This window comes from Nocardia sp. NPDC003482 (assembly GCF_053588115.1).
The window spans coordinates 112,624-227,966 of sequence record NZ_JBSFPI010000004.1 but is presented as its reverse complement, the minus strand read 5'-3'; the positions used below and the strand labels follow the sequence as shown (position 1 = coordinate 227,966).

Here is a 115,343-nt window from a genome sequence, read left to right as displayed (position 1 = left end):
CCCGGTGTACCTGGCGCGGATCATCGCCGAGCAGGGCATCACCACGGCCCATTTCGTGCCCTCGATGCTCTCGGTGTTCGTGAGCGCCCTCACCGCCTCCGGCGTCGAGGGACAAGAGGGTGCAGCTCCAGCCATGCCCCTGCGGCAGGTGTTCGCGTCCGGGGAGGCGTTGCCCGCGCCGACGGCGCGCAAGCTCATCGAGCTGACCGGGGCGCGGCTGCACAATCTGTACGGGCCGACCGAGGCCGCGGTGGACGTCACCTATCACGAGGTGGGCGAGGCCGATGTCGCGGGCGTGCCGATCGGCCGGCCGGTCTGGAACACCCGGGTCTACGTGCTGGATTCGCGGCTGCATCCGGTCGCCCCGGGTATCGCGGGTGAGCTGTACCTGGCGGGCGATCAGCTGGCGCGGGGTTACCTCGGCCGCCCGGATCTGTCCGCGGACCGGTTCGTCGCCGACCCCTTCGGGGAACTGCGGGGCGAGCCCGGCGCGCGGATGTACCGCACCGGCGACCTGGTCACCTGGACCGCCGACGGGGAACTGAACTACCTGGGCCGCACCGACTTCCAGGTGAAACTGCGCGGCCTGCGCATCGAACTCGGCGAGATCGAGGCCGCCCTGCTGGCCCAGCCGGGCGTGGCGCAGTCGGTGGTCGTGGTGCGCACCGACGCGCACGCGGGCGATCAGCTGGTCGGCTACCTGGTGCGCCGCCCGGACGCCGCCATCGACACCGACGCGGTGAAAGCCGCTCTGGCGCAGACGCTTCCGGCGTACATGATCCCGGCCGCGCTGGTCGTGCTGGACGCCTTCCCGCTCAACGCCTCCGGCAAGCTGGACCGCCGCGCGCTGCCCGCCCCGGTGTTCGAGGCCCGGCAGTTCCGCGCGCCGTCCACCCCGATCGAGGAGATCGTGGCGGAGATCTTCGCCGATCTGCTCGGCGCCGAGCGCGTCGGCGTGGACGACGATTTCTTCGAACTGGGCGGCAACTCCCTGGTCGCCACCCAGCTGGTGGCCCGGCTGAGCGCCGCGCTGAGCACCGAGGTCGGCGTGCGCACGGTCTTCGAGGCCCCGACCGTGGAGGCGCTGGCGGCGCGGGTGGAGTCCCGCGCGGGATCGGCCGCGCGCCAACCACTCACGGCGCGCCCGCGCCCGGAGTACCCGCCGCTGTCGCTGGCCCAGCAGCGGATGTGGTTCCTCAACCGGTTCGACACCGACTCCGCCGCGAACAACATCCCCGCGGCCGTACGGCTGACCGGCGCGCTGGACGCCGACGCCCTGCGCGGCGCCGTCGCGGACGTGGTCGCCCGGCACGAGTCGCTGCGCACGATCTACCCCTCGCACGAGGGCATCGCCTACCAGAAGGTGCTGCCGTCCACCCAGGCCCTGCCCGAGGTCGCGATCGTCGACGTCACCGAGACCGAATTGGCAAGCGCCGTGGCCGATTTCGCGGGCCGCGGCTTCGACGTGACCCACGAGACCCCCGCGCGGCTGCGGCTGTACCGGCTGGGCGCCGACGACCACGTCCTCGTCGTGGTCGTGCACCACATCGCGGGCGACGGTTTCTCGATGCGGCCGCTGGTGCGGGATCTGATCACCGCCTACGTGGCCCGCGCCGCCGGAACCGAACCGGGCTGGACGCCGCTGCCGGTGCAGTACGCCGACTACGCGCTGTGGCAGCGCGAGGTGCTCGGCTCCGAGGACGACCGCGGCTCGCTGCTGGCCCAGCAGCTCGGCTACTGGCACGACGCCCTCGCCGGACTGCCCGAGGAACTGCGGCTGTCGACCCGCCCGCGCCCGGCCGTCGCCTCCAATCGCGCCGCGACACACCGCTTCCGGGTGCCCGGCGAGACCATCGAGGCGCTCAACCGGGTCGCGCACGCGCAGGGCACCACCCTGTTCATGGTCGTGCACGGCGCGTTCTCGGCCCTGCTGGCGCGGCTGTCCGGCGGCGACGACATCGCGATCGGCATCCCGGTCGCCGGGCGCGGCGAGCGCGCGCTCGACGATCTGGTCGGCATGTTCGTCAACACGCTGGTGCTGCGCGTCCAGGTGGACGGCGGCGCGCGGTTCACCGATCTGCTGTCCCAGGTGCGCCAGCGCGACCTGGCCGCGTTCGCGCACGCGGACGTGCCGTTCGAGCGGCTGGTGGAGCTGCTCAACCCGGTGCGGTCGCAGGCGCGGCACCCGCTGTTCCAGGTCATGCTGTCGTTCCAGAACCTCGGCCGCACCGAACTGGAGCTGCCCGGCCTGACCGTCGCCGAACTCCCCATCGACCAGCAGACCGCGAAATTCGATCTGCAACTGTCGCTGATGGAGAGCGACGCGTCGGCGATGGACGCCGAACTGGTGTTCGCCACCGACCTTTTCGACGCGCGCTTCGCCACCGCCTTCGGCCGCCGGTTCCTGCGCGTGCTGGCCGCGATCGGCGCCGACCCGGCCACGCCGGTCGGGGAGCTGCCGCTGCTCGACGACGCCGAACGCGCCCGCGTGCTCGAACGCTGGAACGAGACCGACTATCCGATCGACGCCGCCCTGCCGACCGTGTCCGAGGACACCGCCGCGACCCTGCCGTCGCTGTTCGAGGCGCAGGTGACCCGCACCCCCCACGCGGGCGCGGTCACCTTCGAGGGGACGAGTCTGTCCTACGCCGAATTCGCTTCCCGCGTAAGGCGTTTGGCGCGCTGGCTGGTCGACGCCGGGATCGGACCGGATTCCCTGGTGGCCCTGGGGATGCGGCGCTCGATCGATCTGGTGGTCGGCATGTACGCGGTCAGCGCCGCGGGCGGCGCCTACGTGCCGCTGGATCCCGATCACCCGGCCGACCGCATCGAGTACATCCTCGACACCGCGCGCCCGGTGTGCGTGCTCACCTCCGGCGACGACCTGGAAACCGGTGCGGCGCACCAGGTTCGGATCGACGAGCTGGACCTGTCCGGCTTCGCCGACACCCCGCTCACCGACGCCGACCGCCGCGCCCCGCTGCGCGCGGACAACACCGCCTACGTGATCTTCACCTCCGGCTCCACCGGCCGCCCCAAGGGCGTGGCCGTGACGCACGGGGCGATCGTCAACCAGCTGGTGTGGATGCACGCCCAGTACGGCCTGGCGGCCTACGACGTGGTGCTCCAGAAGACCCCGGTCACCTTCGACGCGTCGGTGTGGGAGTTCTTCTGGCCCTTGCAGGTCGGCGCGCGGCTGGTGGTCGCCAAGCCCGACGGGCACCGTGACCCGGCCTACCTGGCCCGGCTCATCGCCGCCGAGCACGTCACCGTGGCGCAGTTCGTGCCGTCGCTGTTGCAGCAGTTCGTCGCCGCGCCGCGAGCGGCCGGGGTGGACACGCTGCGGCTGGTGTTCGCGGGCGGCGAGGGCCTGCCCGGGGCGCTGGCCCAGCAGGTGCGCACGAAACTCGGTGCGCGCGTGCACAATCTGTACGGTCCGACCGAGACCGCGGTGCAGGTCGCCGCGCACGAGGTCACCGACGCCGACACCGCGACCGTGCCGATCGGCGCGCCGGTGTTCAACACCCGGGCCTACGTGCTCGACGCGCGGCTGCGGCCGGTTCCGGTGGGTGTCGCGGGTGAGCTGTACCTGGCGGGCGCCCAGCTGGCGCGCGGCTATGTGGCGCGGCCGGGGCTGAGCGCGGAACGCTTCGTGGCCAACCCGTTCGGCGACGACACCGCGGCCGCGGGCGCCGGATCGCGCATGTACCGCACCGGCGACCTGGTCATGTGGACCGAGGCCGGGGAGTTGCAGTACCTGGGCCGCACCGACTTCCAGGTGAAGCTGCGCGGCCTGCGCATCGAACTCGGCGAGATCGAGTCGGCGCTGACCGCCCTGCCGGAGGTCGGCCAGGCCGTGGCGGTGGTGCGCGCCGACGAGCGCGTCGGCGATCAGCTGGTGGCCTACCTGGTTCCGGCGGCCGGGGCGTCGATCGCCGTGGACGCCGTGAAGGCCGCGCTGTCGGAGAGCCTGCCGAGCTACATGGTGCCCGCCGCGTTCGTGGTGCTGGACGCGTTGCCGCTCAACGCCTCCGGCAAGCTGGACCGCCGCGCGCTGCCCGCGCCGACCTTCGCCGCGCGCGCCTTCCGCGCCCCCGCCACCTCGGTCGAACAGGCGGTGGCCGACACCATCGCCGAGGTGCTGGGCGTCGAGCGCGTCGGCCTCGACGACGACTTCTTCGAACTGGGCGGCAACTCGCTGGTCGCCATGCAGGTGACCGCGCGCCTCGGCGAGGCGCTCGACACCGAGGTGCCGGTGCGGCTGCTGTTCGAGAACACCACCGTCGAGTCGCTCGCCGCGCGCCTGGAAAGCCAAGCGGGACAGGGCGTCCGGGTGCCGCTCACGCCGCGCACGCGGCCCGAGCTGGTGCCGCTGTCGCCCGCGCAGCAGCGGATGTGGTTCCTCAACCGGTTCGACAACCGCACCGCGGTCAACAACATCCCGGTCGCGGTCCGGCTGACCGGTGAGCTCGATCTCGCGGCCTTCACCGCGGCCGTGCACGACGTGATCGCGCGGCACGAGACGTTGCGGACGGTATACCCCGAGGTCGAGGGCGTCGGCTATCAGCGCGTGCTGTCCGCCGCCGACGTCACCGTCGAGCTGACCCCCGAACCGGTCACCGCCGCCCAGCTGCCCGCGCGTATCGCCGCGCTGGCCGGGGTGTTCTTCGACGTCACCCGCGAACTGCCGTTCCGGGCGAACCTGCTCACCCTGGGCGAACGCGATCACGTGCTCGTGCTTGTGTTGCACCACATCAGCGGCGACGGCTTCTCCATGCGCCCGCTGCTGCGCGACGTGGTCGCCGCCTACACCGAGCGCACTCGCGGCGAGGCCCCCGGCTGGGCGCCGCTGCCCGTGCAGTACGCCGACTTCGCCCTGTGGCAGCGCGAGGTGCTCGGCGACGAGGGCGATCCGGAGTCCACCGCGGCCCGCCAGATCGCCTACTGGACCGAGCGATTGCGCGATCTGCCCGATCAGCTCGAGCTGCCCGCCGACCGGCCGCGCCCGGAGATCGCCTCCAACGCCGGTGGCACGCACGCGTTCTCGATCGACGCCGAATTGCGTTCCGCGCTCACCGAATTGGCGCGGGCGCGCGGCGTGACGCTGTTCATGCTCATGCACGCCGCGCTGGCGACCTGGGCCGCCCGCCTGTCCGGCGGCAGCGATATCGCCATCGGCACCCCGATCGCGGGCCGCGGCGAGCGCGCGCTCGACGAGCTGGTCGGCATGTTCGTCAACACCCTCGTGCTGCGCACCGAGGTGGCGAGCTCGGCCTCGTTCGCCGAGCTGCTCGACCAGGTGCGCCGGACCGACGTGGCGGCCTTCGCGCACGCGGACGTGCCGTTCGAGCGGCTGGTGGATGTCATCAGCCCGGTGCGTTCGCAGGCGCATCATCCGCTGTTCCAGGTGGCGCTCACCTTCGCCGCCGCCGATCAGCGCGACCTCGGCCGCGTCTCGCTGCCCGGCCTGGATCTCGACGTCGTCGAATTCGACGACAGCACAGCGAAATTCGATATCCAGCTGACCGTCGCCGAGACCCCCGACGGCGGACTGTCGCTGTCGTGGAACTACGCCACCGATCTGTTCGATCCGGAGACCGTCGCAGCGTTCGCCGACCGGCTGGTGCGGATCCTGCGCGGCGTCGCCGACGACCCGGCGGTCGTGGTGGGCGATATCGACCTGCTCGGCGAGGGCGAGCGGCTCGACGTGTCGCAGCGCTGGGTGTCCTCCGGCATCGACGGCGGCCATGGGCTGTTCGGCGACCCCGCCGTCACCCTGTCGGACCTGTTCGACGCCGCCGCGGCCGCGCACGCGGACCGGGTGGCGGTCCGGTTCGGCGACGACAAGCTCACCTACGCCGAACTGGATCAGCGCTCGAATCAGTTGGCGCGCAAGCTGATCGCCGAGGGCGCCGGACCGGAGACCCTGGTCGCGGTCGTGCTGCCGCGCTCGCTGGATCTGGTGGTGGCGCTGCTGGCGGTGATCAAGTCCGGCGCGGGCTACGTGCCGATCGATCCGACCTATCCGGCCGACCGCATCGCCTACGTCCTCGCCGACTCGAAGCCCACCACGGTGATCGTCGACGGCGGCACCGAGGTGGAACTGCCCGCGGGCCTGTCGATCGTGTCGATGGACGGCTTCGGGGTGGAGACCCCCGATCTGGTGGACGCGGGGGAGCGGCCGATCACCGACGCCGACCGGCGCGCCCCGCTCACCGCCGACAGCATCGCCTACGTCATCTACACCTCCGGGTCGACCGGCCGCCCCAAGGGTGTCGCGGTCGCGCACCGGAACGTGGTGCGGCTGTTCGCCAACACCGATCGCGAATTCGGCTTCGGACCCGACGACGTGTGGACCCTGTTCCACTCCTTCGCCTTCGACTTCTCGGTGTGGGAGCTGTGGGGTCCGCTGCTCTACGGCGGCACCCTGGTCGTGGTCGACTACTACACCTCCCGCTCGCCCGAGCAGTTCCTGGAACTGCTGCGCCGGGAACGGGTCACGGTGCTCAACCAGACCCCGTCGGCCTTCTACCAACTGGCCGAGGCCGACCGCAACGCCGCGCAGGCGCGCGAGCGGCTGAACCTGCGCTACGTGGTGTTCGGCGGCGAGGCGCTGGAGCTGCGCCGCCTGGCCGACTGGGTCGCCCGGCACGGCGACGGCCGCCCCGTCGCCCCGCCCACCGCGGCCGGGACCGTCGCGCCGGTCGGGCCGCGCCTGGTGAACATGTACGGCATCACCGAGACCACGGTGCACGTCTCGCATCGGGTGCTCGACGCCGAGACCATCGCCGCCGCAACGGGTTCGGTCGTGGGCCGGGCCATCGCGGGGCTGCGGGTGTACGTCCTCGACGACCGCCTGCACCCGGTGCCGGTCGGCGTCGCGGGTGAGATGTACGTCGCCGGACCGCAATTGGCGCGCGGCTACCTCGGCCGCCCCGATCTGACCTTCGCGCGGTTCGTCGCCGACCCCTTCGGGGACAGCGGGGGAGCCTCCGGCGGGGGCGGCGGTCGCCTGTACCGCTCGGGCGACGTGGCCCGCTGGAACCGGCACGGCGAGCTGGAGTATCTCGGCCGCGCCGACGATCAGGTGAAGGTGCGCGGCTTCCGCATCGAGCTCGGCGAGATCGAGGCCGCGGTGCTGGCCCAGCCGGGCATCGCGCAGGCCGCGGTCGTCGTGCGCGAGGACCAGCCCGGCGATCAGCGGATCGTGGCGTACGTGGTGGCGACGGGAGCGCCGGACATCGACGCGGTCCGCGAGGGCGCGGCCGACCGGCTGCCGTCCTACATGGTGCCGTCGGCGTTCGTGGTGCTGGATCGAATCCCGTTGACCGTCAACGGCAAACTCGATCGCCGCGCGTTGCCCGCCCCCGCGGCGCGGTCGCGCGCGTTCCGGGCGCCGGAGACCCCCGTACAGGAGACGGTGGCCGGGGTGTTCGCCGAGGTGCTCGAGCTCGACCGGGTCGGCCTGGACGACGAGTTCTTCGCCCTGGGCGGCAACTCCCTCGTCGCGACCCGCGTGGTCTCGCGGCTGGGCGCCGCGCTCGGCACGACCGTCGCGGTCCGGATGCTGTTCGAGGCCCCGACGGTGGAGGCGCTGGCCGCGCGGCTGGAGTCGCACACCGGCGGCGAGTCGCGCCCGCGCCTGGTCGCGCGCGCCCGCTCCGCCTCGGAGCTGGTGCCGCTGTCGTTCGCGCAGCAGCGCATGTGGTTCCTCAACCAGTACGACAAGACCTCCGCGGCCTACAACCTGCCGCTGGCCATCCGGCTGTCCGGCGAACTCGACACGGCCGCACTGGAATTGGCGGTGTTCGACGTGGTGCGGCGGCACGAGTCGCTGCGCACCCGCTACCCCGAGCACGGCGGCACCCCGATGCAGGTGGTGGTCCCGGCCGAGCAGATCGCGCTGGACCTGCGCGCCTACCCGGTGCAGGACACCGAACTGCTCACCGCGGTCACCGAGTTCGTGGCCACCGGCTTCGACGTCGCCGACCGGGTGCCGTTGCGGGCCCGGCTGTTCCAGGTGCAGGCCGACGAGCACGTGCTGGTCGTGGTCGTGCACCACATCGCCGCCGACGGCTTCTCCATGACCCCGCTGGCGCGCGACGTGATGACCGCCTACACCGCCCGCACCCAGGGCAGCGCCCCCGGCTGGGCGCCGCTGCGGGTGCAGTACGCCGACTTCGCCATCTGGCAGCGCGAGGTGCTCGGCTCGGAGGACGATCCGGAGTCGCTGCTGGCCCGCCAGGTCGGCTACTGGCAGCGCGCGCTCAACGGCGTGCCCGACGAGCTGGCCCTGCCCACCGACCGGCCGCGGCCCGCGGTCGCGTCCCATCGCGGCGCGACCCTGCACCGCACGCTCGCGCCCGAACTCGTGGGCGCGCTGGAAGGCGTTGCGCGCGAACACGGTTCGTCGCTGTTCATGGTCATGCACGGCGCGCTGTCGGTGCTGCTGGGCCGGTTGTCCGGCGGCGACGACATCGCCGTCGGCACCCCGATCGCCGGGCGCGGCGAGGCCGCGCTCGACGACCTGGTCGGCATGTTCGTCAACACGCTGGTGCTGCGCACCGGGCTGGACCCCGCCGAGGAGTTCACCGCCCTGCTGGCCCGCATTCGCGATATCGACCTGGAGGCGTTCGCCAACGCCGACGTGCCGTTCGAACGGCTGGTGGAACTGCTGGCGCCGGAGCGCTCGCAGGCCCGCAACCCGCTGTTCCAGGTGATGCTGGCCTTCCAGAACCTCGACCGCGCCACCCTGGAACTGCCCGGGCTCACGGTGTCGTCGCTGGATCTGGAGGAGAACTTCGCCCGCTTCGATCTCCAGTTCACGCTATCGGAGATCGCCGCCGAACAGGGCGGTATGGCGCTGGCGCTGACCTACGCCACCGATCTGTTCGACGAGGCCACCGCCGCGGAGATCGTGCAGCGCTGGGTGTGGGTGCTCGAGGCCATCGCGCGCGACCCGCGCATCGCCGTCGGGGCCGTCGACATCCTCGACGCCGCCGAACGCGCCGATCTGGTCCGCCGCGCCGGCCTGCCCGCCGAACCCGCGCGCACCCTGCCCGAGCTGCTGGCCGAGGCCGCCGCGATCGATCCGGCCGCGCCCGCGGTCGTGTTCGAGGGGCGGAGTCTGTCCTACGCCGAGCTGGACGAGCGCTCGAACCGCTTGGCGCGCTTGTTGATTCGGCGCGGCATCGGCGCCGAGGATCTGGTGGCCGTCGCGATCCCGCGCTCGGAGCTGTCGTATCTGGCCGAATGGGCGGTGTCGAAGTCGGGCGCGGCGTTCGTGCCGATCGACCCGACCTACCCCGCCGACCGCATCGCGCACATGGTCACCGACTCCGGTTCGCCGGTCGGCCTGACCGTGTCGGCGGTGCGCGGCGAACTGCCGGAGTCGGTGGACTGGCTCGTGCTCGACGACCTGGACGCCACCGAGGTGAGCGCGGCCGCGATCACCGACGCCGACCGGGTGCGGCCCGTGCGGCCGGAGCATCCGGCCTACGTCATCTACACCTCCGGCTCCACGGGCGTGCCCAAGGGCGTGGTGGTGACCCACGCCGGTCTGGCCAACTTCCGGGCCGAGCAGAACGAGCGTTACCACGTCGACTCCGACACGCGCGCACTGCATTTCGCCTCGCCCAGCTTCGACGCCTCGATGCTGGAGTTCCTGCTCGCCATCGGCGCGGGCGGCACCCTCGTGGTGGTCCCGCCGGGCGTCTACGGCGGCGAGGAGCTGACCGAGCTGATCCGCCGCGAGCGGGCCACCCACACCTTCCTCACCCCGTCGGTGCTGGCCTCGCTGGATCCGGCCGCCGCGCTCGCGGACATGAAGGTGATCGTCGCGGGCGGCGAGGCGGTCCCGGCCGATCTGGTCGCGAAATGGGGTGGCTCCCCGGACGATTCGGGCCGCCGCTTCCACAACGGCTACGGTCCGACCGAGACCACCATCATGACCAATATCAGCGATCCGCTGGCGCCGGGCGATCCGGTGACCATCGGCGGCCCGATCCGCGGGATGCAGTCGCTGATCCTGGACGGCCGCCTGCGGCCGGTGCCGGTGGGTGTCGCGGGTGAGCTGTACCTGTCGGGCGTGCAACTGGCGCGCGGCTACCACGCGCGGCCGGGCCTGACCGCCGAGCGGTTCGTGGCCAACCCCTACGGCGACGAGGCCAGCGGCACCGCCCGCATGTACCGCACCGGCGACGTGGTGCGCTGGACCCAGCACGGTGAGGTCGAATACGTCGGCCGCTCCGATTTCCAGGTGAAGGTGCGCGGTTTCCGCATCGAACTGGGCGAGATCGACGCCGCGCTGGCCGCGCACGAGAGCGTGGACTTCGCCGTCACCGTCGGCCACAAGAGCTCCGCCGGGGCGACCTCGCTGGTGTCGTATGTCGTTGCCGCGCAGGGTCATTCGATCGACGTGGCGGTGCTGACCGAATTCGTCGAACAGCGCCTGCCCGCCTACATGGTGCCGTCGTCGATCATGGTGATCGACCGGATCCCGCTGACCCCGGTCGGCAAGCTGGACCGCCGGGCGCTGCCCGAACCGGTCTTCGCCACCGAGGTCACCTTCCGCGCGCCGCGCACCCCGGTCGAGCACACCATCGCCGAGGTCTTCGCCGAGGTGCTCGGCGTCGAACGGGTCGGCGTGGACGATTCGTTCTTCGCGCTGGGCGGCGACTCGATCGTGTCCATCCAGCTGGTGTCGCGGGCCAAGGCGCGCGGGGTGGTCTTCAGCCCGCGCGACGTGTTCGAACAGCGCACCGTCGCCGGACTGGCCGCCGTCGCCGAATCCGCCGAGGGCCGCGGGGATTCCGCGCCCGCGCTGGTGGAACTGCCCGGCGGCGGCGTGGGCGCCATGCCGCTCACCCCGGTGGTGCGGTTCATGGTGGAGCGGCCCGGCTCGTTCCGGCGCTTCAATCAGCTGCTCGCCCTGGAACTTCCGCTCGGCATCGACCGGGCCGGGATCGCGGCCACGGTCGGCGCGGTCGTCGACCGGCACGACATGCTGCGGGCGCGGCTGCGCCGCCACGCGGGCGCGGAGTGGATCGTCGAGACCGCCGCCCCGGGCACCGTCGACATCGACGCGCTCATCGAGCGGACCGAGTTCGACGCCGCGGCCGACGACGCCGCGCTGCTCGAGATCGCCTCCGCCGCAGTGGATTCCGCGCTGGACCGGCTCGATCCCGAGGCGGGCGTGGTGGTCCGGTTCGTGTGGCTGGAACCCTCGGACCCCGCCCGCGCGGGCCGGTTGGTCGTCGTCGCGCACCACCTGGTGGTGGACGGCGTGTCCTGGCGCATCCTGGTGCCCGACTTCGTCGCGGTCTGGGGACAGCTCTCGGCCGGGCAGACCCCCGAACTGGTCGCCCCCGCCACGAGCATGCGCACCTGGGCGCACGCGCTGGAGCGGGCCGCCGCCGAACGCGGCCACGAACTGGACTGGTGGCGCGCGGTGGTCGAGGGACCGGACGCGCCGCTGACCGAGCGGCCGTTCGATCCGGCCGTGGACGTCACCGGGGTGATCGACAAGCATCGGGTGGAGGTCTCACCCGAGGTCACCCGCTCGCTGCTGACCACCGTCCCGGCGCTGTTCCACGGCGGCGTGAACGACGGCCTGGTCACCGCGCTGGTGCTGGCCGTCGCGAAATGGCGTGCCCGCGAGGCGGATTCGCTGCTGATCCGGATGGAGGGCCACGGCCGCGAGGAGGAGCTGGTGCCGGGCGCGGACCTGTCGCGCACGGTCGGCTGGTTCACCGCGATCTTCCCGGTGCGCTTCGATCTGTCCGGCATCGACATCGACGCCGCGCTGGCCGGTGGGGCCGCCATGGGCCGCGCGGTCAAGGCGGTCAAGGAGCAGTTGCTCGCCGTGCCCGACAAGGGGCTGGGTTACGGCCTGCTGCGCTACCTGAACCCGGAGACCGCGCCGCTGCTGCCGGAGCGGCTGCCCGGCCAGGTGAGCTTCAACTACCTGGGCCGCGTCTCCGATTCCAGCGTGCCCGAGGCGTTGCGCGGCTTCGGCTGGGTGCCCGCCCCCGAACTGGGCGAGCTGGGCGGCGCCTACGACGCCGATATGCCCGCCATGGCCCCGCTGGACATCAACGCCATCGTGGCCGGGGACCGGCTCAGCGCGCAGATCGGCTACCCGACCACGCTGCTCGCCGCCGACGAGGTCGCCGAATTCGCCGCGCTGTGGGTGCGGGCGCTGGAAGCCGTTGCCCGCCACGCCGATTCGGCCGACGCGGGCGGGCACACCCCGTCCGACTTCCCGCTGGTGCGGGTCGCGCAGACCGATATCGACAGCTGGGAGCGGCGCTTCCCGCAGCTGACCGACGTGTGGTCGCTGTCCGCTCTCCAGGGCGGCCTGCTGTTCCACGCCCAGCTCGCCGCCGAATCGGTGGACGTCTACACCGCGCAGGCCGTGCTGACCCTCACCGGTCGCGTGGACGCGGCGCGGCTGCGGGCCGCCGCGCAGGCGCTGGTGGACCGCTACGAGAATCTGCGCACCGCGTTCGTGACCGACGCGCACGGCAACCCGGTGCAGGTCGTGCTCGACGGCGTCCCGGTGACCTGGGCCGAACACGACCGCCGCCGCGGCGGTGACGCGACCGATCTGATCGAGGCCGACCGGATGCGCCGGTTCGACCTCGCCGAACCGCCGCTGATCCGGTTCACCCTGATCCGGGTGGCCGAGCAGCGCTGGTCGCTGGTCGTGTCCAATCACCACATCCTGCTCGACGGCTGGTCCATGCCGCTGCTCATGCGGGATCTGCTGGTGCTGTACGCCACCCACGGCGACACCGCCGCGCTGCCCGCCGTGCGGTCCTACCGCCACTTCCTGGAATGGGTGGCGCGCCAGGATCATTCGGCCTCGCTGGCGGCGTGGACGACCGCCCTGGCGGGGGTGTCGGAGCCGACGCTGCTGACCCGGCCCGATTCGGCGCACGAGATCACCAGCCTGTCCGGCGAGTACTTCTTCGAACTCGACGAGACCACCACCGGGCGGCTCACCGAATTGGCCGCGCGTCTGGGCGTCACCCCGAACACCGTGCTCCAGACCGCGTGGGGAATCCTGTTGGGCCGCATGACCGGTCGCGAGGACGTGCTGTTCGGCACCACCGTCTCCGGCCGTCCGCCGCAGCTGGCGGGCGTGGAGTCGATGGTGGGCCTGTTCATCAACACCGTCCCGGTGCGGGTGCGGTTCGATCCGGCCGAGTCCGCGCGCTCGCTGCTCACCCGCACCCAGGGCGAGCAGGCCGATCTGCTCGATCACCACTACATCGGGTTGGCCGACATCCAGTCCGCGGCGGGAATCGGCGGGCTGTTCGACACCCTCGTGGTGTTCGAGTCCTACCCGGTCGACGCCGAGGGCCTGCAACGCCAGGCCGCCGATATCGACGGCATGAGCGTGACGGGCCTGGACGCCGCCGACGCCACGCACTACCCGCTGACCCTCATCGCGCAGCTGGACTCCCGCCTGCGCGTGCGCGCGGGCTATCTGCGGGATCTGTTCGACGAGAACACCGTTCGGCGCGTCGCCGACCGGCTGGTGCGGGTGCTGACGGCGATCACCGCCGATCCCGAGGCGCCGGTGGGCGAGATCGATCTGCTCGACGCCACGGAGCGCGCGACGGTGGTCGAGCGGTGGAACGCCACCGACTTCGACCTCGACACCACCGCGACCCTGGTGTCGCGGTTCCAGGACCAGGTCGCCCGCACCCCCGACGCGATCGCGGTCGGCTTCGAGGGGACGAGTCTGTCCTACGCCGAGTTCGCCGACCGGGTGAACCGGCTCGCGCGCTGGCTCATCGAACGCGGCGTCGGCGCGGAATCCTTTGTGGCGCTGGGTATGCGGCGCTCGATCGATCTGGTCGTCGGCATGTACGCGGTGACCGTCGCGGGCGGCGCGTACGTGCCGCTGGATCCGGATCATCCGGCCGAGCGCACCGAGTACATCCTGGCCACCGCCGATCCGGTGTGCGTGCTGACCTCCGGCGAGGATCTGCCGATCGATACCGCGCAGGTGCGCATCGATCTGCTGGATCTGGCGAACCACTCCGGCGAGCCCGTCACCGACGCCGACCGGCGCCACCCGCTGCGGCCGTCGGACACCGCGTACGTCATCTTCACCTCCGGGTCGACCGGTCGGCCCAAGGGTGTGGCGGTGCCGCATTCGGCGATCGTCAACCGCCTGGTGTGGATGCAGTCCGCGTACCAGCTCACCGCCGACGACGTGGTGTTGCAGAAGACCCCGGCGACCTTCGACGTGTCGGTGTGGGAGTTCTTCTGGCCCTTGCAGATCGGCGCGCGGCTGGTCGTCGCCAAGCCGGACGGGCATCGCGATCCGGTCTATCTGGCCGAGCTGATCGCCGCCGCGGGCGTGACGGTCACCCACTTCGTGCCGTCCATGCTGGCGGTGTTCGTCGCGGAAGAGGCCGCCGCGCAATGCGGTTCGCTGCGGATGGTGTTCGCCTCCGGTGAGGCGTTGTCGCCCAAGCCCGCCCATCGTCTGCGCGAGCTGACCGGGGCGGAGCTGCACAACCTGTACGGGCCGACGGAGGCCGCGGTCGACGTCACCTATCACCGGGTGGTCGACGCCGACACCGAGTCGGTGCCGATCGGGCGGCCGGTGTTCAACACCCAGGTCTACGTGCTGGACGGCCGCCTGCGGCCGGTTCCGGTGGGTGTCGCGGGTGAGCTGTATCTCGCGGGCGTCCAGCTGGCGCACGGGTACGTGGCCCGGCCCGACCTCAGCGCGGACCGGTTCGTGGCAAGTCCGTTCGGGGGCAGCGGTTCCCGCATGTACCGCACCGGTGACCTGGTGCAGTGGACCGAGGACGGCGAACTCGAGTACCTGGGCCGCACCGACTTCCAGGTGAAGCTGCGCGGCCTGCGCATCGAACTCGGCGAGATCGAATCGGCGCTGACCGCGCTGGACGAGATCGCCCAGTCGGTGGTGCTGGTCCGCGGCGACGCGCACACCGGCGATCAGCTCGTCGCGTATGTGATTCCCGCACAAGGGCTTTCGGTGGACGTCGACGATGTCCGCGAACAGCTGGCCGAACGCCTGCCCGCCTACATGGTGCCGTCGGTGTTCCTGGTGCTCGACGAGTTCCCGCTGAACGCCTCGGGCAAGCTGGACCGCAAGGCGCTGCCCGCGCCGGTGTTCGAGGCCGCGGTGTTCCGGGCCCCGACCACACCGGTCGAGGAGATCGTGGCCGGGGTGTTCGCCGAGGTGCTCGGCGTGGAACGGGTCGGCCTGGACGACGACTTCTTCGCGCTCGGCGGCAACTCGCTCATCGCCACCCAGGTCGCCGCGCGGCTGTCGGCCGCGCTGGACATGCGCCTGGGCGTGCGCGAGATCTTCGAGGGCTCCACCGTCGCCGCGCTCGCGGCCCGCGCCGAATCCGGTTCGGGCGCGGGCGGACGCGCCGCGCTGACGCCGCAGCCGCGCCCGGATCGGGTGCCGCTGTCGCTGGCCCAGCAGCGCATGTGGTTCCTGAACCGCTTCGATCCCGAATCGGCCGTGGACAACATCCCGGCGGCGGTGCGGCTGTCGGGCCTGCTCGACCGGCAGGCGTTGCAGATCGCCGTCGCCGACGTGCTCGCCCGGCACGAGTCGCTGCGCAGCTACTACCCGGAGGCCGACGGCACGGCCTACCAGGAGGTCGTGCCGACCGCCCGGGTCATCCCCGACCTGACCCCGGTCGAGGTCACCGAGGCCGAACTGCCGCACGCGCTTTCGGCACTGTTCCTGACCGGCTTCGACGTCACCGCCGAGGTGCCGTTCCGGGCCCGGCTGTTCGAGGTCAGCCCCACCGAGCACGTGCTCGCGCTGGTGGTGCACCACATCTCGGCCGACGGTTTCTCCATGGGACCGCTGACCCGCGACGTGATGACCGCCTACGGCGCCCGCGTCGACGGCGGCGAACCGGCCTGGCAGCCGCTGCCGGTGCAGTACGCCGACTTCGCGCTGTGGCAGCGGGCGGTGCTGGGCCGCGAGGAAGACCCGGAATCGGTTATCGCCCAGCAGATCTCGTACTGGCGCGACCGGCTGCGCGGACTGCCCGAGCAGTTGGACCTGCCCGCGGACCGGCCGCGTCCGGCCGTGGCCTCCGGCCGCGGCGCGACCTACTCGTTCCGTATCGACGCCGACATCCAGGCGCGGCTCGCGGAGCTGGCCCGCGCGCGCGGCGCGACGCTGTTCATGGTCACCCACGCCGCGCTGGCCGTCCTGCTGTCGCGGCTGTCGGGCGAGCGCGACATCGCCATCGGCACGCCGGTGGCGGGCCGCGGCGAGCGGGCGCTCGACGATCTGATCGGCATGTTCGTCAACACGCTGGTGCTGCGGACCGAGATCGAGCCGGGCACCTCGTTCACCGATCTGCTCCAGGACGTGCGGACCGGCGACATCGCCGCCTTCGGGCACGCCGATCTGCCGTTCGAGCGGCTGGTGGAGATCCTGAACCCGGCGCGGTCGCAGGCGCGGCATCCGCTGTTCCAGGTGATGCTGGCGTTCCAGAACCTCGGCCAGAGCTCGCTCGAGCTGCCGGGGCTGACCGTCAGCGGCGTGGACCTGCCCATCGACACCGCCAAATTCGATCTGCAACTCGTGCTCACCGAGGAGCCGGGAGCGGGCATCGACGCCCAATTCATCTACGCCACCGACCTTTTCGACGCCGATACGGTGGCGCAGTTCGCGCGGCGGTTCACCCGCTTGCTCAAGTCGCTGGCCGCGACGCCGGACCGGCCGGTCGGCGACATCCCGCTGCTGGACGCGCGGGAGGCGCTGCACGAACTGCGCGGCTGGAACGCGACCGGGCACGAGCTCGGCGCGGGCGCCACGCTGGTGGAGCTGTTCGCGGCGCAGGCCGCGGCCACGCCGGACGCCGTCGCGATCGTCGACCGCGAGGCCGGGCGGACCCTGACCTACGCCGAGTTCGGCGACCGGGTGCACCGGCTCGCGCGGCGCCTGGTCGCGGCCGGGGTCGGGCCGGAAACCCTGGTGGCCCTGGGACTTCGGCGCTCGCTGGACTTCGTTGTCGCCGCGTACGCGGTGCTCGAGGCGGGCGGCGGCTACGTGCCGCTGGATCTGGATCAGCCCGCCGAGCGGATCGGATACGTGCTCGACACCGCGCGACCGGTCTGTGTGCTGACCAACGCCGCCGACGACTTCGCCGCGGGCGAGCTGCCCGTGGTGCGGGTCGACGCCGAGGACGGCGACGGATCCGCCGCGCCGCTGACCGACGCGGAACGGATTGCCCCGCTGCGGGATTCGAATCCGGCGTACGTGATCTTCACCTCCGGTTCGACCGGCCGCCCGAAGGGCGTGGCCGTGCCGCATTCGGCGGTGGTCAACCAGATCCGCTGGATCACCGGCGAATACGGCATCGACGCCGACGACGTGGTGCTGTTCAAGACGCCCGCGACCTTCGACGTGTCGGTGTGGGAATTGTTCGCCCCCTTGGCCGTCGGCGGCCGGATGGTCGTGGCGAGCCCCGACGGGCACCGCGATCCGCGGTACCTGGCCGAGGTGATCGCCGCCGAGCGGGTCACCATGACCTCGTTCGTGCCGTCCATGCTGACCGTGTTCGCCGCGGCGGTGACCCCCGAGGCGGTGGCGTCGCTGCGCGCGCTGCTGATCGCCGGTGAGGCGTTCACCTCCGACGCGGTGCGGAAGTTCCGGGCGCTGAGCTCCGGGATCGAGCTGTACAACCTGTACGGCCCCACCGAGTTCACCGTGCACGCCACGCACGCGCCCGTCGCCGACGACGTGCAGGGCGCGGTGCCGATCGGCCTGCCGGTGTGGAACGCGCAGGCGTACGTGCTCGACGGCCGCCTGCATCCGGTGCCGCCGGGCGTCGCGGGTGAGCTGTACCTCGCGGGCGATCAGCTGGCGCGCGGCTACTTCGGCCGCCCCGACCTCACCGCGGATCGCTTCGTCGCCAACCCCTTCGGGGACGGGGACGGCAGTTCCCGCATGTACCGCACCGGTGACCTCGTGCGCCGGGCCGCCGACGGCCAGATCGTCTACCTGGGCCGCACCGACTTCCAGGTGAAGCTGCGCGGCCTGCGCATCGAGCTCGGCGAGATCGAGGCCGCGCTCACCGAACACGATTCGGTGTCGCAGGCCGTCGCGCTGGTCCGCTCCGACGCGCACACCGGCGATCGGCTGGTCGGCTATGTCGTGCCCGCGGGCACCGACATCGACGTCGACGCGCTGCGCGCGCACCTGGCCGGGCGGCTGCCGTCCTACATGGTGCCCGCCGCGCTCGTGGTGCTCGACGCCATGCCGCTCAACCCGAACGGCAAACTCGATCGCCGCGCCCTCCCCGAACCGGTCTTCGAGGCCCGCGAATTCCGCGCACCCACCACGCCGGTCGAGGAGATCGTTGCCGACACCTTCGCCGAGGTGCTGGGCCTGGGCGAACCGGTCGGCCTGGACGACGACTTCTTCGAACTGGGCGGCAACTCGCTGATCGCCACCCAGGTGACCGCCCGCCTCGGCGCGGCCCTGGACGCCCGCGTCCCGGTGCGGGTGCTGTTCGAGGCCCCGACGGTCGGCGCGCTGGCCGCCCGCGTAGAGAGCCACGCCGGTTCGGGCCGCCGCCGCGAACTCACCGCGGGACCACGACCGCAGGAGATCCCGCTGTCGCTGGCGCAGCAGCGCATGTGGTTCCTCAACCGGTTCGACACCGCCAGCGCGGTCAACAACATCCCGCTGGCCGTCCGGCTGACCGGAACGCTGGATGTGGACGCGCTGCGGGCCGCCGTGCGCGATGTGGTCGACCGCCACGAGGTGCTGCGCACGGTGTACCCGGCCGACGCCGAGGGCCAGGGCGTGCAGGTGATCCTGCCGGTCGGCACGAATATCGCGGAGCTGGAACCGATTCCGGCGACCGAGGCCGAGATCGCCGACCGCGTCGGCGAGGTCGTGCTCACCGGATTCGACGTCACCGCCGAGGTTCCGGTGCGCGCCCGGCTGTTCCGCGTCACCGACGCCGAACGGCCCACGCACGTCTTGGTTTTCGTGGTGCACCACATCTCCGGCGACGGCTGGTCGGTGCGGCCGCTGGCCCGCGACGTGATGATCGCCTACGCGGCCCGCTCGCGCGGCGAGGAGCCCGGCTGGGCGCCGCTGCCGGTGCAGTACGCCGACTTCGCGCTGTGGCAGCGCGAGACCCTCGGTTCGGAGGACGATCCGGCCTCGCTCATCACCCAGCAGGTCGCCTACTGGTCGCGCACGCTGGCCGGGCTGCCCGACCAGCTGGACCTGCCCTCGGACCGGCCGCGTCCGGCGGTCGCGTCGGGTCGCGGTGACGTGCACGAGTTCTCGATCGACGCCGACCTGGTGCGCGGGCTCAACGCCCTCGCCCGCGATCACGGCGCGAGCCTGTTCATGGTCGTGCACGCGGTGTTCGCGGCGCTGCTGGCCCGGTTGTCGGGCGGCGACGACATCGCCGTCGGCACCGCGGTCGCGGGCCGCGGCGAGGCCGCGCTCGACGACGCCATCGGCATGTTCGTCAACACGCTGGTGCTGCGCACGGCCGTCGACTCGGGCGAGCCGTTCACCGAGCTGCTGGCCCGCACCAAGGACGCGGACCTCACGGCGTTCGGGCAGGCGGATCTGCCGTTCGAGCGGCTGGTGGAGATCCTCAACCCGGCCCGGTCGCAGGCGCGGCATCCGCTGTTCCAGGTGATGCTGTCGTTCCAGAACACCGGCCAGGCGTCGTTCGAACTGCCCGACCTCGAGGTGGCCGGGGTGCCGCTGGACGTGGTCACCGCCAAGTTCGATCTGCACCTGAACCTGACCGAACGCTTCGACGCGCACGGCGCGGCCGAGGGCATGAGCGCCGAATTCGCCTACGCCACCGACATGTTCGACCCGGCCACGGTCGCGGCGTTCGCGCGGCGGCTGGTGCGGATGCTGGCCGCGGTGGCCGCCGATCCGACCGTGGTCGTCGGCGACGTCGAACTGCTCGACGACGCCGAACGCCGCAAGGTCCTCGACAACTGGAACGCCACCGCCTACGACATCGACCGCGTGGTGCTGGGAAAGGCCGCGGGCAGTACGCCGCTGACCCTGGCGACGATGTTCCAGCGGCAGGTCGAGCGGACCCCGGACGCGCCCGCGCTGACCTTCGAGGGCGAGACGCTCACCTACGCGGAGTTCGCGGCGCGGGTGAATCGTCTTGCGCGCGAACTGATCTCGCGGGGCGTCGGCCCGGATTCGATGGTGGCGCTGGGGATGCGGCGCTCGATCGAACTGGTCGTGGGCATGTACGCGGTGACCGTCGCGGGCGGCGCGTACGTGCCGCTGGATCCGGACAACCCGGCCGAACGCAACCAGTACGTGCTCGAGACCGCGCGCCCGGTGTGCGTATTGACCACGGCGCGCGACGCATTCACCGCGGGAATCGAGATCGACACCCTCGAGATCGATACCCTGGACGTGTCCGCGCGCGCGGACGGTCCGGTGACCGACGCCGATCGCGTCGCGCCGCTGCGCCCGTCGAACACCGCGTACGTCATCTTCACCTCCGGTTCCACCGGCCGCCCCAAGGGCGTGGCCGTCAGCCACGAGGCGATCGTCAACCGCCTGGTGTGGATGCAGGACGAGTACGACCTCTACGAGGACGACGTGGTCCTCCAGAAGACGCCCGCCACCTTCGACGTGTCGGTGTGGGAGTTCTTCTGGCCGTTGCAGATCGGCGCGCGCCTGGTCGTCGCCAAGCCCGACGGGCACCGCGATCCGGCGTACCTGGCCGACCTCATCACGGCCGAGGGCGTGACCACCACGCACTTCGTCCCGTCCATGCTGTCGGTGTTCGTCGCGGAGCCGAAGGCCGCGGAGTGCACGACGCTCGCCAACGTCTTCGCCTCCGGTGAGGCGCTGCCCGCGACGACCGCGCAGCAGCTCATCGAGCTGACGGGCGCGCGGCTGCACAATCTGTACGGCCCGACCGAGGCCGCGGTGGACGTCACCTATCACGAGGTGACCGCGGCGGATCAGGCGTCGGTGCCGATCGGCCGCCCGGTGTTCAACACCGGTGTGTACGTGCTGGATTCGCGCCTGCACCCGGTCGCGCCGGGGGTCGCGGGTGAGTTGTATCTGGCGGGCGCGCAGCTGGCCCGCGGCTACGTCGCGCGGCCGGATCTGACCGCCGACCGCTTCGTGGCGAACCCCTTCGGGGACGGGCGGTCCGGTTCCCGCATGTACCGCACCGGCGACCTGGTGCGCTGGACCGCGGCCGGGGAGATCGAATACCTGGGCCGCACCGACTTCCAGGTGAAGCTGCGCGGCCTGCGCATCGAACTCGGCGAGATCGAGGCCGCGCTCACCGCGCTGCCCGCGGTCGCGCAGGCCGTCGTGGTGGTGCGCTCGGACGACCGGCTCGGCGATCAGCTCGTCGGCTACCTGGTGCCCGCGGCGGGCGCGATCGACCTCGACGCCGTGCGCGCGGCGCTGGCCGAGGAACTGCCCGCGTACATGGTGCCGTCGGCGTTCGTGGTGCTGGACGCCTTCCCGCTCAACGCCTCCGGCAAGCTGGACCGCCGGGTGCTGCCCGCGCCGGTGTTCGAGGCCAAGGTCTTCCGCGCCCCGTCCACCCCGATCGAGGAGATCGTGGCGGGCACCTTCGAGGACGTGCTCGGCCTGGCCCGGGTGGGCGTGGACGACGACTTCTTCGAACTGGGCGGCAACTCGCTGATCGCCACCCAGGTGACCGCGCGGCTCGGCGCGGCCCTGGACACCCAGCTCGCGGTGCGCGATCTGTTCGAGGCCAGCACGGTCGCGGCGCTGGCGATCCGGCTCGAGCAGGGCGCGGGCACCGGCCGTCATCGGCCGCGGCTGGTGGCGGGCGAACGGCCGGAACGGATTCCGCTGTCCCCGGCCCAGCAGCGCTACTGGTTTCTCAACCAGTTCGACACCGCCACCTCGGCCGTCGACAACATCCCGCTGGCCGTGCGGCTGTCGGGCACGCTCGACGTGGCCGCGCTGGAGCAGGCCATCGGCGACGTGTTCGCCCGGCACGAGGTGCTGCGCACGACCTACCCGAGTTCGCCCGAGGGACCGCGGCAGGTCATCCTGCCCGCGTCCGAGACCGCGCCGTCGCTGACGCCGGAGCCGGTCGACGAGGCCGAGATCATCGGCAGGATCATCGAATTCGCGCTCACCACCTTCGACGTGACCGCCGAGGTGCCGCTGAAGGTGGCGCTGTTCCAGGTCACCGGGACCGACGAGCACGTGCTCGCCTTCACCGTGCACCACGTCGCGGCCGACGGCTCCTCGATGGGCCCGCTGGCGCGCGACGTCATGGCCGCCTACATGGCCCGGGTGCGGGGCGAGGCGCCGCAGTGGACGCCGCTGCCGGTGCAGTACGCCGACTACGCGCTGTGGCAGCGCGCCGTGCTCGGTTCCGAGGACGATCCGGATTCGCTTGCCGCGCAACAGGTCTCGTACTGGACCCGGACGCTGGACGGACTGCCCGACCAGCTGGAGCTGCCCACCGACCGGCCGCGCCCGCCCGCGCAGTCGTTCCAGGGCAAGGCGATCCGCTTCGAGATCGACGCCGACCGGCACGTCCGGCTGCAAGAGCTGGCGCGCGCCAACAACGCGTCGCTGTTCATGGTCGTGCACGCCGCGCTGGCGGTGCTGCTGGCCCGGCTCTCGGGCACCGACGACATCGCGGTCGGCACCCCGATCGCGGGCCGCGGCGAACGCGAACTCGACGATCTGATCGGCATGTTCGTCAACACGCTGGTGTTCCGCACCCGGGTCGACGGCGGCGCGGGCTTCGACGCGCTGCTCGCCGAGGTGCGCGAGCGCGACCTCGAGGCGTTCGCCAACGCCGACGTCCCGTTCGAGCGGCTGGTCGAGGTCATCAACCCGGTGCGCTCGACCGCGCGCAACCCGCTGTTCCAGGTGGGTCTGTCGTTCCAGAACCTGGCCGAGACCGCCTTCGAGCTGCCCGGCCTGTCGGTGAGCGCGGTCGACTTCGATTCGCAGCTGGCCAAGACGGATCTGCACGTCACGCTGTACGACCGGTACCACGAGGACGGCACCCCCGCCGAGATCGTCACCGAATTCGGTTACGCCGTCGACCTGTTCGACGAGGCGACGGTGCAGGGCTTCGCCGACCGCTTCGTGCGGGTGCTGGACGCGATCATCGCCGACACCGCGGTGCCGGTGGGCGATATCGATCTGCTCGACGCCGACGAGAGCGCCCGCATCCTGCGCGCCTGGAACGAGACGGGCCGCGACCTCCCCTCCGGCACGCTCGCCGAACTGCTGGACGCCTCGGTCGCCGCGCAGCCCGACGCCGTGGCGCTGGTCGCCGACGAGACGGGTTCCGGTGCGCCGCAACAGGTTCTGACCTACCGCGAACTCGACGCCCGGGTGAACCGGTTGGCGCGGTACCTCGTGGAGCGCGGGGTGGGCGCGGAGGATCGGGTGGCGCTGGCCATCCGGCGTTCGGTGGATCTGGTGGTCGCCATGTACGCGGTCACCCGCGCCGGCGCGGCCTACGTCCCGATCGATCCCGCCCTGCCCGCCGAGCGCGTCGACTACATCCTCGAGACCGCCGCCCCGGCGTGCGTGCTGACCACCTCGGCGGAGGGGTTCGACGCGCCCGGCGCGGTCCGGCTCGACGAACTGGATCTCGCGGAGTACGCCGACACCCCGCTCACCGCCGAGGAGCTGGTGCGCGGCTTCGGCCCGGACAACACCGCCTACGTCATCTTCACCTCCGGTTCGACCGGGCGGCCCAAGGGCGTGGCGGTGCCGCACGGCGCGATCGTCAACCAGTTGCGCTGGGAGACGGCCGAATTCGATCTGGGTCCGGCCGACGCGATCCTGCTCAAGACGGCCGCCACCTTCGACCTGTCGGTGTGGGAGTTCTGGACCGCCGCGGTGTGCGGCGGGCGGCTGGTCATCGCCGCGCCCGAGGGGCATCGCGATCCGGCGTACCTGAACGAGCTCATGCTCACCACCTCGGTGACCACCCTGCACGTGGTGCCGTCCATGCTGGACGCGCTGCTCACCGATGCCGGTGGGACGCTGAGCGATTCGCTGCGCCGGGTGCTGGCCATCGGCGAGGCGCTGCCCGCGGCGACCGCGCGGCGGTTCCGCCGCGCCAACACCGCCGAACTGTTCAACCTGTACGGCCCGACCGAGGCGGCGGTGTCGATCACCAGCCATCGGGTCACCGACGCCGACGAGGTGTCGGTGTCGATCGGCGCGCCGGAGTGGAACAGCCGGGTCTACGTGCTCGACGGGCGGCTGCGGCCGGTGCCGGTGGGTGTGCCGGGTGAGCTGTACCTGGCCGGTGCCCAGTTGGCGCGCGGCTACTTCGGGCGGGCGGATCTGACCGCGGACCGGTTCGTGGCGTGCCCCTTCGGGGACGACGCGGGCGCCCGCATGTACCGCACCGGCGACCTGGTGGCCTGGACCGCCGACGGCGAATTGGAGTACCTGGGCCGTACCGACTTCCAGGTGAAGATCCGCGGCTTCCGCATCGAACTCGGCGAGATCGAGGCGGCCCTGCTGCGGCAGGACGCCGTCGCGGCGGCGGCGGTGCTCGCGCACAGCGACCCGCACACCGGCGACCGGCTGGTGGCGTACGTGGTGGCGAGCGGGCCCGGCGAACTCGACAAACAGGCGCTGCAATCGGCGCTCGCGGCCGAACTGCCGTCCTACATGGTGCCGTCGCTGTTCATGCGGCTGGACGCCCTGCCGCTCAACGCCAACGGCAAGCTGGATCGCCGGGCGCTGCCCGAGCCGGTGTTCGAGAAGGCGGTGTTCCGGGCCCCGGTGACGCCGATCGAGCAGATCGTGGCGAACGTCTTCGCCGAGGTGCTGCGGATCGAGCACGGCGGCGTGGGACGCGACGACGACTTCTTCGCCTTCGGCGGCAACTCGCTGCTGGCCACCCAGGTCGCCGCGCGGCTGGGCGAGGCGCTCAACACCCGGGTGCCGGTGCGCATGCTGTTCGAGGCGTCCACGGTCGCCGCGCTGGCGGTGCGGGTCGAGCAGCACGCGGGCGCGGGCGGGCGCAAGGCGCTCACCGCGGGCCCGCGGCCGGAGCGGATCCCGCTGTCGCTGGCGCAGCAGCGGATGTGGTTCCTCAACCGCTTCGACACCCAGTCCGCGGCCTACAACGTGCCGATCGCGGTGCGGCTGTCCGGCGAACTGGATGTGGCCGCCCTGCGCGCGGCGATCGCGGATCTGGTTGCCCGCCACGAGATCCTGCGCACGGTGTACCCGCAGACCGGCGACGGCCCGGTGCAGGTGATTCTGCCCGCCGCGCAAGCGGTTCCGGAGCTCGAGGTGCGCACGGTCGCGCTCGACGGCGTCGAGGAGGCCGTGGTCGCGCTGACCAACACCGTCTTCGACGTCACCGCCCGGGTGCCGGTCCGGATCGCGCTGTTCGAACTCGACGGCGCCGCAAACGAATACGTGCTGGCGATGGTGGTCCACCACATCTCCGGCGACGGTTCCTCGGTCGGCCCGCTGACCCGGGACCTGATGATCGCCTACGCGGCCCGCTCGATCGGGGAGGCCCCGAACTGGGCGCCGCTCGCGGTGCAGTACGCCGACTACTCGATCTGGCAGCGCGAGCTGCTGGGCAGCGACGACGATCCGGAATCGCTGGCGGCCAAGCAGGTCGAGTACTGGAAGACGGCGCTGGCCGGGCTGCCGGACCAGCTGGATCTGCCCTCGGATCGCCCGCGCCCGCCGGTGCAGTCCTTCGCCGGTGGCAAGGTCGACGTCCGCATCGACGCCGAAACCCACCGGGCGCTCATCGAATTGGCCCGCACCGAGGGCGCGACGCTGTTCATGGTCGTGCACACGGCGCTGGCGGTGCTGCTGGCCCGGCTGTCGGGCACCGACGACATCGCCATCGGCACCCCGATGGCCGGGCGCGGCGAGGCGGTGCTCGACGATCTGATCGGCATGTTCGTCAACACCCTGGTGTTCCGCACCCGGATGACGGCCGACGAGCCGTTCACCGACCTGCTGGCCCGCCAGCGCGAGGTGGACATCCAGGCGTTCGCCAACGCGGACGTGCCGTTCGAGCGGCTGGTCGAGGTGCTCAACCCGGTCCGCTCGACCGCGCGGCACCCGCTGTTCCAGGTCGGCCTGTCGTTCCAGAACCTGGCCCAGTCCAGCCTGGAACTGCCCGGCCTGCGGGTCGCGGGACTCGACTTCGACACCCAGATCTCGCAGTTCGATCTGCACCTGATCGCCACCGACCGCTACGGCGAGACCGGTGAGCCGGAGGGCATCACCGGGTTCTTCACCTACGCCACCGACATGTTCGAGCGGGACACGGTGCAGGGCTTCGTGGATCGGTTCACGCGGCTGCTCGGCACGATCATCGCCGCCCCGCGCACGCCCGTCGGCGATATCGAGCTGCTCGCCCCGGCCGAGCGCGCCGAGGTGGTCGAGGCCCGCAACGCGACCGAGCACGCCCTGCGGCCCCCTCATGGTCCTCTCGAGCGGCCCGCTCATGGTCCCGCCGAAGGCTGGGACGCGACCCTGGCGTCGCTCCTGACCGCCACCGCGGCGGCCAACCCGACGGCGGTCGCGCTCATCGGTCCCGACGGCGCGGTGCTCACCTACGCCGAACTGTCGCGTCGCGTGAATCGCCTTGCGCGCCATCTGATCTCGCTGGGCGTGGGCCCGGAGTCGCGGGTGGCGCTGGCGTTCCGCCGCTCGACGGATCTGGTCGTGTCCATGTACGCGGTGGCGGTCGCGGGCGGCGCGTACGTGCCCGTCGATCCGGATCAGCCCGCCGAGCGCACCGGCTACATCCTCGAGACCTCGGCCCCGGTCTGCGTGCTGACCGACGCGGCCGTCGGCTTCGAGACCGACATCGCGCCCGTGGTGTGGCTCGAGGACCTGACCGCGCGCGAACTCGCGGACACCCCGGTCACCGACGCCGAGCGGGTGCGCCCGCTGCGGCCGGAGCACACCGCGTACATCATCTTCACCTCCGGTTCGACCGGGCGGCCGAAGGGTGTGGCGGTGCCGCACGCGGCCGTGGTCAACCAATTGCTGTGGAAGACGGCCGAATTCGGGCTGGGCGTGGACGACGCGGTGCTGTTGAAGACCGCGGCGACCTTCGACCTGTCGGTGTGGGAGTTCTGGTCGGCGGCGGTGTCGGGCGGGCGGCTCGTGATCGCCACGGCCGACGGCCACCGTGATCCGGCCTACCTGAACGACCTGATGGTCCGGGAGAACGTGACCACGCTGCACGTCGTGCCCTCCATGCTCGACGCGCTGCTGGTGGAATCCGGTGGGACACTGGCGCGTTCGCTGCGCCGCGTCCTCGCCATCGGCGAGGCGCTGCCCCCGGCGACCGCGCGGCGGCTGCGGTCCGCCAACCCGCACATCGCGCTGTTCAACCTGTACGGCCCCACCGAGGCCGCGGTCTCCATCACCTCGCACGAGGTCACCGACGCCGACACGCTCACGGTGTCGATCGGCGCGCCGGAGTGGAACAGCCAGGTGTACGTGCTGGATTCGCGCCTGCACCCCGTCCCCGACGGAGTCGCGGGTGAGCTGTACCTGGCCGGTGCGCAGCTGGCGCGCGGGTACTTCGCGCGGCCCGATCTCACCTCGGATCGGTTCGTGGCCAACCCCTTCGGCGCGCCGGGCAGCCGCATGTACCGCACGGGTGACCTGGTGGCCTGGCACGAGGGCGAACTCGAGTACCGGGGCCGCACCGACTTCCAGGTGAAGATCCGCGGCTTCCGCATCGAACTCGGTGAGATCGAGGCGGCGCTGCTGGCATTGCCCGAGCTCGCTCAGGTGGCCGTGCTGGCCAAATCCGATGAGCGAACCGGTGATCGGCTGGTCGCCTATCTTGTGCCGTCCGGCGCGGAAGTCGATGTGGCGCAGGTGAAGTCGGCGTTGTCGGCGGCGTTGCCGTCGTACATGGTGCCGTCGGCGTTCGTGGTCCTGGATGCGTTGCCGTTGAACGTCAACGGCAAGCTCGATCGCAAGGCGTTGCCGGAGCCGGAGTTCGAGAGCACGGTGTTCCGTGCGCCGTCGACGCCGATCGAGGAGGTCGTGGCGTCGGTGTTCGCCGAGGTGCTCGGGGTGGAGCGGGTCGGGGCGGACGACGATTTCTTCGCCCTGGGAGGCAACTCGCTGCTGGCGACCCAGGTCGCCGCCCGCCTCGGCACGGCCCTGAACACCCGCGTCCCCGTGCGCTCCCTGTTCGAGGCCGCCACCGTCGCGGGCCTGGCCGCCAAGGTCGAACAGCAGGCCGGGGCGGGCGGCCGCCCGCCGCTGGTCGCCGGGCCGCGCCCCGAGCGGGTGCCGCTGTCGCTGGCCCAGCACCGGATGTGGTTCCTCAACCAGTTCGACACCTCGTCGTCGGTGGAGAACATCCCGGTCGCCATCCGGCTGTCCGGTGACCTCGACGTGGCCGCGCTGCGGCAGGCCGCCGCGGATCTGGTCGTGCGGCACGAGGTACTGCGCACGATCTACCCGGAAACGCCGGAAGGCCCGGTGCAGCAGGTGCTCTCGCCCGCCGAGGCGCCGCTGGACCTGACCCCGGTGCGGGTGTCCGAGGACCGCGTCCTCGCCGAGGTGGCCAAGCTGGTCTCCGGCGGCTTCGACGTCACCACCGAGATCCCGTTCCACATCCGGCTGTTCCGGGTCACCGACACCGAGCACGTGCTGGTGTTCGTGGCCCACCACATCGCCGCGGACGGCTGGTCCATGGGACCGCTGACCCGGGACCTGATGGTGGCCTACGTGTCCCGCTCGACCGGCGAGGCGCCCGCCTGGGCCCCGCTGCCGGTCCAGTACGCCGACTACTCGGTGTGGCAGCGCGATCTGCTCGGCCCGATCGACGACCCGGACAGCCTGCTGGCGCAGCAGGCCGACTACTGGCGTCAGGCGCTGGCCGGGGTGCCCGACGAGCTGAACCTGCCGACCGATCGGGCGCGCCCGACCGTGCAGTCCTTCGCGGGCGGCCGGGTCGTGTTCCCCGTCCGCCGCGACCTGCACCAGGGCCTGCAACGCGTCGCCCGCGAGCAGAACGCGACGCTGTTCATGGTCGTGCACAGCGCGCTGGCGGTGTTCCTGGCGCGGATGTCCGGTACCGACGACATCGCGATCGGCACCCCGATCGCGGGCCGCGGCGAGGCCGAACTCGACGATCTGATCGGCATGTTCGTCAACACGCTGGTGCTGCGTACCCACGTGCGGGGCGAGCTGACCTTCGGTGAACTGCTGGCGCACGCCCGGGAGGCGGACCTGGCGGCCTTCGCCCACGCCGACATCCCGTTCGAACGGCTGGTGGATCTGCTCGAACCCGAGCGCTCCACCGCGCGGCATCCGCTGTTCCAGGTGGCGCTGTCGTTCGAGAACCTGCCGGAGAGCTCGTTCGAACTGCCCGGCCTGCACGTGCGGGCGGTCGACTTCGACGTCGACATCGCCAAGTTCGACCTGTCGCTGACCATGCGGGAATCCGACGACGAGACCAACGGCATGTACGCCGAATTCTCGTTCGCCCGTGACCTTTTCGACGACGCGACGGTCGAGGTGTTCGCGCAGCGGTTCAGCCGCCTGCTCGAGGCGATCGTGGCGCGGCCGGACACCCCGGTCGGCGACCTGCCGCTGCTGGCGGCGAGCGAATACGAACTGCTCACCCAGGTGCACGGCGACGAGGTCATGGCGACCGGGCTGCTGCCGGACCTGATGACCAACGGGCTGCGGCTGGGCCGCGACCGGATCGCGGTGCGCTACAACGGGCGTTCCATCACCTACGGTGAGATCGACGAACAGTCCTCGCGGCTGGCGCGGGTGCTCATCGGCCGCGGGGTCGGGCCGGAACGTCTTGTGGCCGTGTCGTTCCCGCGCTCCTACGAGATGGTGCTGGCGGTCCTGGCGATCACCAAGGCCGGCGGCGCGCACGTGCCGGTGGACCCGAACTACCCCGAGGACCGGGTGCGGCACATGCTCACCGATTCGGCGGCGGTGCTCGGCATCACCGGGTCGGCGCACGTCGACGGGCTGCCCGACGACGTGGACTGGCTGCTGCTCGACGATCCGGCCACCGACGCCCTGTGCGCGGCCGAATCGGCGGACCCGATCACCGACGCCGACCGGCTCGCGCCGCTGCGCATGTCGCATCCGGCGTACGTGATCTACACCTCGGGTTCGACCGGAAAACCCAAGGGCGTCACCGTGACCCACGCGGGTCTGGGCGGACTGGCCGACGTGGCGACCGGACTGTACGAGCTGGAACCGCAACACCGGTTCCTGCACATCTGCTCGCCGAGCTTCGACCCGTCGGTGCTGGAGTGGGTGTGCGCCTTCTACATCGGCGCCACGCTGGTCATCGTGCCCGGCACGATCATCGGCGGACCCGATCTGGCCGAACTGCTGCGGACCGAGGGGGTCACCCACACCATCATCACCCCGGCGGTGCTGGGCACGATGGATCCGGCCGGGCAGGAACAGCTGCTGGTCACCTCCGTCGGCGGTGACGTCACCACGCCGGAACTGCTGGCCAAGTGGCAGCCGGGGCGCAAGTACTTCAACGCCTACGGACCGACCGAGACCACGATCATCTCCTCCTACGCGCGGTTGTTCCCGGGCCGTCACATCACCATCGGCACGCCGGTGCACGGCATGTCGGCGCTGGTGCTGGACGCGCGGATGAATCCGGTGCCGCCGGGCGTGGCGGGCGAGCTGTACCTGGCGGGCGGCGCGGTGGCGCGCGGCTACCAGAACCGGGCCGGGCTGAGCGCGGAGCGGTTCGTCGCCAATCCGTGGGGTGCGCCGGGCAGCCGGATGTACCGCACCGGTGACGTGGTGCGCTGGTTCGCCGAACCCGATGAGCGGCACGGCAATCTGGCCTCGCCGCGGGTGCACTGGGAACTCGACTACGTGGGCCGCTCGGACTTCCAGGTGAAGATCCGCGGCTTCCGCATCGAACTCGGCGAGATCGACGCGGTGCTGGGCCGCCATCCCGACGTCGAGTTCGCGTTCACCATGGGCCGCGAAACCGCCGCGGGCGCAACGATTCTGGTGTCCTACGTGCTCGTCGCGCCGGACCGCGCGGTCGATCCGGCCCGGTTGACCGAGTTCGTGGCGCGCACGCTGCCGCCGCACATGGTGCCCTCGGCGATCGTGGTGCTCGACGAGATCCCGCTCACCCCGGTCGGCAAGCTGGATCGGTGGGCGCTGCCGGAACCGGAACTCGCCCCGCGCGAATTCCGCGCCCCCGCCAGCGAGATCGAGGCGGTCATCGCCGCCGTCTTCGCCGAGGTGCTCGGCGTGGAGCAGGTGGGCCTGGACGATTCGTTCTTCGCCCTCGGCGGCGACTCGATCCTGTCCATCCAGCTGGTGTCGCGGGCCAAGGCGCGCGGTGTGCAGTTCACCCCGCGCGACGTGTTCGAGCGGCGCAGCGTCGCCGCCCTGGCCGAGATCGCGACCTTCGGCGCGGAGACCGAGCAGCAGCGCCTGCCGGAACTGCCCGGCGGCGGCGTGGGCGAGATCCCGCTGACGCCGATCATGAGCTCGATCCTGTCGAGCGGGTCGTCCTACCAACGCTTCTCGCAGTCGATGGAGCTGCGGCTGCCCGACGGCATCGACCGGCCGACCCTGGTCGCGACCATCGCGGCCGTGTTCGAGCACCACGATGTGCTGCGAACCCGATTGCGGCGCACCGAGAATCGGTGGGTCTTCGAGGCGCTGGACCGGCACGCGGTCGATATCGAGGCGCTGGTGCGCCGGGTCGACCTGCCTGGCGACATCTCCGACGCGGAGCTGACGCGGCGGGCGAGCGTCGAATACGACGCGGCGCTGGGACGATTGGATCCGGCGAACGCGGCGATGGCGCAGTTCGTGTGGTTCGCGTTCGAGGGCGCAGGGCGGCGGGACGTCCTCCTGGTCGTGGCGCACCACTTCGTGGTCGACGGCGTGTCGTGGCGCATCCTCATCCCGGATCTGGCCGTGGCCTGGTCGCAGCTGGCCGCGGGTCAGCCGGTGGCCCTGCCCGCCAACGGGACCTCGATGCGGCGGTGGGCGCACGCCCTCGCCGACGCGGCCACCGACGCCGATCGGGTCGCGGAACTGCCGTTCTGGCAACGGGTTTCGGCCACGCCGGATCCGCTGCTGGGCGACCGCGCGTTCGATCCCGCCGTCGACACGTTCGCGACCGTGGACCGGGTCGAGGTCAGCCTGCCGGAGGACGTCACCGACGCGGTGCTGACCGCCATCCCGGGCCTGTACCGCGGCGGCGTCAACGACGGCCTGCTGTCGGCGCTGGCGCTGGCGGTCGCGCGCTGGCGCGGCGCGGACCGCGGCGACGCGACGCTGGTCAAGCTCGAGGGTCACGGACGTGAGGAGGACGTGGTCCCGGGCGCGGATCTGTCCCGCACGGTCGGCTGGTTCACCAGCGCGTACCCGGTGCGGCTGGATCTGGCGGGCGCGGACCTCGACGACGCCTTCGCCGGGGGCGCGGCCCTGGGCGAGGTCGTGAAGTCGATCAAGGAGCAGCTGCTGGCGGTGCCCGACAAGGGGCTCGGCTACGGCCTGCTGCGCTACCTCAATCCGGAGACCGCCGATCAACTCGGCGGCGCGGGCCAGATCAGCTTCAACTACCTGGGCCGCGTCGCGGGCGCGGACGGTGACGCGGTGTCGCGGTTCGCGGAACTGGGCTGGGTGCCGACCGCCGACCTGGGTCGTCTCGACGCCGAGATGGACACCGACATGCCCGCCAACGCGACGATCGATATCAACGCGATCGTCACCGACGGCGCGGACGGTCCGCGCCTGGGCGCCTCGTTCGCCTTCCCGACGGGTCTGCTGACCCGTGAGCGGGTGGCCGAATTCGCCGACCTGTGGGTCGCGGCGCTGACCGCGCTGGCGCGGCACGCGCGACGGCCGGACGCCGGTGGTCTCACCCCGTCGGATCTGCCGCTGGTGACGGTCGAGCAGTCGGATATCGAAGTGTGGGAACGGGATTACCCCGCGCTCGACGATGTCTGGCCGCTGTCGCCGTTGCAGTCGGGTCTGCTGTTCCACGCGCTGATGACGCAGGCGACGGTCGACGTGTACACCATGCAGGCGGTCGTCGACCTCGGCGGCACGCTGGACGTGGCCCGGTTGCGGGCGGCGGCGCAGGCGATCCTGGACCGCTACCCGAACCTGCGCACCGCCTTCGTCACCGACTCCGACGGCCACGCCGTGCAGGTCGTGCTCGATCGGGTGGAGGCGCCGTGGCGGGAGGCGGATCTCACGCATCTGCCCGAGCCGCAACGACTTCCGGAGTTGCAGCGGCTGGTCGAGGTGGATCGCCGGACGCACTTCGACATGGCCGTCGCGCCGCTCATGCGGTTCACGCTGTACCGGACGGGCGCGGATCGGTGGAGTCTGGGCATCACGACCCACCACATCCTGCTCGACGGCTGGTCGATGCCGCTGCTCATGCGCGACATGCTGGTGCTGTACGCGGTGCGCGGCGATCAGACCGCGCTGCCGCGGGTGGCGTCCTATCGCGGCTTCCTGGCCTGGCTCGCCGCGCGCGATCGCGATGCGTCGCTGCGGACCTGGGCCAAGGCGCTGTCGGGGGTGGACGAGCCGACCGCGCTCGCGCCGCAGCCGCGCGCGAACGAGGACTACGAGATCGGCAAGCTGATCACCGAGATCGACGCCGACCGCACCCGCCGCATCACCAAGCACGCCGCCGAACTCGGCGTCACGGTGAACACGCTGGTGCAGGCGGCGTGGGGCATCCTGCTCGGGCGGCTGCTCGGACGCGGCGACGTCGTGTTCGGCGCGACCGTGTCGGGTCGGCCGCCGGAACTGCCCGGCGTCGAGTCGATGGTGGGTCTGTTCATCAACACGCTGCCGGTGCGGGTGCGGGTGGACGATCGGCTCACCGTCGAGGAACTGCTGGGCCGGTTGCAGCGCGATCAGGCGGATCTGCTCGAGCACCACTACGTCGGGCTGACCGACATCCAGCGAATCGCCGGCGCCGGAGCGCAATTCGACACGCTGCTGGTGTTCGAGTCGTATCCGATGGACAAGGAGGCGATCGCCGCCGCCAGCTCCATCGACGGCATGTCGGTCACCGGGGTGGGCGTCAACGACGCCACGCACTACCCGCTGACCCTGCTGGTGACCGCGGAGTCGACGATCGAGCTGACCTGGAAGTACCTGGGCAGCCGGTTCACCGCCGACGAGGTGGCCACGCTGTCCGGGCGCATGCTGCGCGTGCTGGAGGCGCTGCTCGGCGACACCGACGCGCTCGTCGGCGACATCGACATCCTCGACGAGGACGAACGCGCCCGCATCCTCGCGGGCTCGGGCGATCCCGCCGCGGCGGCCGCGGATCGGCCCGCCCGGGTCGGCGCCCGCACGGTCGCCAAGGCCCTCGGCGAGGTGGTCGAGGAGGATCCGCAGGCTCCCGCCCTGCTCGTCGACGGCGCGGAAGTGCCGTACCACGTGGTGGATTCGCGCTCCTCACAGCTCGCGCGGGTGCTGATCAACCGCGGCGTCGGCCCCGGCGACATCGTGGCGATCGCGCTGCCCCGCTCCCTGGACGCGGCGGTCGCGGTCTGGGCCGTCCACAAGGCGGGCGCCGCGGTACTGTTCGCCGACGGCCTGTCCTTCGGCGAAATCGTCTCCGCCGGAGCCGGTTTCGGCATCGCCCTCGAACCGGCCGCCAAGTCGGTCCGCTGGCTGGTCCCCACCGACCCGAAGGTCCGAGCCGACATCACCGCCGCCCCCGCCCACCCGGTCTCCTACGCCGACCGAGTCCGCCCCCTCCACGAGGACCACCCGGCCTTCGTCACCCGCGCCTCCGACGGCACCTGGGTACGACTGACCCAGGACCAGTCCCTCGACCGAGCCGAATCCCTGCGCGAGACACACGAAGTCGACTACGAGTCGACGACGTACACCCGCTCCGCCGCCGGCCCCGCGCTCCTGGCCGAGTTCCTGGTCAGCGCCACCGCCGGTGCCCTATCGGTGCTGCCGAGCGGGGACGCGGACGCGGATGTGGCGGACGGGGAGGTCACGCATTGGTTCGTGGACGCGGGGGAGTCGGTGGAGACCGAGGATGAGGTTCGGGTGATCGTGGTGGAGTGAGGGTTCCGTCTCCGGCCGTCGTGGGGCGGCGGCCGGGGACGGGTTCGGAGGTAAGCTCCGTTCTTCGTTCAGGAGCGGGGATTTGCTGGCCGAGGATAGGGGAGCCGATGTTCATGCCCGAGATGGCAGCCGTATTTCCGCCCGTCCTGGGCAGATGGACGGCCGCGGATCTCGACCGCATTCCCGAGAACGGCCTCAGGTACGAGGTCCTGAACGGCCAGCTGGTCGTCAGTCCCGCCCCGACGCCGTTGCACCAGAAGCTCTTGACCGGACTGTTCGCTGTCTTGGAAACGGCTGCGCCGCAGTCCTTTTGGGTGCTCCCCGGCGTAGGAATACTCAGCGGCGAGGACGAACCCATCCCCGACCTGATCGTCGGTCGAGGGCGAGTGGACATGGACGCGATGGGAATTCCCGCCGACCAGGTACTGCTCGCCGTCGAGATCGTGTCACCACCCACTAGCCTGCAGGATCGTCTGGTCAAACCCCTGCTGTATGCCCAGGCCCGCATCGCGAACTACTGGCGTATCGAAACCGGCCCCTTCGAAGGTCATCGGCCCGGCGAGCAACCTCCGGTGCTGTTCGCGCACGCGCTGGCCCGCGGCCGATACGAGCTGACGCACCGCGTCGCCGCCGGGCGGCCGGTGACGCTGGGTTCACCCTTCGCGGTCACCCTCGATCCCGCGACGCTCCTGAGGTAGGCGGGCGCGTCCGTCTGTTCGCCAGAGCCGGTCGATGTCGCGGGCTCGGGTGGCCGTGGCGAGCGCTGATTGAAGCGCCGCGTCGATCGTCTCGGGGATTCCGGTCGTGCCCAGTTCGCGTTGGGCGGTCTCCAGTAGTTCGTCGTCGAGGTCGATGAGGTGTTTTCCCATGGTGCCTTCGTCTTGTGGGGGTACTGTGGATGTTTGTCGCCGGGTTTGTCCGGTGCGGGGTGGGGGCTCTCGACACGCGGGGATTAACAGAACGGGGTGGGGATGGCGATTCCGTAGGGTGGGTCGACTGTTCTGGCTTGGGTTGGAGGAGGGGAGCTTTGGAAACGGATAATTCGCCTGCTTTGCGATTGAGCGGGTTGTACAAGGGATTCGGTGGGCCCTGGGTGGTGGACGGGGTCGCGCTCGAGGTGCCTGCCGGGTCGTTCTTCGGGCTGGTCGGGCCGAACGGGGCCGGGAAGACGACGACGCTGTCGATCGCCGTGGGACTGCTGCGGCCGGACGCGGGACGGTCGGAGATCTTCGGGTTCGACGTGTGGTCGGATCCGGTGCACGCCAAGACGATCGTGGGCGTGCTGCCCGACGGGCTGGCGTTGCCGGAGCGGCTCACCGGACGCGAATTGCTCACCTACACAGGGCTTTTGCGCGGGATGGCGCCGGGCACGGTGGCCGAGCGCGCCCAGGAACTGCTGAGCGTGCTCGAACTCGACGGCGCCGAGAACACCCTCGTGGTCGACTACTCCGCGGGTATGCGCAAGAAGATCGGCCTGGCGACCGCGCTGCTGCACGCGCCGCGCCTGCTGGTGCTCGACGAACCGCTCGAGGCCGTGGACCCGGTGTCCGCCAGGACGATTCGCACCATCCTGCAACGCTTCGTGGCCTCCGGCGGCTCGGTGGTGCTGTCGAGCCACGTGATGGCGCTGGTGGAGAACCTGTGCGATCGGCTCGCGGTGATCAATCGCGGCCGGGTCGTCGCGGCGGGCACGGTGGACGAGGTGCGCGGCGCGGGCACGCTGGAGGAGGCGTTCGTGCGGCTGGTCGGCGGGCGCGTCGCGGGCGACGAGGGGCTGGCGTGGTTGGCGTCCTGATCCGCATGCGGTGGCGGCTGACCGCGCGGGCGATGACCGGCGGCCGGGCGTCGGTGGGCTTCTGGATCGGGCTGGCGGTCGGCGTCGTCGCGGCCGTCGCCACGGCGGGTCTGCTGGCGGGCGTCGGCTACGCGTGGGACGTGCGCGCCGCGACGAACGCCGCCGCCGCGCTGTACGCCGTGTGGACGCTGGGCTGGATCTGCGGCCCCGTGCTCACCGGCAGCAGCGACGAGACGTTGCAGCCCGAGCACTTCCGGCTGTTGCCGATCAGCTATCGGCAGCTCGCGGTGGGTCTGCTGGCCGCGGCCTTCACCGGTCCCGCCGCGCTGGTGAATCTCGTGGCGTTCGGCGGGCTGGTCCTGCTCGGTGCCCAATTCGGTGTTCTCCCAGCGCTTTTCGCGGTCGTCGGGGCGATCGCGCAGCTCGTGTTCGTGGTCGTGCTGTCGCGGGTGCTGCTGGCGTGGATCGGCGCGGCGATGCGGTCGCGGCGCGGCAAGGATCTCGGCGTCGTGCTGGCCGCCATGAGCGGTCTCGCGTACTACCCGATCCAGCTGTTGATCAGCTATGTCGGCCCTCGGCTCGAGCACGCCTCGCCGCCGGTGGCCCTGGCGCTGCGGATCTCGCCGTCGGGCTGGGCGCCGTATGCGGTGGAGGCGGCGGCGCGTGGACAGTGGTGGTTCGGTACGGCCGCGGTGGGTGGTTCGGTACTGCTCTCGCTGCTGCTGTGGCAGGCGTGGGCGGTGCTGCTGCGTCGTCGGCTCACCACCCCCGAGGCCGCGGCCGGTCGGGTGCGCGCGAATTCCGGTGGGGGAGTGCTGGATCGGCTGTTGCCGGCCGATCCGCTGGGCGCGGTGGTGGCCAAGGAGTTGCGCACCTGGTGGCGGGACAGTCGCCGCCGGGCGGCGCTGCTGCCGCTCATGCTGATCGGCATCGTGGTGCCGATCTTCCTGGCGCTGCAACACAATCAGGGCGCCCTGCCGTTCGCGGGCGCGTTCGTGGTGTGGATGGCGGCCATGGCCAGCGCCAACATGTACGGCTTCGACGGCACGGCCATCTGGCAGACCCTGGTGGTCCCCGGCGCCGCCCGCGCCGACGTCCGCGGCCGCATGCTGGCCTGGGTGCTCATCGTCGCCCCGTTCGGCCTGCTCCTCACCCTCGTCCTGCCCCCCGTGGTCGGGCTCGCCAAGCTGTACCCGTGGGGCTTCGCCACCCTGCCGGTACTGCTCGGTGTCGGAATAGGTACGGCCATGTACCTGTCCGTGTACGCCGCGTATCCCGTTCCACAACAACGAGGCAACCCCTTCGCGGGCGGCGGCGCCAACCCCGGCTGCGCCCGCGCCCTCCTCCAGATCACCGTGGGCACCGGCCAGATCATCTTCTGCGCACCCGTCATCGCGATCCTGACCACGGGGGCCTTACTGAAAAGCTGGCTGCTCCAATGGGTTGCGGTCCCGGTCGGTGTGGCCATCGGTCTCGGGGTGGCGTTGTTCGCGGCCCGGTTGGCCGAGCGGCGGCTGCTGGAGCGGGGGCCGGAGCTGTTGGCGGAGGTCAAGCCCCGGTAGGGGGCTACCCGGTGGCCGTGGGTTTCCCCTTGTCCCTGCCGTCCGGCCCCCAGGGCCGGACGGCAGGGCTTATCGCACCAGCGGAAAATCCATGGCAGCGGCCATGATTCGCGCCCCCTCGTCGTTCAGATGCAGCCCGTCGCCACTGTCCAGATCCGGGCGGATTAGGTCCGGATCGTCGGGCGACGCCACGGCCGCGGCGACATCGAAGACGCCGTCGAAAACCGTTGTGCCACGCAGCCATTCGTTGATCTCGTGCCGAGCGGGAATGCCGGTGTCGACACTGAGCCCGGGATAGACGACACCCGCGAACGGCCCCACCGTATTGGCGTAGATCGGCAGCCCCGCGGCGTGCGCGCGGCGGGCGAGTTCGGTGTAGCCGTCGATCAGATCCGTGATCGACGCCGTGCCGTCGAGGATCAGATCATTGATGCCGAAGTTGGCGAGCACGTGGGTGACACCCGGCACCGCCAGCACGTCACGCTCGAAACGGGCCAGCCCGTGCGCACCCACTTCGTCGGTGAGCAACCGGTTTCCACCGATGCCCTGATTGACGATCCACCCCTCGCGCAGGCGGGCGTTCAGGAAATCGACCGAGCGGTGATTCGCCCCGACGGTGGTCCCCGCCCCCTCGAACCACGAATCCCCGAAGGCCACCACGACCGGTGCGGCCGCGGGCGCGAGGACGTCCACCCCGGTGACGAAGAATCGCGACGTCGACTCCTCGGCCTCGTCGAGATCCGGCGCGGCGACCCGATCGCCCGGCGCGATATAGGCCCTCTCGAACGCGCTGTGCGTGAAGGTGGCGAGCCCGGTCGCCTCCGGCAGGTACAGGCTCAGCAGCAGATCGTCGCCCGCTTCGACGGCCAGATCGATTGCGTCGCTGACGATTTCGCCCCCGGCATGGATCGTGACCCGATCCGCTCCGTCGAACCGCACGACCCGCTCGGTCTCGCCCACGATCTCCGCGCCCGCCTTGCGCAGGGCCACCCGCGCGGCCGCGACCACGAGCGGCTCGGTCCCGTACCGATTACTGAGCCGAACCCGTACCCGCGCACCGCCACCCACCAGGCGGAGCACCTGCCGCACCGTCTCGCCGGCGAAGCCGCGCGAGGCTTGCAGTTGAATCCGCTCGTAGGGGCTGATCACCGCGGACCGGAAACCCGCCAGCCAGGTGGACGACATCACGACCTCCAAGTAGTTGCGACGAGGAATATCCTCGCGGCAACGGTAGGCCCGATTTGTTCCGCGTGTCAACTATCCGCGCGGCAAGCTTTTGTTAGAGTGGCCGACATGGACCACACCGACCTCTTCGACGATCCGCGGCTCACCGAGGTGGGCCTGTTGTTCGAGGCCGGGCGGGGTCTACGCATGAAACTGGAGGAGACCTGGTCGGCCAACGGCCTGTCGCTGCTGGACTTCATCGCGCTCATGCGGCTGAGCCGTTCACCCGGCTCCCGGCTGCGCATGACGGTCCTCGCCGCGCAGACCCAGCTGTCCACCAGCGGCGTGACCAGACTCGTCGACCGTCTCGAACGCAACGGCCTCGCCCGCCGCGAGGCCGACCCGACCGACCGCCGCAGCTCCTACGCGGTCCTCACGCACGCGGGCGCGGCCCGCCTGGCCAAGGTCCTGCCCGAATACATCGAGGTCGTCGACCGCTGGTTCTTCACCCCCCTCACCCCCGACCAGCGGGAGGCCCTCGTCACCAGCCTGCGCATCATCCGCGACGCCACCTTCCCCGAGGCAACCCAGGTCTCCGACTGACCGAACCCGTCACCCCTCGCCGCTAAGGTGCGCCCATGACGACCGTCACCCACATCAATCCTTCTGACATGCACAGCAACCCGGCCTACAGCCAGGCGGTCCGCATCCCCGCGGGCTACGACACCCTCCACATCGGCGGCCAGAACGGCACAGACGCCACCGGCAGCCTCGTCGGCCCCGACCTGAAATCCCAGTCCCGCCAAGCCCTTCTGAACATCCAGAGCTGTGTCCGAGCCGCGGGCGGCGACCTGGAGAACATCGTGAAGTGGACGATTTTCATCAAAGCGGGCGAGCCCCTCCGGGAAGGCTTCGCCGCCTTCCAGGAAATTTGGGGTCGACGACCCAACCCGCCCGCGATCACTGGAGTCTTCGTCTCCGACCTGGCGGTCCCGGGGGCGTTGGTCGAGATCGAGGCCATCGCCGCCCTTCCGCCCGCGTAGTTCACCTCGCGACATTCTCCCCGCTGGGTCGGTGATGGCAACTTCTCGTGAGTAGGGGGCACTTGGAATCTGATTCGGCCCCTACTCTTCGTTTGCGTTATCGCCTTGCTCGCGGTCTCGCCGCTGTCGTTGTTTCTCGTTCACTTCTCCGGCGAACTCTGTGCCATCGAAATCCCATCCGCCGAACTTGTCGGACAGATGAAACCGCTCTTCCGGTGGCACGGCATCCTTTTTGCGCTGCCACTCGGCGGCAGAGGCCAACATGCGAGCGACATGTTCCTCGGACGGTGGGTTGGGGTTTTTCCTGAAGGTCTTTCCACCGATGTGGATGGGGTCGGAATTGCTGCTTTCAGAATTGTCGCTCTCGCTCATGATCTCATCGTCCTCGCTTATAGCTCTTCCGCTATGATTACTGTACGCCCGGTTTCCGGATCGACATATCTGTTCAAAACATTGAAGCTCGTTTGCGGCTTGAACAGAACTTCCTGTTCCCTTGCCATGTGCTCGGGTGCCCAGGCGGAGACATCCTTGCCAGTCTTGGAGTAGATGTGCATTTCGACATCACCCGAGAACGGAGTGCCGCCCTCGGCTCTGGAAGAGGAGGTGAAAGCGTCCTCCGTGACGACGTTGCCCTTCTGATACTGCTCCAGTACTTCCGGCGGCATATCTTCAGAGGAAATGCGACGCGATACCCAGCCCTCATGGTTCGGTAGCTTGTCAAGGGCTTCGGTTGTGCGTTCGGTGCGAAAGGCGATGGCATCGGACACATTTCCTTCGCGGATTCTCTCGTTCATTCTCCTTCCGTCCTCGATATAGTCGATGATTCCTTCGTCATCCTTGGCGGTCCAATTCGCAGGGCGCACCGCAGCTGGCGGCTTGGGCGCGTGCGCGACGTCGCCACCAACCTTTTCGACCTGCTGTAAGCTCTTTTGAACCGCGCTCAGATCATGCTCGAAATGGGCGAAGTTCTGGATTTTCCTCTCACTCTTCCACATGTCGATGAGAGCGCGGATGGGAGTGGCGAACCGGGCGGCGATGGTGGCCACCCGCGCTGATGCGACAGCCGCGCCGATTCCGAACGTGACCAGGGATGCGGCCACGCCGATGGCGGCCGTGATCACCAGCTCTTTTGCCAGCTCTTTGCCCAGTTCCTCGAGCTGGGCCCGTAACTTCTGGCGAAGGTCGTGCAGGGCGGCGGCGTGGTCGCGGCATGCCTTGGAGAGGGTCGCGAAGGTGGACCCGACAGCCTCGGCAGCGGTTCGCAGTTTCGCCAGGTCGGCGGCGATGAGGTCGACTTCGGGCGACACGATCGCATCGGTGAAGGTGTCCATGACGCGGACGATGTCGGCGGGTAGCGCGGTGACGGCCGTGGCCTTGGCCATCTGCGCCCACACGTCTCCGACTGCCTCGAGCTTGGCCGTGTCACCGTTCGGCACGGTGATGCCGATCTTCTCGGCCAGCTTGACCCCGCCGTCCTCCAAGCCATTGCCGGGCCCGCCCGCCGACGGAATGGGCACACGGCAGGTGTAGACCGCGGGCGGCGGGGCGGGTGGCGGCGCGGGCGGGTCACCCCCCGCGCCCATGGTCGACTCGTACTCGGCAACCTCGTGCCGGTGCCCGAGTTCGCGCAGCGTGCCCGCGTAGGAGTCCAAGGTCATGGCGGTGTTGACGACCAGATCGGAAACCTCGAGCACCTTGGCGTCGTAGGAGTCCGCCCATTTCCGGGCTTCCTCGTACGTGCCCGCCATGTGCGCGCCCGCCGACAGTGCTTGCCAACGGCCGTCGACCTCGTTGAACAGCGATGTGGCGGCGTTGTGCAGGGTGGTGGCGGCGTTGTAGTAGACGCTCGGGCGTATCGCCAGTTGCGTCAACGCCCGACACCCGATCGCAGGGTGGCCAGGTTCGCGGCGAGCGCGGCGCTGTAATTGGCGTGCGCCGTGGTGGCCGCGGCGTGCATGGCCTCGATGCCCTCCCGCATCTCCTCGGCTCCGGTGCGCCAGTGGCGATGTGCCTCGACGTGCTGGACGGCCGCGGCCCCGGTCCATTCGCGGTGCGCGGCCTCGATTCGGGTATCGATGCCCTGGAGCGCCTCCGCGACGAACGCCGCCAGACCCGCGATCCGCGCGGTCACCGCGTCGAGGTGTTCGAGGTCGACCCGATAGCCCTCATCGGTCATGCTGTCCCCCTTCGGATCACATGTTGAGCAGCCGGGTACTCGGATTATCCGCACCGGCCACGCCCGCGGCGCCGGTCTCATCCTGCTCCGTGAACATCGTGGCTGTCACGCCCAGCAACTCGGCCAACGAGCGCAGCGCCTCCAACACCTCGAGCGCGCCCCGGCGGGTCTCCTCCCACCCCGCGAGGTAGGCCGAGGCGGCCGCACCCTTCCACGTGCTCATCAACCCCTGAATCTCCTTGTCACCGGAATGAATTCCGGAGATGAGCGCCTCGGCGGTCTGCTGCACGAATCGCCCGGCGTCCTGCACGTGGGCAGGAACTACCGCCAGAGCGGGGGCCGACTGGTCTGCCATGCGCGTGGATTCCTCCGTGTCGAGCGAGGCAACGGTTGTCCCGGTGTGCGCGGACCGGGTACAGCGGCATCATACGTGCGCGCCGCGGTGACACGCAGGGGCTCAGGTGACGGCCCCCGCCGCCAGGGCCGCGCGCCAGCTGCCGTACTCGCTGATGTCCTTGCCCGCGGCCGCCGCGGCGCCATCGCAACCGAAAGCCGTTGTCCAGCAACCATTGTCGAGTTCAACCTTGCCCAGCTGCATGGGGGCCGGGAGGGCGGCGAGGAAGTGGCCGAGGGCGGCGGGGGAGAGGAGCCAGCGTTCGCCTGTTATCGAGACGCCGGATTCCTCTGGGGGGCAGCGGGTTACGGCTGGTTTGGGTGGGGTGGTGTCGAGGGCGGCCAGGCGGTAGTGGGGGGACGTACGGACCTCGCCCGCCCAGCGGGCGCCGAGGTCGGTCAGTTGGTGGGCGAGGGGTTGGTCGCGGAGGTGGGCGCCGAAGACGACCAGGTCGTGGGTGGGGGCGATGCGGGTGGGCCAGGGGTGGGTGAGGGGGTGGCCGGTGATGAGGGCGGCGATGTCGAGGGCGATCGCGTCGTCGAAGGCGCGGGCCAGGACGGTCACGCCGAAGCCGGGGGCGCCCGCGGGGACGGCCACCGCGCACAGGTCGAAGAGGTTGCAGAAGTTGGTGTAGGTGCCGACCCGGGCGTTCACGCCGATCGGGTCGGCGGTGACGGCCGCGATGGTCGGCTGGATCGGCGCGGTGGGGGTGAGCAGGGCGTCGGCCCCGGCGAGGCTCGCCATGGCGATCGCGCGCAGGCGCTCGACCTCGGCGCGGTCGGCGACGAGGCGATGGGCGGGGATGTCGCGCGCGCCGCGGATGATCGCGCCCACGGTCGGGTCGAGGTGTTCGGGCGCGGTGTCCACGAAATCGCCTACGGCCGAGTATCTTTCGGCGACGAGCCCGCCCTCGTACAGCAGTCGTGCGGCGGCCAGGAACGGTTCGGGATTTACCGCGACGAGCCGCGCCCCGCGTTCCCGCAGCACGGCCAGCGTCCGCTCGTAGTCGGCGACCCAGTCCGGATCCAGATCCGGCAGCGGATCGAACACCGCCACAACGGGTTCCGGCGGCGCGGCGAGCCGGGTATCACTCGGCCACGCCCGGCCCGGCGCACCCGCGGCCAGCACGCCCATCGCGCGATCGGCGAGGGCGAGGTCCGCCGCGAATATCGTCACGCAGTCGTAGGAGCGGCAGGCGGGCACGACGCCCGCGGTGGAGATCACCCCGACCGTCGGCTTGATTCCCACGATGCCCTGGAACGCGGCGGGCACGCGTCCCGAACCGGCCGTATCCGTGCCGAGGGCGATATCCGCCTCGCCCCGCGCGACCGCGACCGCCGAACCGGAACTCGAACCGCCCGAGACGAATTCGGGCCGCCGGACGTCGGGTACGACACCGTAGGGCGAGCGCGTGCCGACCAGCCCGGTCGCGAACTGGTCGAGGTTGGTCTTGCCGACCACGACCGCCCCGGCCGATCGCAGCGCGGCGACGGCGTCCGCGTCACGCTCGGGCGAATACGCGTACTCCGGGCATCCCGCCGTGGTGGGCAGCCCGGCCACGTCGATATTGTCCTTGACCGCCAGGCGCAGTCCGGCTAATTCCCCTGTGGCCGAGGCTGTTTCGGCGTCGATCGCGCTGTCGGTGCGGCGGCTGATCCAGGTGGTCATGCCTAGCGGGTTCCCTTCGTCTCGGCCAGTTCGCCCGCGGCCCGCCAGGAGTTGCGTTCGGCGGTGAAGGCGGCGGCCTGGCGGGTGCGGAAGTCGGCGATGGAATCGGCGTTGGCCGTGAGGAATTCGCGATAGTCGGCGAGCCGGAACTCCCCGTCCTCGGTGCGCAACCGGCAGTCGCCCGCCGCGAAATCCGCTCGCAGATCGAGCAATTCCTCCGCCGACACCGGATACCAGCGAATGCGATCGAAATAGTCCAGCAGCCACGGCCTTTCGGGGTCGCCCGGCGCCCAGCGGTGATTCCACACCTGCGTGGTGCGGCCGACGAACTGGTAACCGCCCGGCCCCTCCATCCCGTAGACGCACAGGTACGCGCCGCCGATGCCGACCGCGTTCTCCGGCGTCCACGTCCGCGCCGGATTGTATTTGGTGGTGACCAGCCGATGCCGCGGATCGGTGGGCGTGGCCACGGGCGCGCCCAGATAGACGTCGCCGAGGCCGAGCACCAGGTACTCGGCCGCGAAAACGGTGTCGAAGACCTCCGACACATCGGCCAAACCGTTCATGCGCCGGATGAATTCGATATTCCACGGACACCACGGCGCGTCGGCCCGCACCCCGTGCATGTAGCGGATGATGGCCTCGCGGGTGGCCGGATCGTCCCAGGACAGCGGCAGATGCACGGTGCGGCTGGGCACCACGAGTTCCGTCACCGACGGGAGCAGCGCCTCCGCCTCGCGCAGCAGTCGCAGCAGTTTCGGGGTGGCGAGCCGGTCGGGATCGAAGCGGACCTGGAGCGAGCGGACGCCCGGCGTCAATTCGGTGATGCCCGGTTCGCCGCGTTCGAGGAGATGTCGATGCAGCGCGTGCACCCGGGCACGCAACCCGAGATCCAGGGTCATATCCCCGTATTCGACCAGTACACCGTCGTTTCCGGCGCGGCGATAGGTCACCGACGTGGTGTCGTCGGCGTCGTCGCGGGCCAGCACGCCGTCATCCCCGGCGCCGCCGGAGGACAGCACGAACGGCCACTGCGCGCGCCGGGCGGGGCCGGTCTCGCGCAGCGACGCCGCCCGCTCCGCGCGGACCGGGACGAACCGGACCTTGTCGCCGGGCGCGAGCTGGCCGAGCTTCCACCGGTCGGCGGCCACCACCGTCACCGGGCAGACGAATCCGCCCAGGCTCGGGCCGTCCGGGCCGAGCAGGATCGGGGTATCGCCCGTGAAGTCCAGCGCGCCGACGGAATACGCGGTGTCGTGGATGTTGGACGGATGCAGGCCCGCCTCACCGCCGTCGGTACGGGCCCACTGCGGGCGAGGTCCGGTCAGGCGCACGCCGGTGCGATCGGAGTTGAAGTGCACCTCGTAGTCGGTCCCGAGAATGGTGTCGAAGTCGGCACGGGTGAAGAACTCCGGCGCGCCGTGCGGCCCCTCGGTGACGGCCAGCTCCCAGCGCGAGGAGATGACCGGGCGCTCGTCGCCGGGCACCGCGGCGGCGATCGGGCCGTATTCCGTTCCGAGAGTGAGGCGGTCGTCCGCCCGCAGCGCCGCACCCGTCGCGCCGCCGAACCGACCCAACGTGAAAGTCGCCGCGCTGCCGAGGTATTCGGGGACCTCGAGCCCGCCCGCGAACAGGATGTAGCAGCGCATCCCCGGTCCGTCGACCGCCCCGACCTCGAGCACCCCGCCCGCCGGGACGGGCACCGAACGCCATTGCGCCACAAGGCTTCCGTTCACCGTCACCATTGTGGGCGCGCCTGTCACGCACACCGTGGTCGCCGCGGTGAAGCGCAGCACCGGGCCGCTCAGCGTGCACTCCAAACCCGCCGCACCCTCGGAATTCCCGAGCACCCGATTGCCGAGCCGGAACGACAGATCGTCCATCGGCCCCGACGGCGGCACCCCAACATGCCAGTACCCGACCCGGCCGGGCCAGTCCTGCACAGTGGTCAGCATCCCGGGTCGTAGCACCTCGACATGGCGCGCGGCGGTCACTCGGCTGCCCTCGGGTTCGCGCGCGGTCATCGCGTCACCACCATCCGTACCGGAGTGGGGTCGAAACCGTTGCAGGGGTTGTTGATCTGGGGGCAGTTGGAGATCAGGACGAGGGTGTCGGTGTCGGCGCGGAGGGTGACCTTCTTGCCGGGGGCGGAGCGGCCGTCGACGATGCCGAGGGTACCGTCCGGCTCGACGGGGACGTTCATGAACCAGTTGATGTTCGACACCAGATCGCGTTTGCCCAGACCCCACTTCAGGCCCTCGGCGAGGAAGTTCTCCACGCAGGCGTGCTGGTGGCGGGTGTGGTGGCCGTAGCGCAGGGTGTTCGACTCCTGGGAGCAGGCGCCCGCGACGGTGTCGTGATTGCCGACCTCGTCGGCGACGACGGTCATCAGGGCCGTGCCGTTCTCGGTGTAGAGGACGCTGCCGGTGGTCAGGAAGATATTGCGCTGCGCGGTGATCGTGGCCTGCGCGCTGTACCGGTCGGTGGTGTCGGCGGCGGCGTAGAGCAGGCAGTCGACGGCCTGGTTGCCGTGCAGATCGATGATCTCCAGCCGCTCACCCGCGCGGACCACGGTCGACCACGGGGAACGGGCGGGGACGGTCTCGTCGAGAACGATCGTGCTCATGCCGGTACCTCCTGCGGATGCGCCGCGCGCCAAGCCGTTTCGGTGTTCTCGACGGCGCGGCGGTATTCGGGTTCGGTGTTGTACTCGCGGGTGAGATCGCCGGGCGCGGACCAGGCGATCAGATCGAGGTCGGTCGGCGGGGCAGGGTCCAGGGGATGTTCGGCGTTGACGACCAGCAGGGTGACCGGCAGATGGATGAGAAGATCGACCGCGGTCCCCGCGCCCGCGCTCCCGGTCGGGACGAGCGCGCCGTCCGCCGCCACGCGCACGCCGCGGAACAGGGAGACGGTGGGGCCGATGTCCCGGGGCTCGAGACCGTGTTTCGTACCGGCCAGCCGGAGGATTCGCCGGGCGGCCTGGCCGGGGCCGCAGAGGGCGTCGTGATGGGTGGAGGTGTCGGCCACGATGGTCGCCAGGACGCGGCCCTGATCCGAGAGCAGCGGATGCCCGGGACCGAGGTACGCCTGCCAGGGGACCTTCACCGTATCGGCGACATTCAGCCGCTCCCAAGGGGATTCGGCGCGCAGCAGCAGGAGATGGGCGCAGGCCGCGCCGTCGGGATCGCTCAACCGGACCCGAGTTCCCCGGGCCAGGACGGTATTCGCGTAGCCGTGCGCCGGGATGCGTTGTGCGACAAGGACTTTGTCGCTGTCTACCTCGTCGGGGAGAGTAGGGGCGGTGATCGTCGCGCTCGCCGCTTGGGCGCGGGCGTGCTCGCGTGCGCCGGTCGTGGACGCGGTGGTCATGGTCTTCCTCTCGTCGGGCCCCGGCCGTGGGGTGCCGCCTTCGGCCGGGGCTTTCGGGTGGAGCGGGCGGTTCAGGCCGGTTGCGGTACGGGTGCGGTCGCGGCGGCGGGCCGGGCGACCACGACGCGGTGCACCACGATGCCGACCAGGATCGTGAGGGCGACGAAAAGCGGTGCGGCCCAGAGCATCCACCAGCCGCCGCCGTTGGGGGTGTAGACCTCCGCGCGCGGCCAGGCGAGGTTCACCGCCATGGCGATCCCCCAGACCACGGCCGCGGCGTTCACGGGGATGCCCCAGCGGCCGAGGGTGAAAAGCCCTTCGCCGGAGTCGGTTTCGGCGGCGGGCCAGCCGGAGATCCGCCGGACGAGCAGGGGCACTGTCACCAGGAGGTAGGCGAGGTACAGGGTGACGATGCAGACGCTCGCGAGGGTGGCGAACAGGGCCGCGTTGCCGAGATTCACCACCAGCAGGGCGATGCCGAGCACGCCGATCACCACGGCGGGCAGGACGGGCGTGCCGAAGCGGGGGTGCACGGCCGCGAGCCGACGGGCGAAGGGCAGTTTGCCGTCGCGGGCCATGGAGAACATCAGCCGCGAACCGGCCGTCTGAATCGCCAAGGTGCACACCGTGATAGCGACCGCCACGCAGGCCAGCAACACCTTCCCGGCGGGGCTGTCCAGCTTCGAGGAGATCACGTACGCCAGCCCCTCGGTGCCCAGCTTGCCGTCGTCGAGGCTGGGGGCGGCCATGAGCGCGCCCAGCAGCATCAGGCCACCGCCGATCCCGGAGACCGTCAGCGCCGTGAGGATGGTGCGGGGCGCGACGCGGCGCGGATTCTTCGTCTCCTCGGAAAGCTCACCGGCGGAATCGAATCCGACCATCACGTAGGCGGCCATGAGACCCGACACCAGGAACGCCGCCCAGTACGGGCCGGGCGCGGCGGTCGAGGTGTCGAACACGACGCCCGGACCGCGATCGGTGTGGGTGAAGAACAGCGCCACCGTGGCGAGCACGCCGACGATCTCGATCGTCACCCCGATCGTATTGATCCGCGACATGAGTTCGATGCCCACGACATTGACGACCGTCGTCACCACCAGCAGCGCGCTGCCCAGCAGGACCGCGTTCGTCGCGCCCGAGGGGGAGGTCAGCGCGGTGTCGGTGCCGACGAGCTGGAAGCCGCTCCAGATCGAGGGCAGCACCACCTGGAGGGCGATCGCGGCGGCCGCGGCGGTCACGATCTGGGCGATGATCATCATCCAGCCCGCGAACCAGCCGACCAGCTCCCCGGCCAGTCGTCGCGACCACTGATAGATGCAGCCCGAGATCGGGTAGCGCGCGGCCAGTTCCGCGAAGTTCAGGGCCACCAGGAACTGCCCGGCGAAGACGATCGGCCAGGTCCAGAAGAACCCGCCGCCGCCGAAGCCGTAACCGAAGCCGAAGAACTGGAAGATCGTGGTCAGAATCGAGACGAAGGAGAACCCGGCCGCGAACGAGGCGTAGCGGCCGAGCTTGCGATGCAGCACCGGGCGATAGCCGAACCGTTCCAGGTCGGCGTTGTCGGTGAGTTCAGGGGTGAGGGTGGTGGCCATGGGCGGAATCCTTCGGCGTGGTCGCCAATATCTATCGCTCGAAAGTTTTCCAAGCCCGAGGTCACCGATGGTGACGCCGATGTATCCGGCTCGTCTCCGGCCGTAACTTCTGGGTTACCGGAGTTTCTGTCGGATGACAGAAATCTCTCGGCCCAGGTCGGGGCGGGGTGCGTACGGCGGTGGGACAGAATGGGTGTCGTGACGCAACTCGGACCCGGCCGCCCCCGCCTCGGGCCGCGGCGTCGTCAGGGCCAGACCCCGCGCGCCGAAATCCTCGACGCCGCCGCGGAATTGTTCACCACCAAGGGGTATGCCAGCACCTCGACCCGCGGCATCGCCGACGCCGTGGGCATCCGTCAGGCGTCGCTGTACCACCACTTCGCCGCCAAGGACGACATCCTCGACGCCCTGCTCGACGAAACCATCACGGGCCCACTGGAACTCGCCCGCGCCCTGCGCGCCGATCCCGCGCCCCCCGAGGTCGCCCTCTACGCCCTCGCACTCTTCGACGTCCGCCAATTGTGCGCCGCCCGTTGGAATCTCGGCGCCCTCTACCTCCTCCCCGAACTCCGCGCCCCGCGCTTCGAGTCGTTCCGCCACCGGCGCGACGAACTCCGGGGACACTACGAGGAACTGTCCGCCCGGATCGAGGCCGACACCGTCCCGCCGACCGCCCACGTCCTGCCGTTCCGCCTGGTGGAGTCGGTCATCAACATCCGCTCCGATGAGGGCGCCGCCCCGAGCCGCGCCCACCAGCTCATTCCGGACGCGATTTTGCACATGCTCGGGTGGCACGGGGATGTGGAGGGTGTCCGGGTCGCTGCTGAGGATGTTTTGTCGCGGTTGTCCCTGCCCGCTCGCTAGCGCTCGCGGGCAGGGAACGGGGGGGACGTGATCCGGGCAGAGGGGGATTCGAAAGGGTTCGGGTAAGAGGGGCACGGGCGGCCGCTGGCGGGGGAGGAGACGGGAGGCCGTGGGGCGGAGGAGGCCGTGGGGCCGGGGAGGGAATCGGAGGGCGGGCACGGGAGGGAATCGGGAGGGTGTTGGACAAGGGAGGGGATGCGGGGCCAGGGGTGGAGGGGCGGTTTCAAGTCATAGCGGATGTGTATACCTCAGGGGAGGTGGGTCGGCGAACTGGTCGTTAACTCGGTGGGCTGGGGTCTATGACGGGAGTGGGCGCATGAGTCATGTGGAGGCCGAGGTGGGGGTGGAGTGGCGGCGGTGGGGGGCGTTGGGGGTTTTGGCGTTGGGGTTGGCGATGGTGGTGTTGGACGGGACGATTGTGAATGTCTCGTTGCCGGTGATCATCGGGGATCTGGGGTTGGGGTTCACGCAGGCGCAGTGGGTGAACAGTGTTTATGCGGTGGTGTTCGCGGCGTTGTTGATCACGGCGGGGCGGGTGGGGGATCGGTGGGGGCGGCGGAAGGTGTTCGCGGTGGGGGTGGTGGTGTTCGTGGTCGGGAGTCTGATCGCGGCGGGGGCGGACGCGCCGGGGACCTTGATCTGGGGGCGGATCGTGCAGGGGGTGGGCGGGGCGGCGGTGCTGCCGGGGACGTTGTCGACGGTGAACGCGATGTTCCGGGATCGGGATCGGGTGATCGCGTTCGCGGTGTGGGGGTCGGTCATGTCGGGGATGGCGGCGATCGGGCCGCTGCTGGGTGGCTGGTTGACGACCTCGTTCACCTGGCCCTGGATCTTCCTGGTGAATCTGCCGATCGGGGTGGTCGTGCTGGCGGGCATCGTCGCCCTGGTGCCCGAGACCCGCGAGACCGAACACGCGCGCGGGGTGGACGTCGACGGATTCCTGCTCAGCGCGGCCGGATTCGCGCTGGTCGTCTTCGCGCTCATCGAGGGGCAGACCTACGGCTGGTGGCGGCCGTTGCGGGACTTCCATCTGCTCGGCATCACCTGGTCGAAGAACTTCGTCCTGTCCGCGATCCCGATCCTGCTCGTGGTGGGCCTGGTGCTGCTGGCGCTGTTCCTGCGCTGGGAGCGGCATCGAGAGCAGGTGAATCGCTCTGCGCTGCTGGATCTTTCGCTGTTCGAGCGGCCCGCGTTCCGGTGGGGCAACGCCGCCGCGTTCGTGATCGCCCTCGGCGAATTCGGCCTGCTGTTCGTGCTGCCGCTGTTCCTGGTCGACGTGCTGGGACTGTCACCGCTGCGCGCCGGTCTCGTCCTGGCCGCGATGGCCCTGGGCGCGTTCGTCGCCGGTGGTGTGACCGAGGCGCTGGGCCGCCGCCTCGGACCCGTGCGGATCGTGCGCATCGGGGTGGGGATCGAGGCGGTGGCGATCGCGATCACCGCCCTGTGCGTCTCCGCGCACATCTCGCCGTGGCTGCTGGCGCTGCTGCTGGCCTGCTACGGGGTGGGATTGGGATTCGCCTCGGCGCAGCTGGCCGGAACCGTGCTGGCCGGCGTCCCGCCGGAGGCCTCGGGTCAGGGGTCGGCGACGCAGTCCACGGTCCGTCAGCTCGGGTCGGCCCTGGGCGCGGCCGTGCTCGGCGGCGTCCTGTCGATCGGGCTCGGGCGCTTCCTCGCCGACCGGCTCGGCGACGTCCCCGGCCTCCCGGCGAACGCCGCAGACGAGGTCGCCGAGGCCACCCGGAGTTCGGCGGGCGGCGCGATCACCGGACTGCGCGACCAGCGGGGCACCGGCGCCGTCGTCGACGCCCTGTCGCGCGGCTTCGCCGACGCCACCCGGCTCACCATGCTCGCGGCCGCGGTGTTCCTGCTGCTCGGCTTCCTCGCCGCGACGCGAATCCCGTTGGGCGCGGGCGAGATTCCCGAGACCGAGGACACGCCCGCCGACTGACTCACCAGTCGATCAGATCGAGTTCGCGCAACCGCCGGAACACCAGCATCGAACCCGGCGCGACCTGCGGCATCGCCGCGTACTCGCCCCCGGTGAAGTAGCGCAGTTCGGCCACCTCGCTCGTCGGCCGCGGGTCACCGGTCAGCTCGGCGGTGAAACAGGTCATGTGCAACCGCACCCCCGGCGCCTCCCCGAACGCCTGACACTCGAACACCCCGAGTTCGCGATGCCCGGCCACCTCCACCCCGAGCTCCTCGCGCACCTCCCGATACAACGCCTCGACGGGCGTCTCCCCCGGGTCGAGCTTGCCGCCCGCCATGTAGAAGACGTCCTTGTGCGCCGACCGCGCCTGCAACAGCCGCCGATCGCGAACATGGGCCAGCGCGGCCGTGCGAATCATCGGTCCCCTCGGTCAGTGCACCGGCGGTGCGAGCTTCCAATGGTCGTGCAGCGCCTGCGCGATCTCCGGCAGGATCACCACCGGAATCCGCTTCTGCCGCAACATGTTCCGGATCTGAACCACCTGTTCGCGCTTGCGGTGCTCGTAGGCGTTGGAGATCGGGCGCAGCACCGGTGGAATGTTGAGCAGCACGATTTCGCCGTGCTTCTCCTCGCCCCCGGCCAGATCCAGCGCCAGCGACCAGCGGGCGCGTTCGTCGAGCGCGAACCGCCCGGCCACCACCCGTTCCCAGTCGATGCTCGTCTCCGAGATGGGCGTGCGGCGATAGATCGCCTGCTCGGTGAGGATCACCACGTCCCGCCCGAACAGCGCCGCCAGCAGCGCGATCGCCGCGACCAGCCCGACGAACAACCCGGTGACCACCCGATTGATCCCGAAGGCCAGGACGAATCCGCCGCAGCAGAGCGCGAGGATCAGCACCGCGAGCGATCCGTACACCGCCGCTCGCCACCCGGGCACCACACCCGCCCGCACCATACTCATCTCGACCTCCTGGCTACCGCGTCCCCACCGTACCGGGCGGGCGGTCGCGGCTCCCGCCCGATTACGACCGCAACGCGACCGCGGCCTCGGCGGTGTACACCAGGAACGTCAGGCTCTGCTGGAAGTACAGCCGCACCGTATCCGCGTCGTGCGACAGGTAGCCGATCGAAAGGTCTTGTCCCAGTTGCAGATCGAAGTCGCCGCCGCGGGTGGTGAGCACGAAGGCGCCGTCGATGGCGGGCGCCCAGATGATCTCGCCGTTGGGGATCAGCCGCTCGATGTGGGTGCGGATCGGGTGGCCGTGGTCGGAGGTCTCGCTGACCTCGGTGTACAGGTCGGCACTGAGCAGCACCGAGTACGGACCGTCCACGCCCGCGAGCCGCAGCGCGGTCAGCGACTGCGCGACCGCCTCGGGCACCAGGCGCGGATCGCCGGGCAGGGTGATCGGCTCGTTGGACGAACTCGCCCGGATGCCCTCGATGGCCGCGGCCGGGTAGCCCTCGAAGATGGCCCGGTCCTCGGCGAAGGCGATCTTCTTGGCGGCGTCCTTGACCGGATCGAGGTCGGCGTCCTGCGCGCCGCGTTCGACGTTGTCGAGTTCCTCGCGGGACAGCGTGAACGGCACCCGCAGCTCGACCAGCGGGGCGACCAGCCGCTGCCGGGCCTGCACGCCCTCGTCGGGCGCGGTGATCGGCGTGGTGCGGCCCAGCCCGGCCGCGGAGTAGGCGGTGCCGTGCGGGCCGGACAGGTCGACGACGCGACGACCGGCGATGTGCCGCTTGAACGTTCGGGTCGCCTCCTCCTCGATCGCCGACCACGCCTCGGAGGTGATCGGCGCCAGCTCCCGGTGCAGGTTGTTCATGCGTTGCTCCTTTTCAGCGTGCCGATGCCGAGCGAACCGTCCCCGGCGGGTGCGGCGGCGGGCGCCTCCGGCGCGGCCGGGGCGGGTGGGTCGGGCAGTTCGTCGAAGAACTCCAGCGGCGGAACGAAGAACAGCGTGCCCGTGACGGCGGTGGAGAAATCGAGGATGCGGTCGTAGGCGGCCTCGTCGCTGCCGAGGAACATGCGCACGAGCATTCGTTCGGTGACGCTCGGGGTGGCCGCGTAGGCGACGTAGTAGGTGCCGAACACGCCCTCGCGCACGCTGCCGAACGGCATGTTGGCGCGAATGATCTTGCGCTCGGTGCCGTCCGGGTCGACGAGGGTGTTGACCGCGACGTGCGAGTCGGCGGGTTTGTCCTCGTCGGACAGTTCGAAATCGTCGAGTTTGGTGCGGCCGATGACGCGTTCCTGTTCGCCGACCGACAGCGCGTTCCAGGCGTCGAGGTCGTGCAGGTACTTCTGCACGATCACGTAACTGCCCCCGGCGAATTCGGGGTCCTCGTCGCCGATCAGCCCGGCCGCGACCGCGGTGCGGCCCTCCGGATTCTCGGTGCCGTCGACGAAGCCGAGCAGATCGCGCTGCTCGAAGTAGCGGAAGCCGACCGTCTCGTCGATGATCGTGGCCGCGCCGCGCAGGCGGCCCGCGATCGTCATCGCCAATTCGAAACAGGCGTCCTGGGATTCGGCGCGGATGTGGAACAGCAGATCGCCCGGCGTGGCGGGCGCCTGGTGCCGCGGCCCGGCGTAGCCCGGAAACTCGTGCAGCTCAGCGGGTTTGGGGCCGGAGAACAACCGGTCCCACGCGGCGGCACCGATGCCCGCGATGACGCCGAGATGGGTGCCGGGCAACCGGAAGCCGACCGAACGACGCAGACCCTGCAGGTCCTCGAGCAGGTCGCGCACGACCTGCTCGCCACCCTCGTCGATGGTGGCGACCAGGAAGATCGCGGCCCGCGTGAGCGGGTCGAGGATCGGTTGCGGCTCACCCATGATCGACAGCCTAGAGGGCCGCACCGACAGATCGACTACTTGGCCACCGTGAGCAGGAACGCCACGTCGTCGATCGCCATCACGCTGTGCCGGGCGTCGGGGAGCACCAGCAGGTCGCCGGGCGAGCCCTTCCATTCGTTGGAGCCGCTGATCAGGGTCAGGGTGCCGGTGAGCACCTGCAGCGTGGCCTCGCCGGGGCTGTCGTGCTCGGACAGGCTCTTGCCCGCGGTCAGCGCGATCACGGTCTGCCGCAGGCTGTGGGTGTGACCGCCGCAGAGCGTCTGGGAACTGCGTCCGCTCGGGGCGGTCGCTGCCAGTTTGAGTTGCTGTCGAGCCACCGCGGTCAGCGATTTCTTGTCCACAAAGGTGAGTATGCCGGACGGATACCCACCGGCCCCGCGAATTCGCCTTGCGATTTCGCGTCGGTGTCAGCGCAGGTAGCGCAGGATGCGATAGCGGGGTCCGGCGCTCGATTCGCGCCAACCGGTGTCGGAATCCACCGACCATTCCGGGCCGATCTCCGGGGCGTGGGCGTCGCCGGACACCTCGAGATCGACCTCGGTGACCATCAGTTCGGTGGCGTGATCCATTGCGGCGCAATAGATCTCACCGCCACCCATCACCCAGGCCGAGGCATCGGCCAGGCGCAGCGCGGCCTCGACCGACCCGGCTCGCTCCGCGCCCTCGGCGGACCAGTCCGGTTGCCGGGTGACCACGATGTTGCGCCTGCCGGGCAGCGGGCGGAATCGCGCGGGCAGCGAGTCCCAGGTCTTGCGGCCCATGATCACGGGGAAGCCGCGGGTGACCTCCCTGAAGTGCGCGGAGTCCTCGGGCACCCGCCACGGAATGGTGTTGTCGACGCCGATGACGCCCCGCGGGGTCTGCGCCCAGATCAGCCCGATCACACCGCCACCGGGGCCTTGATCGCGGGATGGTGGCGGTAGTTCTCGATCTCGACGTCCTCGTAGCGGTAGTCGAACAGGCTCGGCGCGGGATGCAGCCGCAGGTGCGGGAACGGGTACGGTTCGCGGCTCAGTTGCTCGCGCACCTGGTCGAGGTGGTTGTCGTAGATGTGGCAGTCGCCGCCGGTCCAGATGAAATCGCCGGGCAGCAGCTCGACCTGCTGGGCCATCATGTGGGTGAGCAGGGCGTAGCTCGCGATGTTGAACGGCACGCCGAGGAACAGGTCCGCGCTGCGCTGATACAGCTGGCAGGACAGCCTGCCGTCGGCGACGTGGAACTGGAAGAAGGCGTGGCAGGGGGCCAGGGCCATCTTGTCCAGGTCGGCGACGTTCCAGGCGGAGACGAGGATGCGGCGCGAGTCCGGATTCGTGCGCAGCGTCTGCAACGCCTGCGCGAGCTGATCGATGTGGGTGCCGTCGGGCGTGGGCCACGAGCGCCACTGCACGCCGTAGACCGGGCCCAATTCGCCGTCGGCGTCGGCCCATTCGTCCCAGATGGTGACGCCGTGCTCGCGCAGCCAGCGTACATTGGAGTCGCCGCGCAGGAACCACAGCAGCTCGTAGACGATCGATTTCAGGTGCACCCGCTTGGTGGTGACGAGCGGGAAACCCGCCGACAGGTCGTAGCGGAGCTGGTGTCCGAAGATGCTGCGGGTGCCGGTTCCGGTGCGATCGGACTTCGGCGTCCCGTTCGCCAGCACGTGTCGCAGCAGGTCCTCGTACTGGGTATCGGTGCCCATGCCTGGCAAGCTTACGCATCGTGCAGAAGCTGTTCGTCGTGGGAATCGGGGCCGGGGACCCGCAGCAGGTGACGATGCAGGCCGCCGCGGCACTGCGGCAGGCCGACGTGTTCTTCGTCATCGGCAAGGGCGAGCGCAAGCGGGAACTGGTCGACGTGCGGGCGGCCGTGCTGGCCGCGCACGCGCGACAGCCCTACGAGATCGTGACGATCGCCGATCCGCCGCGCGAGCGAATCGTGCCGTCGGCGGCGGACTATCGCGAGGTCGTCGAGGACTGGCACGAGCGGCGGGCGGCGTTGCTCGCCGAGGCGTTCGGCCGGGTCGAGGGGGTGGGCGCGATTCTGGTGTGGGGGGATCCGTCGCTCTACGACAGCACGTTGCGGATGGTCGAGCGGGTGGCCGCGCGGGAGCCGTTGGACTACGAGGTGATTCCGGGCATCACGAGCGCGCAGGCGCTGGCGGCGCGGCATCGGATCGTGCTGCACGACATCGGCGAACCGGTGCACATCACCACCGGGCGGCGGTTGCGCGCGGAGGGTGTGGCGGCGGTGGGATCGACGCTGGTGATGCTGGACGGCGAATGCTCGTTCGCCGAGATCGCCGGGGACGATGTGCACATCTGGTGGGGGGCGTATCTGGGGATGCCGGACGAGACGTTGATCGAGGGGCCGCTGGTCGCGGTTCGGGATCGAATCATCAAGTGCCGCAACGAACTCCGTGAGCGCAAGGGGTGGATCATGGACATCTACCTGCTGCGCCGCACGCACAGATAGCCAGGTGGTTGCGCATCGGTCGTTTCGCTGCCAGGCTGGTAGCTCCGGAGCGGTTGTCCCACGACCGAGGAGTGCGCACGTGCTGCATACCGATGTTCCGACCCGTCGCGAAATCGAGGAACTGGCCGCCGCCACCGGCGCGCCGAGCGTGTCGATCTACACCCCGACCGAACCCGCCACCGACGACCCGGACAAGGCCCGGATCGAATTCTCCAATCAGGTGCGCGAGGCGCTCGGGCACGTCGACGGGCGGGACGGGCGGACGGCCCTGGAAGAGGAATTCGACGACCTCATCGATGACGACGACTTCTGGCGGTACCAGTCGCGGACGCTGGTCGTGCACGCCACGCCGGAGCGGCTGCGCACCTATCGGGTGCCGAATCGGTTGCGGGCGAGTGTGACCGTGGGGGACCGGTTCCTGGTCAAGCCGTTGTTGCGGGCGACGTCGTTTCCGCAGGCGGCGTTCGTGCTGGCGTTGTCCGAGGGCGCGGTGCGGCTGGTCGAGATCAATGCCGACCGGCCCGCGGAACAGGTGCGGCTGCCCGAAATGCCCACCAGCGCAGCCGATCACGCGCGCAAGGCGTCGCTGAGCGGGCGTGCGCCGAAACGGCGGTTGCAGGGCACCGAGGGACGCAAGGTGCTGGTCCGGCAGTATGCACGGGCCATCGATCACGAGTTGCGGGCGGTGCTGGCCGGGCGGGATCTGCCGTTGATCCTCGCCGCGACCGAGCCGATCGACTCGCTGTACCGATCGGTGAACAGCTATCCCGGGCTGCTCGCGGAGTCGATCGCGGGCAACCCCGAGGAACTGGCCGACGAGGAGCTCGCGGCGTTGGCGCGGCCGTTGCTGGATCGTTACTACGCCGAGCGGGTTGCGGACGTGCGGGAGCGGTTCGAGCAGGGGCGTTCCGACGGGCGGGCGCTCAGCGACGTGTCCGACGTCGCGCGGGCGGCGACGTTCGGGTCGGTGGACACGCTGCTGGTGGACATCGACGCGATCGTGCCCGGATCGGTGGATCCGGCGAGCGGGGAGGTGATCTTCGCCGACGAGGACGAGGTGGAGGCGCCCGGGGTGACCGACGAGATCGCGCGGCGGGTGCTCGCGAATTCGGGGACCGTGCTGGCCGTGCGCGGGGACGATCTGCCCGACGGCGGGCCGGTGGCGGCGATTCTGCGGTACGTGGTGTAGCTCGTGGTCCGGCGCGGTGTCGGTGGTGGCCGGTAGGCTGCGAACGTGCCCGAGTTACCCGAAATCGTGGCGCTCGAGCGGTTCCTCGCCGAGCATGCGGTGGGCGCGGTCGTCGGGCGGGTCGATGTCGCGGCGCTGAGCGTGCTGAAGACCTTCGATCCGCCGGTGACCGCGCTGTCCGGTCGTGACGTCACGGGCGCGGGGCATTGGGGCAAGCATCTGGGGATGAACTGCGACGGGCTGTGGTTGATCACGCATCTGTCGCGGGGCGGGTGGTTGCGCTGGCTGGACGAGCCGAGCGCGTCGCCGCCGAAGCCGGGCAAGGGGCCGTTGGCCCTGCGGGTGCACTTCTTCACGCCCGAGGGGGCGACGCCCGCGTTCGATCTGACCGAGGCCGGGACCAAGAAGCGGCTCGCGGTGTGGGTGGTCGAGGATCCGATGGCGGTGCCGGGGATCGCGCGTCTCGGTCCCGACGCCCTGGAGATCGACGAGCGACGCTTCGCCGAACTGTTGCGCGGCACCTCGCAGCGCCTCAAGACCGCCCTCACCGATCAGGCCCTGATCGCGGGCATCGGCAACGCCTACTCCGACGAGATTCTGCACACCGCCAAGCTCTCCCCCTTCGCCACCGCGGGCACCCTCGACGAGCCCAGGGTCGCCCAGCTCTACGCCGCCATGCGCGCGGTCCTCACCGACGCGGTCACCCGCTCGGTCGGCCAGGACGCCGCCCGCCTCAAGGGCGAGAAACGCTCCGGCCTCCAGGTCCACGCCCGCACCGGCCTCCCGTGCCCCGTCTGCGGCGACACCGTCCGCGAGGTCGCCTACGCCGACAAGTCCTTCCAGTACTGCCCCACCTGCCAGACCAACGGCAAAATCCTCGCCGACCGCCGCATGTCCCGCCTGCTGAAGTGAGGTTTGTGGCGGGGTAGGTCGGGGTGTGGAGGCCGGGACCCAAGTGCACCCGCGTCGGGTCGCGGCTTCGCGACGACCACTTGGGGCCCGGCTTCCGGTGGGGGTGGTCAGGTTAGGGCGGGGACGCGGATGCCTTGCCAGGCGAGGCGTTTGGGGCGGTCGGGGTCGACTTCCAGGCGGGTGGGGTGGTTGATGATCTTGGTGATGCGGTGGGATTCGGTGTAGGGGGGCCAGGAGTCGAGGGGGCGGGCGGTGCGGGCGAAAGCCAGCCAGTTGCTTTGGAATTCGCGTTGGACGGCGAGGAAGCCGCGGTAGCCGCCCGCGACGGTGAGGGAGCGGCCGATGGGGGAGTCGACGCCGCCGAAGACGGGGATGAGGTCGAGGGCGTGGGTCGCGCCGAAACCCGCCAGGCGGATCGCGCGGGGCGCGTAGTCGAAGCGGTAGACGTAGGTGGGCGCGTGGCGGCTGTGGCCCTCGGCGACGGCGAGGGTCGGCCGCCAGAAGACGAAGTCGCCGCCCATCCGGACGGCCACCTTCGACGCCGGATAGCCGGGATAGGCCGCCACGATGCGGGATTCGACGTCCTCGCCGCAGCGTCCCAGCGCCTTGCGCAACTGGTCCGGCGTGGTCGGCAGGGTCCGGTCGAAGCGCGAGAACAGCGTTCCCTCATCGCGATTCGTGCCGATGATCAACGGCACCGCGTGCGCCTTGCCCGCGGCGATGGCGTCGATCGGGGCCTGCGGCAGATAGTCGCCGTCCACCACCGGCGCGGCCGGGAACGATCCGGGCTGCTCCCACAGCACATCGCCGATCGCCTTGTCCACGGCCTTGCGAATGTCGTTGGCGGCGGCGGTGGTCAGCGCCCGCGCGGCGTCCTCCGGTGTGGCGCCGAGCCGTTCCACGCACATGCGCGCGAACAGCCGGGCCTCGTCGGCCCCGACGGCCCAGTCCGCGGGCGCGCTCTCGGCGATGGCCCGATGGAACAGCCCGGCCGCGGCGGGCGTGGCCAGCAGTGACACCACCGCGTGCGCACCCGCCGACTCCCCGAAGATCGTCACGTTCTCCGGATCCCCGCCGAACGCCGCGATATTGCGCCGCACCCACTCCAGCGCCGCGACCTGATCGCGCAGCCCCAGATTCGAGTCGAAAGGCCGTGCGGCGGTGGAGAATTCGCCGAAATCGACATACCCGAACCCGCCGAGCCGATAGTTCATCGACACCACGACCACATCCCCGCGCACCGCCAGCCGCGCCCCCGAGTACAGCGACAGCGCCGAGGTGCCGAGCACATACCCGCCCCCGTGGATGAACACCATCACCGGCCGCGGTTTCGCCGCGGGCGTGGCGGGGGCCGTGACGTTCAACGTCAGGCAGTCCTCGTCGGTCGGCTGGGCGTTGCGCAGGCCGATCCGCGCCCCGTTGCGGTGCTGCATGGCGGCGTTCCCGAAGCGGGTGGCGTCGCGCACACCCGTCCAGGGTTCGACCGGTTGCGGTGCGCGGAATCGCAGGTCACCGACGGGCGGAGCGGCGTAGGGAATGGACCGCCACCGCAGGGTCCGCCGCCCCGCGTGACCGCGGACGACGCCTTCGGTGGTCGCTACTTCTACCATTTTCGAATGGTAAACCTCACTGGAGGTAACCCTCGACCTGCTTGGCCGAATTGACCTGGGCCTCATTCGGATCCGCGCCCTGATCCATGCGGGCCCGCCGCTGCCGCAGCAGATCCCAGCATTGATCCAGCATCACCTCGAGTTCGGCCAGCTGCCGCCGCTCGGACTCGGGGTCGAGTTCCTTGCCCACGGCCTTGGACCGCAGCTGATGTTCCTGGTCGACGAGGTCCTTGATGCGCGCCAGAATGTCCTGTTCGGTCATGGGACCATGCTACGGCCGATCCCCGCCGCCGCCCGCTCCGCGCCGCGCGCGAAGACATTCGGCAACCACATCCAGCGCGTACGGCAGGTCGGCGCGCCCGATCGCGGCGTAGCCGAGCGCGATGCCGAAGGTGTGCCGCGGCCCGAGGTGATGGCGGCCCAGCCCCTCGAGCAGCACGCCCCCGCGCGCGGCGGCCGCGACCACGCGCGCCTCCTCGGCCGCGGACGCCAGCGCCACCACCACGTGGCTGCCCGCGTCGTCGCCGCGCACGTCGAAGCCGCGCAGCCGCTCGGTCACCAGCGCCCGCCGCGGCGGCATCTCGCGCCGCAGCCGCCGCAGATGCCGGGCCAGATCGCCGTGCCGGGCCAGTTCGGCGACCACGTGCTGGCCCGCCACCGCCGGTCCGGTGCCGGTCGCCTCGCGATGGGCCAGGACGGCCTCGGTCACCCGGGGCGGGCCGACGAGCCAGCCGATGCCCAGCACGGGCGAGAGGATCTTCGAGGTGGTTCCGACGTGGACGACCACATCGGGTCCGAGGGTGGCCAGCAACGGCAACGGCGCCGTGTCGTACCGCAGCTCGCCGTCGTAGTCGTCCTCGATCACGAGAGTGCCTGTGCGGCGGGCGAATTCGACGAGTTCGACCCGCCGCGCGGCGGGCATCCGCGCGCCGAGCGGAAACTGGTGCGCGGGCGTGCAGTACACCGCCGCGACGCCGCGCGGAATCTCGGCGACCCGCAGTCCCGCCGCGTCCACGGGCACCGGCAGCACCCGCACGCCCGCCGCCCGGAACGCCCCGGCCGCGCGCTGATAACCCGGATCCTCCATCGCGACGGTGTCGCCGGGGCGCAGCAGGGCGGCGGCCAGTTCACCGACGGCCGCGCTCGCCCCGGCCGTCGCGAGCATCCGGGTGTCGCTGCCCGCGCCGAGCCCGCGGTGGCGCAGCAGATGTTCGGCGATCGCCGCGCGGTACTCCGGATCGCCCGCTCTGTCCTTGCGGGTCAACGGGATTCGATCGCCGGCCGCCCGCCACGCCCGCCGCCACGCGGCCCGGTCGATCGCCTCCACGCACGGCGCGCCCGCGGCCAGATCCAGCAGCGCGGACGCCGGACGCGAGGGTGGCGTCGACGCGAGGGGTCGCGGCCCGCGCGCGGGCGAGGCGGTGAGATAGGTGCCCGAACCGCGCCGACCCGACAGCCAGCCCTCGGCGTGCAGTTGGTCGTAGGCGGCGGTGATCACGGTGCGGCTCACGCCGAGCCGGGTCGCCAGCGCGCGGGAGGAGGGCAGCCGGTCCCCGCCGCGCAAGCGGCCCGCGGTCGCGGCGGCCCGAAGACCGGTGGCGACCTGCACGGACAGTGGGGTCGGGGCCGCGCGATCGATCGCAAGCGGCAGTTCGTCCAGGGCGTCGGGCATGGAATTGGTCTTCCGATTTTTCGTGGAATTGGCCATTCAAGAATGCCATTCGCTCCGCGAACCTGGTTGACATGACCCGCACTCCACTCTCCCCGACCCCGCGCAGCACCCCGACCCGCCTGCGCGACCGCGCCGCCACCGACCGGGCCGTCCTGGACGCGGTGCTCGACGCGGGCCTGATCTGTCATGTGGGCGTGCTCCTGCACGGCGCGCCCGTGGTGCTGCCGACGACCTACGGCCGCATCGGCGACACCCTCTATCTGCACGGCTCCACCGGGTCGGGCAATCTGCGCGCCGCGCTGACCGGTGACCTGTCGGTGTCGGTGACGCTGGTGGACGGGATCGTGTACGCCCGCTCGGCCATGCACTTCTCGATGAACTACCGGTCGGCCGTCGTGCACGGCCGCCCGGTCGAGGTCACCGGCGAGGCGGACCGGCTGCGGGCGCTGCGCGCGATCGTCGAGCACAACGCGCCCGGGGCCTGGGACGCGGTCCGGCCGCCGAACAAGAAGGAACTCGCCGCGACCCTCGTGCTGGCATTGGACCTCACGGAGGCGTCGGTGAAGATCCGATCCGGCGACGCGAGCGACGACGCCGAGGACCTGGCCGGCGACGCGTGGGCGGGAGTCCTTCCGCTGCAACGGGTTTTCGGCGCGCCCGTTCCCAACGCCGATCTGCGAGCGGGCATCGATACGCCCGCCCACGTGCTCGACCGGACCGCGACGCGAATCCCGATGTAGACGAACGGGTCTCGTTCACCGTCCGGGGTATCTGCCGTTCACCTTCGGGAAACAAGCGATTTCCCCACGGCTGTCATCGTGCGTGAGTACACCGTGGAGGGGATGACTATGACCGTTGAGTTCGACCCGGCCAAGTTCCGGACGGCCGCGGGCAAGACGCTGGACGTGCGCGACAAGATCAAGGCCGTCATGGACAACCTCACGGCGTCGCTGGACACCGGATCCCCGTGGGGCCGCGACAAGATCGGCTCCCAGTTCTACGACGGCGAGAACGGGTACGGCGCGTCGCACAAGAACCTCTACCAGAACGCGGGCAACTTCCAGACCACGTTCCAGAGCTTCCACGACGGGCAGATCGATTCCGCGCGGCTCATCGAGGGGCAGGACCACGCCACCGGTGACGGTATGCGCTGAGGCACGGGTAGATCTGGATGGCTGAGCTACCCGGTTGGCTCAGTTGGCTCGAATGGGTCGCGGGCTCGGAATGGCCGGACGGTGACCCCGACCGGATGCGCGACGGTGTCGCCACGCCGTGGCGCACCGCCGCGGGCGATCTGCGCAAACTGCTCACCGACATCGAGGAAGCCAAATCGGCGTCGCTCGCGGCCTATCCGCAGGGCGTGGGCACCGAGGAGATCAGCAAGGCGTTCGACTCGCTGCTGCACGGGGAGCAGTCGCTCGAGCAGCTGGCGAAGAACTTCGATCTGGTAGCGGAGTCGGCCGACCAGGCGGGCACCGAGATCGAATACACCCAGCTGATGTTCATCACGTCGCTGGGGATGTTGGCCGGTGAGATCATCGCGGCGTGGGCGTTCCCGCCGACCGCGCCCGCGGTGGAGGCGGCGGCGGTCGCGGCGACGCGGGTCGGCCTGCGCATCCTCAGCGAACAGTTGCTGAACGCGGTGCGCCGCATCGTCACCAAGATGATCTCCTCGGCGACATTGAAGTTCCTCGCCAAGCACGTGGCGATCGATACCGCCCTCGGCACCATCCAAGAGGTGGGCATCGAGGCGTATCAGGTGGCCGAGGGGCATCGGAAGGGGATCAGCTGGGATCAGGTGTTGATCACCGCGGTCAGCTCCGCGGCCGGTGGCGCGGCGGCGGGTCCCCTGGGTGAGACGCTGGGAGACGCGCTGGGCCGCAAGCTCGGTCGGTCGCTGGGCGGCAAGATCCTCAACGGCGCGATCACCGGCACCACCGCGGGCCTGGTCGGCGCGGGCGCGGGATACGTCGGCGCGACCGCCACTCAACTGGGTCTCGCCGCCCTGGACGGCAAGTTCGGCGAGGCGTGGAAGAACGTCAAGGACGCGGGCATCGATCCGCGCATGTTCACCGCGGGCGCGACCAATGGCGCGATGAGCGGCGCGAACAAGGCCGGGGCGAACCACTTCTGGGAGAAGCACCCCACCGAGGCGATGAATCGGCCCGGGTTCAGCACCCGGATGAACGACCTGTTCAATACCGGGCAGGACGGGCCGAACGGCGCGACGCCACCACCCGTCGGCGGCGACGGCAGCGCCCCGCAGTCCGGAAACCATCGCGCCGGGGCCGCGCCCGAGGACGGAAACACCAACGGCCAGTCGGGGGTTCAGGCGTCCGGTGGAGGCGGCTCGCAGTCCGATGGGTCGGGGGAATCGCAGAAGCCGACCCACCCGACGGGATCGCCCGGCTCACAGGGGCAGTCGGGCTCGCAGGGTGCGGGTGAATCCGGCACACGGGGTCCGGGTCAGCACGATGACTCGGGACAGGGTGGGACGCAGGGCGATTCCGGGAGCGCCGGGGACCACGGCGATACGCGCGGTTCGGGCGAGTCGGAAAGTGCTGGGAAGCACGATGATTCGCATGGTCCCGGTGAGCAGGAGGGCGATTCGCACGGCGCGGGGAAGCAGGAGGGTGCCGGGGAGCACGGCGCGAGCGGATCGGAAGGCACTGGGGAGCACGGCGATACGCACGGTGTGGGTGCGCAGCAAGGTACCGGGGAGCACGGCGCGCGCGAATCGGAAGGCACTGGGGAGCACGGCGGGGGTACGCAGCAGGGTACCGGCGAGCACGGCGCGGGTGAGTCGAAAGACGCTGGGGAGCAGGGCGATTCACAGCACGGGGACTCGCGGGGTTCGGATCAGACCGGGAATGCGCCGGTATCGGGGGCGGGCGAGCGTTCGGGCGACTCCGGCCAGCAGGGCGCCGGAGCGTCCGACGGCACGCCCGCGGTCCGGCCGACCGGCGCGTCCGGGTCGAGCACCGACGAGGCGGCGGGGCACAACGGGACGAACGAACCCCATGCGCCGCAACAGGATTCCGGAACCACCAAGACCGCCGATGCGGCACCGCCGGGCACCGGGCGCACCGGGGAGACCGATACCAAGCCCGCCACCCCGGCAGAGCACAACGGGGAGCCGGTCAAGGCCGCCGACACCAACGGCCAACCGCATTCCCCGGGCACGGACGCGCGCGAGCCGGGTGTCACCGGTGGGACGCCGAAGAACGAACAGCATCAACAGGTTCCGCCGAACAACGGCGTCGTCGCGGGCGCGCCTCCGGCGAACGGGACCGGATCCACCCCGGGCGCACCGCGCACCGGCGCGCCGACGACCGCCGAGAACCTCGGTGGCAACTCGTCTCCGGCGACACCGCGCGCCAGTGAGCTTCGGGGCGCGAGCGAGGTCCGCACGCCCGGCGACACCGCCACGCCCCGCGCCGGAACCACGGACCAAACCCGGGTGGGCGGCGAAAACCCCACCGAGACAACGACACCCGCCGACCGCCGAGCGGGCGCGGCGCCCGCACGCCAGCCGAACGGCGAGACCAGGGCCGGTGTGCAGGCCGCCAGCGGCCAGGAGGCGACCCCCGCGAAGAACGGCCGCCAGCAGACCGACGGCACGGACGGCAAGCGCCCGGGCGAGGAGCAGACCGGACCGCTGGTCGCGCCGATCGCGGTTCCGGTCGACGAGAGCGCGCCGCGCCCGCAACCGGCTCGCGCGGGCGGTGGCGGCGGTAAGGAACCGCCGTCGCGTCCACCGCGCACCGGCGGCCCGCCGGACGAGCCGGGTGACGAATCGCGCCGGGGCGGCAACGAACCGAAGGGCGGAACGCCCAAGAGCGCGGAACCGAAGGGCGACAACCCCTTCCAGCTCGAATCGACCCTCCTCGAGCCCACCGCCATGGAGCCGTCCGGGCGGGTGCGCGAGATCATCGTGGAGATCGACGGCGAACAGGTGACGGTCCGGGTGGTCCCCGACGGCGAGGGCGGCTGGAAGCCCGCGCCGCCGGAGAATGCGACCACCGCCCCGGACCACGGCGCCAGCCCCGAGGAGCAGTCCAGGCTGCGCCGCGCCTGGCAGCGCGTCCAGGAGTTCCTGAGCCCCAAGGGTTTCGAGGGCAAGTCCTACAAGTACCCGTCCGGATCGGGCAACGACTCGAAGGGGCAGACCGCCGTCAAGGACGGCATCAAGCACGCCCCCGAACTGTTCGAGAACCACCCCGCCCCGCATCCGGCCCCGCATCCGCAACCGCACGGCCCGGTCGCGAGCCCCGCCCCCGAGCACGGCGAACACGGCAGCGACCCGGTGGCGCGCATCCTCAAGGAGGGCGCGACCGCCTGGAAGAACCGCGAGCATCTGCCGTTGCTGGGCCGCCTGTCCGCGCGCATGGCGATCGAGGCGGGGGAGTACACCCCGGTGCACGACGCCGACGGCGCGGAGTACAAGCCGTGGCTGACCGACGTCGATCCGGTCGAGGCGCACCGCAATATCTCCGACGCGCTCGAGGGCGGCTACATCGACCACGACACGGCCGCACAGGATCTGCGCGACCTGCTGTCGGTGGTCGACAACCCCGCGCTGCGGCACGAGATCCTGCTCGATCTGGCCCGGCACGACCTGGTGCCGCGCGCGGAGGGTCTCGCCGCGCTGGTGGAGAACTTCCGCGCGGTCACCGATCCGGAGCTGCGCGACCGCATCATCAACGATCTGGCGTTCCACGATCTGATCGGGATCGACCGGATCATCGACCTCGAGAACGAGCCGATCCCCGATCCGCCCGACCACCCCGTGCCCGACGCCCAGCACCACCACGACGACGGGCCGCCGCCCGCGGACGAAACCCTCACCGAACTGGCGGAGCGCCTGGGCTTCCGGCTGCCGGACGAATCGCCCGAGACCATCCGGCGCGTCCTCGCCGAACAGGAATACCGCACGCTGCGCACGACCGCGGCGATCGAGGGACTCGCCGACGCGGCCCGCCGCTACCACGAGGAGGTCACCCGCCCCTACGGCTGGCGCGACGCCGACGGACAGGCCCGCCCCGATGTCGCGGGCGAATTGCCGCGCGGCCCCGAGGGTCCCGCCGTCCCCGTGCCCAAGGGCGAGGTGCCGCGCAGCTTCTTCGACGACAACCCGGTCGGGCACTTCCTGAGCGAACTCATCGCCGCGCGCGGCGACAACCCCGGCCTGCGCGATATGACGCCGATCGGCAACGGCGCCGACCCGCTGCCGGAGTGGGGGCATGTCGGTGACAATCCGGAGGTCGGCCGCGACGACGGTCTGCTCGCGTTCTTCGAACACGCCCTGCGGCGCGACCAGCTGCGCGAGGAATTGTCCACGTGGGCACAGATGTTCGGCCTCGGCTTCGACGAGGTGATCGGCAACCACCCGGACGGCACCCCGGTTCTCGACGAGACCCTGAACCGGCTGCGCGATCAGAACGCCGCGCGCGCCGATCGGCTCGCCGAACTGCGCGACGCGGCCGAGGCGGTGCTCCCGCCCGAGGAGACGCCCGTCGGCGAGCGGCACGGCGACCAGGCCGCGCGCGTGCCGATCGGCGACGGCCAGCCCGACCGCCTGGTCGTGGTGGACGGGGAGCGCCCCCGCGACGAGGTGCTGGCGAATCTGCTTGCGGCGCACCCGGATCTGGCCGAGGCGGTGAACAAGGGGGAGGTCGTCGTCGACTACCGCAAGGTGCGGTTGGACGAGGCCGGGGATGTGCACCTCGATCCGATCGACACCCCCGAGGTGCGCCACCACCGCGGCACCCTCGACGGCGGGGACGTCGTCGTCACGATGGTGCGCGACGCCGACGGCGAGTGGCGGGCGGTCCCGCACGATACCGATCCGGCCGCGGGCACGCCGTCGGGGGACATGGCCCCGCCCCGGTCGCCGCGGGAGTTGCTGGGCGATCTCGTGGACGTGGCGCGCGAGCTGGGCCTCGGGCCGCAGGACGTGGCGCGCCTGCTCACCGATCCCGAACATCTCGCCCGCACGATCGCGGATATGAAGCTGCTCAACGCGGTACGCGCCGGGCAGGTCGAGGCGTTGAGCGATTACGCCCGCGCGATGAACGACATGCAGACCTACCACATGTTGCAGTCGAGCGACGGCAAGGGCCGCGCCCCGCTCGCGCAGCTGCTCGGTCTGGGTGAGTCGGAGCTGACCGCCGACGCCATGGCGCATCGGCTCGCCGACTCCGATCAGCGAAATGCGTTGCGCCGCCAGCAGATCAAGGCGTTGATCGATTACGCGAAGCTGGTGCGCGGCGTGGACGCCGACGCCGTGAACGCCGCGCGCGATCGGCTGGTGCGGCGGTTGCTCGGCGACGACGCCGGTCTCACCGAGTTGTCCCCGCTCAAGCCGAAGGTCTCCGACAAGGGACCCGTGGACTGGGTGGCCGATCCCACCGGCCTGGACCCGAAGAAGCTGTTCAAGGCGATCCGGGCGCTGGAGCGGCAGGGCGACGCGGGACATCAGCGGGTGCGCGACGCGCTCGAGGAGTACACCCGGGCGCTGCTGGACGCCGATCCGTATTCGCACGGCGCCGACGGTGACCGCCCGCCCGCCGATCCGCGGGTGGGCGATGCCGAGGCGCCGGTGCACGACACCGAGGCCCTGCCGGCCCTGCGCGACATCATCGCCGACGCGATGGGCGCCGCCGATCCGCGCGAATTCGGCCGCGCCGTCGCCGATGCCGCCGCCCGGGCCGCGGAAAACGCACCGCCGTACGATGATTCGGACCCGCGACCCGAGCCCGCCGACGACTGGGCCCGCCTGCTCGGCGTCGATCTCGCCGACGCCGATCCCGAGACGTTCATCAAGGTCTACGAGGCGTTCCGCGACGGCCGCATCGACAAACACGAGGGCCCCCAGGATCTGCCCGCCGCCACCCAGGCCCTGCGCGACGAGGTCCGGCAGCGTCAGGACCAGATCAACCGGCTCGCCGACCTCGCCGAGCGGCTCCAGCAGGCCGATCGCGGCCTGGGAGAAGGCGAGCGCCCCGCGGCCGAGGGCAGCCCGGAACACCGTGCGCCGCAATCGAATTCGGAGGGCGACCGGCCTCGTCCGTCCGAGGCCGTGCGGCGGGAGCTCGACAAGTACGACGAATCGGCGCGCAGGCGCACCGAGGAGGCCGAGCGGCTGCACCGCGAGGTCATGGAGCGGATCGAGCGGATGCGCCGCGAGCTGGACGCCCCGCTCGACCTGCCGGAGGTGGAACCGGCCGCGCCGCACCGGGATTCGGAACCGTCCGAGGCAGTGCGGCGCGAGCTGGCCGAGTTCGACGAGTCGGCGCGGCAGCGGGCCGAGGAGGCCGAGCGGCAGCACCGCGAGCTGATGGACCGGATCGAACGGCTGCGCCGCGAGCTGGCCGGTGAACCGGAACCGGTTGCCCCCCACCATGACTCCGACGACGCGCTGCGCCGGGAGCTCGCCAAGCTGGACGAGACGTTCCGGCGCAATGCCGAGGAGGCCGAGCGGCAGCACCGCGAGGTGATGGATCGGGTCGAGCGCCTGCGGCGCGAGCTGGCGGGGGAGGATCCGGCCGCCGATCCGGAGGTCGCCCGGCACGTGGGCGCGGGAGCCGACGAATACCGCCGTCTCCTGGACGATCTCGATCGTGGCGGCGCCGAGGACCCCGCGCATCCCATCGAACCGGCCGCGCCCTCCCGGCCCGATGACGCGCTGCGCCGGGAGCTCGCCAAGCTGGACGAGACGTTCCGGCGCAATGCCGAGGAGGCCGAGCAGCAGCACCGCGAGGTCATGGATCGGATCGAGCGGCTGCGGCGGGAACTGGCCGATGCCGCGGCCGAGCAAGATGTCCTCGCCGCGGGCGAAACCGATGTTCCGCCACCGCATCTCGGCGACAAACATCCTATCGACGCCGCCCGGCGTCGCCAGGCCGAACTGCTCGAGGCCGAGTTCCGCCGCCGCGAGGAGGCCGCCGAACGCGAGTTCCAGGCCCTCATGGACCACGTCGAACGGGTCCGCCGGGAACTGTTCGGCGAATCCGACGGCGACGATCCCGACGCCCCGCCCCAGGGCGCGCCGCGCCCCGAACCCGACCGCCCCGGCGACGGCGGCGGGGCGCAGCGGCTGCCCGACGAGGACGCCGCCCATGGCGACATCCCGGCCGACGGCTCCGGCTCCGACCACGGCCCCCGTATCGACGACGACTGGTCCGGTCTGGACGCCGACGGCGTCGCGGACCGGCTGCGCGACGAATTCGGTGTGGCGGCAATCGGTTTCGAGGACGCGCACCCCGTCGTCGCCCAGGAGATCGGCCGCGCCGTCGAGGAGGTGCTCACCCGCTTCCCGCGGTCGGAGTTCCCGCAGCTGGATCTGCGGCGCATCCGGATCGATACGCTCGCCGACGGGCAGTTCGCCAAGACCGTCGGCATCGCGCGCACCCACGACCGCGATCAGGTGTTCTCCGAGATCGTCGTGAACCGGGTCATCGCCACGGATCTGGGCCGGTTCAACCGCTCGGTCGATCTGAACATCGCGGATCGCCGGTTCCACCCGAGCTTCCATGACCGCCCGGTGTACAGCATCGTCATCCACGAACTCGGGCACGTCCTCGACAAGGCCGGCTCACCGCTCACCCGCAGGCGGCTCGAGGGCGACGTCCCGATGGATCTGCTGCGGGCCTACGTGCGCGCCCACCCGGACGGCAATATGCACGACTTCGGGGAATGGCTGAAGCAGTTGAGCGGCTACAGCTTCAACGATCCGGCGAAGTCGGACCTCAATCCGGGCGAGGCGCTGGCGGAGGGCTTCGCCGAGGTGATGCTGCGCGGCGAGCACGCCTCCCCGCCCGCGCGGGCGCTGCACGACCTGCTGGTCGACGCCGCGCGGCAGGCCCCGCCGGTCGGGCCCGAGGACCGGGCCGAACAGCCCGATCACGCGCGGGGCCGGTTCGACGACGAGTGGACCGCTCGCACGCCGGACGAGATCGCCCGAATCCTCGGGGAACGGCACGGGCTCGAGGTCTTCGGATTCGATCTCCCCGGGGTGCATCCGGACGTGGTGCGGGACTTCGCGTGGGCCGCGGACACGATGTTGCGCAGGCATCCCCAGATCGATCTGCGCTCGATCGGGATCGCGGACATCAATCCGATCGCCAACGCGTCCTACCGCCGCGATCCCGACACCGGGCAGGTGGTCACCGAGGCCATCCGGCTCAACCGGAAGTACGCCGACGATCCCGCGGACCTGCGCCGGATCTTCGATCAGGCGTTGCGGCACAAGTGGTTCCGGCCGGGCGGCGAGTCGGATCCGGTGTACACGACGATCGTGCACGAACTCGGGCACGCCCTCGACAACGCGGGCGGCCGGGCGCTGCACGACACGCTCGAGCACGACCTCATGCGCCATTTCGCGCGGCGCCATCCCGGCGGGTCGATCGACGACTACCACGCGTGGCTGCATCAACTCAGCGGACGCAGTTTCGAATCCACCGTCGGGCCGGACGGCAAGTCGGTGGTGTACTCCGACACCGTGCAGGTGAACGAGGCCATCGCCGAGGCGTTCGTGGATGTGGAGATCAACGGCGAGAACGCCAGCGAGCCAGCGCGTTTCATCTACGACCGGTTGGTGGAGACGGCTGGTGGCGACCCCGCCGCACTGCATCACCCCGGCACCGACGATATGGCCGCTCCCGAACCGCCTTTCGGCGAGAACGACGGCGACGTCCTGCACGAGGGCAACCTCCCCGAGGGCGGCACGCCGTTGTACCGGGGCGTTCCGCGCCTGCTCGACGACGGTTCCATCAATCCCGCCTACGAGCTGGCCCGCCGAGGCATCGCGCAACCGCGCGGGGATCAGGACGTCTCGGCCGAGGACCACATCTGGAACCGGAGCGCGGTGAGCGATTCGACCTCCTGGACCCGGGATCTGTCGACCGCCAAGATCTTCGCCCACCACGACGGCGTCATCCTCGAATGGCGGACCGGCCTGCCCCCGGAGGGCGCGACCTGGAAGTTCAAGCCGATCCTGGACGCCGACCCGATCTACGCGCAGGTGCTCATCCAGGGCACCGTCACCGATGTTCGCGCGGTGCGGCACGTGATCGACACCGATGTCTCCGGCGTGGACGGCATGGCCGGGCCGCCCGAGCCGCCGCACGCGGAGACCGCGCGGGCGGCGTTCGGGGAGAATCGGCCCGACGGCTGGGTCGCCCACGTTCCCGACGCGGCGACCGTCCGCACCTGGAATGTCCTGGGCCACACGGAGATCGGACGCGAGGCGCTGGGCGCGCTGCGTGCCGCCGGGGCGGAGGTGCGGTTCGGCGACACGGCCGACGGCTTCGACGGCCGGACCATGGACATCGTCGTGGATACCGTTGGGCGGCACGGTCTTTCGCAGGCCGCCGCCGTGGTGCGGGCGGGAGCGCTGGCCGAGTCCGTGCGGTCCGGCGATGTCGAGGTGGATCCGGCGCGCATGCGCGCCATGGACCGAACCGAGTTCGTCGACGCGTGGGTGCGGGCGGACGCCACGGCGTTCGGGCGCGAGGCGGAGTTCCTGCGCGAGCTGTCCGACGCGGGATACGACATCTCCCGGGCATCGTCGCGAGATCGGGACGGCGCCGGATACGAGCTGGTGGACCGGGCCTACGACGAGGCGCTGCGCGCGGTGTACCTCGACGCGCACGACGCCGCCGTGGCCGCCGCGCGCCGGGCCGGTGTCCCGGAGTCGCTGTTGCGCGGTGTGGGCCGGGACGCCGGGGTGGCGGCCCTGTTGGCGGACGGGCGATTCGACGCGCTCCACCATCCGGACGCGGGCGGCGGTTACCGCGAGATCCATGGCCGGGACTGGGATGCCGCCCAGCACACCGGCATTCGCGACGGCTCCACCGAATACGTGCCGCCCTCGGCGGAGTCCGCGCAGCGGCTGCGGGAGTTGGTTCGCGAATTCGCGGCGGCCCGGCGGGAGGTGCGGGGGCTCGAGGCGGATCTCTCGCGCGCGCTGGCGCACGTCTGGCCCGATCGACGCGCCGACGCGGGCGTCCCCGATACCGCCGAGGGCGTCCTGGACCTGATCTATGAGCGCGGTATCGGCTATCCGTCCGATCCGCGCGGGGCCGTGGCGCTGGACCTGGCTCGCCGCCTGCTCGACGCGCACACTGCGCTCGATCAAGCGCACGCGGCGGTCGGCGAGCACGTGGGCCGCGACCTGACCGACACCGACAAGACGCGAGCCCGCGTGGTGATCGACGAATCCGGTGTCGTACGAGTCGATTCCGCGAACCACCACCCCGAGCCCGCCCCGGACCCGAACCGGCCGATCTACCGCGAGGGCGCGGGGCCCGAGCCGTACTTCGACAAGATCCACGCCAAGGCCGAGCAGGCCCTCACCGATCTCGCGCCGCGGGCGGTCGAGCTGTTGCGGCGGGCCGCCGACGACAGCGGCCGGGGCTCGGATTCGGTGGTCGCGTGGGCCGCCGACGTGCTCGAGCGGCACGACGTCGACACCCGGATCAGCCCCGTGCCGGACGAGTCGGGGCGGTCGCTCGCGGGTTACGACCCGGCGACCAACACCCTCGTCCTCGCCAGCGGTCCGCACGACCAGCACGGGATCGCCGAACTGGTGCGGGCGGCCGCGCTGGCGGATACGGCGTTCGGGGACGGCGGTGGGCTCGACGTCTTTTCGCGGCCGCGCACCGAATACGTCCGGACCATGCTGGACCGGCACGCGGACGCCTTCGCCTTGGCCGCCCGCGATCGGATGCAGCGCGGCGTGGGCTCCGGCGATGCATCCCGCACCACGCCGGACCATCACGCGATGGACCGGGCCGAGGCGCGCTACCGCGAGGCGTATCGGGACGCTCTCGACCGGTCCTGGAAGACCTTCTCCCGAGACGCCGTGGACATCGCGCACCGGGAGGCCGCCGCGCACCGCGCGGGTGTGCGGGCGGTGCGCGACCAGCTGATCGGTCCCGGCGGGCCGCGCCTGGGCGACCGGTCCTATGCCGACCACTTCGCCGCGGAATGGGATCGGGCCCACGGCCTTTCGCCCGAACCGGCACCGGCGCTGTCGCACCGCGACGATCCCCGATCGCACGCGGCGAGCTACGTCGTCGAACTCGAGATGATCCGGATGATGCGCGACGCGGGCACCGCGCTGCCGGTCGGACCCACCGAGCGGGTGTACGCCGACGCCTACGACAAGGCGTACCGGAAGGCGGAGCGGGCCGTCCAGCGTGGCCGGGACACCCTGCCCCCGGAGCGCGCCGGGTACGAGGCCGGGCTGAAGGCGGTCCGGCGCCGGCTGGACAAGGTCGGGCTCGACGCCGCGGAGGCGGAGTTCGACGTGGTCCGCTCGTTCGGCAAGGACGACGATCCGCGCTGGGGCAGTCCGCGAGGAACCGGCCCCGATTCACCATCGGTTGTCGAAACCCGTTCCGAGGCAGCGCATTCGGTGACGGCCACCGACGCGGAGATCGCGGCGGCGACGCGCCGGGCGCTGGCCGCGCGGATCGCGGGCCACCCCTCGGCCGAACTCCTGACCGACCGCGTGGCCCGGCTGGCCGCGACGACCGACGTCACGCCGAAACTGGTGGTCGTCGCCCGCGACGGCGAGCATCTGGCCGCGCTGGCCGAACTCGACGAGCGGTACGCCGACGTGCTGTGGGACCGGACGCACACCCTCGAATACCGCACGCTCCGAACGGGTGACGACGGCGCGCTGATCGACGTGCCCGTGGAGCGGCGGGAGGCCGAAGGACCGTTCCGCAAGCCGAGCTACCCCGAGGCCCGCGACGAGATGCTCGCGCACTACCTGCGCTATCGCGCGGCGGGACAGACCGACCTCGGCTTCGACCGCTGGCTGCGGCAACTCCCCGACGACGCGGTGGCCACCACGAGCCGGTCCCGGTTCGGCCGGGCGCGGCCGGAGCCGGGCGGGCTCGCCGGGAACTTCGTCGAGGTCGGCTATCGGCAGGCGCGGCGGTTCGGCGACGAGATCGGCCCCCCGCATCCGGCGCACGTCGCCCGCGAACTCATGACGCGGCGCATCCCCATGCCGATCGACGGGACCGTGGGCCGGAACACCGCACAGTACGTTCCGCACACCGCCGAGGTCGGCGGCTTCGAGGTGCCCGTCTATCTGGAGCGCGACGGCCGCGGCGGCTGGCGGGTGCCCGGCCCGGTCGGCGTGCCGGGCAGTCACGACGCGCTGGCCGGATATCTGCGCGGGCTGTCGGATTCGGACGCCGGGCGGTTGGTGACGCGGATCGAGAAGATCCTGTCCGACGGCAGCGTGCCATTGGCGCGGGTCGACGGGGTTCACGCGAATCCGGTTGAGCCGCATCATGATTCCGGATCGGACGGAACGCGACCCGAACCCGGTCGTCCCGACACGAGCGAGGACTGGTCGCGGCACGACCCCGGGGACATCGCCCGCATCCTCGCCGAGCGGCACGGGCTCGAGGTTTTCGGGTTCGATCTGCCCGGCGTCCATCCCGACGTCGTTCGCGACATCGCCCGCGCCGCCGACACGATGCTGCGCAAGTATTCGCGAATCGAGTTGCGGTCCATCGGGATCGGCGATCCGGAGGGCGGCGCGATCGCCACCCTGCGCAGCACCCTCGACCCGCGGACCGGGCGCTATGTCAGCGAGGCCATCACGTTCAACCGGCACTACGCCGACGACCCGACGGTGTTGCGGCGGGAGGTCGAGCAGGACGTCCGCTCCGGCTGGTTCTGGCCCGGGGCCGAGGCGGATCCGGTCTACACCGCGGTCGTGCACGAATTCGGTCACGCCCTGGACGACGCCGGATCGAACGCTCTGGACGACACGCTCGAACGGGAGCTGCTGACGCATTATCTGACCGAGCTCGGTGGCGTGCCCGAGGGATTCCGGGACGCGTTGCACCAGCTGGACGACGCGAGTTTCAACGCTCACCGAGGCCCCGACGGGGGAATCGTCGTCGACGACACCCTCAATGTCCCGGAGGCCGTCGCCGAGGCGTTCGCCGCCGTGGAACTCCACGGCGAAAACGCCCCGGACTTCGCCCGTTTCATCTACGACCGGCTGGTCCGGGCGGCGGGCGAGACGGGTGTCGAAACGCTCGGCGGGCCGTCCCGCGGCGAACGTGACGGGGCCGTGGTGCACGCGGGCGCGCTTCCCGCGGAAGGTACGCCGCTGTATCGCGGAGTGCCCCGCCTGCTCGACGACGGGTCGATCAACCCCGCCTACGAATCGGCCCGCCGGGGCATCGCGCGACCGCCCGGGGACGGCGGCGACACCACCCTGTGGACCCGAAGCCGTTCCGCCGCCGAGGTTCTCGCGCACGACGACGGGATCATCCTCGAATGGCGGACCGGCCTGCCGCCCGAGGGCGCGACCTGGCGGTTCGAGTCGGACGGGGATCTGGACCACGTGCTCGTCGCGGGCACGCTCACCGACGCGCGCGCGACCCGCCACCGCGCCGACGCCGGTACCGACGCGATGGACGGCCTGCCGCTGCCGGACGAGCAGCCGCACGCCGAGACCGCGCGCGCCGCCTTCGGCGTCGACCAGCCCGACGGCCTGGTGACCCGGGTCCCCGACGAGGCGCTGGTCCGGGTGTGGAATGTGTTGGGCCACACCGAGAACGGCCGGGAGGCGCTGCGGGTGCTGCGGGAGGCGCGGGCGGGTGTGCGCTTCGACGGCCCGGCCGATACCGTCGATCCCCGCACGATGGACATCACCGTCGCGACCCAGGGACGGGACGTGTTGTCCCAGGCCGCCGCCGTCGTCCGGGCGTCGGCACGGGCCGAGTCGGCGTTGTTCGGCGACGCGGAGTACGACCCGGGCCGGATTCGCGTGCTGGGCCGGTCCGAATTCGTGGACGGCCGGATGCGCACGGACGCCGCCGCGTTCGGTCGCGAGGCGGAATTCCTGCGCGAGCTGTCCGAGGCCGGATACGACACGTCCGGCGTGTCGTCGCACGCGACCGGGTCCACCAATTACGAAGCGGTGCAAGCCGATTACGACAACGCGCTGCGCGCGGTGTATCTCGACGCCCACGACGCCGCGGTCGACGCCGCCCGGCGTTCCGGTGATCTGCCCGAGGAGATGCTGCGCGGCCTGGGCCGCCGGGCGGGTGTGGACGCGCTGCTGGCGGACGGACGGTTCGACGCGCCGAACTACCCGGCGCCCGGCAACGACTATCGCGCCGTCCACGGCCGGGAATGGGACGAGATCCAGCGCGGCGGCAATGTCGCCGACATTCCCGAACACATTCCGGCGTCGCCCGATTCGGCCCGGCGGTTGGCGTCGCTGGTGCGCGACCACGCCGCGGCGCGGCGGGAGGTGCGGCTGTTCGAGGCGGACTGGGTGCGGGCGATGGCGCATGTGGAGGCCCAGCCCCGGGCGGAGGCGCCCGCCACGCCGCGCGAGCTGGTCGAGGTGCTCCGCGACGGTGTCGGTCCGTTCGCGCGAGAACTGCGGCACGCCTTGGTCATCGACGTCACGCGCCGACTGATCGACGCGCACGCCGCCGTCGACCGGGCCCGGGAGGCCGTCGTCGAGCACGTGCGCGGGGATCTGCACGACATGTCGACCGATCCGGTGCGCGTCGTCATCGACGAAGCGGGCGTGGTGCGTTCGCATCTGGCCCCGCCCGACGCGTCCGAGCCGGTGGCCGGGCGGCTCGACGCGGACGCGCGACGGTATCTCGCCGGGCTCGCGGACCGAGCCGCCGCGACGATCGCCGACAATGTCTCCGCGCCGATCGCCGAACTGGGGCGGACGGCCCGGGACGGCGGCTCCACCCCGATCGCCGAATGGGCGGCCGAGGTGCTGCGGCGCCACGAGGTCGACATTCGCGACAGCACCCTGACACCGACCCTGCGTGCCGCCGAATCGGATGTCTGGTCCTCCCCGCGGTGGGAGCATCGTGGTCCGCTGCCGGGCTACGATCCGGCGACCAACACCGTCGTGCTGGGCCGCGGCTTCGATCTCGACGGCGGCCGAGCCCACGGCCACACCGGCCGCGACCGGACCGCCGAACTGGTCCGGGCGGCGGCCCTGGCCGATTCGACCTTCCGGCGGGGCGGCGGGCCGCTGGAGGTCCACACCTCGTCCCGCGCGGACTACGTGCACACGATGCTGGATCGGCACGCCGAGGCGTACGCCCTGGCTGCCCGGGAACGGCAGCAGCAGGGACACGGTCCGGAGCTGAGGGAACTCGGCATCCGGCGCGGGATCGCGATGGACCGGATCGAGGAGGTCTACCGCGCCGCGTACGACCGGGCCCTCGCCGACGCCGAGCGGGCGTTCCCCGCGTCGACCGCGCACCGGCTCGATCTGGAGGCCGCGGCACATCGCGCCGGATTCCGGGCGGTCCGCGAACAATTGGCCGGCGGCGACGGCCCGCGCCGCTACACCATGTCCTACGCGGAGCACTTCGCGGCGGAATGGGATGTCGCCCATGGCTTTTCGCCGGGCGCGCCGCCGCTGCGCCCCTCCGCCGACACCGACCGGGTGCGGGACTACGCCGTGGAGATCGAGACCTTCCGGATGCTTCGCGAGGCGGGCACACCCGTTCCGCTCGGCCCCGCCGAACGGGTCTACACCGACGCGCACGACGCGGCGTATCGACGGGCGGAGCGCGCGGCCGAGCGGGGACGGGACGCGCCGCCTCCGAAGCGGGCGGGTTACGAGGCCGGGATCGAGGCGCTTCGTCGTCATCTGGACAAGGTGGGGACCGAGGCCGCCGAGACGACCTTCGACGTGGCTCGGTCCGCGGTCGACGAGAACCGGTCGCGGTGGGGCGATCCGCGCGCGTCGGGCGCCGCGCCGGACGCTCCGGCCCGCACGCACTCCGACCGGGCGGTGGCGGCGGCGTCCCGGCGCGCGCTGGACGAGCGGATCGCGCGATACCCTGAGGGAGAACGGCTGACCGATCACGTCGCCCGGTTGTCCGCGCCCACCGACGACCGGCCGACGCTGTTGGTCGTCGCCCGCGAGGGTGAGCATGTGCGCGCGCTCGAGGCGCTCGCGGCGGCCGATTCCCGATACGCCGATGTGTTGTGGAACGGTTCGCACCGTATCGAGTACCGCGCGCTGATCAGCGGGGACGACGCCGAACCGCACGCGATTCCCGTCTCGCGGCAGGCCGCCGAGGGGCCGTTCCGCGAGCCGACCGAGTCCGAGGCCCGCGCCGAGATGCTGGCCCACTACCTCCGTTACCGCGACGCGGGCCTGACCGACCTCGGCTACGACGCCTGGGTGCGGCAACTCGGCGACGAAACCGGCGGTCTCGCAGAGGGTTTCGTGCGGGCCGGTCACCGGATGGCCCAGGACGTTCCGGGCATCGCGCCGCCGCATCCGGCGCACGTGGCCCGCGAACTGATGACGCGTCGGGTGCCGCTGCCGCAGGCCGGTGGGCCGCCGGACCTCCGGGCCGCGCGCCACGAACAGCGCACCTTCCGGGTCGGCGATATCGAGCTGAGCGTCCGTGTGGAGCGCGACGGTCAGGGGGGCTGGCGGCTGGCGCGCCCGGGCGCGGGCGGTACGACACACGACGCGATCGCGCGGCACCTGCACGGCATGGCGGACTCCGACGTGGATCGGCTGGTGCGCCGGATCGCGGGGACACTGCGCGACGGCACCGCGCCGCTGGCTCCCGCCGACACTCCGCGCGGACCCCTGCAACGACTCATAGACCGATTCAAAACGCCTCGGCCGCAAGCGGATTCTGGGACCGAACCGATGGCCGCGGCCACCGTCGACGGTAGCGCGGACGGTCACCCGCCCCGGATGTCCGACGGCGACGTGTGGTCCGGCCTCGATCGCGACAGTGTGCTGTGGGAGTTGGAGAATCGGCACCCCGGCCTGGAACTCCACGGGTTCGACGACGACATCCCCGTCGACACCGTCCGCGAGTTCGCGCGCGCGATCGACGACATGCTCACCCGGCATCCGCGAATCGACCTGCGCCGCATCGAGATCGCGCCGCTGGCGGGGAATCGGCACGGTGAGGCGGTCTGGCGCAAGGGGCCCGACGGGAGCTACCACGCCGAAAGCATCCGGCTGAACCGGGATCTCGCGATGGATCCGGAGGCGTTCCGGGCGGCGAAGCGGCACGCCGAGGACACCGGATTCTCCCCGCGCGGGGTGGCGGACCGGCCGGTGTACGCCACGGTCGTGCACGAACTCGGGCACGCGCTGGACTACGCGGGCGGCAAACACGCCCGGGCCGAGGCGCTGCGGGCACTGGTGGATCACTACCGGCAGACCCGCGACCGCGTCGATCCAGCCGAATTCCGTTCCTGGATGCGGGAACTCAGCGGCTACAGCTTCGACGGCAAGGGACGGTTCGACGCGGGCGAGGCGCTGGCCGACGCCTTCCTCGACGTGACGCTCAACGGGCGCGCCGCGTCCGAACCGGCACGGGTGCTGTACCGCCTGCTCACGGGCGAGGCCGAGATCGACCATGGCCCAGGAGGTTTCGACGACACCCACGGCGTCGATCACGCGGCGGGACCCGAGCGGGATGAGGCCGCCGAGTACGCGCGGTTGTTGCAGGAGCTTCAGGAGAAGACCCAGAAACTCGGCTACGCGCACAACAAGCTGGTGGACCGGGTCGAGCGGATGCCGGACCGCGACCAGCTCCAGCATCTGACGCACGACCGGGTCGCGCTGGCGCGGGAGGTGCTGCGGCGCTACGACGAGGCCGCGGTCGAACACGGCCATATCGATCCGATCGGTGACGACACGGCGCGCGGTTTCACCCGCCCGGCCGATCCGCGCGGCACCGCCCACGATCGGGAACTGCTGGCCAAACTGGCGAAGGCGGCCCAGGAGGTCTTCCAGCTCACCGACGACCTGAATCGGATCGAACAGGATCTCCGGCGGCTCGAGGGGGACGGCGCGGAGCCCCGGCCGCTGTCGCCCGCGACCCGGGCCGAGCTGGATCGGCTGGCGCAGGAGCGGGGCCGGGAACTGTTGCGGGTCAAGCCCCGTCGCGCCATGCGCGATGATCTGGCCGAGCGGTTCGGCGTACTGGACGAGTCCGGGCGGGTCGACGAGGCGGCGCTCGCCCATGATCGGCTCGACGACACCATCGCCCGGCTCGAGCTCGACCATCCCGAGCAGGGCGACCGGGTCCGGGCGCTCGAGGACGCCGCCCGCGACGTGAACGCGGCGCACAATCGGATCGGCCGCGTCCAGGACGAGATGGCCCGGGTCGCGGGCGCGTGGCGGCACGACATCGAGACCGTCGGCGGCCGCATGATCACCGATACGGTGGGGCTGGTCGAGGGCGAGCGGCCGCGCATCGTCGTCTTCGGGCCGCGCGCGGAACTGGGGGAGACCCCGCGGGCGCACTTCGACGCCGCGCTGACCCGTGCGTTGAACGAGAGCGGCGCGGTGGCGCAGGCGATGGTGCGACCGGAGACGACGGTGGAGTTCCGCCGGATCACCGCCGACCGCGAGGGCAGGCACGACACCACGGAACTGCCGCCGCCGGAAGTGAATCGGTACACGGCCAAGCCGCCGGGTATGCGGCGCATCGACATGACGTTCTGGGTGGACGAGCACGGCGATCGGCATCCGGTGAATCCGGCCCGGCCCGACTACGTGACGAACGGGACGCCGCCGACGGTGCCCAAGTCGTTCAAACCGCGCGATCTGCCCGAGGGGGTCAGCGGGTGGGCGTCGGAGCCGTTCCAGGCCGCGGTCGAGGCGCCGTTCGTGCATCATCCGCCGGGGGCGATTCCCGAGGAGCTGCTGCCCCGAATTCCGGGCGGGGAGCCCGAGATTCCGCCGGGGGTGCAGACCTACGAGGTGCCGTACTCCGGGGCGTTCTACAACGCCATGCGAATCATTCTGGAGACGGCCAAACTCAGCGGCTTCACCTGGTACAACGATCCCGATCATCCGGGGCGGGTGCATCCGGGGTTCAAGGGGCATCCGTGGTTCCGGGACAAGCCCACCGAGATTCAGCCGATGGTCCGCGAGATCGACCGCGGCGCGCTGACCGACGACCACGGCGAGATCGATCCCGGGTTCGTGCGCCAGCAGATCGGGCGCGAACTGGAGTGGGCGCGGGTGCAGCGCTGGGCGGATATGGAGTACGCCCGGTTCCGCGCGGACGAGGCGAACACCGATGTCGACCGCATCGCCGACGGCCTGGCCGAGCATCGGCGCACGCAGCGGCTGGCGGCCGCGCGGGATGTGGTGGACACCGTGCGGCGGCAGTTGGTCGACGCGCATCCCGGCATCGACCCGCGGGGTGACGTCGACGCCCAGCTGCGCTACGTCGACAGCGAAATCGACCGTGTCGCCGCGGAATTCGCCGACAAGTTCGTGGGCGGCGATCCGGATATCGTGCGCGGCACCGTCTCCGACGTCCGCGATCTGCTGTTCGACGAGGCGGACCCCGACGCCGTCGCCGCGGTGCTCGCCCCGCACATGAAGATCGACGTCCCCGACCTCACCCACGAGGATCTGGTCCGCATCAAGAACCATCTGATGCGCGACCCGCTGCTGGTACTCGATCCCGACAGCCACCAGGTCATGCGCCGCCCGCTGGACGCCGTGGCCGATGTCGCCGAGGCATGGAACCGGTTGATCGCGGGCGAGCCGCTCTCCCAGGACATCCTGCTGCTGCGCGACGCCCTGGCCGAATCCCGCTTCCTGGCCGTCAACCAGAACGTGACCTGGCACGAGGCCAACGCCTTCGTCGCGGCCATGGACGGCTTGCACTGGGACGCCCACCGTCCCCCGCTGACCGATTGGCGCGCGGATATCCCGTACGCGCCGCCTTCGCAGCTCACGCGGGTTCAGGGGGGTGGACCGGGGTCGCGGGCGGATGGCGGGGCTCGGGATCTGCCTTCGGGGCCGAATGATGGTGGGGGACAGGCGGGGACGAGGGGCGAGGTGCCGCCTTCGGTCACCGAGGTTCCGTCGGTCGGCTCGGGGGAGGAGACTCCCGAGCTTCCATCGTCTCCCGCGCGGGAAGAGGCTTCCGCTCGGCAGGAGGAGACTTCCGAAGCGCCGCTTGGCTTGCCGGGGGAGACTTCCGAGACGCCGCTCGCTTCGCGGGAGGGGGCTCCCGAAGCGCCGTTCGCCTCGCGGGAGGAGGCTCCCGGGACGCCGCTCGCTTCGCGGGAGGGGGCTCCCGAAGCGCCGTTCGCCTCGCAGGAGGAGGCTCCCGAAGCGCCGTTTGCTTCGCGGGAGGAGACTTCCGGGAGGGCTTCGGAGTCTTCGTCGCTCGGGTCCGGGGAGGAGGTCGGCGAGGGGTCGCGGTCCGCTCCCGGTGCGGCGGATGGGGCTGGGCGAGCGCGTACGGGGGCGGAGATTCTCGAGGGGATTCGGGATGTCGCAAGGCATTTCGGGATCGATCCGGAGGGACTGACTCCCGGTCAGTTGCGCGCCCGTATCTTCGACGCAGAGATTGCCGAGCGCACCCGCATCTACGGCGAGATGGAGGAGCTGGACAACGCCGGTCTTCCGCCCGACCGGCACTTCGAGATCCGGGACCGCCTCCAAGCGGAGCTCAACGCCAACTCCGCCCTCCGCAAGGGCGCCGACGCCGACCTGGCGGCATACCGGGCCCTAGAATCCAGCGCACCCCCGGCGGCGACCCCTCCCGAAGCGGAACCCACTGCCCCGCACGCTAACTCGCCCGAAAACTCGCACCCCGAGGAGGCCCCCACGGCCGAGCCGGGCCCGAGAATCGCGGCGGAGATCCTGGAGTCGATCCACGCGACCGCCCGCCGACTGAACATCGCCCCCGAGGGCCTCACTCCCGACCAGATCTACGGCCGCGTCATGAACGCGGAAATGGCCCGCCGCCAAGAGATCTACGACGCCATGGCCGCCGTGGACGCCGCCAACCTCCGTCCCGACGAACACTTCGCCGCCCACCGCCCCCTCCAGGCCGAACTCGACGCCCTGACCACCCTCCGCCGCCAACTCCGCGCCGACCTGGACGCCCTCCGCACCGCCCCGGCGGAACCGGCCATTGCTCAGAAGGCGCAGCCGCCGGTCACCGATGTGCCCCCCGGCACTGCCGAGGATGAGGCTGAACCTGCTGCCGCACAGGAAGTTTCGACACCAGCGCATCGAGCCGACGCCGGGGAGACCCTGGACGCCATGCGTACCCTGGCACGGCAACTCGGAATCGATCCGGAGGGCTTGGATGTCGACCAGATCCATCAGCGCATCCTGGATACCGAGGCCGCTCGCCGCGAGCAGCTGCGCCGGGATCTGGAGAGCCTCGACGGGCTCGCGCTTCCCCCGGATCAGCACTTCGAAGCCGAGCAGCAGCTCCAACGGCAGCTCGACGAACTCGCCGAGGCGCGCCGCGCGGCGGACGAGAACCTCGCGCGTCATAGGTCGGATTCCGGCGAAGCGCCGCCCGAGAAGGACGTCCCCTTCCGTGCCCTGACGCCGCCGGATTCGGAGCGGGACGAGGTGAAACCGCCCGCGCGGCCGCAGGATCCGGGCGATGGGTCGACCGTCAAGCGTGAGACCCCGGCTCCCCTCGGAGACAGCGAGAATCCGGCAGCGCCGTCGGAAGATACGAAGCCGTCAAATCCCGCTGAGCAAGGGGATGATTCGCACTCGACCGAGAGCGGCGACCGGTCCCATGCTCCGGAGGAGGGCGACCCGACTTCACCCGAAGGACGCGATCGGACGCGCGTTCCAGAGGGAGATACCGAAGAAGGAGGCGACGACGGAACCCCACCCGCCGACGGTGCCGACACCCCGAACGAGGAAGGGCCACGCTGGCACAGAAACCCCGTCCTGCGCTCCCACATCCCACACCCACCCCACTGGTACGACCCCAACCTCCCCGAAGTCGAGATCAACGACCCGGTAGACCCGGGCCCCTGGCTGCCCCCGCTCCCCCCGGAACCCCCGCGGCCCCCCGAACCCCCACACCCGCCCCATCCCCCGCATCCTCCGCATCCTCCGCGTCCGCCGCATCCTCCGCGTCCGCCGGAACCTCCGCGTCCGCCGCATCCTCCGCGTCCGCCGGAACCTCCGCGTCCGCCGGAACCACCGCGTCCGCCGGAACCCCCGCGTCCGCCGCATCCTCCGCGTCCGCCGGAACCCCCGCGCCCGCCGGAACCTCCGCGCCCGCCGGAACCTCCGCGCCCGCCGCATGCCCCGCGTCCGCCGGAACCGCCCGCGCCCCCGGTGCCACCGTGGCCGCCGAATCCGCCCGTGCCTCCGGGCATTCCGTGGCCGCCCCAACCCCCGGGTGGTCCGTGGCCACCCCAGCCTCCGGGGACTCCTGGTAACCCTTGGCCACCAGTGCCGCCGGGCGCTCCTGGGACGCCGGGCAATCCCTGGCCCCCGGTGCCGGGTGTGCCGGGGACGCCGGGTAACCCGCAGCCTCCGGGTGGGCCTGGAACGCCGGGTGACCCCTGGCCCCCTGTTCCGCCGGGGACGCCGGAAAACCCCTGGCCCCCGGGCAATCCGCAGTTGCCGAAGCCGCCGGAGTGGCCGGGGACGGGCTCGGCGGATCGGTCGCCGGGGCTCGGGCACTCGACGCCGGGTGACGGGCTGCCGCAGGTGCCGTCCGATGGTGTTGGCGGGCAGGCGAATTCGTGGCCGTCCGGGAATGGTGCGGCCGGGCCGGATCGGCACGGGCTGGGGGATGCTCCCGGTGGGCACGGCAATGGGGTGCCGCACGGTCCCGCTCCGGATTGGAGTGGTTCGCTGTCGAATTCGACTGGGAAGCAACAGAACAACTGGGACGCGTCCCCTGGCGGCCACGATTCGCAGCAGCCGCAGGGAAACGGGATGCCGGGCACCCCCGCACCCCCGTTCGCGCCTCCACCCCCGGCGGGACGGCCCTCGAACGGGCAGCGCCGCCGAATGTTCACCACCGCGCCCGCCGTGCCCTCGGCTCGGATCACCGTGCAGCCCTATGCCGGATTCGGGGAGTACTTGCAGCTGGATCCCGTGAGCGGGCGGTTGGAGCCGACGCCGATGGCGATGCAGGCGCCCGGTGGTGTGTACGGTGAGCTCGACGGGGTGCGGGTGGTGTTCTATCGCGGGCCCGGCGGGCTGGCGCTGCGGGTGGGGGATCGGGTGATCGATCTCGAGGATCACGCCGCGGCGGTGGTCTGGGACGGCGGGCCGGGCGGCGGGCGGACCCGATTCGCGGTCACCGTGGCGGGGGAGACCGTGAGTGAGCTGTGGTACCCGGCCGTGCCCGCGGATTTCGATGTCGGGCGGTTGGTCCGGGACGTGTGCGCGGACCCGGAACGTCGCGAACTCATCTTCGCGCGTTGACGATTCGGAACAGGAGCGAGAAACCATGCGCGAGGACCATCCATCCGACGACGACCTGCGCCGCGAGTTCGAGCGGGCGCTGGATTCGGTGTCGCGGGGTGCGGGCCTCACCTCCGAATCGGGGCTGGACGACGAGACCGAGAACGCCCTGTGGGCCATCGCCGACGCCCACCCGGACGTCCCCCCGGATCTGATCGAGGCCGCCCGCCGCGTCTTCGCGGCCCAGCTCGACGGCACCCACGCCCGGGACCAGGACGCGGAGCTGGATCGCCTGCTGGAAGAATTCGGTTCCGGAAACGACTGAGGAGATATCGTGCGCCTGAATCCCCCCACGGAAGAGGAGCTGCGCCGCGCCTTCGCCGAGGAACTGCGCTCGGCCCGCACCGGCGGCGGCCTGTCCACCGACACCGGCCTGGACAGCACGACCGAGGCCGCGCTCTGGGAGATCCTGCGCGCCTACCCGGACGTCCCCGCCGCGCTCGTCGAGGAGGCCGAGCGCGCGTTCGCCGGTCAGCTCGACGGCACCAACGCGGCCGCGCGCAAGGTCCGGCTCGAGGAGATGTTCGAGCAGGTCAAACGGGAAGAGGGTCAGCGGCCCTGATCACCATGCCGCGCTCGGCAGGTCGAAGGCGGTGAGGGTGGCGGTGGCGAGGTCGCGCAGCGCCGCGTGCGAGTCGATCCGCTCGGGATCGAGGCTCACCAGCGCCAGCGTGTAGGTGTGCGCGGTGCGCGACAGGTACGCCGACAGCCGGGTGCGCGGCAGGACCGTGAGCCCGGGATGGATGGCCCGCGCGGCGACCCCGGTGCAGCGATGCGGCCCGAGCCGGGACAGCGACGCGGGCAGCACGCCGATATTGGAGCACAGGATGTCCCGCTCGCCCGCGCCGCGCGAGAGCGCGTAGGCGAGCCGGTCCGGCAGCACCTGGAGGATCTCCTCGGGCAGGCCGCCGGGGCTCGACATCCGGTATTCGTATGCTGCCCGGCACTTCTCGCGAATCGAGGCGGTGGTGTCCGCGCGGGTAACGGTGATCTCGGTCATCGCCATATCGTTGTCCACCCGCGACTCTGCCCGGGTGTCGACGGGCAGGCTCGCCGCGATATCGGGGGATCGAAAACCGCTGTCCCACAGCATGTGTGACACCACCTGCACGAACAAGCTGTTCGGCGTGCCGCCCCGGGCGGCGGCCGTCAACTCCCAATCGGCGGCGGGGATCTGGAGCACCGCGCTCGGCATCGGCCCGACCGCCCGACGCGCGTCGACCGAGGGAGAACCCTTCGGCCGCTTCGGAACTCCGCTCCGCAACGCCTTCGCGGTCCCGCCCAGCACCGTCGCCCACTGCCGCCGCGCGTCCGACCAATCCGATTGCGGCGCAACCACTTCCGCGCCGCCTCGCCCGCGTAACGCCTGATCGACCGCGATCACCAACCCGCGCCCGTCCGCCAGCGCGTGCGAACACGTCAGGCTGATCAGCGACCCCTTGTCCGCCAGCCGCGCCGCCGCCAGCCGCCAACCCGGCCCGAACTCCGGATCCAGATCGAAACCCTGCGCGTCCGCCCACTCCCACAGCTCCTCCGGCCGCAGCGGTCGCGGCGCGATCACCAGCGGATACGCGCGATCATTGGCCCGCCAGTACCGTCGCGCGCCCGGCACGCCGGGCCGCACCACCCGCCGCCCCAGCGGTCCCACCCGCAGCGCGGAATGCAACTGCCGCAACAATTCCGGATGCACCCGGTCGGCGGTCCGCCACAAACCTTGCAGCGCGATCGGCGTACCCATGCCGCGGTGGGTACGCAGGAAGATCTCGTCGACGACGGTCAGCCGATTCGCCATGCCGTCATCGTGCCATCATCGGCGCGGTGGCCCCTTTCGCGGGCGATTGTCAGCGCGTTCTCGGTGACGGCACGCCAGGGGTGTGCGAACGAGCACCCGCGAGGGCTCAGGCCCGGCTGCCGTGGCGGCCCGCGCCCGAGGCGAAGCGCTGCGCACCCGCCAGGGCGCCGTCGGCGTCGGCGAGCGCGGTCATGCCGTGGCGCAGTTCGTTGCCGATCGCGGCGTCCTCGTCCAGGCCCCACTGCTCGAGCGCCGACAGTCGATCCGACCGCAGGCAGGTCTGCGGCAGGGCCGCCAGTTCCGCGGCCAACGCCTCTGCGGCAGAACGGGATTCGCCCGGCGGCACCACTCGGTTCACCAGGCCCATCTGCAACGCCTCGGGCGCGCCGACCGCGCGTCCGGTGAGGATCATGTCCATGGCCCGGCCCGCCCCGACGATCCGCGGCAGCCGCACCGTGCCGCCGTCGATGAGCGGCACGCCCCAGCGGCGGCAGAACACGCCGAAGGTGGCGTCCTGCTCGGCGACCCGCAGATCGCACCAGAGCGCCAACTCCAGCCCGCCCGCCACCGCGTACCCCGACACGGCCGCGACGACCGGTTTGGACAGCCGCATCCGGGTGGGTCCCATCGGGCCGTCGCCGTCCTCGCTCACCTGGTTGGAACGCTGCGTCCCAAGGGATTTCAGGTCCGCGCCCGCGCAGAAGGTGCCGCCCGCGCCCCACAGCACCGCCACCGCCGCGCCGGGATCGGCGTCGAATTCGCGGAACGCGTCGGCCAGGGCCGCCGCGGTCGGCCCGTCGACGGCGTTGCGCGCCTCGGGCCGGTCGAGGATGACGGTGCACACCGGGCCGGTGCGCTCGATTCGTACGCTCATGACTGCGTCCCCTTCGGACCTGATCGGCAGGACCCTGCGTGGGCTCGACCATACGACGTAAACCCACCCTTGCGTCAAGAAATGAATTCGTGCTTCACTTCTTGCGTGGCCTACCGCAGAACCCCGGCCGTCCAGGCCCGGCTCGACGCCCAGGCGGGTGTGATCACGCACGCCGCCCGCAAGGTGCTCTCGCGCGAGGGGTTTTCGGGGTTGTCCATGGCCGCGGTCGCCGCCGAGGCCGGGGTGGCCACCGGCACGGTCTACAAGAACTTCAGCGGCAAGGCCGAATTGGTCACGGCCGTGTTCCGCGACGTCGTCACCGGTGAGGTGGCGGCGGTCGCCGCGGCCGGGGCCGAGGGCGGCGCGGTCGAGCGGGTCACCGCCGCGGTGGAGACCTTCGCCGGACGCGCGCTGAAGAATCCGAAGCTGGCGTACGTGCTGCTGGCCGAGCCCGTGGACGCGGCCGTCGACGCGGAGCGGCTACGGTTCCGGCGCGCCTTCGCCGAGACCTTCGAATCCGCGGTGGCGGCCGGTGTCGCCGCCGGTGAACTACCCCCGCAGGATCCCCGGATCAGCGCCACAGCCCTGGTGGGCGCCATCGGTGAGGTCCTGGTCGGACCGCTCGCCGAGGCGTTGCAGAGCGAGGCGCTGGTCCCCGAACTGGTCGCCTTCGCGCTGCGCGCCCTGGGACTGCACGAATAGGAGCTCCGCATGCCCACCCACGAAGTGTTCAATCAGGTTCCGCCGCTGGTCCCGTTCGACTTCTCCCGCAATCCGGCGCTGCTCGAGGGCCTGCACCGCGAGGGCGCGGGGTGGGCCGAACCGGAGGTGCGCGAATTGGGCGCGCTCGCAGGCGGTTTCGAGGCGCAGGAGTGGGGGCGGCTGGCCAACGAGTACCCGCCGGTGCTGCGCACCCACGACCGGTACGGGCATCGGGTGGACGAGGTGGAGTTCCATCCGCACTGGCATCGGCTGATGGAAGTCGCGGTGGCGCACGGTCTGCACGGTTCGCCCTGGGTCGACGACCGTCCCGGCGCGCACGTCGCCCGCGCCGCCAAGTTCTACACCTGGGGCTTCGCCGACGCGGGCCACATGTGCCCGATCTCCATGACCTACGCGGTGATTCCGGCGCTGCGGCACAACCGCGAGTTGTCGCAGCGGTTCGAACCGCTGTTGGCCTCGCGCGTCTACGATTACGGCCTGCGCGAGCCCTCGACCAAGGCCGGGCTCATCGCGGGCATGTCGATGACCGAGAAGCAGGGCGGCTCCGACGTGCGGGCCAACACCACCACGGCCACCCCGCGCCCCGACGGCAGCTACCGGATCGTGGGCCACAAGTGGTTCACCTCCGCGCCCATGTCGGACATGTTCCTCACCCTCGCGCAGGCCCCGGGCGGGCTGTCGTGCTTCCTGCTGCCGCGGGTGCTGCCGGACGGCACGCGCAATTCCCTTCGGCTGCAACGGCTCAAGGACAAGCTGGGCAACAAGTCCAACGCCTCCTCGGAGATCGAGTACGAGGACGCGGTGGGCTGGCTGGTCGGCGCGGAGGGCGCGGGGGTGAAGACCATCATCGAGATGGTCAACATGACCCGCCTGGACTGCGTCATCGGATCGGCCACCGGAATGCGGGCCGGGGTGGTCCACGCCGTGCACCATGCGCGGCATCGCAAGGCGTTCGGGGCGGCGCTGATCGATCAGCCCGGCATGCGCAACGTCCTCGCCGACCTGGTGCTCGAATCCGAGGCGGCGACCACGGTCATGATGCGCCTGGCCGGGGCCACCGACCGCGCCTCGACCGATCCCGCGGAGGCCGCGCTGCGCCGCATCGCCCTGGCCGTCACCAAGTACTGGGTGTGCAAGCGGGCGCCGATGCACGCGGCCGAGGCGCTGGAATGCTTCGGCGGCAACGGGTATGTCGAGGAGTCGGGTATGCCCCGGCTGTATCGGGAGGCCCCGCTCATGTCGATCTGGGAGGGTTCGGGCAATGTCGCGGCCCTGGACGCCCTGCGCGCCATGGGCCGTCAGCCCGAGACCGTCGAGGCGTACTTCACCGAGGTCTCCCTCGCCCGCGGCGCCAACCACCACCTCGACGACGCCATCGACCGGATCGGCAAGGAACTCACCGATCTCACCGATATCGAATACCGCGCCCGGCGGGTGGTCGAGCTGATGGCGCTGGTGCTCCAGGGCGCTCAACTGGTCCGGCACGGCCACGCCGCCGTCGCGGACGCGTTCTGCGCCAGCCGTTTCGGCGGCGACTGGGGCATCGCCTTCGGCACGCTGCCGGTGGGCGTGGATACGGACGCGATCCTGGAGCGGGCGTTCGTGTAGGGCCCTCGGGCCGGACCGGTGAGCAAGCACACGCTTCCCGTGCGGGCGGGGCGGGGGTTGTATCGAGGTATGGCGAGTACAACGACGTACCGGGAGTTTCTGGCGATGCCGCGGGAGCGGCGGGCGGGGATCGAGCCGGACGAGGGGGCGCTGCGGGTCGTCATCGCGGGCGGCGCCGGGGCGCTGGGACGCAATATCGCGGCGGATCTGACCTGCCGCGGGCATGCGGTCACCATCCTGACGCGGCGGGTGGATCCGAATCTGCCCTTCCCGCAAGTGGTCTGGGACGGGCGTGGGCTCGGGGACTGGGTGCAGACCTTGCGCGAACCCGGCCCGGTGGCGGTGGTGAATCTCGCGGGTAAGCTCGTCGACTGCCGGCCCACCGAACGGAATATCGCCGAATTGCGTTCCAGCCGAGTCGATCCCACGGCCGCCCTGGTGGCCGCGTCGCACACCCTGGACCGGCCCGTCGAGCGCTGGGTCCAGGCGAGTACGACGGCCATCTGGTCCGACGCGGGCGAAACCCGGTGCACCGAAACGACTCCGCTGCCCGTCGGGCTGCCGCAGATGACGGGGGTCGCCGAGCCCTGGGAACGGGCATCGGAGGGAGCGAACGCGACACACCGGATCGTGCCGCGCACCTCGATCGTCCTGGACCCCGACGCGCCCGCGCTGAAACGTCTCGTCCAGCTCACGAGAGCCGGGCTGGGCGGCCGAATCGGCCGGGGCGAGCAGTGGTTCAGCTGGATCCACCTCGCGGACTGGCTCACCCTCGTCGGGGCCGCCCTCGGACTGGAACCCGAGGTGCGCCTCCCCGACGGAATCCTCGTCGCCGCGACCGATCACCCCGTGCGCAACCGGGAACTCATGGCGGCCCTGCGCCGCCACCTGCGTCGCCCACCCGCGCCACCGACGCCGGTCGGAGTGCTGCGACTCGGCGCGGTGCTGTTGCGCTCCGATCCGGCGCTGGGGCTCACCGGCCGCCATACCTCGGAGATATTGCCCAGCAGCGGTTTCCGCTTCCGCTACCCGACGCTGGACGAGGCGCTCACCGAGCTGCTGGGCGGCGCGGTCAGCGGTTCGCGCGGTACCAGCGGATGAGGGCGTCGGTGGACGAATCCGATTGGGGGGCGGGGTCTTCGGCGGAGGTGAGCAGCGGCTCCAGCTCCAGGGCCTGTTGCTTGCCCAGCTCCACACCCCACTGATCGAAGCTGTCGATGCCCCAGATCGTGCCCTCCACGAACACCTGATGTTCGTACAGCGCGATCAGCTGACCCACCACCGAGGGAGTGAGCAGCGGCGCGAGAATCGTTGTGCTGGGGCGATTTCCGGGCATGACCTTGTGCGGCACCAATTCCGGCGCGGTGCCCTCGGCGGCGATCTCCTCGGCGGACTTGCCGAAGGCGAGCACCTTGGTCTGCGCGAACAGATTGCTCATCAGCACGTCGTGCATGCTGCCCGTGCCGTCGCGGGTCGCGAGATCGTCGGTGGGACGGGCGAATCCGATGAAGTCGGCGGGGATCAGGCGGGTGCCCTGGTGCAGCAGCTGATAGAAGGCGTGCTGGCCGTTGGTGCCGGGCTCACCCCAGAAGATCTCGCCCGTCGACGTGGTCACCGGGGTGCCGTCCGCGCGCACCGACTTGCCGTTGGACTCCATCGTCAACTGCTGCAGGTACGCGGGGAAACGCGCCAGATCGTTCGAATACGGCAGGACCACACGGGATTCCGCGCCGAAGAAGTTCGAATACCAGACGCCGAGCAGCCCCAGCAGCACCGGCGCGTTCGCGGCCAGCGGCGCGGTGCGGAAGTGCTCGTCGACGGCGTGCATTCCGGCCAGGAACTCCGCGAAGCGCTCCTTGCCGATGGTCGCCATCACCGACAGGCCGATCGCCGAATCCACCGAATAGCGGCCGCCGACCCAGTCCCAGAAGCCGAACATATTGGCGGTGTCGATGCCGAACTCCGACACCCGCTCGGCATTGGTGGACACCGCGACGAAATGCTTGGCGACCGCGTCCTCACCGAGCGCGGCGGTCAGCCAGCGCCGCGCGGCGGTCGCGTTGGTGAGCGTCTCCAGCGTCGAAAACGTCTTGGACGCAACGATGAACAGCGTGGTCGCTGGATTGAGGCCGTCGAGTTTCGCGATCAGATCCGCGGGGTCGATATTGGATACGAACCGCGCCGCGACGCCCGCGTCGGCGTAGTGCCGCAACGCCTGATGCACCATGACCGGACCCAGATCCGAACCGCCGATGCCGATGTTGACCACCGTGTGGATGCGCTCGCCGGTCGCGCCCCGCCACTCGCCGGACCGCAGCGCGTCGGTGAACTCGCCCATCCGGCGCAGCACCTCGTGCACCTCGGCGCCCGCGTCCGCGCCGTCGATGGTCATCGACTCGCCCGGTGGCAGGCGCAGCGCGACATGGCCGACCGCGCGGTCCTCGGAGGTGTTGATGTGCGCGCCCGCGAACATGGCGTCCCGGCGGCCCGCGACATCGGCCGCCTCCGCCAATTGCACCAGCAGATCGAGGGTTTCGCGGGTGACGCGGTGCTTGCTGTAGTCGATGTGCAGATCCGCCACCCGCAGGGTCAGCTCGCGGCCGCGGTCGGGATCGTCGGCGAACAGATCGCGCAGATGGCGCTCGGCCACGGCCGAATGATGATCGTGCAGTTTCCGCCAGGCCGCCGTCGCGGTGATGTCGCTGCTCACGTGTGCCGAGATTACCGTGGGCGGCGCTCGTGTGCAGCCACCCGCGCGCCGCGGTCCGGCCTAGGCTGGATTCATGGTGTCCGAAACCGAACTCCTCGCATCCGTTCCCACGCAGCTCTGGATCGGCGGGCCGGTGGCCGCCACCGGCGGCGCCACCTTCCCGGTCGAGAATCCGGCCACCGGCGAACCGCTCACCCACGTCGCCGACGCCACGCCCGAGGACGCCGTGCGCGCCCTGGACGCGGCCGTGGCGGTGCAGCAGCAGTGGGCCGCCACGCCCGCCCGCGAACGCGGGGAGATCCTGCGCGCGGTCTACGAGGCCATCGTCGCGCGCACCGAGGAGTTCGCGCTGCTGATGACCCTCGAGATGGGCAAGGCGCTGCCGGAGAGCCGCAACGAGGTCCGTTACGGTGCCGAGTTCTTCCGCTGGTTCTCCGAGGAGGCCGTGCGCGTGCACGGCCGCTACCAGACCGCGCCCACCGGCACCGGCCGCATCGTGGTGCACAAGCAGCCGGTCGGGCCGTGCCTGGCCATCACCCCGTGGAACTTCCCGCTGGCCATGGGAACTCGCAAGATCGGCCCGGCCCTGGCCGCGGGCTGCACGATGATCGTCAAACCCGCCTCGGCCACCCCGCTGACCATGCTCTACCTGGCGAAGCTGTGTTCCGAGGCCGGACTGCCCGACGGCGTGCTGTCGGTGATCACCAGCAGCCGGTCCTCGGCGGTGACCGAACCGCTGCTCGAGGATTCGCGGCTGCGCAAACTCACCTTCACCGGTTCGACCGCGGTCGGCAAGAAGCTGGTGGAGAAGTCGGCGAACAAGCTGCTGCGCACCTCGATGGAACTCGGCGGCAACGCGCCGTTCGTGGTGTTCGACGACGCCGACATCGACGCGGCCGTCGAGGGCGCGATGCTGGCCAAACTGCGCAACGGCGGCGAGGCGTGCACCGCGGCCAACCGCTTCCACGTGCACAACGCGGTCCGCGCGGAGTTCACCGAGAAGTTCGCCGCGGCCATGCGCAAGGTGCGCCTCGGCGCGGGCGCGGACCCGGAGACGACGCTCGGCCCGCTGATCAACGACGAACAGCTCAGCACGGTCACCGAACTCGTCGACGACGCCGTCGGCAAGGGCGCCACCGCGCGCCTCGGCGGCAAGGCCGAGAGCGGGCCCGGGTACTTCTACCCGGCGACCATCCTCACCGACGTGCCCGCCGACGCGCGCATCCTGCGCGAGGAGGTGTTCGGCCCGGTCGCTCCCATCGTCGGGTTCGACACCGAGGAGGAGGGCCTGGCCGCCGCCAACGACACCGAATTCGGTTTGGTCGCATACATTTACACCCGCGACCTGAACCGCGCCCTGCGCGTCGCCGAGGGACTCGAGAGCGGCATGGTCGGCGTCAATCGCGGTGTGATCTCCGATCCGGCCGCGCCCTTCGGCGGGGTCAAGGAGTCCGGGTTCGGGCGCGAGGGCGGCTTCGAGGGCATCGAGGAGTACCTGTCCACGAAGTACATCGCCCTCCAGTGAGACGAAAAGGGGCCGCCCCGGGGTCGGAACACCCGGGGCGGCCTCGAGGTCGCGCCGCTCGATGAACGCCGCGTGGTCTGTGGGTCGGTCAGTGACCGAGTCGGCCGCGGCCCAGCCGCAGCAGCAGCATGGCCAGCGTGTGGCCTTCCTGGCCCAGTTCGCTGAAGCGCTCCAGCACCTTCATCTCGCGGGAGTGAACCAGGCGGGGGCCGCCGTTGGCCATGCGGGTGCGGCCGATCATGCGGGAAATCTCGGTGCGCCGCTTGATGGCGGCGAGGATCTCTGCGTCGAGCCGGTCGATTTCCTTGCGGAGCTTGTCGATCTCCGCCTCGCTGCTGGGCAGCGCGGAATCCGACCCGGTCGCGGTCGTAGAGGTGCTCATACTTTCTCTCCTCGTGTCAGAAACTCGATCGGCAGGCGGCCCCGACCCGTTACCGATCGGTTCTTTCACCGTGAATCAGACCCGGTGGGCCTTTCATTGTCCCCCGACGATTGTGCACTCAGGTGCACGATCGGTGATCAAGATTGCCAGTAACCGCCCCGATTGCAGAGGTCGCGTGAGCGCTGGTCATGTGGCCAGTCTGCCACGGGGTCCAAACGAAGCAAAACATTTTCAGTTGAGAGGCGGCTGAGAACGAGCCGGGACTACATCCGTGTCGGTGCCCGCCGGTAGCGTTGATGGGCGATGGATACCACGGTGGCTGACAGGGCACGCGGCGCACGCGCGCGCGACAAGGGGCGAGACGACCGGGACGGCGAGAGCGCGGCCGAGCGCCTGCTGGCGGGGCTCAACCCGCAGCAGCGGGCCGCCGTCCTGCACACGGGTTCCCCGCTGCTGATCGTGGCGGGCGCGGGCTCGGGCAAGACGGCCGTGCTGACCCGTCGCATCGCCTACCTGCTGGACGCGCGCGGGGTCACCCCCGGGCAGATCCTGGCCATCACGTTCACCAACAAGGCCGCGGCCGAGATGCGCGAGCGCGTCGCCGGTCTGGTCGGCCCGCGCGCGGCCGCCATGTGGGTGTCGACCTTCCACTCCAGCTGCGTGCGCATCCTGCGCACCCAGGCCGCCCTGCTGCCCGGCCTGAACTCCAACTTCTCCATCTACGACGCCGACGACTCCCGTCGCCTGCTGGCCATGGTCGGCCGCGATCTGGATCTGGACGCCAAGAAGTACTCGCCGCGCCTGCTGGCCACCGCCATCTCCAATCTCAAGAACGAGCTCATCGATCCCGAAACCGCCACGGCGGACGCGGAATCCGACGAGTCCGAACTGCCCCGCATCGTCGCGCAGGTCTACACCGAGTACCAGCGGCGGCTGCGCGCGGCCAACGCCCTGGACTTCGACGATCTGATCGGCGAGACGGTCGCGCTGTTGCAGAACCACCCCCAGGTCGCCGAGTACTACCGCCGCCGCTTCCGGCACGTCCTGGTCGACGAGTACCAGGACACCAACCACGCGCAGTACGTGCTCGTGCGCGAACTGGTGGGCCACCACGCGGCCCTCGACGACACCGACGCGGGCGCGGCCGCGGCCGATCCGGAGTTCACCCCGGCCGGGCGCGAGGCGGTGCCGCCGAGCGAGCTGTGCGTGGTGGGCGACGCCGACCAGTCCATCTACGCCTTCCGCGGCGCGACCATCCGCAACATCGAGGAGTTCGAGCGCGACTTCCCGGACGCGGAAATCATTCTGCTGGAACAGAATTACCGCTCCACCCAGCACATCCTGTCCGCGGCCAACGCGCTGATCTCGCGCAACGAGGGCCGCCGGGAGAAGAAGCTGTGGACCGACGCGGGCGAGGGCGATCTGATCGTCGGCTACGTCGCCGACAACGAGCACGACGAGGCGTCGTTCGTGGCCCGCGAGATCGACCGGCTGGTCGACCAGGGCGACTACAACTACGGCGATGTGGCGGTGTTCTACCGCACCAACAACAACTCCCGCGCGCTGGAGGAGATCTTCATCCGAATGGGGCTGCCGTACAAGGTGGTCGGCGGGGTGCGCTTCTACGAGCGCAAGGAGGTCCGCGACATCGTGGCCTACCTGCGCGTGCTGGAGAATCCGGACGACGCGGTGAGCCTGCGCCGCATCCTGAACACACCGCGCCGCGGCATCGGCGACCGCGCCGAGGCGTGCGTGGCCGTGCACGCCGAACAGCGCGGCGTCGGCTTCGCCCAGGCCCTGCGGGAGGCCGCGGACGGCAAGGTCGCGTTGCTGAACACCCGTGCGCAGCGGGCGATCTCGGGCTTCCTGGACCTGCTCGACGAGATCCGCGCGGCGGGCGTGCAGGAGGATCTGGAGTTCCCGGACGTGGGTTCGGTGGTGGAGGCCGTGCTGGACAAGACCGGCTACCGGCTGGAGCTGGAGTCCTCCGACGATCCGCAGGACGGCGCGCGACTGGACAACCTCAACGAATTGGTCAGCGTCGCACGGGAATTCAGCTCCGAGGCGCGCAACAACGTGGAGGCCGCGCGCGCCGAGGGACTGGTGCCCGAGGTCGGCGAGGGCGAGCCGGAGCCGGGGTCGCTGGCGGCGTTCCTGGAGCGGGTGTCGCTGGTGGCCGACACCGATCAGATCCCCGACGAGGGCGCGGGCGTGGTCACGCTGATGACCCTGCACACGGCCAAGGGCCTGGAGTTCCCGGTGGTGTTCGTGACCGGCTGGGAGGACGGGCAGTTCCCGCACATGCGCGCGCTCGGCGATCCGGCCGAACTGGCCGAGGAGCGCCGCCTCGCCTACGTGGGCATCACCCGCGCCCGGCGGCGGCTGTATCTCACCCGCGCGGTGGTCCGCTCCGGCTGGGGGCAGCCGGTGTCGAACCCGGAATCGCGCTTCCTGCAAGAGATTCCGGGCCACCTGGTGGATTGGCAGCGGCTCGAACCCGCGAATTCGCCCCAGGCGCGCGGCTTCCGGCGCCGCGGCGAGGACGAGGGCCTCGAGCGCGACTGGACCCGCGGCGACGGCTGGTCCGATCAGCGCCCCGGCCTGCGCGGCGACCGCGGCCCCCGCCGCCCCGCCCCGGGCGGCGCGGGCAAGCGCAACAACACGGATCTCGTACTGGCCGTGGGCGACCGGGTCAGCGACGACAAGTACGGCCTGGGCCGGGTGATCGCGGCCGAGGGCTTCGGCTCCCTCGCCACGGTGACCATCGACTTCGGCACAGCCGGAAAGATCCGCCTGATCCCCCAGTACAGCCGGACGCTGGTGAAGCTGTAGCGCCGAGGGCCCCGGGGAGCGTGCGCTCGGGGCCCGGCTTCAGTTGAGTGCGAGGCGCACTCAGTCCCGTTCGGGGCCCAACGAGATGCCGCGGGAGGCGAGCCAGGGGAGGGGGTCGATCTTGTCGCTGCCGTTGAGCCAGACCTCGAAGTGGCAGTGGGGGCCGGTGGAGAAGCCGCGGTTGCCGACGGTGGCGATCTGGTCGCCCGCCATGACGCGTTGGCCGACGGAGACCGTGGTGGTGTCGACGTGGCCGTAGACGGTGATGGTGCCGTCGTCGTGGCGCAGCCGCACCCACATGCCGAAGCCGGAGGCGGGCCCGGCGTCGATGACCGTGCCGTCCTCGACCGCGTAGATCGGGGTGCCGATGGGGGCGGCGATGTCGACGCCGAGATGCTGCACGCCCCACCGGCTGCCGAAGCCCGAGGTGAATGTGCCATTGGCGAATTTGGAGAACAGCGGCCGCAGCTTGGCGGCCTCCTGGGCGGCGAGTTCGGCGGCGTACTGCTGGCCGTGGGCCAGGATGTCCTGGAACTGGCTCAGGTCCGCGACCGGGGCCGCGTTGAGGATCTGGGGGGAGGCCGAGGTGCCCGGGGCGTCGGTGCTGACGGCCTGGGCGGCGATCTCGTGCACCTGCCCGGCGGCCTCGTAGTCGGCGGTGGCGGTGTGCTGCTTCTCGCCCGAGGCCATTCCGGCCTGTCCGGCGGCGACGACCGCGCCCGCGGCGACGGCCACGACGGCCGCGCGACCCTTGAGGGCGGCCGGGGGAGCGGGCATGCGATGGGCGCCGGGGCGCCGGGGGGTGGACCGATCGGGGCGCGAATCCCGTTGCGGCCAGGCGTCTTTCAGCCGGGCCAGGGTGAACGGGCGGCCCGGGTCGGGGTGGTCGTCGTGGTCGTCGTCCGCGTCGTGGGAATCCCAGGCGTCCCACTGGTCGTCGGTCTCGCCCGCGTCCCAGGAGTTCTCGACCGAATCCCACTGGCCGGTGTCCACGTCGTTCCAGTCGCGGGCGTCGGACTGCCGCCACGCGTCGGCCGGATCGGGTTGCGGCGGGGCGTATCCGCCGAAGGAGCCCGCGTCGCCGAAGTACGGATGGGTGCCGAAGGTATCGCTCTCCGGTCGATAACGTCCGGCCGACTGCGCGCGATGACTGTGCTGGAAAGGACTGCTGCTCATCGCTGATGTTCCGGTTCGCGCGGGGAACGAATGGACGACGGGGCAATCGACGACAGAGATGAGCGGCTCGCCACCTGCGGAGCGCTGTGCTGCAACAAGCCTGCCGTCCCTCCTTAGTCCCCGACCTCGAGGTCGTGACCGTGTTGTGACATCGACCGCATCGACGGTAACGAAACGATTGCAACCGGGCAAGCGCTGCGGCCGTTCTGTCCAAACATGTGAGATTGATCACGGTAACAGCGCGGAATACGGATCTGTGCTGCCGGGTAATCCACGACGCATCGCCGTCGGCGATTCCCCCCGAAAATACTCGCGCGCCCGCTCGCTCGCCGCTCGCCCGGAAGCTACTCGCGAGTAGGCTTGGCCAGGGGTTTTGGCGACCGGATGCGGGGTCGTGACCTGCGCCACTTAGGCTGTATGCGGCTGATTTCGCCTCACTGTGACTGGTTAGAGTCCGACCCGAGCCCCCTCCGACGACGGGCCACCAACAAAGTCGTTGTCACAACAACGCAGACGAGACGGTGAGTACATGGATCTCTTCGAATATCAGGCGAAGGAGCTCTTCGTGAAGCACGGAGTGCCTTCGTCGGAAGGCCGGGTCACGGACTCGGCCGAGGACGCCCGTGCGATCGCGACCGAAATCGGTAAGCCTGTGATGATCAAGTCGCAGGTCAAGGTCGGTGGCCGCGGCAAGGCCGGTGGCGTCAAGTACGCCGCGACCCCGGAGGACGCCTTCACGCACGCGTCCAACATCCTGGGCCTGGACATCAAGGGCCACATCACCAAGAAGATCCTGGTCGCCGAGGCGAAGGACATCGCCGAGGAGTACTACATCTCCTTCCTGCTCGATCGCGCCAACCGCACCTACCTGGCCATGTGCTCGGTCGAGGGCGGTATGGAGATCGAAGAGGTCGCCGCCACCAAGCCGGACCGGCTGGCCAAGGTTCCCGTCGACGCGGTCGAGGGCGTGGATCTGGCGTTCGCCCGGTCCATCGCCGAGCAGGGCCATCTGCCCGCCGACGTGCTGGACGCCGCCGCGGTGACCATCCAGAAGCTGTGGGAGGTCTTCGTCAACGAGGACGCCACCCTGGTCGAGGTCAACCCGCTGGTCCGCACCCCCGAGAACGAGATCCTGGCCCTCGACGGCAAGGTCACCCTGGACGAGAACGCCTCGTTCCGGCACCCCGATCACGCCGAGTTCGCGGACCGCGACGCCACCGATCCGCTGGAGCTCAAGGCCAAGGAGAACGACCTCAACTACGTCAAGCTCGACGGCGAGGTCGGCATCATCGGCAACGGCGCGGGCCTGGTCATGTCGACCCTGGACGTCGTCGCCTACGCGGGCGAGAACCACAACGGCGTCAAGCCCGCCAACTTCCTGGACATCGGCGGCGGCGCGTCGGCCGAGGTGATGGCCAACGGTCTGGACGTCATCCTGAACGACGCGCAGGTCAAGAGCGTGTTCGTGAACGTGTTCGGCGGTATCACCGCGTGTGACGCCGTGGCCAACGGCATCGTGAAGGCCCTGGAGATCCTGGGCGACGAGGCCAACAAGCCGCTGGTGGTCCGGCTCGACGGCAACCGCGTCGAGGAGGGCCGCAAGATTCTCGCCGACGCCAACCACCCGCTGGTGACGCTGGCGCAGACAATGGACGAAGGCGCCGACAAGGCCGCCGAGCTGGCTGCGGCCAAGTAAGGAACATTCCGAAATGTCTATCTTCCTGAACAAGGACTCCAAGGTCATCGTCCAGGGCATCACCGGCGGCGAGGGCACCAAGCACACCGCGCTGATGCTGAAGGCGGGCACCCAGGTCGTCGGCGGCGTGAACGCGCGCAAGGCCGGGACCACCGTCTCGCACGTCGCCAAGGACGGCAGCGACGTCGAATTGCCCGTGTTCGCTTCGGTTTCCGAGGCGATCGAGAAGACCGGCGCCGACGTGTCGATCGTCTTCGTGCCGCCGAAGTTCGCCAAGGACGCCATCATCGAGGCCATCGACGCGGAGATCCCGCTGCTCGTGGTCATCACCGAGGGAATCCCGGTGCAGGACACCGCCTTCGCGTGGGCCTACAACGTGGAGAAGGGCAACAAGACCCGCATCATCGGCCCGAACTGCCCCGGCATCATCACCCCCGGCGAGTCGCTGGTCGGCATCACCCCGGCCAACATCACCGGCAAGGGCCCGATCGGCCTGGTGTCCAAGTCCGGCACGCTGACCTACCAGATGATGTACGAGCTGCGCGATTTCGGCTTCTCGACCTCCATCGGCATCGGCGGCGACCCGGTCATCGGCACCACCCACATCGACGCCATCGAGGCGTTCGAGAAGGACCCCGAGACCAAGCTGATCGTCATGATCGGTGAGATCGGCGGCGACGCCGAGGAGCGGGCCGCGGCCTACATCAAGGCCAATGTCACCAAGCCGGTCGTCGGCTACGTCGCGGGCTTCACCGCCCCCGAGGGCAAGACCATGGGCCACGCGGGCGCCATCGTCTCCGGCTCCTCGGGCACCGCCGCGGCCAAGAAGGACGCGCTCGAGGCCGCGGGCGTCAAGGTCGGCAAGACGCCGTCCGAGACCGCCGCCCTCGCGCGGGAGATCCTCGAAAAGGCCGCGGTCAACGCGTAATTCGCCGATGTCGTGAGAGAAGAAGGCCGCCTCCGTCGGAGGCGGCCTTCGCCGTCGTGGGCGTTCCGGCGGACCATCAGGGCGCCGGGAACAAGTGGCACAATCCCAGCGTCCGCACGACCGTGCAGAAGACTTCGGAAAGATCCATGGCTACCTCCATTCCTCTCGACCGCATCACGACGCGGACGGCGGACGGGTTCACCGGGTTCGCGCAATCGTGACCGGAACGCCCGAGTGCAGTAGCGTCGAGAGGGCATCCAGCCGTGTAGACCATGAAGGACTCGTTAGGAGACGACGCCATGTCTTACCCGACCGGGGGCTCCGGGTACAACGCACCCAACTCGACGCCCTCGTCCGCGCCCAATTACGGTTCCGGCGCTGGATCCGCGCCCGCGAGCCCGAGCGCCGCGAGTGCCGCGAGTGGCCCGAGTGCCAAGGGCCTGCCGTTCTATCTGACCGTCGGCGTCGCCGCGCTGGGCGTCATCAACTTCCTGCTGGGCTTCACCGCGTACGCGACGTTCAAGCCGGGCGACGGCGGCTCACTGGGCCTGCGCATTCCGGAGACCACCGCCAACTTCTTCAAGGCCGGAGGGATCTCCCCGCTGCTGGCGCTGCTGCTGCTCGGCGGCCTGCTCGCCGGGCTGTCGCTGCTGCCCAAGCAGAACTGGGTGGGCGCGGCCGCGGCGGCGGCCGGTGCGGGCTTCCTCGGCCTGCTGTTCCAGTCGCTCAGCCTCGGTGACGGGTACAGCCTGGCCTGGGGCGCCTGGGTCGTGCTGTTCCTGAGCCTGGTCCAGACCGCGGCGGCCGTGGTCGCGGTGCTGTTCGAGTCGGGCGTGCTCAGCCCGCCCGCGCCCAAGCCCGCCGCCGCGCAGAGCGGATTCGGCGCGCAGAGCGGCGGTTTCGGCCAGCAGTCCTACGGCCAGCAGCAGAGCCAGCCCGCCCAGCAGCAGTTCGGCCAGGGCCAGCAGACCCCGGCGGCCTACGGTCAGTACGGCCAGCAGCCCGGCTACGGGCAGCAGGCGGCGGGTCAGCAGTCGGCCTACGGCCAGTACGGCCAGACCCAGCAGCCGTCCTACGGCCAGCAGCAGTACGGGCAGCAGCAGTACGGCCAGACCCAGCAGTACGGGCAGACCCAGCAGCCGTCCTACGGTCAGACCGGCCCGCAGGCGTACGGCCAGCAGCAACAACAACAACAGCAGCAGCAGCGGCCGCAGCAGCAGCCCGCGGGTGACGAGAGCGCCACGCAGCACTTCGGCGCGACCCAGTCGGGCCAGCAGTACGGCACCCCGTCTTACGGCCAGTCCGCCCAGCCCGGTCAGCCGGGTCAGGGCCAGGCGCAGAGCGGGCAGGCGAGCCCGTTCGGCGGCGAGCAGAACGCCAACCCGGCCGCGGACGCCACCAAGGCGTTCCGCCCCGAGGACGACAAGTAATCGCTGACGTCGGCGAGTCGGGCGCGGCCTTCGCGGCGCGCCTGACTCGCCGACGCGCGTCGACCTGTCACCCTGAATGACCGTGGGCGAGCGCGGGACCGGAGGGAGGGCCGCATGAGGTCGTCGATGGTCGGATGGGACGAATCCGGGCAGCGGCGGGCGGACCCCGAGCGGGAACCGCGACCCCCCGAGGACAATCTGTTCCTCTCCCTCACCCCCGAGCGGGCCAAGGTCCTGCTCATCGTCGCCGCGCGCACCTCGAGTTTCACCGTCGTGGCCATCGTCGCGCTGGTGCTCGTGACGCTGTTCGCCGCGGGCAGCGGACTCACCGGCGCCTCCGGCGCGATCGCCGCGTCCTGGCTTGCGGTACACCAGGTTCCGGTGGTCATCGGCTCGACCACGCTCGGCGTGCTGCCGCTGCTGCCGACGGGCCTGGTGGTCTGGTTCGCCGCGCGGGACTGCGCGCGGGCGGTGGAACCGAACTCGTCGCGCATCGATCTCGGCTGGATCGTCGGCGCGGCGCTGTCCGGACCCTTCCTGATCACCGCGGTGTGTCTGGCCGTGGCCGAGGACGCCGCCTCGGTGGTGGCGCTGCGGCCGCCGAACACGTTGGCGGCCTTCGGCTGGGTGATCGGGCTGCATCTGTTCGCGGCGGTGGCGGGCATCCTGTCCCGGCGGCCGGAACTCGTCACGCCGTATCTGCCCGGCTGGGTGCTGCCGGGCGCGCGCGCGGCCGTGCGGGCGGTGCAGCGGCTGCTGTTCGCCGGGACCGTGCTGACCCTGATCTCGTTTCTCGCGCACTGGTCGCGGATCGGTGAAACCTACAGTGCCGCAGGCAATTTCGCGGGTGTCGCCGGGCTGACCGCGCTCTCGCTGGCGTATCTGCCCAATGTCGTGATCGACGCGACGAGCGTGCTGCTCGGCGCGGACGTCCATCTCGGGGTGGGCTCGCTGAGCCTGTTCTCCGTTGCGGGCGCGCCCATTCCGGCCCTGCCCATCCTGGTCTCGGTGCCCGCCGGGCCCGCCGCCGCGTGGTGGCCGGTGCTGCTGGTGATTCCGGCGGCGGTCGGCGCGCTGGCCGGATCGGACTGCGCCCGCGACTCCGGCGACGGAATCCGCACGCCCTGGTCGACGCTCACCGCGGCGGGACTGTCCGCGCTGGCCGTGGCGCTGCTCGGCGTGGTGGCCGGGGGCGCGGCCGGATCCTTCGGCGACCTCGGGCCCGGGGTGTGGCTCTCGGCGGGGCTCACCCTGGTCTGGCTGGTCCTCGCCGGATATCTCGGCCTGCTCGCGGCGCGCTGGTTCCCGGCCCGGCCCCGGGCGCGGCGCGCGGCGCCCGAACCCGTCTACGAGGACGAGGACGACGAGTACGTCGAGGACGCCCACAACGACTACGACGACTACCCCGAGGACGGCTACACCTACGAACCCGACCGCGACGGGTCGATCGTCGACGGCGAGGTGATCGAGGAACCGCCCGCGCTCGTCTCCCCGGCCGCCGCGAAGGCCGCCGAGAACACCGAGATCCTGGACGCGGAAGTGGTGGAGCCGGACCTGCCGGACGGTCGCCGAACCGACGGTCGTTAGGCTTTCATACGGCGGCCCGCGCCGGCCGCCGTCTTCCCACCCCGCCGCACACAGGGAGTAGAGCGCTGACGACCTCGCCCGCCCAGTTGGTGCCGCCGACCGCGCCCGCCTCCGTCGTCGTGCTCGCCTCGGGCACCGGATCGCTGCTGCGCGCGCTGATCGAGGCGACCCGCGCGGCGGACTACCCGGCCCGCGTCGTGGCGGTCGGCGTCGACCGCGCCTGTGCCGCAACCGAACACGCGGCGGCCGCGGACATCCCCTGGTTCCGGGTGGCGCTCGGCGAGCACGCCGACCGGGCCGCCTGGGACGTCGCGCTCACCGAGGCCGTCGCCGCGCACGCGCCGGATCTGGTGGTCTCGGCGGGCTTCATGAAGATCCTCGGTCCGGCGTTCCTGCACCGCTTCGGCGGTCGCATCCTCAACACCCATCCCGCGCTGCTGCCGTCCTTCCCGGGCGCGCACGCGGTGCGGGACGCGCTCGCCTACGGCGTGCGGGTGAGCGGTTCGACCGTGCATCTGGTCGACGGGGGCGTCGACACCGGACCGATCCTCGCGCAGGAGGCGGTGCCGGTGCGGCCCGACGACGACGAGGCGGCGCTGCACGAGCGGATCAAGGTCGTCGAACGACGGCTGCTGGCGGAGGTCGTCGCGGCCGTCGCCACCCGAGGCATTGTCTCCGATGGACGAAAGGCAGTTATCCCAGATGAGCGAGTTCTCCGGTGAGTGAGCGCAAGCCGATCCGCAGGGCGCTGGTCAGCGTCTACGACAAGACGGGCCTGGTCGAGCTGGCCACCGGGCTGCACGCCGCGGGCGTGGAGCTGGTGTCGACCGGTTCGACCGCGGGCCGCATCGCCGACGCGGGCATCCCGGTGACCAAGGTGGAGGACCTCACCGGCTTCCCGGAGACCCTCGACGGCCGGGTGAAGACCCTGCATCCGCGGGTGCACGCGGGCATCCTGGCCGATCTGCGCAAGCCCGAACACGCCGAGCAGCTGACCGAACTGGGTGTGGCCGCCTTCGAGCTGGTGGTGGTCAACCTCTACCCGTTCACCGCGACCGTCGCCAGCGGCGCGACCCCGGACGAATGCGTCGAGCAGATCGATATCGGCGGCCCGTCCATGGTCCGCGCCGCGGCCAAGAACCACCCGTCGGTCGCGGTGGTCGTCGACACCGGCGACTACGACGACGTGCTGACCGCGGCGAAGTCCGGCGGCTTCACCCTGGCGGAGCGAACGGCCCTGGCCGCCAAGGCTTTCCAGCACACCGCGAGCTACGACGTGGCGGTGGCGAGCTGGATGACCAACGTCCTCGCCGCCGATCCCGAAGCGGGACAGGCGTTTCCGGCCTGGCTCGGCGGCACCTGGACCCAGGAGTCGGTGCTGCGCTACGGCGAGAATCCGCACCAGGCGGCCGCGCTGTACCTGAACGAGTCCGGCGAGCCGGGCCTGGCGCAGGCGAAACAGTTGCACGGCAAGGAGATGTCGTACAACAACTACACCGACGCCGACGCGGCGTGGCGGGCCGCCTGGGATCACAGCGCGCCCGCGGTGGCGATCATCAAGCACGCCAACCCCTGTGGCATCGCGATCGGCGCGGACATCGCCGAGGCGCACCGCAAGGCGCATGCCTGCGATCCGGTCAGCGCCTTCGGCGGCGTCATCGCTGCCAATCGCGAGGTGACCGTGGAGCTGGCCGAACAGGTCGCCGAGATCTTCACCGAGGTGATCGTCGCCCCCCGCTACGCCGACGGGGCGGTGGAAGTGTTGCAGCGCAAGAAGAATGTGCGCATCCTCGTCGCCACGCCCCCGCGTCGCGGCGGCGCCGAACTGCGCCCGATCAGCGGCGGCGCGCTGTTGCAGCAGACCGATATCGTCGACGCCGTGGGCGACGATCCGGTGAACTGGACCCTGGTGTCCGGCGACGCCGTGGATACGGCCACCCTCGCCGATCTCGAATTCGCTTGGCGCGCATGCCGTGCCGTGAAGTCGAACGCGATCCTGCTCGCCCACGACGGCGCGTCGGTGGGGGTCGGCATGGGACAGGTGAACCGGGTCGACGCCGTCCATCTGGCGGTGCTGCGGGCCGGTGACCGGGCCAAGGGGTCGGTGGCGGCCTCGGACGCCTACTTCCCGTTCCCGGACGGTCCGCAGCAGCTGATCGCCGCGGGCGTGAAAGCCATTGTGCAGCCGGGTGGTTCGGTGCGTGACCAGTTGACGATCGACGCCTGCCGGGAGGCCGGGGTGGCGATGTATCTCACGGGAGCGCGGCACTTCGCGCACTGAGGCGGGCGGGCGAGGAGCCCTGCGCGGCATGTGAACTCCGCGCAGGGGCCTCGTCATCCAGGCGCCGGGCCCTAGCCATCCCGACTCCCAGGTTTCGTCAGTCACCTCGGCCGGTACGCCGGGGACTACCGACCAGGGAAACTATCACCTTCGCGAACCGCGCGAGTCAGGCGCGATGGCTATAACGCCAGTCCGGCGACGTTGTGTGACGTACGTCACTGTGAAAGGTGTGTGTTTGGCGTATTCACCTGGCGCTGAGCACCTTTCGATCGCCCAGGGGTTTCTTCAGGGGTACCTCGAGGGTGCCGAACACGGCGATCATGGTGCACATCCGCCCGGCCGCCTCGGGCAGCGTGCCCTCGCGCAGTTCGATGGTCACCGTGCTGTCGGTCTCGGTGGTGCTCGCGTCCACGCCGTAGCACTCCGGCGAGCCGACCTGGAAATTGATCGCGACGCGATTGCGGTCGGCGGCGATCCGCGTCCAGCTGTCGAACGGGACGGGGTGCGCGTTCACGATCGCCGGATTCGCGGTGAAGACGCGGCCGGGTTCCGGGGTGGTCTGCTCGGTGGGCGTGCTCGGGGCGGCGGACGGCCCCGCGCTCGTACCGCCTTGGCCCCCACCGTCGTTCGATCCGCCACAGCCCGCGGCGAGCAGCGTGAGCAGGGTGGCGACGGTGGCGGCGGCGCGCCGCGATCCCGGGATCGGCTTCATGCCTCGTCACCCTAGTGGCTCGCCGACGCGGCCCGGCGGCCCGTCCGGCTACCGGCTGGTGAACGGCAGCAGCGCCATCTCGCGGGCGTTCTTCACCGCGACGGCGACCTGCCGCTGCTGCTGCGGGGTGAGGCCGGTGACGCGGCGGCTGCGGATCTTGCCGCGGTCTGAGATGAACGTGCGCAGCAGGTTCACGTCCTTGTAGTCGACGGTCTCGACACCGGCGGCGATCAAGGGGTTCTTCTTCGGGCGGCGCGCCTGCTCGGCACGGACCTTCTTCGACGGTGCTCGCTTCACGGCCATGTCGGTTCCTTATCGTTCACGAGTATCTGCGGAGGTCTACCAACTCGATTTGTGCACACCGGGAAGCTCCCCTCGATGGGCCAGCTCACGAACCCGGACCCGGGAGAGACCGAACTTTCGGAGATGCCCGCGGGGGCGTCCATCCGTGGCGTCCCGATTGCGCAATCGTACCGGACTGGCATCGCGCGGCAGCCGTTGCAGGGCGAGCTGCGCCGCCGCGCGCTGGTCGTCGGGCGTGGTCGGCTTGCGGAGGAGTTCCTTCAGTTCCGCGCGGCGCTCGGCGTAGCGGGCGACCACGACCCTGCGGTGCTCGTTGCGGTGGATCTTGGACTTCTTGGCCATCAGCGCTCCTCGCGGAAGTCGACGTGCCGGCGCACGACCGGATCGTATTTGCGCAGGATCATGCGGTCGGGGTCGTTGCGGCGGTTCTTGCGGGTGACGTAGGTGTAGCCGGTGCCCGCGGTGGAGCGGAGTTTGATCAGCGGTCGAATCTCGTTGCGCGCCATCAGAGTTTCTCCCCGCGGGCACGCAGCCGGGCCACGACCGCCTCGATCCCGTCGCGGTCGATGGTCTTGATGCCCTTGGCCGAGACGGTCAGCGTGACGCGGCGGCCCTCGCTGGGCAGGTAGTAGGTCTTGCGTTGGATGTTCGGATTCCAGCGGCGATTGGTTCGGCGATGCGAATGCGATACGGACTTGCCGAAACCCGGCGCGCGCCCGGTGACCTGGCAGTGGGCCGACACGGTACCTCCTCTAGATGACAATCGTTTTCGACAACGGCTCCTCGACACTGTAGCGTGAGCGCCGAGGTAAATGAAAACCATTGTCGAAAGGGGTTCCGGTGATGTCTCGACCCGACCGCCGCACACCCGTCGTGCTGCTGGCCGGACTGCCGGGCCACGCCGCGGCCGGGGTCGACCAGTTGGCGCGGGCGCTGCGGGACGCGCCCGGCACCGTGGTCGTCCGGCACGAGCTGACGGACCTTCATGAGGGGATCGTCCGTCGCACCGTGTCCGAGGGCGGCCGGGACGTGACGACCGTGCACGAACTGGCGCACGGCTGTGTGTCGTGCACGCTGCGCGCGGATCTGCTCCCGCTGCTGTGCCTGCTGGCGGCGCGGAAGTCCGTGTGGCGCATCGTGATCGCGCTCGATCCGGCGTTCGAGGCCGAGGCCGTCTGTCACGCGATCGCGACGATCCCGGTCGCCGGGGTGATCGGGCGGGTGGACGGTCCGGCCGGGCGCGATGTGCGCGTCGAGGCGGTGCTGACCTGTTTGGACGGGCGCGCTTGGCTGGCCGACGCGCTCAGCAACGACGCGCTGGCCGATCGCGGCCTCGCCGACGCGGACGACGAGCGGACCGTCGCGCAGCTGGCCGTCGGACAGGTCGAGATCGCCGACGCCGCGATCGTGCTGGCCGCGGACGAACTCACCGAGTACGACCACACCCGGCTCGCCGCCGTGCTCACCCGCTTGCTCCCGCGCGCCCCGGTGGCATGGGTCGGCGACCCGAACGAGTTGGGCCGCAACGAGTTCGACGCGCTGCTGGCACTGGTGCCGCCGGACGCGCGCCGCGGTCGCGTGCTCGACGCGCACGCCCCGCTGCTGCGCGGACAGCCGCCGCTGGACACCGACTCCGGTGTGACGCTGTTCGAATTCGCGGCGGCGCGGCCCTTCCATCCCGAGCGGCTGCACGAGGCGCTCGACGTCCTGTTCGACGGCGTGGTGACCGCGCGCGGCCGGATCTGGCTGGCGACCCAGCCCGATGAGGTGGTCTGGCTCGAGTCCGCGGGCGGCGGCCTGCGGGTCGGCGGGGCGGGCCGGTGGCTCGCGGCCATGGATGCGGAACAGGTGCGCCGGGCCGACCCCGAGCGACGGGCGCTGGCCGCGCTGCGCTGGGACGAGCACTTCGGCGACCGCGACATCTCGCTGTCGATCCTGACCTGCGACGCCGATCCGGACGAGATCCGGCGGGCGCTGCACTGGGCGCTGGTCGACGACGCCGAACTGCTGCTCGTGCGCGGCGCGCCGGAGCTGGTGGCGGCCTGGCCCGACCCGTTCGGTGACTGGCACGAAGACCCTTGCGACACAACCGAATCCAGCGCCGCCTCAGCCGCTGAGCGGCGCGCGAACGAAAGGTAGGACGGTGCGTTCCGGCATTCATCCCGACTATCACCCCGTCGTGTTCGAGGACTCGAGCACCGGCAAGCGGTTCCTCACCCGGTCCACCGCGACCTCGGATCGGACCGTGGCGTGGTCCGACGGCAACAGCTATCCGCTGATCACCGTGGACGTCACGGCCGACTCGCATCCGTTCTGGACCGGGGCGCATCGCGTGCTCGACACCCAGGGCCGGGTCGAGAAGTTCGAGCGGAAATACGGCGGACGCGTTCGCGCACGGGCGAATTCGGCCGCCCGGAAGCAGGGCTGAACCGTGGCGGTGCCGAAGCGGCGCATGTCGCGCGCCAATACCCGCAGCCGCCGGGCCAATTGGAAGGCGACGCCGCCGGACCTGGTTCCGATCACCGTCGACGGGGTGGTGCGGCGCGTGCCGCGGCGACTGATCGCGGCGGTGCGGCGGGGGCTCATCGATCCCGGGAAACTGTAGCGAGGGATGTGCTGGGCGGGGCAGGCTCGGACGGGTCGCCGGCCCGACGTGCCCGGCGACTCGTTCGGCGCATTTGTCCGCTCCAAGCGACCGATGAGCTACTCGGACATGATCATCGACGTGGGGCGATGAAACCCGTTGCGGTAGCAGTGGAATAGCTGCCTGGTGAATTACCTACTGGCGGTTGGTTTCTCGGCAACGAAAAAGTCCACTCGAAGTGATGAAATCGTGTCCCGGCGGCGGTACTCTCGTCGGCGAGGGCGGGTTCTTCCGAACCTTCGGAAGAACCCGCTCATCGCCACTCCGGCGCTCGCTCGGCTATCTCCCCACCTCGCCGCCCCGGCCCGGTCGCGGCAACTCGTCCAGCAGTGCCTCGATGCGGTTCAGTCCGTCGGTGACGGCCGTGGCCGGACCGCTCAGCAGCGACAGCGGCCAGGGCCAGTGATGCTGCGACAACCGCTCCACCTGCTTGCTCAACTCGGCGGTGGTGGCCTCCAGATCGCTTATCTCCGTGCGCAATTCGCTGATCTGCGCCAGCGCCGCCGCCAGCCCGTCCACCACCGTGCGATTGTGCCCCGCGGCGTCCGTGCCGAGCTGCGGCCATCCGGCCAGGCCGGGCCCGCGCAGTTGGGTCTGGACATCGCGCAGGATCGCGTCCTGTTCCGGGGTCACGTCCGAATCCTCCCTCTCGATGACATCCCATTGGCCGAAGTCCTCGGCCTCGGCCTTGTTCACATCGCACACCACGCCCGCGACCAGCACCTGTTGTCCGGTTTGCGAGAGTTGCCGCCGCGGTTCGAGATTGCCGCCCGACCAGGCGACCGTCTGCCAGGCCCACCGCGCGGTGCCCGCGTCCAAGGCCCGGCTCACCGGCCAATATCCGCCGTAGATCCCCACATTCGCGCGGCCCAGCACGCTCGCGGCCCCGTCCAGATAGGCGTTGATCGCGGCCTGCTGCTCGGCGGTGGCGTCGAAGTCGGCGGAGAAGTAGATCGGGCGGTCCGGACCGCCGCCGCAGCGCAACACCTGCTCGAGTCCGGCGCGGGCGTCGGTCACCCCGGCCGGGTAGCCATCGAGCATGCGGGTCGCCGTGGTCTCCCAGGTCGCCGCGATCGACACCCCGTGCGCGCGCAGATCGGCGGCCTCCTCGGGGGTCAGCTGCTTGCCCGGCAGCGTCGGTCCGCCGGGCGTGAGATAGCGGACGACGAAGTCGTAGCCCGCGGCTCGGATGGCACTGCCGCCGGGGCGGGCCGCGGCGTAGTCCAGGCCGAAACGCATGGTTCCCACTGTAATTCGCGTGCCGAAGCCCCGCGGACGCGCGGGGGGAACCGCGGCCGAAACGCGATCCGGGCCTCGGCGCGCCGAAGGTGTCGGTGTGGGGTGGTTCACTACTTCTGGCTGTGATGGGTATCACGTTCGGCGTGGTTACCCCTGAGACGAGAAGGAGTGCGCAATGGCTGTTCGGAACGAGGCATGGCCCGCGGGCACACCCTGCTGGGTGGACTGTCAGGTCGACGATCCGGCCAAGGAGAGTGAGTTCTACGCGAGCCTGTTCGGCTGGGAGATCCAGGGCGGGGACGCCGAGGCGGGCGGATATCTGATGGCGCTGAAGGACGGGCGGGCGGTCGCGGGCATCGGCCCGAAACCGCAGGGGGACATGCTGTCGGTGTGGACGACCTATCTGGCCGCCGACGACGCGGACGCCGTGAGCGAGAAGGTGGCGGCGGCGGGGGGTCGGGTCATGGTTCCTCCGTTCGATGTGCTCGACGCCGGTCGGATGCTTGTGGCGGCCGACACCACGGGCGGGGTCTTCGGCGTGTGGCAGGCCCGCAACCACAACGGCTGCGCCGTCTACGGCGAACACGGCTCCTACTGCTGGAACGAGTTGCATACCAGGGGGTTCGAGGACGCGCAGAAGTTCTACGCCGAGGTGTTCGGCTACTCCTACGAGAACGTCGGCGACGGCGCGACGATGCGCTACACGATGTTCACCCCGCCCGGAGCCGACCACGCCGCGGGCGGGATGAACGACGACACGGTCACGCTGGGCGAGCCCATGCCCAGCTACTGGCTGACCTGGTTCCAGTACGACGACGTGGACGAGGGCGTGCGCCGCGCCGGGGAACTGGGCGCGTCGACGCTCATGCCGGTGAGCGATTCGCCGGTGGGCCGGATGGCCGTCGTCGCCGGACCGCAGGGGGAGACGTTCGGGCTCATCGACACCAACGTCCGCGTGGGTCAGATGTAGGCGCCGCCGGGTCGGTGAGCTGAGGGTTTGCCAGCTCTCGGCTCGGTGTCGCATGCGCGTTTGCGGACTGTTAACACAGTCGGCACAATTTTGGCGGCTTCTTGATGGGCTTCGTTACTGAACGGTAATAATAGCGGGACAACATGGTCGCGGGTCCAGTTGCTGGGCCTGCGCGCCGGGAGTGGTGGCGCACCTGCTTCAGAAAGCGATCGGAATGAAGTTCACGAAGTTCGCCGCGACATCGGCACTGGTCATCGCGGCTCTCGGCATCTCGGCCGGAACGT

Annotated in this window: 64 protein-coding genes (2 of these 64 only partly in view); 32 read left to right on the top strand and 32 right to left on the bottom strand. The window is 70.9% G+C overall.

Features of this window, described 5'->3' with window-relative positions; genetic code table 11:
• Window positions 1-35,113: the 3' portion of a non-ribosomal peptide synthase/polyketide synthase gene (locus ACWDSJ_RS08320; RefSeq protein WP_450030215.1), read on the top strand. 8,519 nt of this gene lie to the left of the window's left edge; 35,113 of the gene's 43,632 nt are visible here — the last part of the coding sequence; the start codon falls outside the window, past its left edge; the stop codon is at window positions 35,111-35,113.
• Window positions 35,114-35,220: 107 nt separating this feature from the next.
• Window positions 35,221-35,811 (top strand): Uma2 family endonuclease, encoded by a 591-nt coding sequence (locus ACWDSJ_RS08315; RefSeq protein ID WP_450030213.1) that lies wholly within the window; start codon window positions 35,221-35,223, stop codon window positions 35,809-35,811.
• Here ACWDSJ_RS08315 and ACWDSJ_RS08310 read toward each other — a convergent pair.
• On the bottom strand, window positions 35,767-35,982 hold the full coding sequence (locus tag ACWDSJ_RS08310) for a DUF2191 domain-containing protein (RefSeq protein ID WP_450030211.1): 216 nt from the start codon (window positions 35,980-35,982) through the stop codon (window positions 35,767-35,769). The genes ACWDSJ_RS08315 and ACWDSJ_RS08310 overlap by 45 nt on opposite strands.
• Before the next feature lie 137 nt (window positions 35,983-36,119).
• Here ACWDSJ_RS08310 and ACWDSJ_RS08305 point away from each other — a divergent pair, with 137 nt between their 5' ends.
• Window positions 36,120-36,908: an ABC transporter ATP-binding protein gene (locus ACWDSJ_RS08305; protein ID WP_450030209.1), complete on the top strand. Its 789-nt coding sequence runs from the start codon at window positions 36,120-36,122 to the stop codon at window positions 36,906-36,908.
• Window positions 36,893-38,470 (top strand): hypothetical protein, encoded by a 1,578-nt coding sequence (locus tag ACWDSJ_RS08300; protein WP_450030207.1) that lies wholly within the window; start codon window positions 36,893-36,895, stop codon window positions 38,468-38,470. Before ACWDSJ_RS08305 ends, ACWDSJ_RS08300 begins: the two co-directional genes overlap by 16 nt.
• Before the next feature lie 69 nt (window positions 38,471-38,539).
• Here ACWDSJ_RS08300 and ACWDSJ_RS08295 read toward each other — a convergent pair whose 3' ends face one another.
• On the bottom strand, window positions 38,540-39,655 hold the full coding sequence (locus ACWDSJ_RS08295; protein ID WP_450030205.1) for a GDSL-type esterase/lipase family protein: 1,116 nt from the start codon (window positions 39,653-39,655) through the stop codon (window positions 38,540-38,542).
• A gap of 108 nt (window positions 39,656-39,763) precedes the next feature.
• Between ACWDSJ_RS08295 and ACWDSJ_RS08290 the strand changes: the two genes are divergently transcribed.
• Both ACWDSJ_RS08290 and ACWDSJ_RS08285 read left to right on the top strand, forming a co-directional pair.
• Window positions 39,764-40,237: a MarR family winged helix-turn-helix transcriptional regulator gene (locus tag ACWDSJ_RS08290; RefSeq protein ID WP_387359781.1), complete on the top strand. Its 474-nt coding sequence runs from the start codon at window positions 39,764-39,766 to the stop codon at window positions 40,235-40,237.
• Between the two features lie 35 nt (window positions 40,238-40,272).
• Complete coding sequence (locus tag ACWDSJ_RS08285) at window positions 40,273-40,677, top strand: RidA family protein (protein ID WP_450030203.1); 405 nt, start codon at window positions 40,273-40,275, stop codon at window positions 40,675-40,677.
• Between the two features lie 81 nt (window positions 40,678-40,758).
• On the opposite strand, the gene ACWDSJ_RS08280 is transcribed toward ACWDSJ_RS08285, so the two are convergent.
• The 9 genes from ACWDSJ_RS08280 to ACWDSJ_RS08240 form a co-directional block, all read right to left on the bottom strand.
• Window positions 40,759-41,049, bottom strand: coding sequence for a hypothetical protein (locus ACWDSJ_RS08280; protein ID WP_450030201.1), 291 nt, complete (start codon window positions 41,047-41,049; stop codon window positions 40,759-40,761).
• A 17-nt stretch (window positions 41,050-41,066) separates the two neighbouring features.
• Entirely contained in the window at window positions 41,067-42,548 is a 1,482-nt protein-coding gene (locus ACWDSJ_RS08275) for a hypothetical protein (RefSeq protein WP_450030199.1), read from the bottom strand.
• Window positions 42,545-42,853 (bottom strand): WXG100 family type VII secretion target, encoded by a 309-nt coding sequence (locus ACWDSJ_RS08270; RefSeq protein ID WP_450030197.1) that lies wholly within the window; start codon window positions 42,851-42,853, stop codon window positions 42,545-42,547. Before ACWDSJ_RS08270 ends, ACWDSJ_RS08275 begins: the two co-directional genes overlap by 4 nt.
• A 16-nt stretch (window positions 42,854-42,869) precedes the next feature.
• Complete coding sequence (locus ACWDSJ_RS08265) at window positions 42,870-43,208, bottom strand: WXG100 family type VII secretion target (RefSeq protein ID WP_450030195.1); 339 nt, start codon at window positions 43,206-43,208, stop codon at window positions 42,870-42,872.
• A 102-nt stretch (window positions 43,209-43,310) separates the two neighbouring features.
• The gene (gene atzF / locus ACWDSJ_RS08260) at window positions 43,311-44,915 is read right to left on the bottom strand and encodes an allophanate hydrolase (protein WP_450030193.1); all 1,605 of its coding nucleotides are present in this window, start codon (window positions 44,913-44,915) and stop codon (window positions 43,311-43,313) included.
• A gap of 2 nt (window positions 44,916-44,917) precedes the next feature.
• The gene (locus ACWDSJ_RS08255) at window positions 44,918-46,939 is read right to left on the bottom strand and encodes a 5-oxoprolinase/urea amidolyase family protein (protein ID WP_450030191.1); all 2,022 of its coding nucleotides are present in this window, start codon (window positions 46,937-46,939) and stop codon (window positions 44,918-44,920) included.
• Window positions 46,936-47,541 (bottom strand): urea amidolyase associated protein UAAP2, encoded by a 606-nt coding sequence (locus ACWDSJ_RS08250; protein ID WP_450030189.1) that lies wholly within the window; start codon window positions 47,539-47,541, stop codon window positions 46,936-46,938. The genes ACWDSJ_RS08255 and ACWDSJ_RS08250 overlap by 4 nt, the downstream gene beginning before the upstream one ends.
• Window positions 47,538-48,287: a DUF1989 domain-containing protein gene (locus ACWDSJ_RS08245; protein ID WP_450030187.1), complete on the bottom strand. Its 750-nt coding sequence runs from the start codon at window positions 48,285-48,287 to the stop codon at window positions 47,538-47,540. Before ACWDSJ_RS08245 ends, ACWDSJ_RS08250 begins: the two co-directional genes overlap by 4 nt.
• A 71-nt stretch (window positions 48,288-48,358) precedes the next feature.
• Window positions 48,359-49,879, bottom strand: a complete 1,521-nt coding sequence (locus tag ACWDSJ_RS08240) for an amino acid permease (protein ID WP_450030185.1) — start codon at window positions 49,877-49,879, stop codon at window positions 48,359-48,361.
• Between the two features lie 189 nt (window positions 49,880-50,068).
• Here ACWDSJ_RS08240 and ACWDSJ_RS08235 point away from each other — a divergent pair, with 189 nt between their 5' ends.
• Together ACWDSJ_RS08235 and ACWDSJ_RS08230 are read left to right on the top strand one after the other, a co-directional pair.
• Window positions 50,069-50,743 carry a TetR/AcrR family transcriptional regulator gene (locus ACWDSJ_RS08235; RefSeq protein ID WP_450030183.1) on the top strand — a complete coding sequence of 225 codons (675 nt, stop codon included), beginning with the start codon at window positions 50,069-50,071 and terminating at the stop codon, window positions 50,741-50,743.
• A gap of 316 nt (window positions 50,744-51,059) precedes the next feature.
• Window positions 51,060-52,691, top strand: coding sequence for an MFS transporter (locus ACWDSJ_RS08230; protein ID WP_450030181.1), 1,632 nt, complete (start codon window positions 51,060-51,062; stop codon window positions 52,689-52,691).
• A 1-nt stretch (window position 52,692) separates the two neighbouring features.
• Here the strand turns inward: ACWDSJ_RS08230 and ACWDSJ_RS08225 are convergent, their stop codons facing one another.
• The 7 genes from ACWDSJ_RS08225 to ACWDSJ_RS08195 all read right to left on the bottom strand — a co-directional run bounded on the left by ACWDSJ_RS08225 (window position 52,693) and on the right by ACWDSJ_RS08195 (window position 57,208).
• Complete coding sequence (locus tag ACWDSJ_RS08225) at window positions 52,693-53,091, bottom strand: NUDIX hydrolase (protein WP_450030180.1); 399 nt, start codon at window positions 53,089-53,091, stop codon at window positions 52,693-52,695.
• 12 nt (window positions 53,092-53,103) lie between these two features.
• Entirely contained in the window at window positions 53,104-53,634 is a 531-nt protein-coding gene (locus ACWDSJ_RS08220; RefSeq protein ID WP_450030178.1) for a hypothetical protein, read from the bottom strand.
• Between the two features lie 61 nt (window positions 53,635-53,695).
• Window positions 53,696-54,496, bottom strand: a complete 801-nt coding sequence (locus ACWDSJ_RS08215; protein WP_387359803.1) for a family 1 encapsulin nanocompartment shell protein — start codon at window positions 54,494-54,496, stop codon at window positions 53,696-53,698.
• A complete protein-coding gene (locus ACWDSJ_RS08210) occupies window positions 54,493-55,506 on the bottom strand; it encodes a Dyp-type peroxidase (protein ID WP_450030177.1) in 1,014 nt (337 codons plus the stop codon). Before ACWDSJ_RS08210 ends, ACWDSJ_RS08215 begins: the two co-directional genes overlap by 4 nt.
• Window positions 55,507-55,541: 35 nt before the next feature.
• Complete coding sequence (locus ACWDSJ_RS08205; RefSeq protein ID WP_387359807.1) at window positions 55,542-55,868, bottom strand: cupin domain-containing protein; 327 nt, start codon at window positions 55,866-55,868, stop codon at window positions 55,542-55,544.
• 66 nt (window positions 55,869-55,934) lie between these two features.
• Complete coding sequence (locus ACWDSJ_RS08200; protein WP_450030175.1) at window positions 55,935-56,411, bottom strand: dihydrofolate reductase; 477 nt, start codon at window positions 56,409-56,411, stop codon at window positions 55,935-55,937.
• Window positions 56,408-57,208: a thymidylate synthase gene (locus ACWDSJ_RS08195; protein WP_450030173.1), complete on the bottom strand. Its 801-nt coding sequence runs from the start codon at window positions 57,206-57,208 to the stop codon at window positions 56,408-56,410. Before ACWDSJ_RS08195 ends, ACWDSJ_RS08200 begins: the two co-directional genes overlap by 4 nt.
• A gap of 20 nt (window positions 57,209-57,228) precedes the next feature.
• On the opposite strand from ACWDSJ_RS08195, the gene cobF reads away from it, so the two are divergent.
• From cobF to ACWDSJ_RS08180, 3 genes are all read left to right on the top strand, one after another.
• Window positions 57,229-57,981, top strand: coding sequence for a precorrin-6A synthase (deacetylating) (cobF, locus tag ACWDSJ_RS08190; protein WP_450030172.1), 753 nt, complete (start codon window positions 57,229-57,231; stop codon window positions 57,979-57,981).
• Between the two features lie 79 nt (window positions 57,982-58,060).
• Entirely contained in the window at window positions 58,061-59,170 is a 1,110-nt protein-coding gene (locus ACWDSJ_RS08185; protein WP_450030170.1) for a baeRF11 domain-containing protein, read from the top strand.
• A gap of 45 nt (window positions 59,171-59,215) precedes the next feature.
• Window positions 59,216-60,082, top strand: coding sequence for an Fpg/Nei family DNA glycosylase (locus tag ACWDSJ_RS08180; protein ID WP_450030168.1), 867 nt, complete (start codon window positions 59,216-59,218; stop codon window positions 60,080-60,082).
• A 107-nt stretch (window positions 60,083-60,189) separates the two neighbouring features.
• On the opposite strand, the gene ACWDSJ_RS08175 is transcribed toward ACWDSJ_RS08180, so the two are convergent.
• From ACWDSJ_RS08175 to pdxR, 3 genes are read right to left on the bottom strand one after another with little or no spacing between them, the layout of a single operon-like run.
• A complete protein-coding gene (locus ACWDSJ_RS08175; RefSeq protein ID WP_450030166.1) occupies window positions 60,190-61,692 on the bottom strand; it encodes a carboxylesterase/lipase family protein in 1,503 nt (500 codons plus the stop codon).
• A 16-nt stretch (window positions 61,693-61,708) separates the two neighbouring features.
• Complete coding sequence (locus ACWDSJ_RS08170) at window positions 61,709-61,954, bottom strand: DUF2630 family protein (RefSeq protein ID WP_387359820.1); 246 nt, start codon at window positions 61,952-61,954, stop codon at window positions 61,709-61,711.
• Between the two features lie 9 nt (window positions 61,955-61,963).
• On the bottom strand, window positions 61,964-63,364 hold the full coding sequence (gene pdxR / locus ACWDSJ_RS08165; RefSeq protein WP_450030164.1) for a MocR-like pyridoxine biosynthesis transcription factor PdxR: 1,401 nt from the start codon (window positions 63,362-63,364) through the stop codon (window positions 61,964-61,966).
• Between the two features lie 71 nt (window positions 63,365-63,435).
• Here pdxR and ACWDSJ_RS08160 point away from each other — a divergent pair, with 71 nt between their 5' ends.
• The 5 genes from ACWDSJ_RS08160 (at window position 63,436) to ACWDSJ_RS08140 (ending at window position 88,209) form a co-directional block, all read left to right on the top strand.
• On the top strand, window positions 63,436-64,104 hold the full coding sequence (locus ACWDSJ_RS08160) for a pyridoxamine 5'-phosphate oxidase family protein (RefSeq protein WP_450030162.1): 669 nt from the start codon (window positions 63,436-63,438) through the stop codon (window positions 64,102-64,104).
• Between the two features lie 102 nt (window positions 64,105-64,206).
• A complete protein-coding gene (locus ACWDSJ_RS08155; RefSeq protein WP_387359827.1) occupies window positions 64,207-64,518 on the top strand; it encodes a hypothetical protein in 312 nt (103 codons plus the stop codon).
• A 17-nt stretch (window positions 64,519-64,535) separates the two neighbouring features.
• The gene (locus ACWDSJ_RS08150; protein ID WP_450030160.1) at window positions 64,536-87,608 is read left to right on the top strand and encodes a WXG100-like domain-containing protein; all 23,073 of its coding nucleotides are present in this window, start codon (window positions 64,536-64,538) and stop codon (window positions 87,606-87,608) included.
• A gap of 25 nt (window positions 87,609-87,633) precedes the next feature.
• Window positions 87,634-87,912: a hypothetical protein gene (locus ACWDSJ_RS08145; protein ID WP_387359835.1), complete on the top strand. Its 279-nt coding sequence runs from the start codon at window positions 87,634-87,636 to the stop codon at window positions 87,910-87,912.
• Window positions 87,913-87,921: 9 nt separating this feature from the next.
• Window positions 87,922-88,209 carry a hypothetical protein gene (locus ACWDSJ_RS08140; RefSeq protein ID WP_450030158.1) on the top strand — a complete coding sequence of 96 codons (288 nt, stop codon included), beginning with the start codon at window positions 87,922-87,924 and terminating at the stop codon, window positions 88,207-88,209.
• On the opposite strand, the gene ACWDSJ_RS08135 is transcribed toward ACWDSJ_RS08140, so the two are convergent.
• Window positions 88,210-89,439 carry a hypothetical protein gene (locus ACWDSJ_RS08135; RefSeq protein WP_450030156.1) on the bottom strand — a complete coding sequence of 410 codons (1,230 nt, stop codon included), beginning with the start codon at window positions 89,437-89,439 and terminating at the stop codon, window positions 88,210-88,212. It lies immediately after the preceding gene.
• A gap of 106 nt (window positions 89,440-89,545) precedes the next feature.
• Entirely contained in the window at window positions 89,546-90,313 is a 768-nt protein-coding gene (locus tag ACWDSJ_RS08130; protein ID WP_450030154.1) for a crotonase/enoyl-CoA hydratase family protein, read from the bottom strand.
• A gap of 105 nt (window positions 90,314-90,418) precedes the next feature.
• Here ACWDSJ_RS08130 and ACWDSJ_RS08125 point away from each other — a divergent pair, with 105 nt between their 5' ends.
• The 3 genes from ACWDSJ_RS08125 (at window position 90,419) to ACWDSJ_RS08115 (ending at window position 93,745) form a co-directional block, all read left to right on the top strand.
• Window positions 90,419-91,015 (top strand): TetR/AcrR family transcriptional regulator, encoded by a 597-nt coding sequence (locus ACWDSJ_RS08125; protein ID WP_387359843.1) that lies wholly within the window; start codon window positions 90,419-90,421, stop codon window positions 91,013-91,015.
• Window positions 91,016-91,024: 9 nt separating this feature from the next.
• A complete protein-coding gene (locus tag ACWDSJ_RS08120; RefSeq protein WP_450030152.1) occupies window positions 91,025-92,644 on the top strand; it encodes an acyl-CoA dehydrogenase family protein in 1,620 nt (539 codons plus the stop codon).
• Between the two features lie 69 nt (window positions 92,645-92,713).
• Complete coding sequence (locus ACWDSJ_RS08115; protein WP_450030150.1) at window positions 92,714-93,745, top strand: epimerase; 1,032 nt, start codon at window positions 92,714-92,716, stop codon at window positions 93,743-93,745.
• Here the strand turns inward: ACWDSJ_RS08115 and pgi are convergent.
• Window positions 93,717-95,354: a glucose-6-phosphate isomerase gene (pgi, locus tag ACWDSJ_RS08110; RefSeq protein ID WP_450030148.1), complete on the bottom strand. Its 1,638-nt coding sequence runs from the start codon at window positions 95,352-95,354 to the stop codon at window positions 93,717-93,719. The genes ACWDSJ_RS08115 and pgi overlap by 29 nt on opposite strands.
• Window positions 95,355-95,427: 73 nt before the next feature.
• Here pgi and ACWDSJ_RS08105 point away from each other — a divergent pair, with 73 nt between their 5' ends.
• A complete protein-coding gene (locus ACWDSJ_RS08105; RefSeq protein ID WP_450030146.1) occupies window positions 95,428-96,879 on the top strand; it encodes an NAD-dependent succinate-semialdehyde dehydrogenase in 1,452 nt (483 codons plus the stop codon).
• An 88-nt stretch (window positions 96,880-96,967) separates the two neighbouring features.
• Here ACWDSJ_RS08105 and ACWDSJ_RS08100 read toward each other — a convergent pair whose 3' ends face one another.
• On the bottom strand, window positions 96,968-97,261 hold the full coding sequence (locus ACWDSJ_RS08100; protein WP_387359853.1) for a chorismate mutase: 294 nt from the start codon (window positions 97,259-97,261) through the stop codon (window positions 96,968-96,970).
• Between the two features lie 303 nt (window positions 97,262-97,564).
• On the opposite strand from ACWDSJ_RS08100, the gene pcrA reads away from it, so the two are divergent.
• Window positions 97,565-100,093 carry a DNA helicase PcrA gene (pcrA, locus tag ACWDSJ_RS08095; protein WP_450030143.1) on the top strand — a complete coding sequence of 843 codons (2,529 nt, stop codon included), beginning with the start codon at window positions 97,565-97,567 and terminating at the stop codon, window positions 100,091-100,093.
• A gap of 60 nt (window positions 100,094-100,153) precedes the next feature.
• On the opposite strand, the gene ACWDSJ_RS08090 is transcribed toward pcrA, so the two are convergent.
• On the bottom strand, window positions 100,154-101,269 hold the full coding sequence (locus ACWDSJ_RS08090) for a M23 family metallopeptidase (RefSeq protein WP_450030141.1): 1,116 nt from the start codon (window positions 101,267-101,269) through the stop codon (window positions 100,154-100,156).
• Between the two features lie 529 nt (window positions 101,270-101,798).
• On the opposite strand from ACWDSJ_RS08090, the gene sucC reads away from it, so the two are divergent.
• The 6 genes from sucC (at window position 101,799) to purH (ending at window position 109,191) form a co-directional block, all read left to right on the top strand.
• Complete coding sequence (gene sucC / locus ACWDSJ_RS08085; RefSeq protein ID WP_450030139.1) at window positions 101,799-102,965, top strand: ADP-forming succinate--CoA ligase subunit beta; 1,167 nt, start codon at window positions 101,799-101,801, stop codon at window positions 102,963-102,965.
• A gap of 13 nt (window positions 102,966-102,978) precedes the next feature.
• Complete coding sequence (sucD, locus tag ACWDSJ_RS08080; RefSeq protein WP_450030137.1) at window positions 102,979-103,893, top strand: succinate--CoA ligase subunit alpha; 915 nt, start codon at window positions 102,979-102,981, stop codon at window positions 103,891-103,893.
• A gap of 299 nt (window positions 103,894-104,192) precedes the next feature.
• On the top strand, window positions 104,193-105,323 hold the full coding sequence (locus ACWDSJ_RS08075; protein ID WP_450030135.1) for a DUF5336 domain-containing protein: 1,131 nt from the start codon (window positions 104,193-104,195) through the stop codon (window positions 105,321-105,323).
• A 114-nt stretch (window positions 105,324-105,437) separates the two neighbouring features.
• Complete coding sequence (locus tag ACWDSJ_RS08070; protein WP_450030134.1) at window positions 105,438-106,910, top strand: cell division protein PerM; 1,473 nt, start codon at window positions 105,438-105,440, stop codon at window positions 106,908-106,910.
• A gap of 89 nt (window positions 106,911-106,999) precedes the next feature.
• On the top strand, window positions 107,000-107,632 hold the full coding sequence (gene purN, locus ACWDSJ_RS08065; RefSeq protein WP_450030422.1) for a phosphoribosylglycinamide formyltransferase: 633 nt from the start codon (window positions 107,000-107,002) through the stop codon (window positions 107,630-107,632).
• Window positions 107,629-109,191 (top strand): bifunctional phosphoribosylaminoimidazolecarboxamide formyltransferase/IMP cyclohydrolase, encoded by a 1,563-nt coding sequence (gene purH / locus ACWDSJ_RS08060; RefSeq protein WP_450030132.1) that lies wholly within the window; start codon window positions 107,629-107,631, stop codon window positions 109,189-109,191. The genes purN and purH overlap by 4 nt, the downstream gene beginning before the upstream one ends.
• Before the next feature lie 244 nt (window positions 109,192-109,435).
• Here the strand turns inward: purH and ACWDSJ_RS08055 are convergent, their stop codons facing one another.
• Genes ACWDSJ_RS08055 through rpmB form a run of 5 tightly spaced genes read right to left on the bottom strand, consistent with a single transcriptional unit; the run spans window position 109,436 to window position 110,948 of the window.
• On the bottom strand, window positions 109,436-109,903 hold the full coding sequence (locus tag ACWDSJ_RS08055; RefSeq protein WP_450030130.1) for a hypothetical protein: 468 nt from the start codon (window positions 109,901-109,903) through the stop codon (window positions 109,436-109,438).
• 48 nt (window positions 109,904-109,951) lie between these two features.
• Window positions 109,952-110,206 carry a 30S ribosomal protein S18 gene (gene rpsR, locus ACWDSJ_RS08050; RefSeq protein WP_040695439.1) on the bottom strand — a complete coding sequence of 85 codons (255 nt, stop codon included), beginning with the start codon at window positions 110,204-110,206 and terminating at the stop codon, window positions 109,952-109,954.
• Between the two features lie 36 nt (window positions 110,207-110,242).
• The gene (gene rpsN, locus ACWDSJ_RS08045) at window positions 110,243-110,548 is read right to left on the bottom strand and encodes a 30S ribosomal protein S14 (protein ID WP_450030128.1); all 306 of its coding nucleotides are present in this window, start codon (window positions 110,546-110,548) and stop codon (window positions 110,243-110,245) included.
• On the bottom strand, window positions 110,548-110,712 hold the full coding sequence (gene rpmG, locus ACWDSJ_RS08040) for a 50S ribosomal protein L33 (RefSeq protein WP_450030126.1): 165 nt from the start codon (window positions 110,710-110,712) through the stop codon (window positions 110,548-110,550). The genes rpsN and rpmG overlap by 1 nt, the downstream gene beginning before the upstream one ends.
• A complete protein-coding gene (gene rpmB, locus ACWDSJ_RS08035; protein ID WP_450030124.1) occupies window positions 110,712-110,948 on the bottom strand; it encodes a 50S ribosomal protein L28 in 237 nt (78 codons plus the stop codon). The genes rpmG and rpmB overlap by 1 nt, the downstream gene beginning before the upstream one ends.
• Before the next feature lie 101 nt (window positions 110,949-111,049).
• On the opposite strand from rpmB, the gene mrf reads away from it, so the two are divergent.
• The 3 genes from mrf to rpmF are packed head-to-tail and all read left to right on the top strand — an operon-like array spanning window position 111,050 to window position 112,811.
• Entirely contained in the window at window positions 111,050-112,345 is a 1,296-nt protein-coding gene (gene mrf / locus ACWDSJ_RS08030; RefSeq protein ID WP_450030122.1) for a ribosome hibernation factor-recruiting GTPase MRF, read from the top strand.
• A gap of 4 nt (window positions 112,346-112,349) precedes the next feature.
• Entirely contained in the window at window positions 112,350-112,634 is a 285-nt protein-coding gene (locus tag ACWDSJ_RS08025) for a type B 50S ribosomal protein L31 (RefSeq protein ID WP_450030120.1), read from the top strand.
• A gap of 3 nt (window positions 112,635-112,637) precedes the next feature.
• The gene (rpmF, locus tag ACWDSJ_RS08020; protein WP_450030118.1) at window positions 112,638-112,811 is read left to right on the top strand and encodes a 50S ribosomal protein L32; all 174 of its coding nucleotides are present in this window, start codon (window positions 112,638-112,640) and stop codon (window positions 112,809-112,811) included.
• A gap of 318 nt (window positions 112,812-113,129) precedes the next feature.
• Here rpmF and ACWDSJ_RS08015 read toward each other — a convergent pair whose 3' ends face one another.
• Window positions 113,130-114,089, bottom strand: a complete 960-nt coding sequence (locus ACWDSJ_RS08015; protein WP_450030117.1) for a DUF1906 domain-containing protein — start codon at window positions 114,087-114,089, stop codon at window positions 113,130-113,132.
• Between the two features lie 175 nt (window positions 114,090-114,264).
• Here ACWDSJ_RS08015 and ACWDSJ_RS08010 point away from each other — a divergent pair, with 175 nt between their 5' ends.
• Complete coding sequence (locus ACWDSJ_RS08010; RefSeq protein WP_450030115.1) at window positions 114,265-115,059, top strand: VOC family protein; 795 nt, start codon at window positions 114,265-114,267, stop codon at window positions 115,057-115,059.
• A gap of 214 nt (window positions 115,060-115,273) precedes the next feature.
• A protein-coding gene (locus ACWDSJ_RS08005) for a hypothetical protein (protein WP_450030113.1) crosses the window boundary here: on the top strand, window positions 115,274-115,343 show its 5' end (the start). It continues 635 nt past the right edge of the window; 70 of the gene's 705 nt are visible here — the first part of the coding sequence; its start codon is at window positions 115,274-115,276; its stop codon lies beyond the right edge, outside the window.

Bases quoted from the DNA above. Each gene is read 5' to 3' on its own strand.
- ACWDSJ_RS08315 (WP_450030213.1), top strand. From the start codon at position 35,221: ATGTTCATGCCCGAGATGGCAGCCGTATTTCCGCCCGTCCTGGGCAGA.
- ACWDSJ_RS08310 (WP_450030211.1), bottom strand. From the start codon at position 35,982: ATGGGAAAACACCTCATCGACCTCGACGACGAACTACTGGAGACCGCC.
- ACWDSJ_RS08295 (WP_450030205.1), bottom strand. From the start codon at position 39,655: ATGTCGTCCACCTGGCTGGCGGGTTTCCGGTCCGCGGTGATCAGCCCC.
- ACWDSJ_RS08290 (WP_387359781.1), top strand. From the start codon at position 39,764: ATGGACCACACCGACCTCTTCGACGATCCGCGGCTCACCGAGGTGGGC.
- ACWDSJ_RS08285 (WP_450030203.1), top strand. From the start codon at position 40,273: ATGACGACCGTCACCCACATCAATCCTTCTGACATGCACAGCAACCCG.
- ACWDSJ_RS08280 (WP_450030201.1), bottom strand. From the start codon at position 41,049: ATGAGCGAGAGCGACAATTCTGAAAGCAGCAATTCCGACCCCATCCAC.
- ACWDSJ_RS08270 (WP_450030197.1), bottom strand. From the start codon at position 42,853: ATGACCGATGAGGGCTATCGGGTCGACCTCGAACACCTCGACGCGGTG.
- ACWDSJ_RS08265 (WP_450030195.1), bottom strand. From the start codon at position 43,208: ATGGCAGACCAGTCGGCCCCCGCTCTGGCGGTAGTTCCTGCCCACGTG.
- atzF (WP_450030193.1), bottom strand. From the start codon at position 44,915: ATGACCACCTGGATCAGCCGCCGCACCGACAGCGCGATCGACGCCGAA.
- ACWDSJ_RS08255 (WP_450030191.1), bottom strand. From the start codon at position 46,939: ATGACCGCGCGCGAACCCGAGGGCAGCCGAGTGACCGCCGCGCGCCAT.
- ACWDSJ_RS08250 (WP_450030189.1), bottom strand. From the start codon at position 47,541: ATGAGCACGATCGTTCTCGACGAGACCGTCCCCGCCCGTTCCCCGTGG.
- ACWDSJ_RS08245 (WP_450030187.1), bottom strand. From the start codon at position 48,287: ATGACCACCGCGTCCACGACCGGCGCACGCGAGCACGCCCGCGCCCAA.
- ACWDSJ_RS08240 (WP_450030185.1), bottom strand. From the start codon at position 49,879: ATGGCCACCACCCTCACCCCTGAACTCACCGACAACGCCGACCTGGAA.
- ACWDSJ_RS08235 (WP_450030183.1), top strand. From the start codon at position 50,069: ATGGGTGTCGTGACGCAACTCGGACCCGGCCGCCCCCGCCTCGGGCCG.
- ACWDSJ_RS08230 (WP_450030181.1), top strand. From the start codon at position 51,060: ATGAGTCATGTGGAGGCCGAGGTGGGGGTGGAGTGGCGGCGGTGGGGG.
- ACWDSJ_RS08225 (WP_450030180.1), bottom strand. From the start codon at position 53,091: ATGATTCGCACGGCCGCGCTGGCCCATGTTCGCGATCGGCGGCTGTTG.
- ACWDSJ_RS08220 (WP_450030178.1), bottom strand. From the start codon at position 53,634: ATGAGTATGGTGCGGGCGGGTGTGGTGCCCGGGTGGCGAGCGGCGGTG.
- ACWDSJ_RS08215 (WP_387359803.1), bottom strand. From the start codon at position 54,496: ATGAACAACCTGCACCGGGAGCTGGCGCCGATCACCTCCGAGGCGTGG.
- ACWDSJ_RS08210 (WP_450030177.1), bottom strand. From the start codon at position 55,506: ATGGGTGAGCCGCAACCGATCCTCGACCCGCTCACGCGGGCCGCGATC.
- ACWDSJ_RS08195 (WP_450030173.1), bottom strand. From the start codon at position 57,208: ATGGGCACCGATACCCAGTACGAGGACCTGCTGCGACACGTGCTGGCG.
- ACWDSJ_RS08175 (WP_450030166.1), bottom strand. From the start codon at position 61,692: ATGGTAGAAGTAGCGACCACCGAAGGCGTCGTCCGCGGTCACGCGGGG.
- ACWDSJ_RS08170 (WP_387359820.1), bottom strand. From the start codon at position 61,954: ATGACCGAACAGGACATTCTGGCGCGCATCAAGGACCTCGTCGACCAG.
- pdxR (WP_450030164.1), bottom strand. From the start codon at position 63,364: ATGCCCGACGCCCTGGACGAACTGCCGCTTGCGATCGATCGCGCGGCC.
- ACWDSJ_RS08160 (WP_450030162.1), top strand. From the start codon at position 63,436: ATGACCCGCACTCCACTCTCCCCGACCCCGCGCAGCACCCCGACCCGC.
- ACWDSJ_RS08155 (WP_387359827.1), top strand. From the start codon at position 64,207: ATGACTATGACCGTTGAGTTCGACCCGGCCAAGTTCCGGACGGCCGCG.
- ACWDSJ_RS08150 (WP_450030160.1), top strand. From the start codon at position 64,536: ATGGCTGAGCTACCCGGTTGGCTCAGTTGGCTCGAATGGGTCGCGGGC.
- ACWDSJ_RS08145 (WP_387359835.1), top strand. From the start codon at position 87,634: ATGCGCGAGGACCATCCATCCGACGACGACCTGCGCCGCGAGTTCGAG.
- ACWDSJ_RS08135 (WP_450030156.1), bottom strand. From the start codon at position 89,439: ATGGCGAATCGGCTGACCGTCGTCGACGAGATCTTCCTGCGTACCCAC.
- ACWDSJ_RS08130 (WP_450030154.1), bottom strand. From the start codon at position 90,313: ATGAGCGTACGAATCGAGCGCACCGGCCCGGTGTGCACCGTCATCCTC.
- ACWDSJ_RS08120 (WP_450030152.1), top strand. From the start codon at position 91,025: ATGCCCACCCACGAAGTGTTCAATCAGGTTCCGCCGCTGGTCCCGTTC.
- ACWDSJ_RS08115 (WP_450030150.1), top strand. From the start codon at position 92,714: ATGGCGAGTACAACGACGTACCGGGAGTTTCTGGCGATGCCGCGGGAG.
- ACWDSJ_RS08105 (WP_450030146.1), top strand. From the start codon at position 95,428: ATGGTGTCCGAAACCGAACTCCTCGCATCCGTTCCCACGCAGCTCTGG.
- ACWDSJ_RS08100 (WP_387359853.1), bottom strand. From the start codon at position 97,261: ATGAGCACCTCTACGACCGCGACCGGGTCGGATTCCGCGCTGCCCAGC.
- pcrA (WP_450030143.1), top strand. From the start codon at position 97,565: ATGGATACCACGGTGGCTGACAGGGCACGCGGCGCACGCGCGCGCGAC.
- ACWDSJ_RS08090 (WP_450030141.1), bottom strand. From the start codon at position 101,269: ATGAGCAGCAGTCCTTTCCAGCACAGTCATCGCGCGCAGTCGGCCGGA.
- sucC (WP_450030139.1), top strand. From the start codon at position 101,799: ATGGATCTCTTCGAATATCAGGCGAAGGAGCTCTTCGTGAAGCACGGA.
- sucD (WP_450030137.1), top strand. From the start codon at position 102,979: ATGTCTATCTTCCTGAACAAGGACTCCAAGGTCATCGTCCAGGGCATC.
- ACWDSJ_RS08075 (WP_450030135.1), top strand. From the start codon at position 104,193: ATGTCTTACCCGACCGGGGGCTCCGGGTACAACGCACCCAACTCGACG.
- ACWDSJ_RS08070 (WP_450030134.1), top strand. From the start codon at position 105,438: ATGAGGTCGTCGATGGTCGGATGGGACGAATCCGGGCAGCGGCGGGCG.
- ACWDSJ_RS08055 (WP_450030130.1), bottom strand. From the start codon at position 109,903: ATGAAGCCGATCCCGGGATCGCGGCGCGCCGCCGCCACCGTCGCCACC.
- rpsR (WP_040695439.1), bottom strand. From the start codon at position 110,206: ATGGCCGTGAAGCGAGCACCGTCGAAGAAGGTCCGTGCCGAGCAGGCG.
- rpsN (WP_450030128.1), bottom strand. From the start codon at position 110,548: ATGGCCAAGAAGTCCAAGATCCACCGCAACGAGCACCGCAGGGTCGTG.
- rpmG (WP_450030126.1), bottom strand. From the start codon at position 110,712: ATGGCGCGCAACGAGATTCGACCGCTGATCAAACTCCGCTCCACCGCG.
- mrf (WP_450030122.1), top strand. From the start codon at position 111,050: ATGTCTCGACCCGACCGCCGCACACCCGTCGTGCTGCTGGCCGGACTG.
- ACWDSJ_RS08015 (WP_450030117.1), bottom strand. From the start codon at position 114,089: ATGCGTTTCGGCCTGGACTACGCCGCGGCCCGCCCCGGCGGCAGTGCC.
- ACWDSJ_RS08010 (WP_450030115.1), top strand. From the start codon at position 114,265: ATGGCTGTTCGGAACGAGGCATGGCCCGCGGGCACACCCTGCTGGGTG.